This is a genomic window from uncultured Clostridium sp. (assembly GCF_900547735.1).
GTDB lineage: Bacteria > Bacillota > Clostridia > Lachnospirales > Lachnospiraceae > Otoolea.
This window is the reverse complement of sequence record NZ_URHZ01000004.1, coordinates 1-114,932: the sequence shown is the minus strand read 5'-3', so window position 1 is coordinate 114,932 and position 114,932 is coordinate 1. Positions and strand designations below refer to the sequence as shown.

General features: G+C 46.8%; 124 protein-coding genes and 1 pseudogene (1 of these 125 running past the window's edge). 14 read left to right on the top strand and 111 right to left on the bottom strand.

Annotation, left to right across the window (positions count from 1 at the left end):
* The 8 genes from QZT18_RS02485 to QZT18_RS02450 all read right to left on the bottom strand — a co-directional run.
* Positions 1-343 carry the 5' end (the start) of an ATP-binding protein gene (locus QZT18_RS02485; RefSeq protein WP_294143891.1) on the bottom strand. 521 nt of this gene lie to the left of the window's left edge, so only the first 343 of its 864 coding nucleotides appear in the window; the start codon lies at positions 341-343; its stop codon lies beyond the left edge, outside the window.
* Between the two features lies 1 nt (position 344).
* On the bottom strand, positions 345-713 hold the full coding sequence (locus QZT18_RS02480; protein ID WP_294143890.1) for a NifB/NifX family molybdenum-iron cluster-binding protein: 369 nt from the start codon (positions 711-713) through the stop codon (positions 345-347).
* Positions 688-1,092, bottom strand: coding sequence for an iron-sulfur cluster assembly scaffold protein (locus QZT18_RS02475; RefSeq protein ID WP_167959346.1), 405 nt, complete (start codon positions 1,090-1,092; stop codon positions 688-690). Before QZT18_RS02475 ends, QZT18_RS02480 begins: the two co-directional genes overlap by 26 nt.
* A 2-nt stretch (positions 1,093-1,094) precedes the next feature.
* Positions 1,095-1,472, bottom strand: coding sequence for a DUF134 domain-containing protein (locus QZT18_RS02470; protein ID WP_118475169.1), 378 nt, complete (start codon positions 1,470-1,472; stop codon positions 1,095-1,097).
* Between the two features lie 63 nt (positions 1,473-1,535).
* A complete protein-coding gene (locus QZT18_RS02465; protein WP_118475171.1) occupies positions 1,536-1,808 on the bottom strand; it encodes a DUF5320 domain-containing protein in 273 nt (90 codons plus the stop codon).
* A 252-nt stretch (positions 1,809-2,060) separates the two neighbouring features.
* Complete coding sequence (locus QZT18_RS02460) at positions 2,061-2,777, bottom strand: permease (RefSeq protein WP_238483818.1); 717 nt, start codon at positions 2,775-2,777, stop codon at positions 2,061-2,063.
* Positions 2,777-3,259, bottom strand: a complete 483-nt coding sequence (locus QZT18_RS02455; RefSeq protein WP_294143889.1) for a permease — start codon at positions 3,257-3,259, stop codon at positions 2,777-2,779. The genes QZT18_RS02460 and QZT18_RS02455 overlap by 1 nt, the downstream gene beginning before the upstream one ends.
* Before the next feature lie 20 nt (positions 3,260-3,279).
* Positions 3,280-3,594, bottom strand: a complete 315-nt coding sequence (locus QZT18_RS02450) for a cupin domain-containing protein (protein WP_118475177.1) — start codon at positions 3,592-3,594, stop codon at positions 3,280-3,282.
* A gap of 108 nt (positions 3,595-3,702) precedes the next feature.
* Between QZT18_RS02450 and QZT18_RS02445 the strand changes: the two genes are divergently transcribed.
* The gene (locus tag QZT18_RS02445) at positions 3,703-4,341 is read left to right on the top strand and encodes a Crp/Fnr family transcriptional regulator (protein WP_294143888.1); all 639 of its coding nucleotides are present in this window, start codon (positions 3,703-3,705) and stop codon (positions 4,339-4,341) included.
* A 56-nt stretch (positions 4,342-4,397) separates the two neighbouring features.
* Here the strand turns inward: QZT18_RS02445 and QZT18_RS02440 are convergent, their stop codons facing one another.
* The 59 genes from QZT18_RS02440 to QZT18_RS02150 all read right to left on the bottom strand — a co-directional run bounded on the left by QZT18_RS02440 (position 4,398) and on the right by QZT18_RS02150 (position 57,311).
* Positions 4,398-5,963, bottom strand: a complete 1,566-nt coding sequence (locus QZT18_RS02440) for a recombinase family protein (protein WP_294143887.1) — start codon at positions 5,961-5,963, stop codon at positions 4,398-4,400.
* Entirely contained in the window at positions 5,956-6,381 is a 426-nt protein-coding gene (locus QZT18_RS02435; protein WP_294143901.1) for a recombinase, read from the bottom strand. Before QZT18_RS02435 ends, QZT18_RS02440 begins: the two co-directional genes overlap by 8 nt.
* Entirely contained in the window at positions 6,381-7,943 is a 1,563-nt protein-coding gene (locus QZT18_RS02430; protein ID WP_294143900.1) for a recombinase family protein, read from the bottom strand. The genes QZT18_RS02435 and QZT18_RS02430 overlap by 1 nt, the downstream gene beginning before the upstream one ends.
* Positions 7,944-8,003: 60 nt before the next feature.
* Positions 8,004-8,222, bottom strand: a complete 219-nt coding sequence (locus QZT18_RS02425; protein WP_294143886.1) for an SHOCT domain-containing protein — start codon at positions 8,220-8,222, stop codon at positions 8,004-8,006.
* A gap of 124 nt (positions 8,223-8,346) precedes the next feature.
* The gene (locus QZT18_RS02420) at positions 8,347-9,363 is read right to left on the bottom strand and encodes an N-acetylmuramoyl-L-alanine amidase (RefSeq protein WP_294143885.1); all 1,017 of its coding nucleotides are present in this window, start codon (positions 9,361-9,363) and stop codon (positions 8,347-8,349) included.
* A gap of 1 nt (position 9,364) precedes the next feature.
* Complete coding sequence (locus QZT18_RS02415) at positions 9,365-9,778, bottom strand: holin family protein (protein ID WP_294143899.1); 414 nt, start codon at positions 9,776-9,778, stop codon at positions 9,365-9,367.
* A 40-nt stretch (positions 9,779-9,818) separates the two neighbouring features.
* Positions 9,819-10,112: a toxin gene (locus QZT18_RS02410; protein ID WP_294143884.1), complete on the bottom strand. Its 294-nt coding sequence runs from the start codon at positions 10,110-10,112 to the stop codon at positions 9,819-9,821.
* A gap of 1 nt (position 10,113) precedes the next feature.
* On the bottom strand, positions 10,114-10,311 hold the full coding sequence (locus tag QZT18_RS02405; protein WP_294143883.1) for a hypothetical protein: 198 nt from the start codon (positions 10,309-10,311) through the stop codon (positions 10,114-10,116).
* A gap of 12 nt (positions 10,312-10,323) precedes the next feature.
* Positions 10,324-13,149 (bottom strand): phage tail protein, encoded by a 2,826-nt coding sequence (locus QZT18_RS02400; protein ID WP_294143882.1) that lies wholly within the window; start codon positions 13,147-13,149, stop codon positions 10,324-10,326.
* Entirely contained in the window at positions 13,146-13,850 is a 705-nt protein-coding gene (locus tag QZT18_RS02395) for a hypothetical protein (RefSeq protein ID WP_294143881.1), read from the bottom strand. The genes QZT18_RS02400 and QZT18_RS02395 overlap by 4 nt, the downstream gene beginning before the upstream one ends.
* A 2-nt stretch (positions 13,851-13,852) precedes the next feature.
* Complete coding sequence (locus tag QZT18_RS02390; protein ID WP_294143880.1) at positions 13,853-17,020, bottom strand: phage tail tape measure protein; 3,168 nt, start codon at positions 17,018-17,020, stop codon at positions 13,853-13,855.
* Positions 17,021-17,305: 285 nt separating this feature from the next.
* On the bottom strand, positions 17,306-17,755 hold the full coding sequence (locus tag QZT18_RS02385) for a DUF6194 family protein (RefSeq protein WP_294143879.1): 450 nt from the start codon (positions 17,753-17,755) through the stop codon (positions 17,306-17,308).
* Between the two features lie 24 nt (positions 17,756-17,779).
* The gene (locus QZT18_RS02380; RefSeq protein ID WP_294143878.1) at positions 17,780-18,172 is read right to left on the bottom strand and encodes an SRPBCC family protein; all 393 of its coding nucleotides are present in this window, start codon (positions 18,170-18,172) and stop codon (positions 17,780-17,782) included.
* A 238-nt stretch (positions 18,173-18,410) separates the two neighbouring features.
* Positions 18,411-18,785, bottom strand: a complete 375-nt coding sequence (locus tag QZT18_RS02375) for a hypothetical protein (RefSeq protein WP_294143877.1) — start codon at positions 18,783-18,785, stop codon at positions 18,411-18,413.
* Positions 18,778-19,398, bottom strand: a complete 621-nt coding sequence (locus QZT18_RS02370) for a major tail protein (RefSeq protein ID WP_294143876.1) — start codon at positions 19,396-19,398, stop codon at positions 18,778-18,780. The genes QZT18_RS02375 and QZT18_RS02370 overlap by 8 nt, the downstream gene beginning before the upstream one ends.
* Before the next feature lie 5 nt (positions 19,399-19,403).
* Entirely contained in the window at positions 19,404-19,721 is a 318-nt protein-coding gene (locus QZT18_RS02365; protein WP_294143875.1) for a hypothetical protein, read from the bottom strand.
* Entirely contained in the window at positions 19,714-20,097 is a 384-nt protein-coding gene (locus tag QZT18_RS02360) for an HK97 gp10 family phage protein (RefSeq protein ID WP_294143874.1), read from the bottom strand. The genes QZT18_RS02365 and QZT18_RS02360 overlap by 8 nt, the downstream gene beginning before the upstream one ends.
* Before the next feature lies 1 nt (position 20,098).
* Positions 20,099-20,431 (bottom strand): phage head closure protein, encoded by a 333-nt coding sequence (locus QZT18_RS02355; RefSeq protein ID WP_294143873.1) that lies wholly within the window; start codon positions 20,429-20,431, stop codon positions 20,099-20,101.
* Entirely contained in the window at positions 20,431-20,706 is a 276-nt protein-coding gene (locus QZT18_RS02350) for a head-tail connector protein (protein ID WP_294143872.1), read from the bottom strand. The genes QZT18_RS02355 and QZT18_RS02350 overlap by 1 nt, the downstream gene beginning before the upstream one ends.
* A gap of 66 nt (positions 20,707-20,772) precedes the next feature.
* Positions 20,773-21,939 carry a phage major capsid protein gene (locus tag QZT18_RS02345; RefSeq protein ID WP_294143871.1) on the bottom strand — a complete coding sequence of 389 codons (1,167 nt, stop codon included), beginning with the start codon at positions 21,937-21,939 and terminating at the stop codon, positions 20,773-20,775.
* 14 nt (positions 21,940-21,953) lie between these two features.
* The gene (locus tag QZT18_RS02340) at positions 21,954-22,715 is read right to left on the bottom strand and encodes a head maturation protease, ClpP-related (protein WP_294143870.1); all 762 of its coding nucleotides are present in this window, start codon (positions 22,713-22,715) and stop codon (positions 21,954-21,956) included.
* Entirely contained in the window at positions 22,600-23,979 is a 1,380-nt protein-coding gene (locus QZT18_RS02335) for a phage portal protein (protein WP_294143869.1), read from the bottom strand. The genes QZT18_RS02340 and QZT18_RS02335 overlap by 116 nt, the downstream gene beginning before the upstream one ends.
* A gap of 84 nt (positions 23,980-24,063) precedes the next feature.
* Positions 24,064-24,363 (bottom strand): hypothetical protein, encoded by a 300-nt coding sequence (locus QZT18_RS02330; RefSeq protein ID WP_294143868.1) that lies wholly within the window; start codon positions 24,361-24,363, stop codon positions 24,064-24,066.
* Between the two features lie 105 nt (positions 24,364-24,468).
* Complete coding sequence (locus QZT18_RS02325) at positions 24,469-26,070, bottom strand: terminase large subunit (protein ID WP_294143867.1); 1,602 nt, start codon at positions 26,068-26,070, stop codon at positions 24,469-24,471.
* A 16-nt stretch (positions 26,071-26,086) separates the two neighbouring features.
* Positions 26,087-26,806, bottom strand: a complete 720-nt coding sequence (locus QZT18_RS02320) for a hypothetical protein (RefSeq protein WP_294143866.1) — start codon at positions 26,804-26,806, stop codon at positions 26,087-26,089.
* Positions 26,803-27,120, bottom strand: coding sequence for a hypothetical protein (locus tag QZT18_RS02315; protein WP_294143865.1), 318 nt, complete (start codon positions 27,118-27,120; stop codon positions 26,803-26,805). The genes QZT18_RS02320 and QZT18_RS02315 overlap by 4 nt, the downstream gene beginning before the upstream one ends.
* Positions 27,121-27,200: 80 nt before the next feature.
* On the bottom strand, positions 27,201-27,425 hold the full coding sequence (locus QZT18_RS02310; protein WP_294143864.1) for a hypothetical protein: 225 nt from the start codon (positions 27,423-27,425) through the stop codon (positions 27,201-27,203).
* Positions 27,426-27,549: 124 nt separating this feature from the next.
* Complete coding sequence (locus tag QZT18_RS02305) at positions 27,550-27,753, bottom strand: hypothetical protein (protein WP_294143863.1); 204 nt, start codon at positions 27,751-27,753, stop codon at positions 27,550-27,552.
* Positions 27,731-28,216, bottom strand: a complete 486-nt coding sequence (locus QZT18_RS02300; protein ID WP_294143862.1) for a gamma-glutamylcyclotransferase family protein — start codon at positions 28,214-28,216, stop codon at positions 27,731-27,733. Before QZT18_RS02300 ends, QZT18_RS02305 begins: the two co-directional genes overlap by 23 nt.
* A 99-nt stretch (positions 28,217-28,315) precedes the next feature.
* Positions 28,316-29,263, bottom strand: coding sequence for an amidoligase family protein (locus tag QZT18_RS02295; RefSeq protein ID WP_294143861.1), 948 nt, complete (start codon positions 29,261-29,263; stop codon positions 28,316-28,318).
* Between the two features lie 138 nt (positions 29,264-29,401).
* Positions 29,402-29,629, bottom strand: coding sequence for a DUF4314 domain-containing protein (locus QZT18_RS02290; RefSeq protein WP_294143860.1), 228 nt, complete (start codon positions 29,627-29,629; stop codon positions 29,402-29,404).
* On the bottom strand, positions 29,613-30,344 hold the full coding sequence (locus tag QZT18_RS02285; protein WP_294143859.1) for a virulence protein: 732 nt from the start codon (positions 30,342-30,344) through the stop codon (positions 29,613-29,615). Before QZT18_RS02285 ends, QZT18_RS02290 begins: the two co-directional genes overlap by 17 nt.
* Before the next feature lie 86 nt (positions 30,345-30,430).
* Positions 30,431-32,350: a DNA cytosine methyltransferase gene (dcm, locus tag QZT18_RS02280; RefSeq protein WP_294143858.1), complete on the bottom strand. Its 1,920-nt coding sequence runs from the start codon at positions 32,348-32,350 to the stop codon at positions 30,431-30,433.
* On the bottom strand, positions 32,340-33,590 hold the full coding sequence (locus QZT18_RS02275) for a site-specific DNA-methyltransferase (RefSeq protein ID WP_294143857.1): 1,251 nt from the start codon (positions 33,588-33,590) through the stop codon (positions 32,340-32,342). The genes dcm and QZT18_RS02275 overlap by 11 nt, the downstream gene beginning before the upstream one ends.
* Positions 33,591-33,604: 14 nt before the next feature.
* On the bottom strand, positions 33,605-34,387 hold the full coding sequence (locus tag QZT18_RS02270) for an S-adenosylmethionine synthetase N-terminal domain-containing protein (protein ID WP_294143856.1): 783 nt from the start codon (positions 34,385-34,387) through the stop codon (positions 33,605-33,607).
* A 2-nt stretch (positions 34,388-34,389) separates the two neighbouring features.
* Entirely contained in the window at positions 34,390-34,941 is a 552-nt protein-coding gene (locus QZT18_RS02265; RefSeq protein WP_294143855.1) for a P27 family phage terminase small subunit, read from the bottom strand.
* Between the two features lie 112 nt (positions 34,942-35,053).
* Positions 35,054-35,413 carry an HNH endonuclease gene (locus QZT18_RS02260; protein ID WP_294143854.1) on the bottom strand — a complete coding sequence of 120 codons (360 nt, stop codon included), beginning with the start codon at positions 35,411-35,413 and terminating at the stop codon, positions 35,054-35,056.
* Between the two features lie 129 nt (positions 35,414-35,542).
* Entirely contained in the window at positions 35,543-36,001 is a 459-nt protein-coding gene (locus QZT18_RS02255; protein ID WP_294143853.1) for a hypothetical protein, read from the bottom strand.
* A 43-nt stretch (positions 36,002-36,044) separates the two neighbouring features.
* Complete coding sequence (locus tag QZT18_RS02250; RefSeq protein WP_294143852.1) at positions 36,045-37,421, bottom strand: DEAD/DEAH box helicase; 1,377 nt, start codon at positions 37,419-37,421, stop codon at positions 36,045-36,047.
* Positions 37,402-37,683, bottom strand: a complete 282-nt coding sequence (locus QZT18_RS02245) for a VRR-NUC domain-containing protein (protein ID WP_294143851.1) — start codon at positions 37,681-37,683, stop codon at positions 37,402-37,404. The genes QZT18_RS02250 and QZT18_RS02245 overlap by 20 nt, the downstream gene beginning before the upstream one ends.
* A gap of 132 nt (positions 37,684-37,815) precedes the next feature.
* On the bottom strand, positions 37,816-40,050 hold the full coding sequence (locus QZT18_RS02240; protein ID WP_294143850.1) for a phage/plasmid primase, P4 family: 2,235 nt from the start codon (positions 40,048-40,050) through the stop codon (positions 37,816-37,818).
* A complete protein-coding gene (locus QZT18_RS02235) occupies positions 40,041-40,502 on the bottom strand; it encodes a DUF4406 domain-containing protein (protein WP_294143849.1) in 462 nt (153 codons plus the stop codon). The genes QZT18_RS02240 and QZT18_RS02235 overlap by 10 nt, the downstream gene beginning before the upstream one ends.
* Positions 40,492-41,295 carry a phage antirepressor KilAC domain-containing protein gene (locus QZT18_RS02230; RefSeq protein ID WP_294143848.1) on the bottom strand — a complete coding sequence of 268 codons (804 nt, stop codon included), beginning with the start codon at positions 41,293-41,295 and terminating at the stop codon, positions 40,492-40,494. The genes QZT18_RS02235 and QZT18_RS02230 overlap by 11 nt, the downstream gene beginning before the upstream one ends.
* 91 nt (positions 41,296-41,386) lie before the next feature.
* Positions 41,387-43,369: a DNA polymerase gene (locus QZT18_RS02225; protein ID WP_366925781.1), complete on the bottom strand. Its 1,983-nt coding sequence runs from the start codon at positions 43,367-43,369 to the stop codon at positions 41,387-41,389.
* A gap of 74 nt (positions 43,370-43,443) precedes the next feature.
* Entirely contained in the window at positions 43,444-43,596 is a 153-nt protein-coding gene (locus tag QZT18_RS02220) for a hypothetical protein (protein ID WP_294143846.1), read from the bottom strand.
* Between the two features lie 15 nt (positions 43,597-43,611).
* The gene (locus QZT18_RS02215; protein WP_294143845.1) at positions 43,612-44,181 is read right to left on the bottom strand and encodes a DUF2815 family protein; all 570 of its coding nucleotides are present in this window, start codon (positions 44,179-44,181) and stop codon (positions 43,612-43,614) included.
* A complete protein-coding gene (locus tag QZT18_RS02210; protein ID WP_294143844.1) occupies positions 44,174-45,316 on the bottom strand; it encodes a DUF2800 domain-containing protein in 1,143 nt (380 codons plus the stop codon). The genes QZT18_RS02215 and QZT18_RS02210 overlap by 8 nt, the downstream gene beginning before the upstream one ends.
* Positions 45,316-45,660 carry an rRNA biogenesis protein rrp5 gene (locus tag QZT18_RS02205; RefSeq protein ID WP_294143843.1) on the bottom strand — a complete coding sequence of 115 codons (345 nt, stop codon included), beginning with the start codon at positions 45,658-45,660 and terminating at the stop codon, positions 45,316-45,318. The genes QZT18_RS02210 and QZT18_RS02205 overlap by 1 nt, the downstream gene beginning before the upstream one ends.
* Positions 45,661-45,949: 289 nt before the next feature.
* Positions 45,950-46,483 (bottom strand): RNA polymerase sigma factor, encoded by a 534-nt coding sequence (locus tag QZT18_RS02200; protein WP_294143842.1) that lies wholly within the window; start codon positions 46,481-46,483, stop codon positions 45,950-45,952.
* A 374-nt stretch (positions 46,484-46,857) separates the two neighbouring features.
* The gene (locus QZT18_RS02195) at positions 46,858-48,654 is read right to left on the bottom strand and encodes an AAA family ATPase (protein WP_294143841.1); all 1,797 of its coding nucleotides are present in this window, start codon (positions 48,652-48,654) and stop codon (positions 46,858-46,860) included.
* Positions 48,655-48,658: 4 nt separating this feature from the next.
* On the bottom strand, positions 48,659-49,108 hold the full coding sequence (locus QZT18_RS02190) for an ABC-three component system middle component 2 (RefSeq protein WP_294143840.1): 450 nt from the start codon (positions 49,106-49,108) through the stop codon (positions 48,659-48,661).
* The gene (locus QZT18_RS02185; protein ID WP_294143839.1) at positions 49,101-50,099 is read right to left on the bottom strand and encodes an ABC-three component system protein; all 999 of its coding nucleotides are present in this window, start codon (positions 50,097-50,099) and stop codon (positions 49,101-49,103) included. The genes QZT18_RS02190 and QZT18_RS02185 overlap by 8 nt, the downstream gene beginning before the upstream one ends.
* Before the next feature lie 38 nt (positions 50,100-50,137).
* Positions 50,138-50,878, bottom strand: a complete 741-nt coding sequence (locus QZT18_RS02180) for a PmeII family type II restriction endonuclease (RefSeq protein ID WP_294143838.1) — start codon at positions 50,876-50,878, stop codon at positions 50,138-50,140.
* Entirely contained in the window at positions 50,868-52,058 is a 1,191-nt protein-coding gene (locus QZT18_RS02175; protein ID WP_294143837.1) for a DNA cytosine methyltransferase, read from the bottom strand. The genes QZT18_RS02180 and QZT18_RS02175 overlap by 11 nt, the downstream gene beginning before the upstream one ends.
* The gene (locus tag QZT18_RS02170; protein ID WP_294143836.1) at positions 52,058-52,267 is read right to left on the bottom strand and encodes a helix-turn-helix transcriptional regulator; all 210 of its coding nucleotides are present in this window, start codon (positions 52,265-52,267) and stop codon (positions 52,058-52,060) included. The genes QZT18_RS02175 and QZT18_RS02170 overlap by 1 nt, the downstream gene beginning before the upstream one ends.
* A 312-nt stretch (positions 52,268-52,579) precedes the next feature.
* The gene (gene rlmD, locus QZT18_RS02165; RefSeq protein ID WP_294143898.1) at positions 52,580-54,010 is read right to left on the bottom strand and encodes a 23S rRNA (uracil(1939)-C(5))-methyltransferase RlmD; all 1,431 of its coding nucleotides are present in this window, start codon (positions 54,008-54,010) and stop codon (positions 52,580-52,582) included.
* 159 nt (positions 54,011-54,169) lie between these two features.
* Positions 54,170-54,766, bottom strand: coding sequence for a TIGR01440 family protein (locus QZT18_RS02160; RefSeq protein WP_294143897.1), 597 nt, complete (start codon positions 54,764-54,766; stop codon positions 54,170-54,172).
* Positions 54,767-54,936: 170 nt separating this feature from the next.
* On the bottom strand, positions 54,937-56,217 hold the full coding sequence (gene aroC, locus QZT18_RS02155) for a chorismate synthase (RefSeq protein WP_294143835.1): 1,281 nt from the start codon (positions 56,215-56,217) through the stop codon (positions 54,937-54,939).
* A 2-nt stretch (positions 56,218-56,219) separates the two neighbouring features.
* Positions 56,220-57,311: a lactonase family protein gene (locus tag QZT18_RS02150; protein ID WP_294143834.1), complete on the bottom strand. Its 1,092-nt coding sequence runs from the start codon at positions 57,309-57,311 to the stop codon at positions 56,220-56,222.
* 527 nt (positions 57,312-57,838) lie between these two features.
* On the opposite strand from QZT18_RS02150, the gene QZT18_RS02145 reads away from it, so the two are divergent.
* The 5 genes from QZT18_RS02145 to QZT18_RS02125 all read left to right on the top strand — a co-directional run bounded on the left by QZT18_RS02145 (position 57,839) and on the right by QZT18_RS02125 (position 62,767).
* Positions 57,839-58,372, top strand: coding sequence for a helix-turn-helix domain-containing protein (locus QZT18_RS02145; RefSeq protein ID WP_294143833.1), 534 nt, complete (start codon positions 57,839-57,841; stop codon positions 58,370-58,372).
* A 25-nt stretch (positions 58,373-58,397) separates the two neighbouring features.
* Complete coding sequence (locus QZT18_RS02140; RefSeq protein WP_294143832.1) at positions 58,398-59,474, top strand: ABC transporter ATP-binding protein; 1,077 nt, start codon at positions 58,398-58,400, stop codon at positions 59,472-59,474.
* Positions 59,467-60,288: an ABC transporter permease gene (locus QZT18_RS02135; protein WP_294143831.1), complete on the top strand. Its 822-nt coding sequence runs from the start codon at positions 59,467-59,469 to the stop codon at positions 60,286-60,288. The genes QZT18_RS02140 and QZT18_RS02135 overlap by 8 nt, the downstream gene beginning before the upstream one ends.
* The gene (locus QZT18_RS02130; RefSeq protein ID WP_294143830.1) at positions 60,288-62,216 is read left to right on the top strand and encodes an extracellular solute-binding protein; all 1,929 of its coding nucleotides are present in this window, start codon (positions 60,288-60,290) and stop codon (positions 62,214-62,216) included. The genes QZT18_RS02135 and QZT18_RS02130 overlap by 1 nt, the downstream gene beginning before the upstream one ends.
* Positions 62,217-62,347: 131 nt before the next feature.
* Positions 62,348-62,767, top strand: coding sequence for a NifB/NifX family molybdenum-iron cluster-binding protein (locus tag QZT18_RS02125; protein ID WP_294143829.1), 420 nt, complete (start codon positions 62,348-62,350; stop codon positions 62,765-62,767).
* A 77-nt stretch (positions 62,768-62,844) separates the two neighbouring features.
* On the opposite strand, the gene QZT18_RS02120 is transcribed toward QZT18_RS02125, so the two are convergent.
* The 4 genes from QZT18_RS02120 to QZT18_RS02105 all read right to left on the bottom strand — a co-directional run bounded on the left by QZT18_RS02120 (position 62,845) and on the right by QZT18_RS02105 (position 67,982).
* On the bottom strand, positions 62,845-63,993 hold the full coding sequence (locus tag QZT18_RS02120) for a pyridoxal-phosphate dependent enzyme (protein ID WP_294143828.1): 1,149 nt from the start codon (positions 63,991-63,993) through the stop codon (positions 62,845-62,847).
* Positions 63,994-64,011: 18 nt separating this feature from the next.
* Positions 64,012-65,214: a M20 family metallopeptidase gene (locus tag QZT18_RS02115; protein WP_294143827.1), complete on the bottom strand. Its 1,203-nt coding sequence runs from the start codon at positions 65,212-65,214 to the stop codon at positions 64,012-64,014.
* 64 nt (positions 65,215-65,278) lie between these two features.
* Positions 65,279-66,688, bottom strand: coding sequence for a YfcC family protein (locus tag QZT18_RS02110; RefSeq protein WP_294143826.1), 1,410 nt, complete (start codon positions 66,686-66,688; stop codon positions 65,279-65,281).
* 61 nt (positions 66,689-66,749) lie between these two features.
* Positions 66,750-67,982, bottom strand: coding sequence for an MFS transporter (locus tag QZT18_RS02105; RefSeq protein ID WP_294143825.1), 1,233 nt, complete (start codon positions 67,980-67,982; stop codon positions 66,750-66,752).
* Between the two features lie 324 nt (positions 67,983-68,306).
* Between QZT18_RS02105 and QZT18_RS02100 the strand changes: the two genes are divergently transcribed.
* The 6 genes from QZT18_RS02100 to QZT18_RS02075 all read left to right on the top strand — a co-directional run bounded on the left by QZT18_RS02100 (position 68,307) and on the right by QZT18_RS02075 (position 74,758).
* Positions 68,307-69,176, top strand: a complete 870-nt coding sequence (locus QZT18_RS02100; protein ID WP_294143824.1) for a LysR family transcriptional regulator — start codon at positions 68,307-68,309, stop codon at positions 69,174-69,176.
* 481 nt (positions 69,177-69,657) lie between these two features.
* On the top strand, positions 69,658-71,004 hold the full coding sequence (locus tag QZT18_RS02095) for a sodium/glutamate symporter (RefSeq protein ID WP_294143823.1): 1,347 nt from the start codon (positions 69,658-69,660) through the stop codon (positions 71,002-71,004).
* 39 nt (positions 71,005-71,043) lie between these two features.
* The gene (locus tag QZT18_RS02090) at positions 71,044-71,796 is read left to right on the top strand and encodes a creatininase family protein (RefSeq protein ID WP_294143822.1); all 753 of its coding nucleotides are present in this window, start codon (positions 71,044-71,046) and stop codon (positions 71,794-71,796) included.
* Positions 71,797-71,809: 13 nt separating this feature from the next.
* Complete coding sequence (locus QZT18_RS02085) at positions 71,810-72,646, top strand: carbon-nitrogen hydrolase family protein (RefSeq protein WP_294143821.1); 837 nt, start codon at positions 71,810-71,812, stop codon at positions 72,644-72,646.
* Positions 72,647-72,729: 83 nt separating this feature from the next.
* Positions 72,730-73,593: a DMT family transporter gene (locus tag QZT18_RS02080; protein WP_294143820.1), complete on the top strand. Its 864-nt coding sequence runs from the start codon at positions 72,730-72,732 to the stop codon at positions 73,591-73,593.
* Positions 73,594-73,909: 316 nt separating this feature from the next.
* Positions 73,910-74,758 (top strand): MurR/RpiR family transcriptional regulator, encoded by an 849-nt coding sequence (locus QZT18_RS02075; protein ID WP_294143819.1) that lies wholly within the window; start codon positions 73,910-73,912, stop codon positions 74,756-74,758.
* 124 nt (positions 74,759-74,882) lie between these two features.
* On the opposite strand, the gene eutP is transcribed toward QZT18_RS02075, so the two are convergent.
* The 20 genes from eutP to QZT18_RS01975 form a co-directional block, all read right to left on the bottom strand.
* Positions 74,883-75,326 carry a EutP/PduV family microcompartment system protein gene (gene eutP / locus QZT18_RS02070; protein WP_294143818.1) on the bottom strand — a complete coding sequence of 148 codons (444 nt, stop codon included), beginning with the start codon at positions 75,324-75,326 and terminating at the stop codon, positions 74,883-74,885.
* Between the two features lie 3 nt (positions 75,327-75,329).
* On the bottom strand, positions 75,330-75,692 hold the full coding sequence (locus QZT18_RS02065; RefSeq protein WP_294143817.1) for a BMC domain-containing protein: 363 nt from the start codon (positions 75,690-75,692) through the stop codon (positions 75,330-75,332).
* A gap of 13 nt (positions 75,693-75,705) precedes the next feature.
* Positions 75,706-76,251 carry a BMC domain-containing protein gene (locus tag QZT18_RS02060; protein ID WP_294143816.1) on the bottom strand — a complete coding sequence of 182 codons (546 nt, stop codon included), beginning with the start codon at positions 76,249-76,251 and terminating at the stop codon, positions 75,706-75,708.
* Between the two features lie 65 nt (positions 76,252-76,316).
* The gene (locus QZT18_RS02055) at positions 76,317-77,666 is read right to left on the bottom strand and encodes a 4Fe-4S dicluster domain-containing protein (protein WP_294143815.1); all 1,350 of its coding nucleotides are present in this window, start codon (positions 77,664-77,666) and stop codon (positions 76,317-76,319) included.
* Between the two features lies 1 nt (position 77,667).
* A complete protein-coding gene (locus tag QZT18_RS02050) occupies positions 77,668-77,946 on the bottom strand; it encodes a EutN/CcmL family microcompartment protein (RefSeq protein WP_125141138.1) in 279 nt (92 codons plus the stop codon).
* Positions 77,943-78,869, bottom strand: coding sequence for a phosphate propanoyltransferase (gene pduL / locus QZT18_RS02045; RefSeq protein WP_294143814.1), 927 nt, complete (start codon positions 78,867-78,869; stop codon positions 77,943-77,945). Before pduL ends, QZT18_RS02050 begins: the two co-directional genes overlap by 4 nt.
* A gap of 46 nt (positions 78,870-78,915) precedes the next feature.
* Positions 78,916-79,647 (bottom strand): hypothetical protein, encoded by a 732-nt coding sequence (locus tag QZT18_RS02040; RefSeq protein ID WP_294143813.1) that lies wholly within the window; start codon positions 79,645-79,647, stop codon positions 78,916-78,918.
* 105 nt (positions 79,648-79,752) lie between these two features.
* The gene (gene eutM, locus QZT18_RS02035; protein ID WP_125141141.1) at positions 79,753-80,040 is read right to left on the bottom strand and encodes an ethanolamine utilization microcompartment protein EutM; all 288 of its coding nucleotides are present in this window, start codon (positions 80,038-80,040) and stop codon (positions 79,753-79,755) included.
* A gap of 72 nt (positions 80,041-80,112) precedes the next feature.
* Positions 80,113-80,400: a BMC domain-containing protein gene (locus QZT18_RS02030; RefSeq protein WP_164516765.1), complete on the bottom strand. Its 288-nt coding sequence runs from the start codon at positions 80,398-80,400 to the stop codon at positions 80,113-80,115.
* A 72-nt stretch (positions 80,401-80,472) separates the two neighbouring features.
* Entirely contained in the window at positions 80,473-81,966 is a 1,494-nt protein-coding gene (locus tag QZT18_RS02025; protein WP_366925779.1) for an acetaldehyde dehydrogenase (acetylating), read from the bottom strand.
* 34 nt (positions 81,967-82,000) lie between these two features.
* On the bottom strand, positions 82,001-82,654 hold the full coding sequence (gene eutL, locus QZT18_RS02020) for an ethanolamine utilization microcompartment protein EutL (RefSeq protein WP_294143811.1): 654 nt from the start codon (positions 82,652-82,654) through the stop codon (positions 82,001-82,003).
* Positions 82,655-82,734: 80 nt separating this feature from the next.
* Entirely contained in the window at positions 82,735-83,700 is a 966-nt protein-coding gene (eutC, locus tag QZT18_RS02015) for an ethanolamine ammonia-lyase subunit EutC (RefSeq protein ID WP_294143810.1), read from the bottom strand.
* Between the two features lie 4 nt (positions 83,701-83,704).
* Entirely contained in the window at positions 83,705-85,078 is a 1,374-nt protein-coding gene (locus QZT18_RS02010; RefSeq protein ID WP_294143809.1) for an ethanolamine ammonia-lyase subunit EutB, read from the bottom strand.
* Between the two features lie 142 nt (positions 85,079-85,220).
* Positions 85,221-86,660: an ethanolamine ammonia-lyase reactivating factor EutA gene (locus QZT18_RS02005; RefSeq protein WP_294143808.1), complete on the bottom strand. Its 1,440-nt coding sequence runs from the start codon at positions 86,658-86,660 to the stop codon at positions 85,221-85,223.
* A gap of 466 nt (positions 86,661-87,126) precedes the next feature.
* Positions 87,127-87,939 (bottom strand): carbon-nitrogen hydrolase family protein, encoded by an 813-nt coding sequence (locus QZT18_RS02000; RefSeq protein ID WP_294143807.1) that lies wholly within the window; start codon positions 87,937-87,939, stop codon positions 87,127-87,129.
* Positions 87,940-88,010: 71 nt separating this feature from the next.
* Entirely contained in the window at positions 88,011-88,673 is a 663-nt protein-coding gene (locus tag QZT18_RS01995; protein WP_294143806.1) for an RraA family protein, read from the bottom strand.
* Between the two features lie 125 nt (positions 88,674-88,798).
* Complete coding sequence (locus QZT18_RS01990) at positions 88,799-90,100, bottom strand: TRAP transporter large permease (RefSeq protein ID WP_294143805.1); 1,302 nt, start codon at positions 90,098-90,100, stop codon at positions 88,799-88,801.
* The gene (locus QZT18_RS01985) at positions 90,097-90,582 is read right to left on the bottom strand and encodes a TRAP transporter small permease (RefSeq protein ID WP_294143804.1); all 486 of its coding nucleotides are present in this window, start codon (positions 90,580-90,582) and stop codon (positions 90,097-90,099) included. Before QZT18_RS01985 ends, QZT18_RS01990 begins: the two co-directional genes overlap by 4 nt.
* 92 nt (positions 90,583-90,674) lie before the next feature.
* Entirely contained in the window at positions 90,675-91,742 is a 1,068-nt protein-coding gene (locus tag QZT18_RS01980; RefSeq protein WP_294143803.1) for a TRAP transporter substrate-binding protein, read from the bottom strand.
* 251 nt (positions 91,743-91,993) lie between these two features.
* On the bottom strand, positions 91,994-92,737 hold the full coding sequence (locus QZT18_RS01975; protein WP_294143802.1) for a GntR family transcriptional regulator: 744 nt from the start codon (positions 92,735-92,737) through the stop codon (positions 91,994-91,996).
* Positions 92,738-92,793: 56 nt separating this feature from the next.
* Here QZT18_RS01975 and QZT18_RS23440 point away from each other — a divergent pair.
* A pseudogene (locus tag QZT18_RS23440) lies at positions 92,794-92,862 on the top strand (DUF6783 domain-containing protein); the annotation flags it as partial.
* Between the two features lie 42 nt (positions 92,863-92,904).
* Here QZT18_RS23440 and QZT18_RS01970 read toward each other — a convergent pair.
* The 20 genes from QZT18_RS01970 to QZT18_RS01875 all read right to left on the bottom strand — a co-directional run bounded on the left by QZT18_RS01970 (position 92,905) and on the right by QZT18_RS01875 (position 113,844).
* Positions 92,905-93,978, bottom strand: a complete 1,074-nt coding sequence (locus tag QZT18_RS01970; RefSeq protein ID WP_294143801.1) for a sensor histidine kinase — start codon at positions 93,976-93,978, stop codon at positions 92,905-92,907.
* Entirely contained in the window at positions 93,975-94,703 is a 729-nt protein-coding gene (locus tag QZT18_RS01965) for a GAF and ANTAR domain-containing protein (RefSeq protein WP_294143800.1), read from the bottom strand. Before QZT18_RS01965 ends, QZT18_RS01970 begins: the two co-directional genes overlap by 4 nt.
* A gap of 461 nt (positions 94,704-95,164) precedes the next feature.
* Entirely contained in the window at positions 95,165-95,977 is an 813-nt protein-coding gene (locus QZT18_RS01960) for a carbon-nitrogen hydrolase family protein (RefSeq protein ID WP_294143799.1), read from the bottom strand.
* Between the two features lie 24 nt (positions 95,978-96,001).
* A complete protein-coding gene (locus QZT18_RS01955; protein ID WP_294143798.1) occupies positions 96,002-97,288 on the bottom strand; it encodes a TRAP transporter large permease in 1,287 nt (428 codons plus the stop codon).
* Positions 97,285-97,761, bottom strand: a complete 477-nt coding sequence (locus QZT18_RS01950) for a TRAP transporter small permease (protein ID WP_294143797.1) — start codon at positions 97,759-97,761, stop codon at positions 97,285-97,287. The genes QZT18_RS01955 and QZT18_RS01950 overlap by 4 nt, the downstream gene beginning before the upstream one ends.
* Before the next feature lie 21 nt (positions 97,762-97,782).
* Positions 97,783-98,856: a TRAP transporter substrate-binding protein gene (locus tag QZT18_RS01945; protein ID WP_294143796.1), complete on the bottom strand. Its 1,074-nt coding sequence runs from the start codon at positions 98,854-98,856 to the stop codon at positions 97,783-97,785.
* Between the two features lie 91 nt (positions 98,857-98,947).
* Positions 98,948-99,685, bottom strand: a complete 738-nt coding sequence (locus QZT18_RS01940) for a creatininase family protein (protein WP_294143795.1) — start codon at positions 99,683-99,685, stop codon at positions 98,948-98,950.
* A 341-nt stretch (positions 99,686-100,026) separates the two neighbouring features.
* Complete coding sequence (locus tag QZT18_RS01935) at positions 100,027-101,889, bottom strand: sigma 54-interacting transcriptional regulator (protein ID WP_294143794.1); 1,863 nt, start codon at positions 101,887-101,889, stop codon at positions 100,027-100,029.
* The gene (locus QZT18_RS01930) at positions 101,876-102,334 is read right to left on the bottom strand and encodes a hypothetical protein (RefSeq protein WP_294143793.1); all 459 of its coding nucleotides are present in this window, start codon (positions 102,332-102,334) and stop codon (positions 101,876-101,878) included. Before QZT18_RS01930 ends, QZT18_RS01935 begins: the two co-directional genes overlap by 14 nt.
* Before the next feature lie 459 nt (positions 102,335-102,793).
* Positions 102,794-103,939, bottom strand: a complete 1,146-nt coding sequence (nagA, locus tag QZT18_RS01925) for an N-acetylglucosamine-6-phosphate deacetylase (RefSeq protein WP_294143792.1) — start codon at positions 103,937-103,939, stop codon at positions 102,794-102,796.
* Between the two features lie 74 nt (positions 103,940-104,013).
* The gene (locus QZT18_RS01920; RefSeq protein ID WP_294143791.1) at positions 104,014-104,505 is read right to left on the bottom strand and encodes a tRNA (cytidine(34)-2'-O)-methyltransferase; all 492 of its coding nucleotides are present in this window, start codon (positions 104,503-104,505) and stop codon (positions 104,014-104,016) included.
* A 2-nt stretch (positions 104,506-104,507) separates the two neighbouring features.
* Complete coding sequence (locus QZT18_RS01915; RefSeq protein ID WP_294143790.1) at positions 104,508-105,683, bottom strand: aminotransferase class I/II-fold pyridoxal phosphate-dependent enzyme; 1,176 nt, start codon at positions 105,681-105,683, stop codon at positions 104,508-104,510.
* Positions 105,680-106,162 carry an Lrp/AsnC family transcriptional regulator gene (locus tag QZT18_RS01910; protein WP_125141165.1) on the bottom strand — a complete coding sequence of 161 codons (483 nt, stop codon included), beginning with the start codon at positions 106,160-106,162 and terminating at the stop codon, positions 105,680-105,682. The genes QZT18_RS01915 and QZT18_RS01910 overlap by 4 nt, the downstream gene beginning before the upstream one ends.
* A gap of 13 nt (positions 106,163-106,175) precedes the next feature.
* Positions 106,176-106,859, bottom strand: coding sequence for a hypothetical protein (locus tag QZT18_RS01905; protein ID WP_294143789.1), 684 nt, complete (start codon positions 106,857-106,859; stop codon positions 106,176-106,178).
* Positions 106,856-108,403, bottom strand: coding sequence for a VanW family protein (locus QZT18_RS01900; protein WP_294143788.1), 1,548 nt, complete (start codon positions 108,401-108,403; stop codon positions 106,856-106,858). The genes QZT18_RS01905 and QZT18_RS01900 overlap by 4 nt, the downstream gene beginning before the upstream one ends.
* Positions 108,404-108,589: 186 nt before the next feature.
* Positions 108,590-109,420: a 3'-5' exonuclease gene (locus QZT18_RS01895; protein WP_366925778.1), complete on the bottom strand. Its 831-nt coding sequence runs from the start codon at positions 109,418-109,420 to the stop codon at positions 108,590-108,592.
* Positions 109,421-109,469: 49 nt separating this feature from the next.
* Entirely contained in the window at positions 109,470-110,153 is a 684-nt protein-coding gene (gene nth / locus QZT18_RS01890; RefSeq protein ID WP_294143787.1) for an endonuclease III, read from the bottom strand.
* A gap of 27 nt (positions 110,154-110,180) precedes the next feature.
* A complete protein-coding gene (locus QZT18_RS01885; protein ID WP_294143786.1) occupies positions 110,181-111,965 on the bottom strand; it encodes a B12-binding domain-containing radical SAM protein in 1,785 nt (594 codons plus the stop codon).
* A 1-nt stretch (position 111,966) separates the two neighbouring features.
* Complete coding sequence (locus QZT18_RS01880; RefSeq protein ID WP_366925780.1) at positions 111,967-112,461, bottom strand: dCMP deaminase family protein; 495 nt, start codon at positions 112,459-112,461, stop codon at positions 111,967-111,969.
* A gap of 318 nt (positions 112,462-112,779) precedes the next feature.
* Positions 112,780-113,844 (bottom strand): L-threonylcarbamoyladenylate synthase, encoded by a 1,065-nt coding sequence (locus QZT18_RS01875; RefSeq protein ID WP_294143784.1) that lies wholly within the window; start codon positions 113,842-113,844, stop codon positions 112,780-112,782.
* Positions 113,845-114,122: 278 nt separating this feature from the next.
* On the opposite strand from QZT18_RS01875, the gene QZT18_RS01870 reads away from it, so the two are divergent.
* Complete coding sequence (locus QZT18_RS01870) at positions 114,123-114,833, top strand: N-acetylmuramoyl-L-alanine amidase (RefSeq protein WP_366925777.1); 711 nt, start codon at positions 114,123-114,125, stop codon at positions 114,831-114,833.
* Positions 114,834-114,932 lie beyond the last annotated feature (99 nt).

The following is a 114,932-nucleotide window of genomic DNA, read 5'->3' as shown; positions in this document are numbered from 1 at the left end:
TTGCTTTCTCTGTTAGTGCCTTTTCAGGACAAACCAAGATGCAGCCACCGCAGGAGTGGCACACATCGTCAAAGACAATCAGTTTGTTTTTAATATAGGCGAGGGCGTTAAAGTTGCAAAAATCAACGCATTTTCGACATCCATTGCATAATTCTTCATCCACTTTTGGAATTTTTACTGATATTTCTTCCTCTTGGACATCTTCGGGTTTAAAAAATAGATGCCCATTTGGCTCTTCGACATCACAATCTATATATGTTGATATTTTTGCTGCCGCAGCTAAATTTACCGATACCAGTGTTTTTCCTGTGCCGCCCTTGCCGCTTAGCACAGCTATTCTCATATTAATTGCCTCCGTGCCCATGAAATCCGGCATGAATTTCATCTAGCAAAGGAAGTTTTCCATCGATGAAAGCATCAATATTATCCTTTACTGATGCGGATGTCGTTTTAAATATTTCAATATCAGCAGATTTGAGCACTTCAGCAGCATTTTCCCCGCAACGAGGAGTAAGCAAAACATTTGCTTTATTATCTACTATCGTCTGTGCAGCCTTAATCCCTGCACCACCTGTACTTGCTGCTGCACTGTTATCAAGAAATACACTTTCCTTAGTATCTACATCATAAATAAGGAAATAAGGAGTGCGTCCAAAGGATACACATACGTTTGAATCCACACTTTTCTCATCTACCGGAATTGCTATTTTCATAAGAATCCTCCATTCTTTTAACTACTAAATAATTATTGATTGCATTGCGCAATGCACTTACTCCTAAATTTGAGCAATGAACCTTGCTTTCAGGAAGCCCATCTAGAGCTTCGATTATATCCTCTTCTGTAATTCTTAATGCTTCATCCAGGCCTTTTCCTTTTGCCATCACCGATGTCATACTGGACGTTGCAATTGATGCACTGCAGCCAAACACAAGATAACTTATGTCATCTATATGATTGTCTTTCACCTTTATATAAACGGTAAGATAATCTCCGCACGAAGGGTCTCCAAAACTTCCTTCAGCGTCAGCATCTGGCATGCTATGAGCATTTTGAGGGCACATAAAATGTTCAATTACTTTTTCGGAATATATAATTAGTCACCTCGATTCTCATTATCTGTAAAGAATCTGCCACGTCCATGCCTATGACAGCCTCGGCCACATCCATTTCCCGATCCATCACAAAGACGGTATTCGCCTCCCTCAATTATTAACACTTTACCATTCACCAATGATTCAGCTAACTTTCTTCTGGCTTCTACATATATTCCCTGAACGGTAGCACGGGCAATATTCATTTGTTTTGCACACTCTTCCTGAGTAAAACCCTCCAAATCTATAAGCCTTATTGTTTCATATTCATCAACTGTCATGTTTACATGATCTTGATCGTCCAACACTGAATCAAGAGGGCCAAATTTATTACTTTCTGGCAGACAACACACTTTTCTCCATTTCATTGGTCTTGGCATAATCTATCACCCCATTTCTAATCAGAAATAACCAGAGCGTCCTCCAGTTACCTCTAATACCCGTTACAGGTACTTTAATTGTTTATCAATGACTTCGATTCGGCTTTGCAGTAATTCTTTTTGTTCTTGAAGGAAGTCTTTATGTGTTTTTGTCGCATATTGATTTATTGCTAAACCTCTCCCAAATCCACTACCAAAACCTCGTCTGCAAGCAAATCCAAGACCTAATCCAAGTCCAGCACCACGCTTGACTGCATTTTTCCCTGTGCAAAAGCCTAAACCGTGTCCAGTCATTGTTCCAGCACCCATTGGGCCAGTTCCATCTCTTCTAGGCATACCATTCACCTCCTTGTAGTTTATGACATATGCCATTTACTATCATTAGTATACCTCTGTTAATCGCATATGTCAATAACTCTTTAAATTTTATTTTAAAAATATGCTATAACTCAATTGCAAAGCTTCACTTTTTGATTGATTAAGTTTCTCATTTCAATTAAAAAGTAAACTGATTTAGTAAAAAACACCCCATAGACTCTTATAGCCTACAGGGTGTTATATTTTAATTGTGACACAAAATTAGCATCGTTAATCTTCTATATATTCTATAGCTTTAACAGGACAAGCATTTATTGTAGTTTGAAGTTTTTCCTTATCTATTGTAGTTGCATCATGTGCCTTAATGACTGCCTTTTTACTCTTTATTTCAAAGAGTTCTGGATAATTCTTAGTACACAAAGTGCAACCCATGCAAGCACCTTTATTAATTATTAATCCTACTTGTGATGTTTCCTCGCTTGGCAAATCCTTATCCTTTATTATCTTGTCTGCAATCCACGAAAAAATGATAATTGCCACAACAGTTAATATCCAACGAATAACCATAAACTTAGGGCCTAGAAACTTTGCTTCATTTAAAAGCATTGGAACCTTAATGACTGCCCAAGAACTTAAAATAATAATGATGTTTCTAATTGATGCACCTTTTTTGTGAAGCATAACGCACATTGGAAATGCCGCATATATTGGGCCTGCTGAAATACTTCCAATTACAAAAGCTAGAAAAACACCTTTGGCTTTGGCGTCCTTACCTAGAAATTTCATTATTTTTTCTTTTGAAACCCACATATCTAAAAGCGCAGTAAGCACGAAGATAACTGGCATAATCATAAGCATTTCCTTAATGTAATAGCCACTGTTTTTAACTGATTCTATCCCCATAGACGGATTAATGGTAGTCATAATTGCATATGCCAAAATAATTATAAAAAAGAACAAATTATCCTTTATTTTTTTTAAGACCATTATATAATCACCCCCATTACATATGCAATAATTATAGCGAACAGAAAACTAAGTCCGTTACGAACTGCTGTAAACTTAACGCCGAATTCCTTTTTCTCAAGAGGGAAGGTTACAACACCGACCATTGTTAAAGTTGTTAAAAATGCCACGGAAGGAACTATCCCAACTCCCGCATCTACCAGTGTCCCTACTAGCGGGAAAGCGATAAAGGCTGGAATTAGTGTAATTGTTCCTAACAAAGCCGATGCTATTGTTGCAATTGCAGTTGACTGTTTTTCCACAAAAGATGCAATATCTGCCGGTGGAAGTAGTGTCAGGATTAATCCAATTGCAAAAATGATTGAAAATATACTTATAGCCATTCCTTTTCCCATATTAAATGCCATTTTAAGTGCTTGATTTGTCTTTCCCTTATTTTTAGCAAAAGAAACTCCAAGAAAAATTAAAGTTCCAATCCATATGCCGATTGTAAAAATATCCATTTATAATTCCTCCATCTTGTTTATATCTTTGGTGCTGGTGATTTTACAACAATTAATTCTAGAGTATCATCATTAAGATTTTTTACATTCATTTTTGTATTAACTGGAATCTTTATCAAAGTATTATACGAATACTCGTGAACTTCTTGTTCATCAAGACCGATAGACAGAGTTCCTTTCATAACGGTCATATAAACATTAGAGTTGGAGAAATGTTCAGGCAACCCCTCACCCTTATTAAAGACCATGTGCAAATAATGTAGGTTTTCATCAAAAACAACCTTCTCCACTGCTTTCTCATTTTTCTTAGATAACTCAAATACTTTTTCTATCATAATAAATTGCCTCCTTTTTATTCGTTGTAATCATATTAACATTATATTTTATAACTAAATAGACACATAAGTTTCTTTTTGATATAATAAAAATAAAAAGGTGATTTTATGGTTGAAGACTTAAAAAATCTACCTCACTTTAAAGATGTAGATCAAAAAGTATTAGAAAGTTTAATTTTAAGCAATCAAATTATTAAGCGTTCTTATAACAAAGGAATAACTGTGCATGAGCAATATTCAGAGTGTTATGGAATGGATATAGTTCTTTCAGGCAATTTAATAGCCTATTCTCTAGCATCTAACGGTTCTGAAACTATTGTATTTAAATTTTGCGAAGGCAGTATTATTGGGGCAAATCTCTTATTCGGGGAGCAAAATAGATATCCAATGAATATTTATTGTACAGCTGGATGTACCCTTTTCCATATTTCAAAAATAGCAGTTAGCAAGCTGCTAAAAGAATATAGTTTTGTTATGTCCTTTGTGAAGTCACTATCCTTAAACTCCCAAGGGATGAATAAAAAAATAGCTATGTATACTCAGAAATCTTTAAGAGAAAACCTGATGGATTACCTTGTTGCACTTTCTGCCGTTCAGAAATCTAAAACTATCATTTTACCTATTTCAAAAAAACAGCTTGCTGACCATTTTGGTGTTCAAAGACCATCGCTTTTTCGTGAATTAAAACGAATGAAAGATGAAGGGTTAATAGAAATCGATAATAGAAATATTACAATTCATGATTAACATTAGAAAGCACCCCTAGCTTTTATAAGTCTAGGGGGATTCCCCATAATTAAAATTTACATTTTCACATCAATCTCCATCCCAGATTTAAAGGCAACAGTTACTTTCTCATCATGTACCGTAATCTTTTCTATCAGCTTGCGTACTACCTGCTCGTCATACACCTGTATTGTACCTCTCTGCTCGGCAAGGAACTGCTGCATTTCAGCAATTCGCTGTTTCAAACCTTCTCGTTCTGCATTCTCCGCCATAGCATTCTGCTTTTGTTCTCGCAAAAGGTCTATCTCATCAGCAAGGTCTTCATAATCCTGTCTGGCATTTGCTCGTTTTAGAAGCTCCTGCTGCAGTTCTTCCAGCTTGGCATCAAGGCTTTCCATCGAAGTCTCATCTTCCAAAGCAAGCACCATCGCTATATTTTTTTCCAAGGCAGTAAGCATTTCATCCTTGCCACCAAGCGCCGTGTTGATTGCCTTTACCACAGCGTTCTGCAATTCTTCTTCCTGCACAGTTGGTGCATCGCAGCAGTCAGGGCCATGCTCCACACGGTTTACGCATCGCCATACCGTGGAATGTTTCCCGCGGTTGTTCCAAGCAATCCTTCGATAAATATCCCCACATTTTGAACAATACACAATACTGGAAAGTGCGTATTTGCTACTGTAAACTCGTTTCTTCCGATTCGCTCCACTGTGAAGGTTAGCTCGTCTGAGCATCTCTTCCTGCACCTGCATATAGAGGTCACGGGGAATAATCGGTTCATGGCTGTTCTCCACATAATACTGCGGAACGATGCCGTTATTCTTCACTCTCTTTTTGGTAAGAACGTCCACGGTATATGTCTTCTGTAAAAGGGCATCACCAATATATTTTTCGTTTTTCAGGATTTTCTTGACCGATTCAGGACGCCACTTTGCCTTTCCGGCGGCTGTTAAAATTCCATCATCCATCAAGCCATCTCCGATTTGCTTTAGGCTTGCGCCCTGTAGGTATTCACGGTAAATTCGTTTGACGATTTCTGCCTCGGCAGGCTCTATGATGAGGTGTCCATCTTCGTCTTTGGTGTATCCCATAAAGCGATTATGGTTGACCTGCACCTCACCATTCTGAAATCGGAACTGCATACCCATCTTTACATTCTTGCTTAAGGACTCCGATTCTTGCTGTGCAAGACTGGCCATGATGGTCAGCAGAACCTCGCCCTTGGAATCCATTGTATTGATGTTTTCCTTTTCAAAAAACACAGGGATATTCTTTTCCTTTAATTGTCTTATATATCGAAGGCAATCCAAGGTATTACGGGCAAATCGGCTGATAGACTTTGTAATGATCATATCAATATGACCTTCCATACATTCAGAAATCATGCGGTTGAACTCCTCACGCTTTTTGGTATTGGTGCCGGATATACCATCATCAGCAAATATACCGGCAAACTCCCATTCCTCATTTTTCTGTATAAAATTGGTGTAATGCTCCACCTGTGCATCATAACTGGTAGCCTGCTCATCGCTGTCGGTACTGACACGGCAGTACGCTGCGACCCTGAGCTTCGGCTTTACTTCTTTGTTTACTGTATTTCCCACACGCTTTCGTGCTGGGATAACTGTTATACTCTTATTCACTCATCGCCACCTCACTTTCAATCAAGCTGTAAGCATATTCCGCCTGTGAAAATGGATCCGCAAATTTTCTCTCAGCAGACGGCATGGTAAACCTTGTATCCGCCACAGGCTTTTGTGCAGCCTGCAGTTCTCTGACCCTGCCCAAGGAAGATGCTCTCGATATTCGGATTTCTTCCGCCTTATCAAAACGCTTTCTGTCGATAATGGCAGGATAATATTCATCGCCAAGGTAATGCGTGTTTCTTAGCATTCTCCCTGCACTGCCATGATAAATATCAAGACCCGCATTCTCTGCCGCAGGCTTTAATCCAAGTCCTGCAATGTAGCCATCAAACAGCTTTATGACTACCTCAGCCTGTTTTTCATCAACCTCTGCTTTTCCATTTATAATCTTATATCCGTAGGGTATATGTGCCATTATCCCACCAACCTTTCCTTTAATTTCAGTCCACACTTCAGTTCAAAGACGATTTCTTTTCTGGAAAGCACTGTAATCCCTTCTACATAGGAAAGGAATATCTCATCCGAATATTCCGTCAGCATCTCACTGCCGGATGCAAATTTTATAAATGTCTCCAAGGCTTCAATCTTTGTCCTGTCACCGCTGACGGAATTTATCATTTGTTTCTTTTCTTCCTGCAAATGCTTTTCTTCCAAAATCAAAGCATTGTTTTCCTTGCTAAAAAGTGCTGGCTCTAATAGTCCGCCTGCCATAAGGCTCGTCAGCACCTGCCTTTTCTCCATATTCTTTTCCAGTTTAGTTTCATATTCCTGTATCTGTAGAAGCCTATCCTTATCATCAAATCCCTGCAGGCTGTGAAGCAGTGGCTTTAATATCATCTGATGGGCAAATATCAGTTTATTCATCATGGTAAGGAATGCTGTCTTTACTCCATCATCCGTAATGTACTTCATGGAACAGGAGTTCCTGTCCTCGATATGATGGGTGCAGCACCAAGCAATGTAGCTTCCGCTCGGCTTATAGTGGATTCTTCTTTTAAAGACTCCGCCGCACTCTCCACACTTGATTCCGCCTGAGAATCCATAACGGTTCTGATAACGCTCCGTTCGCTCTCCATTGCCTTTTTCTCGGCCACGCTGATTCAGAACCTCGTTTGCCTTATCAAAAATCTCATGACTTATAATTGGCTCATGGTGGTTCTCGCACAGATATTGATTCAATTCCCCATCATTGGTATGACGGCCGAATTGGCTGTCGGTGTAGGTCTTTTGGAAAATCACATCTCCTGTGAATTTTTCGTTGCGGATAATTGCATTAATTGCTCCGGGTGTCCATTTGCCTCCTTTTTTGCTCTTCACTCCGCTATCGTTCAGTTCCTTTGCAACGGCATGAGTGCTTTTCCCGGCAAGCGTATCTTCAAATATCTTTTTTACGACTTCTGCCTGCTCCGGCACAACAATCATTTCTCCACCAGCATTTTCATAGCCATAAGGTGGATAGGAAATAATGTAGGTGCCATTCTGAAAACGTTTCTGTATAGACCATTTGTTATTTTCAGAAATGGATACCGATTCGCTTTCCGCAAGACTGCTTAAGATGGAGAGCATCAATTCGCTTTCCATCGTATCCGTGTTAATATTTTCTTTTTCAAAAATCACGGTCACATTTAATGCCATCAGCTTTCTTACCAGTTCCAAACAGTCTGTGGTATTTCTGCTGAATCGACTGATGGACTTCGTAATGACCAAATCCACAAGACCTTTTTCGCAGGAATCTATCAGGGCATTCAGCCCGTCACGGCACTCTTTTTTTGTACCTGTGATACCTTGATCGTAAAATATCCCTGCATACTCCCACTCGTCATTGGACTTGATGTAATCCTCATAATGTGCCTTCTGCGTATCAAGACTGATTAACTGTTCATCGCTTGCAGTAGAAACTCTGCAATAGGCAGCAACACGGGTTTTTGCCTTAACCGATAAGGCTTCATTTTCTTCAATTTTTGTTATCCTTTTCATCATCTCACCTCGCTTTCGGTATGGACATATTCCCGTACTAATCGATATATATCAAGTCATTTAGGGCATAATCTCAGCTAAATATGGAGAGAAAGTTTGACGGTTTCTTTCGCTGATTTTGTTGAATTCATCCACAGAAATCAGACCTTTATCGAGCAGCATTCTTCCCATCTTCTGTGCTAAAATATAGTCATATTCCCGCTGCAGTTCTGCCTCTGTATATTGGTGTCTCTGTGGCACAACTTCTATCTGTTCTCCTGTCAGTTTCGTTATCTGCATGATATTCCTCCAATCCAAAGGATTCTTCCTTCAAATCTCAGTCAAAGAAAAATCATGCCAGTAAACCCCTTAAGCAAAAAAATAATGCCTACCAAGGAAATCACTCCTCAGTAGGCATTCATACTTATCTCAATATTTCATTCACTTTTGCTTGTACCGCAGCGTAATTATAACCTGCGGCTGCTAGTCTTTGCTTTCGGTCTGTTCCATTACCCCAATCACCATGAATGACTTCTCTGGCAATTGTATCAATAGATTTTGAAGATGCCGTGTTACTGCCAGATAAGATTTCATTTACTCTTGCTTGAACTGCTGTGTAATCATAACCTGCGGTTGTTAATCGCTGCTTACGCTCATCCCCATTACCCCAATTGCCTTGAATGACCTCTCTGGCAATCGCATCTATGGATTTTGAAGTATTACTCAATACCGGATAAACTTGATTTCCAGATCCATCAAATACTTTATAGCCACTATTGGCATTGGCGCATCTCTTTGCATTCTCAAGACTATTAAATGCACCCTTTTGTGATTTCGCATCCGCCCAGCTTTTACGTACTCGATATAAAGTGCCAGTATTTGTGGATGGACTTTGCGAAGACGCACCACCAAGTGCTGCTGTCACCTTAGAAGCTAAATCTCCCATTCTGGCATAAAGCCAATTTCCGGGACAGCTTTTGTTTGCAAACCATCGATGCACGGTAAGCACCATCTCATCAGACTTTGGTGCATAGTTAAGGGATGTATTCTTATCCCCAAACCATAACAGTTTCTTCTTTCCATTTCTCCTACAGATATCGGTACAGAGTTTTACGAGCATATTATAAACAGAAGCATTCATTGCATAAGGCTCCGACCTGTCAGATGCACACTCGATAGTGACTGCCCGTTGATCATTGGCATTGCTAGAAGAACACCAAGAACGGTTCTTTTCCTCTACGCATAATGACACCCTGCCATCTGTCCCAATCCCGTAGTTACAACTTGCCTGTACAGATGAACTTGTAAAACATCCACAGATACTTTCTGCAGATAACTGACCGACCACACAGTGTGGTGTGATGCGGTCAATGGAATGTGTTCTTTGTCCGGAATGATTCGGACTTAATCTGGTGTATGACACCATTGAACTATTTGACATATTAGTTATCCTCACTTTCTGCTCTGTTATGGAGCTGCTCTAATACATTTTTGATTTTCGTAGGAATCGGTAAGCCTAAGTGTCCAGCATTTTCTAAAAGGGAAATACCCTCATTGGAAATGTAGAAAAATACCACTGCTGTTCTAAGAATGCTGCCTGTTCCAATCACCTGCACATCAAGAATATTTGCGATGCCTACCAGTAAGAAAATCAACACCTTTCTGCAAATCCCTTTAAACCCGACTTCACTAGAAAGTGTGTGGTCAGTGATGGCGCACATCACTCCTGTGATGTAATCCACGACTACAAATGCAAGTAATGCAAAAAGTAGTCCGTCACAACCACCTAGAAAATAGCCAAGCCACCCTCCAATGCCTGCAAAAACAAGTTGAATCGTGTTCCAAAATTCCTTCATCATAAAATCCTCCTTCGATTTTTTTGTATAAGAAAAGCAGCTAATCCTTATGGACTGCTGCTGTTTCCTCGTTTGTTTTAAGTTTAGTAATCTCATCATTTAGGGCTTCTGCCTGCTTTTCATGATAGTCTTCCATCTCCTTTAAATAGGACTGCTCCTCGGAGACTGATTCTGCTACCACCGCCGAGCGGACATCTGCAAGCAAACTTCCCAAGATTCCCTCTACCATATAGTTTGGAATGGGATACTGCTTTTGCAATGATGTGATGCATCCGTTTAATTCTGTTCTGAATCGTTGATACGCTACTGCGTAATTGATTGTTGGTTTCTCCATGTTATTTCGCCTCCACATTCAAATTTTCTAAGATTAAATCAAGCTTGGAATCAATCTGTTTTAGATAGACAAGGTCGGTTTCTTTTTCTGCCACCTGTGTGCTGACACTGACGGATACCGATATTGCATTCTCCTTTGTTCCTTCATTCACTGTAACTTCCTGCTCCGGCAGGATTAAATCTTCTACGACTTCACTCATAACGCTCACCTCCTAGTAATAAGTAAGATCCATTAGAATCCCATTTTTAAATACCATCTTTCCATTGGCTCCCCATTTGGTTACTACTCCAGACGAATTGACCGACAGCACCTGCACATAGTTGATAGTCGCTGTTATTCCATATCCGGTTGGCCACTGTACATCACGCAGTTTGAAACCATGTGCATACAAATCACACCCCATATGCATTCCGTACTCGTTATAAATGGAACTAGCTCTGGAAAAACAAAGCATGGTCGTATAGGCTGATGCAGAAGACGTTGCTTTTTGCGAAAACGCCATATACTTTCCTTGATAATCAAGATCAAAGACCAACCCCTTATGTGCAGCATTACTGCTCCATTGATTTGTTCCAATCTTTCCAACATAATAATTATCCCGATAGAAGTGGTTCCCATTTTCATCAAACACCGCTCGCTTTTGTGCTGTACTAATCGTTCCGTTATACAATCCAATCTCCCCGGCTGTTATTTGCACATACTTACTGGCACCATTAAACCCAAGAAGAAAACTGTTATAGTTTTGTTGCATATAGGTGCCAAACTCTCCCTTTTTAACCATCGTAAAAATGCTGTTCTCCGCTACCGTAATGCGGGAAATGGCTGTATCTGCCGTACTCTTTGCCGCAGTGATATCCGAATCCTTGACCCTATCCCAAGCAGGAGACTCTGATGTACTGATGGTATCCGTTGAGATATACTTCCAGAGTTTCTTTACATTGTCCGAATACGGGCTGTGTTCCGATTCTGGATAGGAAGTACCACTTACCTCTATCGCTGCTCCTGCATCTGTTGGCAGGCTACTCTCCGTTGCTATGACTTCCTGATACGCAGATGCTTTCGCAGCACCCGTAATCTTAAATCCATAGTAATCATGTGCCGATGAATCAGTTCTCCAGTACACCCAGAAAATATTGGACGGCACATATACCGTTACTCCTCCTATGGTTCCTCCCATTTTTGGAAGTGCATAGGTTTTTCCATTTAACTGATAGAAAATCTGTACCCAATCATAAGCTGCACTCTCCGTCTTACTGTCTGCCGAGAAGGTAATACCAAGCACCTGCCGCTTAACCGTATACCGATAGGCATATCCAGTCGCTGTGTTGAAGAAAAAATCCCCCATATGGCTGCTTCGAAGCACCGATGTATTCCATGAATTTGCTGGAGCATTAGAAGTGGCTGGGACATAGTTTCCATAGAAATTTCCATTCTTCTCTTTTAGATTTTGATTGATGGTTTCCACGCTTGCTTCAATCTTTCCACCAGTCACAGAAAACTTCGTGTTAATCTCACTCATGGTGTAATAGTTCTTCAACTTATTATCCGTAGCAGTATTTGCATTGCTCTCCGCTTTCGATATTTTCTGCTCCATCTGCGAGGTATAAGATACATCAATCTTTTCAGAAGTAATGCTTCCTGCCACAATTCGGTTCCCATATATCTGACCATCCAGTGTCATACCCACGTTGTAGGGGCCGTTGTAGCCATTGGAACTACCACCGATTCCATTCATATTGACCTGGAGTATCTTTTTTGCAGTGTTCTTATCTGGCGTATCCATATATAGATCACGCAGCCATCTGCCCTCGCTGTCATATTCCGACAGCTTGTATCCACCATTGGTTCCCGTCATCTGTGCAGTTAGGTTGTTGATGGCACTCTGCACACGGGTGTTATCTATCTTTCTGCGTTCTTCGGAGTTTTCTACGATATTTTTATAAGTACGTTCCACCTGCTCGCTGTAGCTTTGCTTTTTACTTTCTCCAAGTGTCAGTTTTGCTTCTCCCGGACGCTGTAATGGGATGGTCTGCTTCATCAAAGGAAATACCCTGTCCATCCCATAAGGCTTTGCCAGACAATGAATCCGGTCACCATAGTGAATTGAGGTGTATTCCACACCAAGCACGGATAGATCAAGTGCTGTCAGTTCCAAGGTCAACGATTCAAACTGTGCATCAAGTAACCATTCTGTTCCTTTGCGCATGAGATTTTCTGGCATGGTTACATCGTTATAGTGCTGCACCGAGCATATCCAGCCAAACTGCGCCCTCGCTTCTTCAGACACCAGATAGTTCTTCCCACCATTGACCGATGTAATATCCGTATAGGTTTTAAGGACACTCTGGGCATCTTCTGTCTCCAGTTCTTTTCCTAGCGGAATCATGACTGTGGAAATATCATCTGCACTAAGGCTTTCACTATAATCAAGAAGATTGAGTCCAAACTCGATGGGCTGTGTAGCATACACACCGATTTCTTCAATGTTTAACCAGTCCAGATATAATTTGCCACCAGTATGACGATATCTTAAATATCCGCCAAGCCTATCCGTCAGCTTATCGGTAATGGCATCCAATGTAGTCTCAAAATCCGTATAGCGATATAGCGAATCATTGGGATCGGTAACAGTCACGCTCCCAAGAGTAAACTGCTTTCTGCTTTCCACCTTATTGTTGTGTTCGGTTAAGAATGCGGACAACATCTGCCTTGGTGTTTTATTATGAAATTCTGCTTGTGGCTGTAAGGAATCTGCAAGGAAACTTAATACCCCTGCACACTCCACTTTCTTATTCTTGTGAAAGTCAAGTTCTTGATTTCTCACCTCCCCATAGAAGATTTCCTTGCTGCCTTCCATAACACTGACCATTGACTTTCGATTTTCAAAAGCATCATAAAGAGGATTGATGGTCGGACAGATAAAGGTAAGGCTGCCTGCTTTTCCAACCTCTAAGGTAAGTATAGGGTCGGTCAACACTGCTTCTTCATCTCCCGGATAATAAAGACATTTATCATCCAATAAAATCTGATACATCATAACCACCCCCGTCTTGTGTATATACCGATATTTGCTTTTCCTTTAAAGAACAGTGATGTCTCTTTTTGAATGGATAATTCTGGGATGCGGTTTTTTCCAGAAGTCAGCGTATAGGTCTTACTGTTTACCGTCAGTGTTAAACTGCCACTTAAACTGGTCACCCAAAGGATAGGAACAATCGGCATCGTCCCTCCTACTGTGATCGATGTGGAAAGTGTCGTAGTAACAGAAACGGAAACCATCCGATATCCCATATGTTCTGTAGCATTTCCCACTGACCACGGTACGCTTTTGATTGTTGTCATTTCATACTTAAAAGGACGAAGCTGATAATCCAGTTCAATAAAAGAATGATTCTTGTCCGACTTCCACTGATTTACACTTACCCTTCCCACATAAAAATGCGTGGGATCATCTTCTAATGTCACCGCTAACCTTTGGCCATGCAAAAACGATAAAATACTATCATAGACTTCGCTCCAGTCCCTTCCTGGTCTGACATAAAACTCGAAGCTCCCTGTCCGATCAGCATAGGTTATGTTCCCACTAACAGCTTCTGAAAGATCCAGTGAACCACTCACTCCCGGAATCTCTAAATAAGAAAAGTTGGGCGATGGTGGATTTACCACGGGTCTTGATGTGGGTATCAGACCAAAGTCTTTATAAGTATGCTTATTTCCGATTGTAATTGAATGATACATTCCTACCACCCCCTTTTCTTTCTTGCTGCCAATGTGCCAAGTCTCGTATCCATAGCAGGTGCCATTGCTCCTACCATCTCTCCTGAATCCAGAAGAATGGATGCATTAGCAAACTGTGGAAAATATTCATTCATCATTGCCATCATTTTATTCATGGCAGAAAAGACATCGCTGTTACTTCCTGCCGCCATATTCTGTAACGTATCCAGTCCCATAATCACTTCGGGACCTGCCTCACCACCACCGAGGAGTTTTCCTCCGCTGCTTCCAAAGATAGTCGCACCATTTAAAAGCATCGGTTTATTCATTGCCTTCTTGTACCAGTCAATAGATAAGTGGGGAACACTTGGCGGAGCAAGTGAGAAACTTCCCTGAATTGAAAAATGCGGTAAGTTGATATGAGGCAGACTGATTTTCATGCCAGAAAAGAATCCGGTAATCTTATCAATGATGCCTTTGATTGTATCTCTCGCGCCCTCAATCGGTGTGACGATGGCACTTTTAATACCATTCCAGATAGAAGTTGCCACGCTTTTGATTCCATTAAAGACATTGCTTACGGTATTTTTCACTGCTTCAAATACAGAAGACACCTTATCTTTCACAGCATCTACTACCGTTCCAATAACATCTTTGACTCCGTTCCACACATTGCTTGCTACCGATTTTATAGCATTAAACACTGTGGTCACCACTGTCTTGATGGCATTCACGACTGCTGAAACCTTACTGCTGATGGCATCCCAAATAGTACTGATGACCGTTTGAATGGTTCCCATCACCGTGGATATAACAGAAGATACCGCATGAATGGCTGTCGTGATAAAGGACTTAATTGCATTCCAGACTGCCATCACAATCCCTTTGCAATTCTCCCAAATAAACTGAAATGGGAGCGTAATAATATCCACCGCTGCACTGATAATGGAACCAACCGCCATAAGTGCCACTTGCACGACACTCTTGATGGTTTCCCAAATGCCAGTAAAGAAAGAAACGATACCGTTCCAAATTCCCTCAAAGAAAGTCTTAATACTTGTCCAGACTTCTGTCCAGCTTGTACCAAACCAACCAAGGACTGCATCTGCGATTCCTTTGATGGTCTCCATGACTGTTGAAAATACGCCCTTGATTCCTTCCCATATCCCAGAAAAGATTTCTTTGATGCCCGTCCACATCTGACTCCAGTTCCCGGTAAACAACCCAATAAATACATCTAAAATTCCAGTGATTACATCAAGTACGGTAGAAAGTACCGTAGCGATCACACTAAAGGCTCCCTCAAATAGTGGTGCAAGGATAGAACACAATCCTTCCCATGCTGCCTTTAGCACATCTGTAATATCTTTAAACGAAAACCCAAGTGCATTGAGCCTGTCCACAATTCCCTGACAAAAGCCAGATACGGTATCCTTAATTTTCTGCCATGTACCTAAAATAGCATCCCGAAATCCCTCATTGGTATTCCATAAATGCACAAAAGCTGCCACTAATACCCCAATCACGGCTACCACTGCAACAACTGGTGCTGATATTCCACCAAGTGCCGCGCCTAACTTTCCAAACAGTCCACTCGCTCCTCCTACTTTCGAGGATAGGTTTAAGATCCCTTTTCCAAGAGACGCAAATCCCTTCATGGCAATTCCTACCTTGGAGATAGTCGTACCAAGAATAATGAGAAATGGTCCTATAGCTGCAACTAAAAGAGCAATCTTTAGGATGGCTTCTCTCGTCCCCTCATCCATTCCATTTAACTTATCTACAAACTCCTGCACTTTGGATACTACATTTCGTATCATTGGCATTAAGATATCGCCAAAGGAAATGGCAAGTTCCTGTAACTGACTCTTTAAGATGGTAAGCTGTCCCATGAGATTGTCCTGCATGGTATCTGCCATCTTCTCTGCGGTTCCATCACAGTTATCAATGGCACCGGAGAGTTTTTCAATATCCCCAGGCGCGGCATTCATCAATGCCAGAAAACCACTCATTGCATTTTTACCAACCAGTGATTCCGCTGTCTGTGCTTTTTCTGATTCTGATAACCCCGAAAATGCTGTCCGGCAGTCTGCTAATATATCTGATAGATTTCTCATACTACCATCTGCATTGGTAGTAGCTACTGTCACTTCTCCTATGTTCTTGCCACTGATTTTGAAGTCACTACTTAAGTTATTCATGATGGTACGAAGTGCTGTACCTGCCTGTGTGGACTTGATTCCTGCATTGGCCATGAGTCCGATTGCTTCTGCCGTATCTTCTGCTGAAAAACCTAATGCTCCTGCAATTGGCGCACAGTATTTAAATGTCTCTCCCATCATGGATACATTGGTGTTTGCGTTGGAAGAGGCGGCTGCAAGAATGTCAGCAAAATGACCAGAGTCCTTAGCTGATAAACCAAAGGCTGTCAATGCATCAGTTACAATATCCGATGTGGTTGCAAGATCTTCTCCACTGGCGGCCGCAAGGTTCATAACACCTTCTACACCGTCTAGCATATCCTCTGTTTTCCATCCAGCCATTGCCATATAGTTCATGGCTTCTGCTGCTTCGGATGCTGAAAACTTGGTCTTGCTTCCCATCTCTCGTGCTTTGTCACGGAGTTTGTCAAAGTCCTCTCCTGTTGCACCAGATACTGCTGCCACCTTACTCATGGCTGTATCAAAATCAGCAGAAGTTTTGACCGCTGCAACACCAAGACCACCGATGACGGTTGTAACACCCATCATCTTTTTTCCGGCACCAGAGATAGAATTTCCAACGGATTCCATCTTACTTCCAGCTTCCTCAATCTTCGTTAGTGCTGTATTGGAATTAATGGCTTCCTGCTGTAATCTCTTTAATTCCTGCTCCGTCTCTACAATTTCACGCTGCAGGGCATCGTATTTATCTTGACCTAACGTTCCATTTTCAAGCTGTTCTTTTGCCTGAGCCTGAGCAGTCTTTAAAGTATCCAACTTATCCTTTGTGGAACCGATAGCATCCTTTAGAAGTTTTTGCTTCTGTGTCAGAAGTTCCGTGTTGGATGGATCAAGTTTCAATAATTTATTCACATCACGCAGAGAGGACTGTGTGGTGCGAATGGTAGACTGCACACCTTTTAATGCCTTATCTAGTCCAGTGGTATCGCCACCGATTTCGACTGTAATTCCTTTGATTCTGTTAGCCACCCATCACACCTCCCTCCGTAAAAATGGGTATAAAAATAGCCCAGATTTCTCTGAGCATAAAGAAAGCACCTACCATTTCTGATAGATGCTGCGTTATATAGTTATTCTGTTTTCAGTTCGACAAGCTGACGTTTAACGAGCCATGCAAATACAGAAATTAGACAGATGCGTCAAGCTTGTTTGTAAGCAGATGTATAATTTTCTGTATTTATACGGCGACAACCGACACGAAATAGATGTGAAGCATCTATGAGTGGGCATGGTTCGTTTTTGATAAACTGTGATTTATGCTTTGCGTTTCCTATATTTTTCTTTTGCATATTCATATGCTTCCTGAATAAGAGGTTTTAATTCTTCAAAGGTTTTTTCAGAGGGGTTTAATGAACATATCCATCCCATCCATGCATATATGGGGTGGGGAAGTATCTGATTTATTGCTGAAAAATTATAATCCATATCTACTATACCCCCTTTAGATGGTCGCTTAGGTATAGAACCAAACATTTCTGCAAAAGTAGTTTTTCGTACTCCCAAATTTACACGGTATATATTCTCTCTATTTAAATTTGAGCTTTTATCATTATCACCATCTTTTTCTTTTACTGTTAAAACATAGACACCACGCTTTAGAATATTACCCGGATTATAGAATACCCCTCTTTCGCCCCAACTATCAACCAAAACTGTTCCCTCTAAATTATCAATACAGTATTTCAAGATTTCATCTGCTATCATATGTTGTCCTCCAAATTCAAGTTTTTAGTTTAAGGCTTTCTTTAAATCAGATACATATTGTGTCTGTTGCTTTTTCAGAAATGCTTTTACAAAAGGTTTCATTATTACTTTTTTTGCGGTTACATCTTCTGTAAAAATCATTTCAGCTTGACCGTCTTTTTCAGCAAAAATTCCAGTCCAATGCCCTTTCATATTACTGTTTTCAATATCAAACTCCCACCTTTTATATGGTTGTGAAACGGTAATTGTAAATGTTGTGGAAAACCCATCTTTCGTATATTCCACAAATTGTTTTTCATTCAGTTTCTCTATTTTACCTAAATCACTTCTCCACTGATAGTTTTCCAAAGAAGTAACAATATCCCAAACATCTTGTACACTTGCAGAAAACACCGCCTTTATTTCTGAAATTGCCATTCTGATTCCCTCCATCAAATTCAAATTTAATGATTTTAGTATAACATCCGTCACGCATCATATCAACGCAATTCATATTAGAACCGATCAAATTCCTCCTGCCCTGCGACTTTTTTGTATTTCACATTATCATTGCCTTTCTCTGTCCAGATATCAAGTACCAACCCAATAGTCAGCAAATCCAAATCCCGAATAGAGATGCCAATCTCTACGCAGCGCAGGAGAAACAGTGGGGTTGTCATTTCGCGGTTACTTTTTTCAAGTTTTTTTTAGACTCGATATCGGTAATCATGTTCTGTCCCCAAAGTTCTAAGATTTCTGGTAGCACCTCATAGATGGAAAACATATCGAACTGGTCGAGCCATTCATCAATATCCGCCGGAATAGAACTGTCGGCATGGTAGGCCATGATATAAGCCACATTCTCAAATATCTCCAAATCCTCAATCTGTAATTCTTCGCCTTCCTCTGTTTTTCCTTTGTAGGAAGATTCAAGCTTTGTCAAATCTTTAAAAATATCACGCTTAAACTTTGCCCGATATAACCTTGGTACCGTTGCTGAAGAACGAAACGGTACCTTCTTTCCACATATTTCAATCTCTTTTTTAAGCATTCTTCACTACCTCCGCTTTCGCTTTCATGACTGCAGCCTTTTCTCCAGAACTAATATAAACATTCTTATACCAGTTATCATAAGCCGTGGTATCTGTGGTATCTCCGGTACGTGCTTTTACCAACCCATCAGACCGAGGGTCTGCTGTAATAGACAATGTTTCCGTTCCCGGCTCAATGGTATCCTCTTTTGTCTCAGATTCGATAGATGGACGAGATGCCGTGCAGTTATACAAGACATGACGAATTGCATTGATATCCCCATCAAATTCAAAGAGCAGTGCAAACTTCACACTTTCCCCAAGACCACTGTTTTCTACCAGTACACCTTTTCCATCCAGTACCTCTTGCAAGATTGCTGTTCTAAACCACTCTGGAATCAATGCGATTTCCAAATCACCGCTATATCCATTATTGGTTACACTTCTGTAATAAACGATGCCATCTGCATAGAAGGGACTAGATTCTCCCTCTGCATCCAAGCTAATGCTGACTGCACCCGGTATTGCCTGTGGTGTTGCGTAGGTGTAAGTCACTACACCTGCGTCCGACACTGTTTCTGTCATTTTCGCAGCATGGACATTTTTCAAATTATACTTTACTTTATTTCCCACAAGTCTTAGACCTCCATTTCAAAAATAAATAGGACCTCATAGAGTTTTTCGCTCTCGATCCACACTTCGGACTTTTCATAAAAAATGCCATGCTCATCAAGCACAGCTTCTACTATCTGTTCCACAGATAAGTCCTTGGTATCTGTGTACAGTTCAATATGCACTTCATTGGCTTTAAAATAGACCTTTCCATCCGCACCAAAATTATCACTTTCTGGAAGTAGGTAACAGATAAACGGTGGATCCTTCGCTTCGCCTTCTGCAAAGTGATCATAGGCAAAGGGAAGGTTCATCTCCTTTATTATTTCTACTATTTTATCCATCCTTCAGACTCCTCTCAATTTCATTTTGAAGCTGTGTGATGCCACGCTCCTCTGCCGCAGCGATATGTGGTTTTGCTGCCACACGTCCACCACCTCGTTTTGCATGGCCGTGTTCCAAAAGATGAGCAATCTGATAGCGGTTTTTAGAATGAACCGTAATCTCCAGTGCATGAGAGGTTTCTTTGGTTTTCTTTACTGCCCAACTTTTTGCATAAGCACCTGTATCCTTTGGTGCAGTAGCACTGATATCCTTTTTGATGGTATCCCCAGCATTCTTTACTGCCTTTTTCATATCCTCCGCAGACACCTTGGCATAATCATCCATATATTTCATCACGGTATCTGCCAGTGCATCCACCGATATTTTACTAGACATCTTACCGCCTCACTTTCTGGCACTTTAACTTGATACATTTCTTTTTCAGATTCATATGGTCAATGCCTAGAATGTTATAAATCTCTCCTGCATATGCCACACGATGTTTATCGGCTGTCATTTCCGCCGCATTTTTACACCACCGGATTGTAAAATCCAGTTTGGTGTTATCTACCACCATCCCTGCATCTGTTTCCTCAGATGGAGACTCACTGCTGATGGTTGCATAGCAGGAATACCAGTCTGTCCATGTATTCGTGTGATTGCCGATGTCATCCACGACCAATTCATTTTTCTGAACCATGATTCTTGTATTCAAAAGAGCAATATCCATCAAAATCCCTCCTGCCTGTCACCAAAGAGCAATGCCCTTAGTGTCATCATCAGAGCATGATGGTCTGCTTCTTCCCGGTGTTCATAAAAATAGGCAGTGGCATACATGACGGCAACTTTTCCATTTTCACACTTTTCGACATCATCCACGTTGTCAGTACGCATCACATCCATACAGATTTTTACTGCACCAAGCATCAAACCACGAATGAGTGCATCATCGTCCTCGTAGTCCACACGGAGATACTGCTTCATTTCTTCTAACGATACAATCATATCTGTCACCACCTCTCATCATAAATTCAGCAGTGCCATTTCACTTGGAAACGACACTGCCTTTTCTTATTTCAGTTTCAAAATCTGTACTGCTTCTGGAAGAACTAACTTTCCATCCACTCTTTCTTTTGCAACATATCCAATCATGCCATTGCCTGCAAACAATTCATTTAACTGCTTGAAGGAACGAGTGCCACGATCTCCGATGTTGTAATACTTATAATCACCAAAGGCAATCGCATCTTCTGGTGCATAAGCAGAGGTATGAACTGCATATCCAAGGATACGGTCTGGCTCTCCTGCCTGATAAGATGGCTGCCAGATATATGAACCGTTGTTGTCCTTTAACTTACGAAGAGATGCAAGTGTCTTATCATTCATGATAAAGGATGCATTCTTACGATATGGACGTTTCAGTGCATACACAAGACTAAGCATATCATCGGATTTGATAGCTGCTGTTAATGTTTCCTCTACGACTCCACCACCTGTTGCTGCAAAGATACCAAGTGGCTTACCTGTGCCATCTCCGTTTAAGAAGGCATCCTCTTCTGCATTTGCCAGTGCCTTACCAAACTGTGTAATGATATAGTTTTCAAGACCGAACGCATTATCATATAACAATTCTTCTGTCACCTTGATGGCAACATGAAGTTTATGTGCATCCATCAAGATCTGGTCAAAAGTAGCATCTCCAAATGTTAATGCTCCACCTTCTTCAATCCATGATGCCGCAGGCTTCGTGGCTGCGATGTTGATTTTGTGTTCTCCACTGGTCGTAATCTTTGTTGCAAGGGAACGCACGATATTTTCTTCATCCAAAACATCAATCAAACGATGATCGTATTCGTCTGGCACAAGGAAACCACCATCGGCATCTACACCTTCCTGCAGAATGTTATCTACTCGCTTAAAGTTAGAACGCAGTGCATCCAGCATTGCTTTTTTATAATCCTCTGACGCACGTCCTGTCTTTTCCTTTGGCTCTTTGCCCATGCCCGGTTTTGATGTGAGCGGTTTATTAACAGGTTTGTTCAGTTCCGCTTCCATCTGCTCCTGACGCTCTAAGCGTGTGATTTCCTTTCCAAGGTCGCTGATTTCCTGCTCCATCTTGGTGTAGGTCGCATCATCTTCTGCGCTTAAGATACCTTTTTCACTTCTGTGTGAATCCAAGAATGCCTTTGCAGCATCCCATGCTTTACTTCTTTTTTCTCTCAATTCTAAAATAGTCATAATAAAATTCCTCCTTAAATGTGTTGTTTGATTAGGTTCAGTCTCTCCATTGCAGAATCGACTGTTCTTCCTTCTGGTTTCTTTACTTCTTCTGTCACTGATTTTTTGATATGGCATTTCCTTGCAATCTTATCCATCAGTGAATTGGTCACTGCCACCTGTGAATACATCATGGATACCTGTGGTTGCTTTACATCTTCCGTATCCTTATTGCGCTGTAAAATATCATCAGCAAATCCAAGTTCCACCGCTTTGTTGGCATTCATCCAACTTTCTGCATCCATGAGGTGCGATAACTTTGCCCTGCTCATGCCTGTTTTAATTTCATAGGCATTGATAATGGACTCCTTTACTTCGGAAAGCATATCGATTGCCTTTGCCATTTCATTTGAATCTCCCCAGGCCATTGTTGCCGGATTGTGGATCATCATCATGGATACAGGCGATACCAATACTTTGGTTCCTGCCATCGCAATAACGGAAGCTGCACTAGCTGCAATGCCATCAATCTTGACTGTGATGTTTCCCTTGTAGTCCATCAACATGTTATAGATTTGTGCTGCCGCTACGCAGTCACCTCCCGGACTGTTAATCCACACGGTAATATCTCCGCTGTCAGCTAACAGTTCTTCTTTAAAAAGTTGTGGTGTGACCTCATCATCAAACCAACTTTCTTCCGCGATGGTTCCGTTTAGAAACAGCGTCCTCTCCGGTGTCTGTTCCTTCGTCTCCTGATTGGTCACCATCCTCTTCTTCCAATTCCAAAACTTCTTCATCAGTCTTTTCCTCCTCTCCGCCAGACGATGTGCTGGCTGCGAATATGCCTGCATCTGCAAGCTTTGTCATATTTCCATTGATCAGATATAAGTCCCCTCCTTCTTTAGCAGAAATAAGGTCGAGATTTTCTAATTCTCTAATATCATTGGCACTCATCCATCCGTTCTGCCTTGCTGTGGCATAACCGTTCATACGGCTTGCATAATCGCCACGAAGAAGGCCATCCACGTTGAACTTGATAAAATAGTCCTTTTTATCCTTTGGTGGAATCAACGCCCGAATGAGGGACTGTTCCCACCGAACGAGCCAAGGCTCCAGTGTGTATTTCACAAACTCTAGGGACTGCTGCTCAATATTAGAAAAGCTCGACTTCTCCAAATCTCCTACCATGTGTGGAGGAACTCGGAAAATTCGAGCAATCTCGTCTATCTGAAATTTTCTTGTTTCCAAAAACTGTGCCTGCTCCGGGGAAATAGAAATCGGTGTGTACTTCATTCCTTCCTCAAGAATTGCCACCTTATTGGCATTGTGACTGCCACCAAATCCTTTATTCCAGCTTTCCCGAATAGCATCTGGATTTTTAACCGTTCCCGGATACTCCAAAAGACCTCCCGGTGTTGCCCCGTTTGCAAAGAACTTGGCTCCGTATTCCTCTGTAGCGATGGAAAGACCTATAGCATTCTTAGCCATTGCAATGGGTGAGTATCCCACCAGACCATCAAAGCCAAGGCCTGGAACATGAAGCACATCTGATGGCTTTAATATCACCGTTCCCTGTTTCATGGTCTTTGCATCGGAATCGGACATCTGATACTGATAATAAATATTTCCTTTATCATCCCGATCCACACTCATCCTGTTTGGCATCAGTGGATAAAGTGCAATCACTTCTCCTTTGCCATTACGGATAATCTGTGCATAGGCATTTCCCCATAATAAAAGATGCGTCATAAGCGTTTCCCTAAAAACAAAGGATGTCATTTCCGGATTCGGTTCATCATGCAAGAGAAAATACAGTGAACTATCCATTGCCTTTTCCTTACTCCCATGCTCTGTATATTTGTATAAATGAAGTGGCAACCCGGCAATGGATTCTGATAAAATCCTTACGCAGGCATATACTGCTGTCATTTGCATGGCAGAATGTTCATTGACGTGTTTTCCAGCCGTAGAACCACCAAACCAGAAGCGATATCCACTTCCATTTGTACTGTCAGTCACAGGCTTATCCCTTGACCGAAACAGTCCTGATAATATTCCCATAAGCATTCACGCTCCCTTCTTAAAAATAGGCACAAGAAAAGCACCTGCCATTTCTGGTAGATGCTCGTCATCAAACTACTGTGTTTAATCTTCTTTTTCTTTTATCTGCTTTATCATTTTATCAAGCCTCAAGCCATCCTCTACACCGGCCCGATAATACCGCTCATTATCTTGAATGATAAGATTTGTCATAGTATCTAGGCAACGGTTGATTTTAATACGGTCTTCATGACTTAATTTTTCTGCAATCTTGTTAAATACAATTGCCTGTGCATTGTATCGTTCTCTATCACTTTTTCCATAGGTTTCTTTGAATTTCGTATAGTGTGCATCCATGCGTTCCTGCACAACATAGTTTAGTAGTATTTTTTCTTCCTTTGTCAACGCCCCATTCCTCCTTTGTAACAAGAAGTATAAAGAAGGATGCATAGGATATCCATACCATAATGCACCAAAGAATTTGATTGTAAATCGTATATAATAGGCAATCTATATAAACAAGATTCCACGCTCATCATAAACAGATGCACCGTTATCTGCCCCACAGCGGATTGCTCTATCAAGTCCCATAATGGTAGCAATCGCACCATCAATCTTTTCAGTGGACTTTTCCTTATCTGCCTTGATGTTTCCGGCAGGGTCAGTTCGAATAAAGATGTTATCCATCATCCAACGAAGCACCGGATGTCCACCATGTGCAAGTCTCTGCTCCAAGGTAAGCTTCATGAGTTCTTTCGTAGGCGGAGACATATCTTTAAATCCCTGTCCAAATGGAACAACCGTAAATCCCATACCTTCCAGATTCTGCACCATCTGTACAGCACCCCAACGGTCAAATGCAATCTCCCGGATATTAAATCGCTCTCCCAGACTTTCAATAAATTTTTCTATGTAACCATAATGGACTACATTTCCTTCTGTGGTCTGCAAGTAACCTTGTCGCTCCCACACATCATACGGAACATGATCCCTTCGGACTCTTAAATCCATTGTTTCCTCCGGTATCCAAAAGTAAGGTAGAATCATGTATTTATCTTCCTCATCCTGAGGAGGGAATACCAAAGCAAAGGCGGTAATATCTGTGGTTGAAGAAAGGTCAAGACCGCCATAACATACACGTCCTTCCAAATCATCTTCATTAACTACAAAGGAGCATTTATCCCACTTATCCATTGGCATCCACCGAATTGCCTGTTTTACCCATTGATTGAGTCGAAGCTGTCTGAACGAATTCTCCTCTCCCGGATTTTCTTTTGCTGATTCACAGGCAGCTTCTACTTTATCCATGCCTACTGTAATGCCAAGGGATGGATTGGCTTTCTTCCACACTTCTGGATCCGTCCAGTCATCCGCTTCATCTGCACCATAAATCACAGGATAAAATGTCGTATCATGCTTTCTCCCCTCTAAGATATCCTTTGCCTTCTGATGAGTTTCATAGCAGATAGAATTGGTATCTGTACCTGCTGTTGTAATGAGGAAATATAGTGGCTGCATTCTAGCATCTCCAGATCCTTTCGTCATAACATCAAAGAGTTTTCGATTTGGCTGCGTATGCAGTTCATCAAAGACAACTCCGTGGATGTTAAATCCATGCTTGGAATAGGCTTCTGCCGATAATACTTGATAGAAACTGTTGGTAGGCTGATAAATAATTCTCTTTTGCGATGCCAGTATTTTCACTCGTTTATTTAGTGCCGGACACATACGCACCATATCGGCAGCCACATCAAATACGATGGTTGCCTGCCCACGGTCAGCGGCGCATCCATAAACCTCGGCCCTCTCTTCGCCATCTCCACAAGTCAGAAGAAGTGCGACAGCAGCCGCTAGTTCTGACTTTCCCATTTTCTTAGGTATCTCAATATAAGCTGTATTAAATTGACGGTACCCATTTGGCTTTATGGTTCCAAACACATCTCGAATGATCTGCTCCTGCCAATCAATCAGTTCAAATGGTTTTCCCGACCAGGTGCCTTTGGTGTGGCAAAGGCTCTCGATAAAGGCAACAGCAAAATCCGCTAATTCCTCACTATAATGCGATTCCTTCGTCATAAAGTTTGTCGGTTGGTATTTCTTTAGTTTTCGCATTTGCTATTCCCTCCTCTCATGCCTGTTCGTATTCTTCATGGGTAGCACCCCATATGACGGTCAGTGTTTTTCCAGCCGCACAGCTATTCCAATAAGTCCCCCACGCAGAAGGTTTTTCTTTTGCATCGGTGTATATCAAACAAGTTTCATTCCCAATCCCCCATGTAAGTCCATATTTTTCTTGCACAGAACGGATTGTGATATCTGATGGTACCCACAATTTTCTTATATTTTTACATCCATATAAGAAATTCTGATTTCCAACAGTTGAATTTGTCATCTTAAAATCAAATAGACTTAAATCAAGTTCTATCAAACTTATGCAATTTGAAAATGTATTTCTCGCATCTGTTATCATTTTCGCATTAAAGTCTTGTGGGAAAACAATATTTTCCATAGATGTACATCCCATAAATGCACTATAGATGGTTCCGGGTGTAATGCTTGGCATCACTATCTCTTTCACATTTAAGCAATCCTTACATATTTCATTACAGGAAACACGTTCTACAGCACAAATGTCAGATAAATCAATTCTTTCTACAAGAGTATTCGCAATCCACATATCTGCAAAACTTGTAACTGTATCAAACTCAAACAAATCCCATAACGTCAACGGACGATTCTTTGCCATCAGATAAGCGGCATCCTTGATTTTTATTTTCTTCGGTTTCGGCACACCACCTGTATTCGTGGTAGAGATTACTTTATGTGTGACTTGTCCTTCATAATTCAATGGCTGTCACCTCCAAGAATCGAATGGTCATTTCTTCCTGCAACCCTGTCCCAGATTACCTCAGCTAATTCCACATAGGTATCGGGATTCAGCCATTTAATTTCAATTTGGATTTTCCCACAAGGAAATGAAAGCGTTTCTTCCTGGGAAAGAGGAGCCGTTATCAGTTTATTGCTGATTGTCAGTTCTTCTTTTTCCCACTGCTTTAGTTGTTTTCCATTGGCAGCATAAATCGTAATATGAATCTCTTTTACTTTTTCCATGTCACTGTCAAATTCAAAACGAATCGGCAGATTGCCACCTTGATAGATCATAGGTCACTCCTTCCAATAAAAATAGCCGCCATTACAGCGACTGTACGACAAACAGCCTCTTTCAGGCTGTCTGTTTTAGCTTAGTTGTATTCTTTCATAAGTAATGCTAAGGCAAGTTGTGTGTTTTCATCGACTGGCTCTATGTCCCAGCCCCTTTCATAATTGCATACTTCCTTGCCATTTCTTCTTAAGGTCAGCTTGGAAATGCGCCCTTCCTCAATTCCAAACTCGCTGCCCTCTTCGTAGGCTTTTACCCAGTAATGAAAAATGTCATTTTTTACTTTAATGCTTCCTTCATGCCACATAATGATTTCCTCCGTTTTCTTTGTTTTCCCTTTCGGTAGTATACATATTACCGCTACAACGGCTATATATCCACTCAATTCGGAGCATATACTACACAATCATTTGTAGAGGAATTTGTGTATATTATGGCCTTATGGTTCGGTGTATAGTTTCCAGAATCTCTTCTTGTTCGGATGATTTCACGCCCATACTCTCCAAGGCTTCTCTCGTGCCACAGTCTGGGCAGATGAGTGTTTCATTATCTGCTCTCGAATGAGCAGGCGCACCGTGATAGGCTTTGCCACATCGTGGGCAGATTTTCATTTCAGTGATTTCTCTTTTTCCCATGTTTAAATGCCTCCTCTGATTTTATCTGTGCTTCTGCAAGGAAGTGTTCATCAAAGCCGAAGCTGATGTACCCCTCAAGGCAAATGCTCACATAGGCGAATGACGGAATGCCAATGCTTCGTTCCTCATGCATGATGTACACAAAGCAGTCTCGGACTCGTGTCTTTCCTGACTTGATGCCCTTAATCGGCAACTGCATCTCCTTCTTGTAATAAAAGGTGGGGAATCCCTCGTAGCGGTCAAGAGCCTTTTCATCCTCGGCATTCACTGCCCAGACCGCCACAGGAACACTCGCCCCAGATTTGGGTTCAATGGTAAGGTACGCTCCTGTCTGACTTCCCTTAAAAAGTAGTTCGTAGTCTGTGATTGTTGCTGTCCCAATGATTCGTGCCGATGGGCATCGCATCCGCATCTGACGAATGTTTAAGTTACTGCCGTAGGCAAGGTAATATCGTTTCTTCATAATGGTATCCATCCTTTCCGAAGGGATTACCCTTCTACCACCTTAAGACCACCGAAGTGGTCGGGGTAAGGTGGCAGGAGGCTAACTCCTGCGTGTCCTTCAAGCGGCTCTGCCGTTTCTGAAGGCTGTATCCCCTGCAAGTTTCTTTGTAAGGGTTTCCCTTGCCGTTTTGAATTCTTCTCCGATGAAGCCAAGTCTCAAGAGCCAAGTTCTCATTGCGTATTTTGGATTTTCATTCTGCTGTGGTTTGGCGCTTGCACTCTTTACCATTTTCGCCATTTGGCTGAGTGCAAGGCAAAGCTGAATGTAGCTTTTTAGCTGTCCGGCATGAAGTCCGTTCAGCTTGCCGTCTGCCGGGGCATCAAATTGGAAAAGTCTGAATTCAATTGTTCCCTTGGTAAAGGTTGCATGGTAGTTCAGCATATGGTAGCGACTGTCGTTGTAATGGTGGTCTCTGCCGTAATTTGCACCGTTGGAGGAGTACCAAATGTCTGCAAGTGCCGCCATCGTCTTTGGCTTTTTCTTGTTGACCTGCTCCAAGAACCGTGGGTCAACCGTTCTGCAGTAGCGATGCATCCTGCCTCTATCAAGGTCGAGGGCATCAGCTATGAGGTTTTCGTGGCTCGCCATGATGTTTGCAAGGTTTCTCATGGTCTGTGGGGTGTGTCCGTTTGCTCCGATGTGAATGTGAACTCCGCAGCCCCTTGTCGCATCGCTTTTTGCTCCTGCGTGGCGAAGTTTTCGGATAAGTTCCTGCAAAACCTCGATGTCTGCGTAGGTAAGAATTGGGGTTACCAGTTCGCATTTCTCGCTGTCGCATCCGGCGATGCTGACATCCTTTTGGAATTTCCATTCTCTACCGTCTGCGTCCCAAGCTGACCAAGTGCAGTAACCGTTGCGTCCGGCTGTATTCTCATATCTGCCTGTACCAAAATGGGTGGCTGCAAGTTTTGCTGCCTTGTCCCTTGCGATGTTGTTCATCTCGACCTCAACTCCGATGGTCTGCTTTTTCATTCCCTCGATTTGACTTGTTATTTTCTCATTCATTCGTATTTCCTCCGTTTGGCTTTGTGTGTTTTCCCTTTCGGTAGTACACATATTACCGCTGAGTGCTGACTATATCCACTCAATTCGGAGCATATACTACACAATCTTTTGGGGAAGAAATTGTGTATCTTACAGCACTTATTCATTGCTGATTTTCCTGCATATGTCCTCGCCATACACCACATTTAAGTGGCTACCGTTATCCCAATTCACAAGAATGCTGGCTGTATCATCCACTCCTGTTACAGTTCCCTTTGTTCCAATTGGCGGGGCCTGCATATCGTCCATCTGCACCAGCTCCACCCTTGTTCCTATGGGGTATTGATTGCGTACCCTTGCTACTGTCTCTCTACTCGGAAATCTCATCAATTGCCACCTCTTTCGCACCATTCTTAAATGCACTGCTTCCTGTCAGATTCTTCAACAGGATTTTTCTATCTTTCTTGTATTCTGCTCCTACAAATCCCAGTCGGAGGAGCAGGCACCTGAATGCGTATTTTTCATTCTCCACTTCTTTTTCAATGTTGGAGATTCGCTTTTGTTCCTTGCTCATTTTGCAAAGAGCTGCAATAAAGTCTGTGTATGCTTTTACCATGTCAGCATCCAAGTTGTCTTTAAACCAAGGAAAGGAAATTTTCTCCTCATCAATGATGATTGGCAGTTCGCTGATTCCCAGTGCCTTTTTTATTAGGTTGCCCTTGGCTTCCAGAAGATTTGTAAGGTTGCCTGCAAGCACCGTATCCAGTGGCATTGCCACCGTAAGCCCCACTGTTTCGCCCTGTGGCTTGGTGTTGGATTCTTGGATTAGTTCTTCGCCTTTGGTTGAAAGCCAAGCCTGTGCGGTTTCTGCAGTCCCTGCGGCAATGCCTCGGTCAGCAAGTTGTTCCAGCAAGTTTTCTATTTCCTCACTGTCTGCACTGTCATCAAAGGTAACCGCGCCTTGTTTATCCACCGCGAAATAATCAATCTCGTATGCCATGCTTGGTACTCCACAGTATTTGGGTTTTACATTTAGGGTTTCTCCCATTGCAGTAACCAGCGCTTTTCGCTCTGCACCTGTTCTGTTAAATTCAATTCTCAATGTTTGTACCTCCTTTGTTTTGGTACTACATATATCACTCTAAAGCCGATATATAGCAAGTAATATGTGATTTATTTAGCACCAAATTATTGTGTAGGAAACTGTGAGTAATACACAATGCCAGAAAGCACAAATACCACATTGGGAAGTGCCACACCATTACCCCACATCTTATATTCTGTTGAATCCGAATGTGGATTTCGTAGCCATTTGATGATCTGTTTCTCGGACTTTGGTTTCGTGGATTTACCCATGATATGACGATGTGTTTCAAACACCTCGCTCCACCATTTGATTTCTTCTTTGGTCGGATTTGCCGTTCCAAGATCACTGCACCACCAATCTGGGAATCCTTGCAGTCTTGCACATTCTGTTGGAGTCAATCTTCTAACGATATAATCCTGTTCTAAAATATGGTAATCACCACTAAAAGCCTCTTGATTCCCTAGCCACTGCTTGGAACCCATACTCGCTGCCAATGTTCCAAAGACATCTTTGCCAGATGCCGTTCGAATATCATTTATGATAGGTGGATCTTTGTAATCTCTTGCAGCAAGTGTCGGTGCTTTTTCATGATTTATCTGCATGAAGTTACCCGTGGTCATAGAATAGGTGGGAACTGCCACCGCACTTGGTCCCTGTGCATTTAAAGTAGAGTTGATACCATCTTCTGTGATTCCCATCTTCCTTGCATAATTCCGACCACAGTTATAGCTTTCACGGTCAATGGCATACACCACTGCGTGTTGTTCGATGGTATTTAAGGTATACATGACATCCGATTCTTTATAGCCATCACCCTTATGGGAAGGTCTACTACCATTCCCTTCCACTACCATAATGCCACCTTGATTACAGGCGGGATTGCCACCATTCGCATCAATAGTTCTGGAAGTGTCTGCTTCATAAAATCCACTCTTTGGATTTGTTGATTTCATAGAATTACTGTCCTTGGAACAGACTCCATAGGCCTTTGGCACAAATACCGTCTGGTCATTATTGCATCCAAGCGTTGCCGACAAATCTTCCTGAATCAATGCACCTTTTCCACCACCCTCACATCCACTTCGGATTTTCAGTGTCTTTGGTGTCTCTACTACGAATGGCTGATTATTACCACCCGTTCCATAAGTGGAACTAACGGTTGGTGCTGTATTAAGCGGTCCATTGTATCTTGTATCCTGACTATGATTTTCAAAAACCAAAGGCGGATGTCCTGACGAGGCACGAAGCGTTGAGGTTACATCTTCTGTCACATCCATACGATTTCCACCTTGGTCATTTAAGCAGATTGTGCCTGTTTCTCCAATGCTCTCTTTAACATTTCTGGCAGTTCCTTGCCACGAACAGAAGCTCTCCTTAGAATACCTAGACAAGCCTTCTGACTCAAATAATATTTTTCCGGCACACCCACCTGCAAAATCTGCGACAAGGTAGATACGTTTTCTTCTTTGGGGAACTCCCCAAAATTGTGCATCAAGCACTCTCCATGCTGCTGAGAATCCATCTCCCACAATTTCTCCTGCTTTTGTCCACTTGTCAGATTTAGGAATAGAAACCCCTTCGTCTTTGATTTTGCAGATTTCTTCGAGGACTGCTCTGAAGTCTTCTCCTTTGTGTGAGGAGAACGCACCTGGGACGTTTTCCCAGACCACAAATCTTGGATATTTGCCATTTGTCTTACACCTCATTTCTTTCACGATTCTCACCGCTTGATAAAATAGAATGGAACGCTCACCGTCCAGTCCGCTTCGCTTGCCTGCCACCGACATATCTTGGCAGGGACTTCCAAATGTGATGATGTCCACAGGCGGAACTTCCGCACCATTTAATTTACTGACATCACCAAAATGTTGAATATTCGGCAGTCTTTTTGTAGTAACACGGATAGGAAAAGGCTCAACCTCCGATGCCCACAAAGGGGTAATCCCGGAAATCAAGCCTCCCAACGGAAATCCGCCGCTACCATCAAACAAACTCCCAAGTGTTAAGTTGTTATTCTCCATCGGCACTGACCTCCAAATTCCCAAATTGGATCGTCTCGCCATCACGAATAACGGATACAGCATCCGCAGAACCGACCTGCTCTATATATCGTTTCACAATCACATCACAGTATTTTTCATCCAACTCGATGGTGTAACAAATTCTTCCCAACTGCTCACTTGCAATTAAGGTAGAACCACTGCCACCAAAAGGATCAAGCACAATGCAGTTACTCATGCTGGAATTTTTGATTGGATATGCAATCAGTGGAATTGGCTTCATAGTCGGATGGTCACCGTTTTTCTTCGGTTTATCAAACTCCCAGATAGTTGTCTGCTTCCTGTCGGAATACCACTGATGTTTGCCTTTCTTCTTCCAACCATAAAGGCATGGTTCATGCTGCCACTGATATGGACTTCTTCCAAGCACAAGGCTCTGCTTCTTCCAAATACAACAGCCGGAAAGATAGAATCCAGCATCTTCAAAAGCCTTACGGAAAGCAAGGCCATGAGAATCACTGTGAAATACATAAATAGAACCATCATCTGCCATCACCGTATTCATCTGCGTGTAGGCATCAAAGAGAAATTTTTCAAAGGCTTCTTCGTTCATACTGTCATTCTGTATCTTACCAGCACTACCTTCATAGTTGACGTTGTAAGGGGGATCGGTTACCACAAGATTTGCTTTCTTTCCATCCATGAGGACTGTATAGGTTGCTTCCTTTGTGCTATCTCCACAGATGAGTCTATGATTTCCAAGTAACCACACATCACCGCTTTTTGTAACGGGCGGTTTTTGTAATTCCTCATCTACATCAAAATCATCATCCTTTGTATCATTATTATCACCTGCAAATAATTCTGCGATGTCTTTTTCATCAAAGCCAGTGAGTCCGATATCAAAATCTTCTCCCTGCAAGGCTTCAATCTCAACTCTTAATAGTTCTTCATCCCAACCTGCGTCCATCGCCATACGGTTATCTGCTAAGATATAGGCTTTCTTCTGTGCTTCTGTCAGATAATCGACCAATACACATGGTACTTCCTCAATCCCCTCTTCTTTGGATGCAAGGATTCTTCCATGCCCAGCGATTACATTATATGCACTATCAATAATGACGGGATTAACAAACCCGAACTCACGAAGACTGGAGCGAAGTTTATTGACCTGCTCTGCAGAGTGTGTCCGGGCATTATTTACATATGGTATTAATTTTGAGATGGATATAAGCTGCATCTCAGTCGTAGTTCTTGCCATCTTCCACCCCTCCTTTAAAAAAGACCCCACTCGGCAAACTTCTCAAAGCCACCAATGGAATCAATAAACGTTCTTGCTTCTGCCACAATGTCTGCATAGGGAACACCATCCACAGTATCATCGCCAATAGCACAGACAAGCTGCACAGGTTGTCCTGTTTTTTGTGCTTTTAGGAATGCATGAATGTTGACGGATACATCCGCTTTGGATAAATCTTTCCCATGAAGACCTCCTCCCGTTACGGAGTCAGCCATATCAGAACCAAGTTTACGATTGGTGGCTCCTGTATCAATATCCGTACCACCGGCCCAATCACCAAGTGGATTGACCTCTGCACCCGGGTATGTGTTTTTCAGTTCCTCACTGTCTGCATTGCTCTGACAGATAATCAGCCTGACACCGTCCAGAATGTACTTTCCATCATATGTGTACTTTTCATAAATGGAACGAGCAATTGCTGACAATTCTCTTTGTTCCTCAGTAACTGGCATTCCTTTAAAAATTCCATTATCCCCACAACGAATTTCTTCTTCCTGATTCTTTGCAAGATGCGTATCCTGCGGATAGATACATATGTCACAACGTAAATCCCCTGCAATGCGATAAAAAATCATTGCAATATCTTCTTTATCGAGGTCAGTATTTGTTTCGATAATGATGTGACCATACTCATGACCAATCAATACTTCCACCGCAATCTTCGGATTATCTTGTCTTTGATATGCTAGATCCACAATGGCTCCTGCAATTCTATCTGCCACCTTGTCCGGATGACTCGGATTTACTTTTTCTATCATAATTACATTCCCTTCCTTGCTCTAAGCAATCGTTCCATCACATCATTTTGTGGTGCTTCATCGCTGTATTCTGTTTTGCAGTTTTCTTTTACGATTTGGAATATCTCATTCCACAAACGCACCGCTTGGTTCATGTAGTTAATTCCAATATTGATAAATGGAGATGGTATTGGCTTTTGTGTAGTTGGATGCTTTGAAAGAAATCCTAACTTACTAGTCATTTCCTCACACTGAATCCAACGAGCAGATGCCATCGCATAACGCTCCAATAACTGGCCTGACACTTTCTGACTGCATCCGATACTCTTTAACCACTCCCATGTTTCTCTGTAAATATCAGCGGCTTGCAGTTCACTGCCGTCACGCTGTTCTGCCGATAAGAAATCATGTGGCTTCGGCATTTCCACACCTTCCATTTCAGGAATATCTAAAACTTCTAATTTCCGACCTCCCGGATTTCCATTGGCGGCCTTCTCTTTTACAGCAGCTTTCTTTCTTCCTGCGCCTGCTCTGGCACCGCCTCTGCCGCCCGTATTATTTGATTTTGTAGGCATTTATTTTTCGACCTCCTTTATTACCCTTTTGAAAACGCTCTTTTTGCGCGTGTGACCCCCGCACCGTTCCCGGTGTAGGCCGGTGTAGGGATTTTTACCGCCCCTACCCCTTTCAGTGGTTATGCCACCTGTCTCCACTCTTTGCATGAATCCTTGCATGGCACTCTTTACATAAAGCCATCAGATTATCTCGATCATGAGTTCCGCCTTGTGATAGCGGTAGCTTGTGATGTATCTCTTCTGTCTTTACATACTTACCTTCCTTTAGGCACTGCTCACACAAAGGGTGTGCTGCTGCATAGCTGTCACGGATGCGTTTCCACACTCGTCCATACCTACGGCGTACAGCAGGGTCTCTGTCGTACTTCTCGTAGCGTTTGTTCTCTTTTCTTTCATGTTCCTCACAAAACCGTCCTTCTGTTAGGTTGGGACAGCCGGGGTAAGAACAGGGCCTCTTTGGTTTCCTTGGCATCTTTTCCACCTCCTTTTGGACATAACAAAAGCCCTGCAGGAATGATCCCACAAGGCTCGCTGTTTGTTATTCATTTTTTGATACTATTACTATAACACGTCTATTCGGTAAATGCGTCCACGATATTACTCATTGCTTTCCAAACAATAAAACAGTCAGATGATGTAAGGCACGATTCTTCCTGTTATATGCAGAAGAACGCTCAATGTGGAAGTGGTCACAGATGTCATACACGGCTCCGCTATTAAAATCTTCCTCCCCATAAAAGGTATCCAGAACATAACGCTCGTCTTCTGTCAATTCTGACCACGCAGGCTGAAACCATTCCATGTATTCTATCGCCTGTCTGTATCGTTCCCTTAACACATCAATTTCTTCAATACCTTTTAAGATGCGCTCTTCTCCTGCCTGTGGATTATGACTGTGGGGCATTCCATCATAACGGGGACTGCCAATGCCACTCATCTTGTCATAGGTGTTCTTGATTTCATCATCTGTGTGTTTGATGATAAATTCCATACTGCTGTAATCTTTCAAAACATCCACTGCTGCAGAACGCTTGTCTAAATACTTCCAAATGATACTCATAATTGCTACCTCCGATTAAGAATTTTTAAGTTCCCTCGGATTGTCATTTTTTGTCGTTGATTGTCAGATTTGCTTTGACTGCATCAATTAATGCAGACTGGGTACTATTCTTTTGCGACAGTGCTTTCATAATTCGCTCATCGATAGTCCCTTTTGTGATAATGTGCTGTACCACAACTGTTTTTGCTGCTTGTCCCTGTCTCCAAAGTCTGGCATTGGTCTGTTGATATAATTCCAAACTCCAGGTAAGTCCAAACCACACAATGGCTGATCCACCACTTTGCAGATTCAATCCATGCCCTGCACTGGCGGGATGAATCAGTGCAATCGGCAGTTCTCCCGCATTCCATTTTTGGATGCTTTCCTCGCTGTCCAGTTTTGAAAATGGAAGGTGCAATTTTTTCAGTCTCTTTGCAATACGCTCATAATCATGGCGATACCAATAGGCTACAAGAAGCGGCTTTCCATTTGCGGCCTCTATCAAATCTTCCAGTGCATCCAGCTTTCGCTCATGAATTTTAATAATGGATTCATCATCGGAATAAACTGCACCATTTGCCATCTGACACAGTTTTCCTGAAAGAGAAGCTGCATTAGCCGCTGTGATATCGCCGTCCGGTAATTGCAATACTAAGTCCTGCTTTAATTCTTCATATCGCTTTTGCTCTGCTTCCGATAGATAAACCATACATTTTGAACTTACCAACTCTGGCATTTTCAAATGATCCGTTGCCTTCATGCTAATGGTAATATCTGATATTTTGTCATAGATAGCTTGTTCTGCTCCCGGCAGAGGCTTATAGGAAAAGATAATCTGTCCATTTCGCTTATCAGGCATAAAGTAGGTACTGCGATACTGTCCGATAAATCTCCCAAGTCGCTCTCCCATATCCAGCAATCGAAACTCTGCAAATAAATCCATCAATCCGTTGCTGCTTGGTGTCCCGGTAAGTCCTACGATTCTTTTTACCTTTGGTCTTACTTTCATCAAAGCACGAAACCGTTTTGACTGATGGTTCTTAAAGGATGATAGTTCATCCACAATAACCATATCAAAATCAAAGGGATATCCACTGTACTCCGCAAGCCACTGTACATTTTCACGATTGATAATATAAATATCGGCTTCTTTATCAAGTGCTGCCATTCTCTCTTTTGCTGTTCCTACTACGACCGAATATAGTAAGCTGTTTAGATGCCCCCACTTTTTCATCTCATCTGACCAAGTATTTCTGGCCACACGAAGTGGTGCAATCACAAGAATCCGATGTACTTCAAAGCTGTCAAACAACAAATCATTGATAGCAGTCAGCGTAATGCTTGTTTTTCCTAAACCCATATCAAGCAGGACTGCTGCAATAGGGTGTTTTTCAATATAACGAATAGCATATTTTTGATAATCATGTGGCTCGTATCTCATCAATCATTCCTCCAATCTGGCTTTCCTCATCCAGCACATAAACCTGAAAGCCTAATCTTTGCAGTAATCTATGTCTTGCAAGCTGTAAGGGACGAGGCTTTTCTCCCGGTGCTTTTACTTCCACGAATCCCATCACTCCTAACGGGAGAAGTACCAATCTATCAGGCATTCCGTCAAATCCCGGACTTACGAACTTTGGTGCCAGACCACCTGCATTCTTTACTTCCTTTACCAGCTTTTGTTCTAATACTTTTTCACGCATAATTTCCACTCCTTTTTCTTAGGGTAGACACCACCGACACCTCCCCCTATAACTCCTCTATATAAAGTTTTTTTCTGAAAAAACTCCCTATAAGAGACTTTATGTAAAGAGGTGTCTGAGGTGTCTACCTTTTTACTCTTCTTCAAATGGAGATTTTAGTTTTAGCCCTAAAATCAGCCTTATATTTTTCTTTTTTTGCTTACGAAACCCACCATTCTCCAACGCCGCATAAAAGTCAGCAGAATTACGAGTATACTCACCCATACGCAAACAATACGCACGGTACTCATCATAAAGTTCGCCTGACTTTTCCTGATAAGAACTATCCACCTCACAGCAATCATCTAAGAAATTACCAAACCAGTCATTGCGTTTCCGATACTCGCCAATGGCATTGCTGACACAAGCCGGTACACTCAATTTGAAGTTTTGCTTGATAACCTTTTGTGCGCCTTCAATGATCCACTGCATGATAAAGGAGCCTGCATTCTGATACAGATAGTCTGCATAATTCTTAATATCACTGCGTCCTTCAATTTTGGCATCAAAGGGAATCACGATCAGCCTGCGCCAGGTACCTTCATCATTGGCACCCACTCTTGGCAGATGATTGGTATAAAGAACAATGGTATGACTTGGTGTGAACTTAAAAGGATCTTTATATTTCTTTTCTGCATAGATATCATCGGTGGAACAAAGCTGCTTGATGATGGAAGTATTCAGTCTCATTCCTTCCTCCAACTCTGCTGCTATCACCAGACGTTTTCCTTTTAGTTCTGCCATCTCCGGTTTGACATTTCGCTTACATCCAACCGTTAAGGTATCCGCCGACATATTCCCTGCATAACTACCAAGTACTCTAGCAATGGTATTCCAGAAGGTGGATTTCCCGTTTCTTCCCTCACCATATGCAATGATAAGAGCCTCCACATACACCTTTCCTACAGATGCCATACCGACAATCTGCTGCACATAATCAATCAACTTCTGATCCTTGCAAAAGAAGGTATCAAGCGCATCTAACCACAACTGATTCCCGCCATCTCCCGGCGCACACGTTGTCTGTTTGGTAATGAAATCCGAAGATTCTGGTACCTTTGCCTTTTCAAGTCCATGCATCAAGTGATAGGTCTGTCCCGGAACATTTAGCAGATACTCGTCTTTGTCTAAATCAGAGACCTCAATGGCAAGCATCGGCTTTGCTGCCTGCAGTGCAGACACCACGTATTTCATATCTCTTCGCTTCATTACAAATCCAAGATACTGTTTGGCTATCAGATACTTTCGGTATAAATCAAGTTGGTCTCCTTCCAGTGTCTTTTCAAATCGTTTCCCACCAGCGGCCACTTCATTTTCATCGGCACCACTTTTTATCATGACATCCATCGCTGTTTTCATTTCATCCAATGCATCCTGTAGCTGTAAGTCCAAAAACTCCTCCATTGCACCCACAGCCCTTTGCTTCGATTCCACCCAATATTCTCCATTGTAGCGAAGATAGTCTGTAGCATCGGTAAAGCACAGCTCATCTCCATATTCACGAGAGACCACCTTTGCCTGTCCGATATCTGAGTAATCGGCAGGCTTTAATGTTTCACAGGCAAAATCATCATTGTACTCATCCGGCGAAACATACCCGTCCTGATTCTGGATTTTACGTGCAAACTTAGTAGCACTGCTCCATATGATTCCAAGTTCCTCCTCATCAAGTGGAGGATCACATTTTGCTGCTTCTTCTAAGAAAATCTCATGAGCATGGTCTGTTGCACCATACCGTTTAACCACCCTTCCTGCAAAGCGAGACATGGTGGTGTTTCTTTGTCCCTGTGGAATTGCTGAGAGTGATGGCTTCAAAAGACAATCAATGGTAATCTCACCCTCATGCCAGATAATCTCATCACAATTCGTTCCATAGATAAACCTTGCAGCATCCAGCGCATTTTCATCAAAGAATGGAAACTTCTGATAGATGGCTGTTTTTAAAGCCACGCACTCGCTATCTGTCTCAATGAGGTCGTGTGGAAAATATACATGATGCCTTGGTCTTGCAGTTTTCCCATCTTTGACTTTCATGTTATTGCGGCTTGGAACCACAATGTAACTGACATCCGGGAACAACTTTTCATAATTCTCCGGGTAAATCCAGTCATCTGGATTCTCGGAATGATCATTGTCACAATCCATCACATCCACATCCGATGTTCTGAAATTATCTTTGCTGCGATAGTTTTTATCAAACCAGGCACATACATGGTCATAACCAACCGCCGCCATGAAATCTATTTCATCCTCAATCACACAACGATTAGGATAAATGCAATTCTTCTGATTTCCCTTACAATTGGCTGTGTATAGTGTTACTCGCATACTTCCACCTCCTCGCATTCTACTGTAAAGTATCTAATTTTCATATGACGTCTCTTTGCTAGATTCATTTCATGATCCATTCCCTTTAAAATCACACCGCCAAACACCCATAATTCCTTACATTTTCCAACTAGCACATAATTGATGACATGGCAGGCGATATACCTCTCTGCCGGATCTTTATCATTGATAAACTGTGGATACAGCAAATGTGGAGTCATAGGAATGTTATGTTGCTCAAAAGCAAATCTACTGTATTTCCTTGCGTTTTCTACATTCCTCTTGATATCTCCGCTATAAGGCGAACAGATATAAACAAGTGGTCTATAGCCATCTGCAGTGGGGAAGTCGGCTGCCCTTAAGGCTGCCTTTTCTTCCTTTTCCACGTTGTGAAGTGCTGCATATGTTGTCGGATCAAAATATCCCTCACTGTTATACTTATCAATCAACATCGAATTCCTCCTGTTCCATTGTTGGCAGAATGTCATCCATCTTTAATAAATCGTAAATGAATAAACGTCCCTGTTGTGTCCAGTAGGTATGCACCTTTGTGTGAACACCTCCGTCCGTTGCTGGATAGCTGTGTGTCTTGGTACTGGTGTATCCTTTCTCTGCGTACTTCTGATAAAGAAGCCAGATTTTATTTCCTTGCTTGTACTGCACTCCCTTTTCATGGAGATACTGATTCATGTGATTGGCACTCCATCCATAGTCTTTGGCAATGACAGAAATGGCTACCAGATCTTTGCAATTTAAAACCACATCATAATAACTGGCTTTCGGTTTCATTTCCGTAATCTGCTGCTTTTGCACTGCTACCGTCTGATTCAACACTGCGTTTTGTGCTCTCTCGGCCTTTAATTCCTTGAGCGCAGCAATCAACATATCTGGATCATCTAACAGTTCATCCACTGCATACACACCATGTTTTCTTATAGCCGGAAGAACTTCACTCGTTACCCAGCGTTTAAACTTTTTAGCTGTTGGCAGCTTACTGGAAAGAATAAGGCTGTAAAGACCAGATTCATTGATAAGTACAGGTTTCTGTTCTCTCCCGATGGAGTCGCAAATTGCTACCCCATCTATCTTGTCCTCCTCATCTACTCTTTTTGCCAAAGCATCCCTTGTGTTGCTGTAGCCAAGAATCTCCGCCACATCTTTACCGACAAAATATGGCACCTCATTTACAGTTACGGTTCTCACAGAGCCAAACTCTGCATTGTTAAAAATTTGCATTTCGTTCATAGAAATACCTCCTAAGATTTTTTGAAGACCATTGCCTTCTAAATCTCAGTCAAAAGAAAAACGAGGGAGTAAACCCCCTCGCAAAATTTCTTTAGTCTTTTTTGTAAAACATGGTTTCATATCCATCTGCCCGAAGTAACAGTCCCTTAATCCAAGGTGGTGTCCTCCCCATCTGTTCACATACTGCCTCCAATGATACATCCTTGCTGCACTCAATAATCAGTTCATCATGAACGTGTGCCACTATAAAACAGTAACGAAGCGTATTCATGGCATACATTAAAATATCTCTGCTGATAGCCTGCACAATATTTTCTACAAATTTAGGACCATAGCTTTCAATACGTTCCCACTTCTTTGTGCTACCAACACCTTCATAGGTTACAGATTCTCCCCCGAACTGGTTCACTCCCATACGTGGCTTCACATAGGATAATGTCCTCCCCGAAGGAAGTTTGATGAACAGCATCCCACTCTGACAGAAAATATGAATCAGACCAACGTCCACTGGAATCTTTTGTTTAATAGCACATTTCACTGCACGGTCAATATCCCACCAGAACTGCACGATTCGAGCATTGGAAGTACGCCAAGCATCCACAAGTGGCTGCAGTTCCTCTTCGGTAAGTCCCATATCTAATGCTCCCATTGCAGTCAGCGCACCTGTCGCGCCGCCATAACCAAGTGCCAATTCTGCTATCTTTCCCTTCTGGCGAAGGTGTCCGTTCTCCCCATGCTTTACTACCGGAACATGAAACATAGCGGATGCCGATGCACAATAAATATCTCCGTTATTAGCAAACACCTCCATGCGCCATCGTTCTCCTGCAAGAAAAGAAAGCACTCTTGCTTCAATGGCAGAAAAGTCAGATACAATGAACTTATATCCTTCTTTTGGTACAAAGGCAGTACGAATTAGCTGGGATAATGTATCCGGGATATCATCGTATAATAATTCCAATGCTTCATAGTTACCTGCCCTTACTAAACTTCTAGCCTGTTCTAAGTCTGACATATGATTCTGTGGTAAGTTTTGTAATTGAATCAATCTGCCAGCCCATCTGCCACTGCGGTTGGCACCATAAAATTGAAACATTCCTCTGGCTCTTACATCTTCGCAGGCCGCATTTTCCATTGCCTGATATTTCTTTACCGATGATTTGGCAAGTTGCTGTCTTAAGCACAGGACTTCTTTTAATTCATCCGGTGCGTCCTTGATTAATTCTGCCACTGCCTTTTTACCAAGCGTATCGGTTTCCATGCCATGATCAGCAAGCCACTGTTTCATTTGTATAACCGAATTTGGATTTTCTAAATGTGTCAACTCCTTCAATTTTTCCATTAGCTCCGATTTAGACTTTGTATCAAAATCAATCGCCTTCTCTACTACATCCATATCAAGAGCAATTCCCCGGTCATTGATTTCTTGATCCAGATGATATTCATACCACACAAAATCCGGTACTGGATAGTTACATAACTTTTTCTGAATGGACATCTCCACTTCCACATCTCGCTTATTATAAAATTTGAACATCTCCCATTTATCTGCATCATGCTTTGACAGATTACGAGTCCTTCCACCATTCACCTTCGTTGGCTTGCAGGGAACACAAAAATAGCGAATGAGGTCTTTTCCTTCCTGTAGCTTCTGTTCTTCCAATCCCAGCACTGCTCCCACTCCTGCAAGGGATAATGGCAGACCCATGTAGGCAGACCAAACACAAGAACATTGCCAAGATGCCGGATCAAGATAAACTCCTACCGTATCTTCTTCAATGCTATAGCTGCAAAACTCCTGTGGATAGTTCCTGCGAAGCCATGCGGATAAACAGATTCTTTCAAAGGAAGCGTTAAAAGCCCACTTTAGAACAGCGCTATCGGTTACGGCTTTTATAACTTCCATTGATATTTCTTCTCCACTGGCAAGATCAATCACCTGGACTGCTCCGCCATTCACTGCATAACCAAACAGTAAAATGTCAAAACTAGGGGATTCCGTATATTTGTATACGCCACACTTCTTTAAATCAATATCTGAAAATGTCTCAATATCGATTGAGAGAGATTTTATTTTTTCCATATTGTCTATTCCTTTCCAAACAAACAAGGCGGTCAAGATTACTCCTGCCGCCCCGCCTGTATTACTTATTCTTTATCTTTTGCAGTTTCTTCTTTCCTGCGTTTCTTTTCTTTATGGTTGTCCACTGCATCTTTAATGAGGATTGCCACATTGGCAATGAATGTTCCCATAACCGCTCCAAAACACACGGCAAGCATCATACTTTGAACTGTTGTCATAATCTGTCACACTCCTTATGCAAGAAAATCTTCATCTACTTCTGTTGCAAAATCATCCTCGGCATGAGATTTACCACCAAGAGGTTCTCCATCTTTCATCTTTTGCAGATTATTAAGTCCGCAGGCAATCCCCTTATTTCCATTGGAATTGAATGCATAGAAATTGATACTGGCACGACCATATACTCCAGAATATACTTCTGAGCGGTCAATAATTGGCTGGCAGTCTGCATCTACGATACCAGGAGCCGAGGCACTATTTGCATTGATAAAATAGGCATCCGCATAGGCTTCATCATCCGGACGTTCTGTATCTCCATCACGAAGAGGTGTCTTTAACACTGAAAGCGCCGGAACACTTCTACCATTCCCTTTTAACTTGCTTTCGCCCTCTTTGTAGGCTGCTTCAATTGCTGCCTGAATCTTTTCCACAGTCTTTGTATCAGACTTTGGAACAATCAAACTCACACTGTACTTTGGGGTACCACCGTTGATACTCTTTGGCTCCCACACATTGGCATAAGACCAGCGTGTACCTGAACCTGTAATAACCTTCATTGGATTTGCATTTTTCATATTAGACATTATTTTGTCCTCCTTCTTTTTCTTTAAAATCCTGATTTGCTGTATTCATTACCGGACGCTTATCACTCTCCGGTACGAGTGTTGGTTTCCCTTGAGGCTTGTAAATAAGTCCTCCAAGGATATCTTCAAATTTCTTTTTGCCAAGAACGGATGTCATAGCTGTAATACCAAGTAACTTCTGTTCATATGGATCAAAGCCTGCATCGGTTACTGCATCTGCAACAGCACTCTCATCGGTGTACTTTCTGTTAGAACGACCTTCGACTACTTTCCAACCGGACCATTCTTTTCCACTGATTGCTGATTGAAGTGCATACTCCTTAATGTCATTTACCCATGATGCCAGGTTATCTGCTTTCGCTAGAATTCCTTCTATTTCTTCATCTTCTAAAGTAGCTGGCATTTCAAAATCATAGCGGGCAAGTTCCAGGTTGTACTCTGCACGTTTCCTGCAGGTTGCTTTTACCTTACAGAACTGGCAGTGTTCTCCTGCCCTAAATTCTCCCTCGCCTGCATAGGCAAGTTTGGCTGTTGGAACAAGAACATCTGCTGCCCATCTCAAAAGTTCCTCTTTGGAAATGGTATAGGTACTGACATTCTCCCTGCGCGGTTGAAAAATGGTCATACTAACAGTTTCGATATCATAAATCCCGTCAAACAATTCCAAGGCTCCAAGTGCATAACATTCCATTTGAGGATTGTGCTCTGCTTCTACCAGAATTCCTTTTCCGTGCTTGTAATCAATGACCGTTAAAGTTCCATCTGCAATAATCACGCAGTCCCCGGTTCCAAATCCCTCCGGCACATATTTGGAGAAATCCAGCTTTTGTTCTATCAATACAACCGGATCCTGACAGGTTTGCATAGCAATTGCTCTTTGTTCCATCACATAAGAGGCATAACTTTCTGCACAGTTTTCCATCTCCTCGTCATAATAGGTAAGGCCGTCCGTTGGATTGGTTGTCTTCATGCCAAGTGCAGCTTCTAACTTGTACTGGCAAAGGCTGTGTGCATCGATCCCCTGCATGGCATACTCACTTGTTTTATCCTCACTGTTTTCACAAAGCCTTGCAGACGGTGGACAGCTCAACCACCTTTTACTGGCCGATGCTGATAACAATGCGTGTGCTCCCATTACAACACCTCCGCATCTGCAAGTAGTGCTGCATATTTTGATGGATCAATTTCTGACAGCTTATCTGCTCCATGTTTTATAAGAAGTGCTTTGACCTCTGACGTATGTCCTTTACGAGATTTATCCGCTAAAACTGCACGAACATCTTCCAAGGTCAATGACTTTTCTTCTGGCTCTGCTGCCACTTCTTTTACAGTGTTCTTCTTAGGCTTCTTTGCCACTGGCTTTTCTACTGTCTCTTTTTCTGAGATTACTTCAACTAAAGTTTGCAGGTTATCCGCTAAAGAACGAATGTCTGTAATGACTGCTGCCATCGCATCAAGCATTGTCGTTACTTTTCTCATGGTATGTACCTCCTTTCCCGACTTCTCTGACATCCACGGATTCTACAGTCTGCCCCGGCTTCAAAAGATAAACTTGTGTGAAATCTCCAAACAAAAATCGAAGGATTCTTGTTGGAAGTTTCATATCAGCACCTTTAAGCACGGACGCTTTCCTTCCGTTCGTGTCAGAGACATTAATTACAATCTTGTGTTTTAATGCCATGTTGACACCTCGCTTCCTGTAAGGTGTTCTCCCTTACAAATCTCAGTCAAAGAAAAGTGAGGGTAGTAAACCCCCACTTAAAACTTCTTAGAATAATTTTTTAATCTGTGCTTTGATTTTGTTCAATCGATTATTCATTGCCTGCTTCGAAGGAATCCCCATCTCTGCTGCCACATCCTGTGCTGGCTCTTCATCAATTAATACACGGCGATAGATTTCCTGCTGCTGTGGTGTCAGCATAGAAACAACTTCTCTCAAACGCTCTACTTCATCCGGTACTTCTTCAAAGGGTGAATAGGCTGTATCTGCAAGTACTTTAGACTTGTCCTGACTGATTCCTTCCTCTTCCAACGATTCGATAGAGAGATTCCAGTTTTTTGGAAGTTCCTCGCCCGGATGCTTGTCCTGCCATTCCTTAACTGCTGTTTTTTCTTCATCGGTAAGCTGTGGGCGGCTGTTTTTGATGTTGAAATAGACTTCCGAATCATCAAATGCATGTAATGATTTGATGTCCATTTCTGTGATGCCATCTTCTCCCGGCTTTAAAATAACGGTGTCTCCATTTTGAAAACGGTAAGGATAGGTCCCTCTTTGATTTGCTGCTGTCTTGTGAAATTTCATAAAATTTCCTGCCTTTCCGCCCGGATGGTGGCGACAGGAACATAAAAGGAGCCGATGGATTTATGTGTCCACCGACTCCTGCACCTGAAAATGGCATGACAAGACACGGTGGGTACATCATCGGCTTGTTCACAGATAATTTCTGTGTTCAAACCTACTATGTATCCCGCCGCCTTAATGCGCATCTCAGGCTGTGAGATTAATTTTTCCTCTGTTGAGAAATGGCTTACTGAAGCCTGTCCTTACTATACTTGAAAGTCAGAAATCTGTAATCGACATGGAATACAGATAAAATACAGCTCGAATATAGTTAAAAAAGGGCATAAAAAAAGAGCCACTCACTCAATGTGAATGACTCTGTAGCAGAATCAATATTAATCACGATATCCTGTTATCAAACCATATCGTCCTCTTTGTTCATCTTTTGTAAATTCAATAAGATGTGCGGATTCATAATCCAACTCTGGAATATCGTTTTCTATTATAATCGTTTGGCGTGTATCTTGATGTTGCAGCAGGTACTTGAACAACCCGCTCTTCATGGTTTCAGATGTATGTTCTTCTCCGATATGATCCTCTTTTTCTTTCAGTGAAAGAATAGGGGAATCAACTACAAGCATTTGAGGCTTGTACAGATTAAATTCATCGAAGCAATTCTGTATTGCAATAGCGAGGATAGTATTAAGAAATGCCCGGAATCCTTTGCCTTGGCTTTTCTTCAAGTGACCATTAACAACTACATCATGGTCATCTGTATCGAATCGCACGCCGGCAAAACGCTGATAATTACACACCTCCAATAATTCCTTGAGAATTTGTTCCAGCTTGTCATGGAAAGTATCATTGAATTTCCCCGGAATATTTATCTGAAGAGTAGAGGATTCCTCTTCCTCGGTTACTTTCAATTCTCCAACTAATACATCACTGAATGCCTCAATCATTTCTTTTGCTTTGTACTGATTCAACGCCATCGTATAATTTGCAAGATGGCTGCGTAGCTGTATAATCTGAGGTCTGAGTTCTCCTCTAATCATTGAGTCAACTTGACGCCGCTCCGCCATCAGAGAAAGTCTTGTCTCATTCAATTCTTCCATTTCATTGGAAATAGCGTCTTGAACAGATTTCAAATCCTTTATCTGTGCTTCGATTTTTTTAACCTCCGCAATAGCAGCATCGATACAGGATTCTTCCTTGTCCTTCGGGAGTTCTCCATTACAGAATGGACAATGATCCAATTTCATAATGCTCTCACTATGAATATCACCATCTGCTATGAACGTCAAACGCTTGATGTCTGATTCGTACTGTGACAAAAGCGATGTATTACGGTTTCGCAACACACGAGACTCTGAGATTTGGTCATCTATAGCGATAATCCTATCTGCAATACCACGGCTTCTGTTCGTTGCTTCCTCTAAGGCACCTTCTACCGCACCAATCTCATCAATAACAGAATCCACCTTTTTCTGCAATTGTGCTGGTGTCTCTTCAGAAAAGTTTTGAAGTTCTGACACCTTTCTCTCAGCTAATTTAGACATACTCCTGTCCACAAACTTCTTAACGGCATCCTTACGTTCGCTCTTTGTCTTTTTGTTTTTCCCGGCCTTCTCTGGCAAATAATTATTGCCCGTAGCCAAATACAATAAAGAGGACAGAACAGGCACACTGACCTTCTTGTTAAAGCCAATGCCCGATGCCAACACACTACTGATTGCCTGAACTCTCTGCTCATCTATAAGAAGAGTATGATAAAAGGTTCGCAGTGTTAATCGCTGTGGTTTTCCTGTAAGTGTCTGGATAATCTTAACTTCGTCTTCGATTCCCATTAAGCGAAGCCATACTGCATTAATACATTTTTTTGCATTTCCAGCTTTATATGTATCGCTATCAATATAATCAACAGAACTTGACACCTCAAAATCGTTGCTGTCAATTTCTCGCCGCATAGTCAGATTTTTGCCATCAACATCCAATATCATCGTAATCTGCTTAATCTGTAATTTTGCATCAAAACGATGTTCGGTTGCCCCAAACATATAATCAATGCAATCCACTATCAGACTTTTTCCTGTATTGGACTCACCATATATGATATTCAGTCCCGACTCCAAATCCAATGTTGAAACAACATTGCCGCCTGTAAGAAGGGAAATTCTCTTAATGTAAAACATACCATTATCCCTTGAGTGACTTTAAGGAAAAAGTCTGAATTGAAGCAAGAATATCCTCGTCACTGTCCTTTCTGTATTTTTTCACTGCTGCCTTTGCAATCGTCTTATACTCGGACGCATAAGCATCTTTGAGTTTTCGTATATATTTTAGTCCCTGCTCTGAAATCACAAAAAGATAACCACGGTCAATTACTACATTAATTAATCCTTTGGTTACCGATGCTTTTACCGCCTCTTGAACGAGCATTCGCCTGTTCGAGATTTCTCCATATTTATAATTATTCTGTCCGTGCAGGTTTCCATAGGGAAGACTAAAATCCGCAGCATAGCAGGAAATAAAATCAAGTGCCACTATTCTATCAACCGTGTATGCTGTTTTCGCATTTGCAGAAAGAAGCAGTAACATCCTGAGTTCCATCTCAAATGGAGAATTGAATAATTTACTATCAATCATCGTCATCATCCTCCATCCATGTAAGGCGTTTATCATTAACCAGCATATGGCAAACACCCTTTTTTTCTCCGGGTCCAACCCAATCAAGCATTCGGTCTTGCAAATTATGCGAAATAGGAACCCCTGTAGCGTGTTCCATAACAGCTGTCAGCCTTTGCAGACTACTATCATAATCCTTCTCACAGGTTGTGATGACACCATCAAACATCTCACCCTTTAAGATATCAAATCCTTCTGTTTCATCCAGCCGAATCGTATCGCGCAGTTCTCTATGGATGGTTTCTGCACAATAATAATCCTTGCGTTGACGATTGAAATTCTTTTTTAGCTTCGGTTGTGAATCCAAATCAGAAGGTCGAGCATATTCATCCCCAGTTTCTTCATGGTAAACATGATACAGTTCCTGAACATAACCCAATTCGTGATCCTCTATCTCATCTGGAGGCACAATGCTTGCAGGCTTCTTATGGCTTTTTTTAATTAATTCCTTAAACGTCCTTATGTCCGTATCAATAGGTGTTTCAATGGTTGTAGCATCCTTTTGCAGGTTATCTTTTGCAACAGAATAGAGAAAGGCTCGTCCAAGGAATTCATCGTTTTCATTCAATTGATAGAATTGTAATAGTTCGTCAATCTCACTCTGCTGTAAATCAGATTCTTTGATAAGCACCACCATAGCAGAATACATCTTCGATTCAAGCATTTGGTTAATCAGTCCGTCAATAATGTTTTCACTAAAATATTCTCCGATACTATTAACCAAATTCGGCATACCCGTCGCTATTTTTATATTGCCCGGTATATCGCTCGTCTGCTCCCACCATGCCTTGGCCATTGTAGGTGTAATCGTGTATGGATTTCCATTTCTGTTTAGAACTGTATCCATGCTGATTATAGGCTCGAATAAAGCCTTTGCAATTTTTGTCATATTCGGTTTTGAAATACCCAGTTCAAGTGTCTGGGCGTAAGAAGCATAATTGAATACACGCATAAATTGCCGTCCTCCTTCAAGCCATTTTATCTTCGAAATCAATCGCCGGAATTAAATGCTACCAACTGTTCCCAAGCAATACTGCCATCTTCCTTACAGAAGCTGTTTGAAAACTCTCTCACAAGACGGTTTGCTGCCTTGCTATAGCTTTCTTTGTATTCTGACACATACTGTTCTGGCATAGTACCCATGTATGTAATAATCTTCTTATAGAAATCTTCATCACCTGTGATTTCCTGCCAGAACTGCTTACCTGCAAGTTCCCGATACATCTTTGGCTTTCCGCGTCCGCTTTCCTTTTTCTTGCCATAGCAATAGCCAATATAGGCTTCATATCTCGCCTTAGCCTGCTGTGCCAATTTCGATGCAGCCATGAAGTTTTGCTCCTGTCTTTTCTTGCTGTCTGCATTAAACACAGATGGTCCACTCTTAACTGCAATTGCAGAAATAACATTCGCTTCATTATCCTGAATCATGATATCGATACCTTCTGCCAATGCTTTATTTCCTCCACTGGCCGCAATGGCAATCGGCTCGAAGAAACAATTTCCAAAGATTGTCTCCTCACTTGAACTTACAAAAGCCGTCAAAACAGACTCCACGATTTCTGCAGCACTCTCCATCGCTTTTGCTCTATAGAGATATGGATTTTTTCTTTTCATCACTTTCTGAATATTGAGACCATCAATTTTTTCAATTAAAGTCCCATAAAAAGTTTCTAAAGCTGTAGCAATTGCCTGCACTACTTCCTTTTCGTCATATGAATTGTTAATTGCCATAATTACTTCCTCCCAATTCCAATGCATTCTTAATCTTACTATGAACAGCCGTACCTCTAAATCTCTTTGTGACTATCGTAGAAGTTTTATCAGCTGTTGAAATAATCGATTTTCCGATTGCTTCCGCAAGTCCGACAGGTACGGCATTTCCTATTTGACGGTATTTTGCAGCTACCGTTCCGACAAAAATCCAATCATCTGGAAATTGCTGTATTCGTGCATACTCACTTAAACTCAAAGGTCTATCCAGAACAGGGTGGCACATCATAGTTGCTTTCTGTACTGGAGAAGTAACAACGGTCGGTGACGGTTGATTGTATGAAAGTCTGCGATAGAACCCTACTTTTCCACCACCAGATTCATAAGCTCCTCCCATTGCTGTCGGAATGATTTCTTTCGGCAGGTCTTTCCAGTTTCCACCTTCCGGCACCATGTGTAGATACTTCTTTCGTTCTTCACTTAATGTTGCGCAATCGCTGCCATCGTGTTCCAAACCTTTTATTGCATCTCCCACTGTTTTCCATCGGCATTCTGGATTTTGATGCATCTGAAAATTAGTAGGAATCGGAAGAAAAATGTCTTCGTCATCTCTGCTGCCAATCAAGACAAATCTTTCACGGAATTGTGGAACACCATAATTAACTGCATCCAATACTCCATAAACCGTTTTGTATCCTAATTTTTTAAACTCAGCCAATATAACATCTAACACTGTTCCTAATTGCTGTTCCGGGTCTTTATCGCTTCTTTCTTCTGACGGCACGTGTTTTAAAGGTGCAGACATAATGCCTTTTACATTCTCCATAACAAAAAACCTTGGACGAATATAATCAATCATCCTAATAAAATCCATAAATAAACTACCGCGTGGATCGTTAATTCCAAGCCTCTTTCCGGCTGTAGAAAATGGCTGACAAGGAGGACCACCACAAATCAAAAAAGGTTCTCCAACTTTAAGACCCGTCATATCAAGTAAAGTCTGTGGCTGAATCTCACGAATGTCTCCACCAAGCACATTATGCCCATTGGCTTTCATTGTCTCAACACAGGATTTCTCAAAGTCCTGCCCAATTACCACATTCAATCCAGCTTTTCCTAAACCTATGTCAAGTCCCATCGCTCCTGAGAAAAAGGAGATTACATCTCTATTATCATAATACTCTTTAAATTTATTACTCATTAGACATTCTCCCCATTATTTAATACGAATTTTCTTTCAAATGAACTATCTGTAGCTTCAGCTATATGTTCCAAATCTGAAATCGTAAAACTCTCTCTCTTCAATTTTGCATTAAAATTTTGAGGAGAAGTACCAACTCTTCGTGCCAGTTCTGATACGCTAATATTGCTGCGTACACAAAGCACCTTTATTTGCTCTGATATATTCATATACGGTACCTCTTTCTAATTTCAACTTCACGCTTTTTATTATAAAACTTTAAATTGAAATTGTCAATCCATTCCGTGCATCAATGCGTTCATAGGGACTATGTACAAGCATTCTGGCAAATAATATAGTCAGTTCTTCTCATAGAATAGTAATCCTATCAACCCAACCTACCCGTTTTTATCCTGTCAACTCAACCCTACGGCATTTTGACCTTGGATTTGTTTGGTCACTACCTAAACGCAAAAAATCCGAGAGCCGGAGTTTTACCCCCAACTCTCGGAAATCCCTTTATTTCAAGCCTTTTTCGCACATTACTTCTGAACCCTTGACATTAACACGACACTCTCCACGTGCCCAGTCATCGGAAACATATCACAACACCTAACCCTCTCCACCTCATACCCTCTCTCCCTCAAATACTTCACATCCCTAGCCAGCGTAGCCGAATCGCAGCTAACATAAACCACCTTCTTCGGCCCCATCCTGACAATTGTATCAAGGCAGACTCTGTCACATCCCTTTCTTGGCGGATCCACAACGATCACATCCGCATAAACCTTATCTTTCTCATACTGCTCCGGCAGCACTTCCTCTGCCTTTCCAACAAAAAACTCAACATTCTCAATTCCGTTCAGTGCGGCGTTCTCTCTCGCATCCTCGATCGCCTGCGGCACTATCTCAACGCCATAGACTTTCTTTGCCTTCTGTGACAGAAACAGTGAGATAGTTCCAATCCCGCAGTATAAATCCCAGACCGTCTCCTCCCCTGTCAGGCCGGCATATTCAAGCGCCGTTCCATAGAGCCGCTCCGTCTGGACCGGATTCACCTGATAGAAGGACAATGGCGAGATTCTGTACTTTACATTTCCAATATAATCCGTTATATATCCCGGTCCATACAGATTTACAATCTCACGCCCAAGAATTACATTTGTCTTCTCCGTATTTACATTATAAGAAATGCTGGTCATCCCCGGAACTTCCAGCAGTTTTTCCACAAAAATATCCGAATGAGGCAGTTTTTTCCCATTCAGCACAAGGCATACCATCACTTCTCCGGTCTTAAACCCCTTCCGGATCAGAACATGCCTTATCAGCCCCGAATGTGTCTCTTCCTGGTAAGGTTTCATTCCATACTGGTTCATGACCGCTTTTACTATCCCCAGAATCTCGCCGTTCTCCCGAACTCCCAGAAGGCAATCCTCATTTTCAATAATACAGTGGGTTCTTCCCGCATAAAATCCGGCTATCACCTGATTCTCTCTATTCATGCCAAATGGAAACTGCGCCTTATTCCTGTAACGCCAAGGCTCTTCCATTCCAATAATCGGTTCCATCACGACCGGCTTCTGTTCGGCCGCGGCAGACAGGCCGTTCTTATCATCCGATACATCCTCTCCTGGTAAGTAAAGATTCTCCAATCCGCCGATCCGTTTCAGATTATTAAATACTTTTCTCTCTTTAAATTTAAGCTGTTCGTCATAGTCCATCATCTGAAGCTGGCATCCGCCGCACTGGCGCGCCACGGGACATCTTTCTTTCACACGGCCTGCGGACGGTTCCAGCACCTGTAACAGTCTGGCAAAACCATAATTCTTTTTCATTTTCATGGCCTTTGCCTCAATCCTGTCCCCAATTATTGCGTCCTTAACAAACCAGATGTAACCATCCAATTTTCCAACGCCTTCACCGCTCTCGCTCATGTCCTCTATCGTTAATTCAAATACATCATTTTTCTTAATATCCACGCGTTTATCTCCACATTTCCCTTATAATATTTTCGAATTTCCTATCTTAATCGCCTCTGTATCCATACCATCCCCGGATTTTCATTCCCACCGTTCCCGGCCTCAATACCACAGCTTCCTCTCCCGGCCTCTGCTCGCATCCCTCATTCCCCATTAAAAATATCTCGCTCTCTCACCGCCAATATACTTAAGCCTGGTCCTCGCACAAACCACATGTGCCCCGCCAATCTCCTTCACCGAAATCCTCACCGGAACAGCAACAGCCCTCAAATGCATGCCGATTAGCGTATCTCCGATATCAATCCCTGCATGGGCCTGAATCCGCTCCACTGCGGCAGGCGCCTTCATCCCCGCGTATGCCGCCGTTGCGAATGAGCCCCCCGCCTTCAACTGGGGAACAACATTAACCATCTCATACCCATACTTATCAGCCGCCTCTTTTTCCAGAATCAGCGCCCGGTTTAAATGTTCGCAGCACTGAGCCGCCAGATAAATCCCTCTCGGAGCCAATTCCTCCATCAGTGCATTGTACACTGCCTGCCCTATTTCCGCGCTGGAATAGGAGCCAATCCTGTGTGCCGCTATCTCACTGGAAGAACAGCCGATAACCATAATCTGGCCTTTCTCCATTTCCGCCGTATCCAAAAGCTCTCTCACCGCAGTTTTAACCTTGTCACCTATTTCCTTTAACTGATCCGCGGTTTCTGCCTCTTCCGATATTCCTGCCTGATGTTTTTCCTCTACCACAATCTTTTCCTCCACCACAATCTTTTCCTCTACCACAATCCTTTCCTCCACCACAATCATTCCTCCACCACAATCATTTCTCCAGAAAATAAAACCTGTCGTCAACAATATCAAAAGAGACGCTGCACTCACTGCAGCATCTCCCACAATCCCTTATCTTAAAATCTCAAACTTTATATCATATAAAATTCCCGAATCCTATCCATTCTCGACGTCATCCCCGCCAGCATCATATCCGCCACGGTAAATGCCGCCATCATCTCCACAACAACAACCGCCCTCGGCACAATAATCGGATCATGGCGTCCTTTAATGGTGACCTCTATCTCCTCGCCGTCCCGGTTGACCGTTTTCTGGACAGAGGCAATCGACGGGGTCGGTTTAAAAGCAGCCCGGAAGACAATCTCACTTCCGTCGCTGATTCCGCCCAGCACGCCTCCGGCATGATTTGTTCGTTTCCCAATCTTCCCTGGCCCGGCCGTCTTAACCGCCCCAGCCACATTCACCAGCCCAGACGTCTCATCCGCCCCAGTCATTTTCACCAGCCTGGCCGTCTCATCCGTCCCAGCCATATTCACCAGTCCGGACGTCTCATCCGCCCCAGCCACATTCACCGCCCCGGCCGCATCCAAAAAACGCCCATCATCCTTTCCCACAGCACAAAACTCATCATTATTCACAGATCCAACCGTCTTAGCGGCCTCAAATCCGTCGCCTATCTCAAATCCCTTCACCGCTCCGATCGAGCAGATCGCCTTTGCCAGATTAGCGTCCAGCTTCTCAAACACCGGATCTCCGATCCCGGCCGGCACTCCCGATATCACGCATTCCACGATTCCCCCAGCCGAGTCCTTCTGCGCCATCTTTTCTTCCAGAAAGGCCGCTGCCTCCGCAGCAGCTGCGGCATCCGGCATATAGAGCTTGTTCCGGAGGCATTCTTCCAGATCAAACCGCTCCGGCTGCACCGATATAGGGCCGATGGCCTTTGTGTAGGCAGTCACCTTAACTCCCAGCCCCTCCAGCATCTTCGCGGCCACCGCTCCAGCGGCCACGCGGGCGATGGTCTCGCGGCCGGAGGAACGGCCGCCGCCGCGGTAATCTCTGAAACCATACTTTTCATCGAAGGTATAGTCTGCGTGGCCGGGCCTGTAATAGCCGGCAATCTCGCCGTAGTCCCTGGAGTGCTGATCCTGGTTTCTGACCAGCATTGCAATCGGGGTTCCCGTCGTCTTTCCTTCAAATACACCCGATAATATTTCTACGGAGTCGCTCTCACTTCTCTTTGTCGTAAACCGGCTCTGCCCCGGTTTTCTTCTGTCCAGGTATTTCTGGATGTCTTCTTCCGTCAGTGAAAGACCGGCCGGGCAGCCGTCCACCACCACGCCGACTCCGGCGCCGTGGGACTCTCCCCAGGTGGTCATTGTAAGTATTCTGCCAAATGTAGAACCCGCCATGCTTATTTCCTCTTCTTCCCACCGGAATTTCCGTCCGGTATCTTTGTAATCACGCAGCAATTCGGCTCGTTGACCGCAATGCTTCTGCAGCACATCACCAGCAGTCCCTTTTCATAGTCCACCTCAAAGAAGGAAATGCTGTTGCTGGCGTGATTGATGGAAGCCAGATGCTTCTCATCCGGGAAAACAGCAACATCCTTTGGATAATCTCCGCTGATCGGCAGGCAGCAAAGCAGTGTCAGCACGCCCGTATCGGTATCTCTCCGGTACACGCTGACCGAGTTATCTCCCGCGTTGCTGCAGTAAAGATAATCCTCTTTCGGTGATAACCGGATTGCACAGGCTGCGGTCAACAGGCTCAAACGCTCCGGAGCCGTCGATGCAATAGTCTGTATCTTTTCAAAACGGGGAACGCGGTCCCCTTCTTCATAATCATAGGTAAATACGTCGATTACGTTTCTGACTTCATACATCAGATAAATGAATTTACCGTCTTTGCTGAACAGAAACTGCCTCGGACCCGATTCCAGTTCGCAGCGGAGGGCGTCTACCTGGGTGAGGAGACCCTTTTTCTCATCAAAACGGTATACCTTTACCTGGTCAATCCCAAGATCGGCAACCAGGACAAAGTGGCCGTCCGGCGTCCTGGCGCCGCAGCTTACATGCGGACGGAACGTACGCTCCGCAACACTTCCAAGACCTTTATGGAACACACCGTCCGTAATTTCACCGACGGAGCCGTCCCCATTCAGTCTCAGAACCGTCTCTTTTCCGTCATGGTATCCTGAAACAAAGATATATTCATCGGTCGCGTCCGTTGCGATATGACAGCCGCGCATCGCCTTGATATTCACGCTGTTCAGCCTGGACAGGCCCCCGTTCTCCATGATGCGGAAGGAAACAATGCCTTCATCTGCAATTGAATACAGGGTTCTTCCATCATTTGATACGGTCAGATAGGAGGAGTTGTCTACTTCCACTTCACACCTGTATTTAAAACAGCCCTTAGCCACATCCACGTCGTAAACGGTGATGCCCTTAGCCTGTCCGTTATATGAATAAGAACCTACATAAGCCATGTATTTATTCTGCATCTCTTTTCCTCCTCATATTCTGTCCCTTTAATTTGTCGGCCGCATGTTATCTTTCCCTGCGGTTTTTTGTGTTCCTGCACGCCGGTCCGGCTGCTCTTTCCCTCTATTTTACCAGCCCCGCGTCATTTTTGCACCCATTTTAATCAGTTTTCGGGCATTTTTTACATCTATTATCATCTTTTTCATCCCTGTTGTCAATCGCCTCCTGAGGCAGGCCCGTTTCTCTTCCAATCCCTGCCATACAGGGCCTTGCCTCCCCGCCAAAACCCTGCCGGAACGGCCCATAAACACACTTCGACATTTTTCTCCGATTTCCCCCAAAAACTATTGACAGCAGTCGCAGTTCCTGTATAATGATACTTGCGTCATGTTTATTATTGCTAAACTTTTAAGTTAATTTTACATTCATTTAGTAATGGTAAACTTTTTCCTTATAATAACAGAATTAAAACACAAAATAAGAGTACGGTAATAACAGTGCGCTAATCACGCGCTGCAAAAAGCATCCCGCACGAAAGGAGGAAGCCGTGAATATCGGAGCCAAACTGAAAGAGCTGCGGACGTTAAAGGGACTGACCCAGGAAGAACTGGCGGACCGCGCAGAGCTTTCCAAGGGATTTATCTCCCAGCTTGAGAGGGATCTGACCTCTCCGTCCATCGCCACGCTGATGGATATTCTACAGTGTCTGGGTACTACCATCGGCGAATTTTTCAATGAAACGCCGGAGGAACAGATCGTTTTTGGAAAGAGCGATTATTTTACAAAAGAGGACACGGAACTTAAAAATGAAATCAAGTGGATTATCCCGAACGCCCAGAAGAACATCATGGAACCAATCCACCTTGTCCTTTCGCCCGGCGGCTCCACCTATCCGGACACCCCGCATGAGGGGGAGGAATTCGGCTATGTATTGCAGGGCAGTATCTCCATCCATCTGGGAAACCGTACTTATAAAGCAAAAAAAGGGGAATCCTTCTACTATATAAGCGACAAGACACATTACCTGTCGAGCAAATCGGGGGCATCCATCATCTGGGTCAGCTCTCCGCCGAGCTTTTGATTATTATTACACACGGAGGAAAACTATGAGCCAGCCATTAATTGATTTAGTTAACATAACCAAGAGCTATGACAGCAATGTTGTCCTTGATGATCTCTCCCTCTCCGTTAAGGAGAATTCCTTCGTCACCCTCCTCGGCCCCAGCGGCTGCGGCAAGACGACCACCCTTCGCATCATCGGCGGCTTCGAATCCGCCGACAGGGGAAAAGTAATTTTCGGTGGAAACGACATTACCAAACTCCCGCCTAACAAACGCCAGTTAAACACCGTATTCCAGAAATACGCCCTGTTTCCCCACATGAGCATTGCCGACAATATCGCATTCGGCCTTAAAATCAAGAATAAACCCAAGCAGTATATCGATGATAAGATCAAATACGCTTTAAAACTCGTCAATCTGGACGGCTTTGAAAACCGTTCCGTCGACTCGCTCAGCGGCGGACAGCAGCAGCGTATCGCCATTGCCCGCGCCATCGTGAATGAGCCGAAGGTCCTGCTTTTGGACGAGCCGCTCGGAGCCCTGGATCTCAAGCTCCGCCAGGACATGCAGTACGAGCTGATCCGGCTGAAAAATGAGCTGGGAATCACATTTATCTATGTAACCCACGACCAGGAGGAAGCGCTGACCATGTCCGACACCATCGTCGTAATGAACCAGGGCTACATCCAGCAGATGGGTTCCCCGGAACAGATCTACAATGAACCGGAAAACGCCTTTGTAGCCGATTTTATCGGTGAGAGCAATATTGTGGACGGACTGATGCTCCACGACGAGCTGGTGGAAATCTTCGGCGCAAAGTTTCCCTGCGTGGACCGCGGATTCGGAGTAAGACAGCCTGTGGACGTGGTCATCCGCCCCGAGGACATCGACCTTGTGAAACCGGAGCTGGGAACGCTGGAAGGCGTTGTCACCCACCTGATTTTCAAGGGTGTACACTATGAGATGGAGGTTACGACCCCCGACGGTTTTGAATGGCTGGTTCACAGTACGGATATGTGCCCGGTAGGCGAGAAGGTCGGCATCCACGTTGATCCTTTCGATATCCAGATTATGAATAAACCAGCCTCTGAAGATGAGGAGGCGGTAAGTATCGATGAATAAATCTGCAAAACGGCTTCTGGCCGGCCCCTATATCGTCTGGATGATCGGTTTTACCATCATCCCGCTTCTGCTGATCGTCTTCTACGGCCTGACCGACAAAAGCGGGGCATTTACACTGTCAAACGTGCTGGCAATCGGTACGCTCGAACACGCCAAGGCGCTTTTTCTCTCCCTCGGCCTGTCGCTCTTAAGCACACTGATCTGTCTCGTGCTGGCTTATCCGCTGGCCATGATTCTTCGCAAAAAGAACATCGGACAGGGCAGCTTTATGGTATTTATCTTCATCCTTCCGATGTGGATGAATTTCCTGCTGCGCACCCTGGCCTGGCAGACCCTGCTTGAGAAGAACGGCGTTATCAACGGCATCCTGAACTTTCTCCACCTGCCGAATATCGCCATTATCAATACACCGTGGGCCATCATCCTGGGCATGGTTTACAACTTCCTGCCCTTCATGATTCTCCCGATTTACAACGTGCTTGCCAAGATCGACGACAACACCATCAATGCGGCCAAGGATTTGGGCGCCAACGAGCTCCAGACGCTTACCCATATTTGGATTCCCTTAAGCCTGCCCGGCATTATCAGCGGCATCACGATGGTTTTCGTTCCCGCCCTGACCACTTTCGTTATCTCAAACCTTTTGGGCGGCAGCAAAATACTCCTGATCGGCAACGTCATCGAGCAGGAATTTACAAAAGGAAGCAACTGGAACCTGGGTTCCGGACTCTCCCTCGTGCTGATGGTATTCATTTTACTGAGTATGGCCCTCATTGCCAAATATGATAAAGAAGGGGAGGGTACTGCATTCTGATGAGAAAATATACGTTAAAACAGTTTTTCCAGGATTTTTACCTGGCGCTGATCCTGATATTTTTGTACGCTCCCATTGTCACAATGATGGTTTTGTCCTTTAATAATACAAAGTCCAGAACGCTCTGGGGCGGCTTTACAACAAAATGGTATTCGCAGATGTTTGAGAACCAGGCGATTATGAACGCCCTCTATAACACGCTGCTTATTGCCTTCGCCTCGGCGCTCATTGCCACGATTATCGGAACCGTGGCCGCTATCGGCATTAACAGCATGAAAAAAGTGCCTCGCACCGTTGTCATGGGCGTGAACAACATTCCGATGTTAAACTCTGAGATTGTAACCGGTATTTCCCTGATGCTGGCATTTATCGCCTTCGGCATCTCCCTGGGATTCAAAACCGTTTTAATCGCGCATATTACCTTTAACATTCCCTACGTCATCCTGAGCGTCATGCCGAAGCTGAAGCAGACGAACAAGTCCACCTATGAGGCGGCCATGGATTTGGGCGCAGGCCCGGTGCAGGCATTTTTCAAGGTTGTCTTCCCCGACATTATGCCGGGCGTCCTGTCCGGTTTTCTGATGGCGTTTACCATGTCGTTAGACGACTTTATCATCACCCATTTCACCAGGGGCGCGGGGATCGACACCCTGTCCACGCTGATTTACAGCGAGGTGAGGCGAGGTATCAAGCCGTCCATGTACGCGCTGTCCACGATTATTTTCATGACGGTCCTGGTGCTTTTAATCATCACTAATTTTTCTCCGGATGAACCGAAAAAGACTGCGGGAACAATTTCCCTGGATGAAAGTATCAGGCGCAGGAAAAGAAACAGCAACATCAAGCGCGGCGTACTCGGATTTGCCACGGTAGTGATCGTCTGCGTGGTCGGTTTTACCACCTATGGGCGTTACTCCACCAAGCATTCCAACGAACTTTTCGTCTACAACTGGGGCGAATATATCGATGATTCCGTCATCGAGGAGTTTGAAGCGGAGACAGGCATCAAAGTCACCTATGACCTGTTTGAGACAAATGAGGAGATGTACCCTGTCATTGAAGCCGGAGCGGTAAATTATGACGTCGTCTGTCCGTCCGACTATATGATTCAGAAAATGGCCGAGAACGGTCTTCTGGCCGAGATTGATTTTGACAATGTCCCGAACCTCGCCAACATCGATCCCAAATTTATCGAAATGTCGCGGGAATTTGACCCGGAGAACCTTTACTCCGTGCCATACACCTGGGGCACCGTGGGAATCCTTTATAACACTAAAACAATCGAGGAGCGCGGCCTTCCGGTTCCCGAAAAATGGTCCGACCTCTGGAATCCGGCATACAAGGGAGAAATACTTATGCAGGACAGCGTCCGCGACGCCTTCATGGTAGCCCTGAAAGCACGCGGTTATTCGATGAATACCGAAGATATCAATGAGCTTCAGGCCGCCAAGGCCGATCTGATTACACAGAAACCGCTCGTCCAGGCATATGTCATCGATCAGGTACGCGATAAGATGATCGGCGGCGAAGCGGCCCTGGGTGTTATCTACTCGGGCGAGATGCTCTACATCCAGGAGGAGGTGGAGGCCCAGAATCTCGATTACTCCCTGGAATATGTCCTTCCCGAGGAAGGCACCAACCTGTGGATTGATTCCTGGGTCATCCCGGCCGGTGCAAAGAATAAAGAAAACGCCGAGAAATGGATTGATTTCCTCTGCCGTCCCGATATCGCCCTGAAAAACTTTGAATACATCACCTACGCAACGCCGAATAAGGCGGCCAAGGCTCTTCTGGACGAGGATATGCAGAATAACAAAGCCGTTTTCCCGGATATGGATAAGCTGGACAACTGTGAAGTTTACCGTTATCTCGGTGATGAGACGGATGCCGTTTACAACAATCTGTGGAAAGAAGTAAAATCAAACTGATGAAGAAGACTTGAAAAAGCGGCAGGAAAAACGTACAATCAAACTTAGCCGGTCGATTCAACTTTACATCCTGTAAACGGTACGGCCGGCTGAACGTTTTAATGCAGAAAGCATGGAAAGGAAGGCATCACATGAAAATTGCAGTACCTTACACAGACGGCCAGGTGTTCCAGCACTTTGGCAAATCAGAGAATTTTAAAATTTATGACACGGTGGATGATGAGATCCTCTCCTCCGAGGTTGTCGATACCAACGGAAGCGGCCATGCCGCTCTGGCAGATTTCCTCGCTGAGAGAGGCGTTAACGTACTGATCTGCGGCGGCATTGGCGTCGGAGCCGTGGCAGCTCTTAAGAATGCGGGAATTCAGATTCTGGGCGGCGCTTCGGGTGACGCGGACGAGAGGGTAGCTGATTTTCTCGGCGGAGCGCTTCACTTTGACACAGCCGGTTCCTGCGCTACCTGTACCTCCTCCTGCGGCCATCATCACGAAGACGGCGAGGAAGGAGAGTGTGACGGCAATGTAAGCGCCTGCGGCAGCTCCTGTTTCTAAAAAACGGCAAAGCATAAAAAGAACATCAGAAAGAGTCCGGCTTGCCGGACTCTTTTGTTGTGACCCCAGGATCATCCCTACGGCATATTTTTAAACCCATGCGATGTCGCAACCGCCATCACCCGATCGGTACCTTTCACTTCCCCCTTCTCAATCAGCTCTCTCAGTGCACCTAAAATCACCGCCGAAGAGGTTTCCAGGTAAAGCCCGTATCCCGCCATCTCCCTCACAAGCCCAATCACACATTTCTGCGGAACACTTACCGCCGCTCCCCTGCTCTCTCTCACCGCAAGTTCCGACTGGTAAGTCACGGTCCAGCCGCCGATGGAGGGCGTCAAATCGTCGTCACCGGTAAACTGCCCTCTGTAATCCTCCCCCGAGAGCACGCGGCTGATTCTGGGAATCGGCTCCACGGCCGCAAGGCGCGGGATTTCATCGATCCATCCCGCCTCCCTCATCTCCCGGAATCCCTCATAGATTCCCCACAGCAAATCTCCTCTGGCCACGGGAATCAGGATAATGTCGGGAAGTCCGTCTTTGCCGAACTCTTCATAGGTCTCATAGGCAATTGTCTTATACCCCTGAATCCCCCATGGATTGTTTCCCACGGGATGAAGCAGATAATTTGTGGTGATATACCAACTGTTGTCCTTCTCCTTCCGGTCCATCAGCTCATACCGTTCCTCCGGTGAGCCCACTCTCACCAGGCTGGCTCCCGTGGATGTGATGGCGGCCTCCCATACCGGGCTGACCGAACCCAGTACCACGATATCACAGTTCAGGCCCGCAAAGGCGCTGTACGCCGCCACCGAGGCCCCTGCATTGCCGCTGGATGCGGCGGCGGCTGTTCTGATCTTTCTCTCCACCGCCCTGTTCACTGCAAACGGGCTGGTCCTGTCCTTGTGGGAACCTGTGGGGTTCTGGAATTCATTTTTCAGATAAAAAGAGGCGATCCCCAGATCCTCCGCCAATCTTGGAACCTGAATGAAAGGCGTTCCTCCCTCTCCCATGGAAGGTATTTTCTCATATGGCAGAAAATCGGCGTAGCGCATCATCCCCTTTTCTTCCTTCCTGATACCGCCGCCCGGCCTGTATTTGAAAGCGATGCTGGCATAGTGGCCCTCTTTCGCACAGCAGGGGCATCCCGTCGGATAATCTCCCACCTCAAATGATTTGTGACAGCGGATACAGTACATTCCTTCGATCCTGTCGTTATATTTTTCCAAAGCTCTCCTTCCCGGCCATTATCCGGCCTCATCCTCCAGCAGTTCAAACGCCGTCTCCGCAAACAGGGCCGCCCCCAGAAACAGGACCGTCTCATCCAGGCGGAACCGCGAATTGTGGACCCCGTACGCCCTACCGTCGATCTCGCTTTTCATCGGACACTGCAGGTAAAAATAGCACCCCGGAACTTTCTGGAAGAAAAATGCCGCATCCTCCCCGCCCATCTCCGGACGGGTCATAATATGGGTATGGCCTTCCCCCAGCACCCGGCCGGCCACATCCAGAAAACGCTCCACTACTCTCCTGTCATTGACAAGAGGAGGATAGGGATACTTAAATTCCAGGTCGTAATCTCCTCTCATGGCCTTCACCGTGTGATCCACAATCTCCCGGATCCGCGTGATTACATAATTCCTGGACTCCAAATCCACATTTCTCACCGTGCCGATTACCTCGGCCGTATCGGGAATAATATTATTTGCCCCATTGCCTGCCCTTACGGTTGCAATAGTAAGCACGGAAGAGTTGAATGGCGATACCTCGCGGCTGATAATATACTGCAGGTTATTGATCACCAGGGTGGCAATGGCGATGGGATCAATGCACAGATCCGGGCTGGCTCCGTGGCCGCCCTTTCCTTTTATGGTCAGATAGAGCTGTTCATCGGACGCGCTGGTGTTCTCATAGCTCACTACCACGTCCCCGTTTATGTAATCGTTCCCCTTATTCGACACATGCAGAGCCAGTATATAATCCATCTTCGGATTTTCCAGCACGCCGTCCTTTACCATGGGTTCGGCCCCGCCCGGGAATTCTTCCCCCGGCTGGAAGATAAGCCTGACAAGGCCCGGTATCATTTCCTCATGGGACTTCAGCATTTTTGCCGTGCCCAACAGAATCGCCGTATGGGCGTCATGGCCGCAGGCATGCATGTTTTCATTAGTGGATGTAAATGGAAGACCTGTCTCCTCCCTCATCGGCAGACCGTCCATATCGGCCCGGATTGCAATTGCCCTGCCTCCGCCTCTCCCGATATCCACCGTGATGCCGGAGTGGCCTTCATAAGTCCGGTAAGCAATTCCCATCTCTTCCAGACGTTCTTTTACATAGCGGACCGTCTGCGGAAGAACCAGGCCAATCTCAGGGATTTTATGCAGGTCTCTGCGCCAGCCGACGATCTCCTCCGATATCTCCTGCGCCTCATGGCGAAAATCTATCTTCATCAGGTAATTCCTCCTTCATGTATCTTTCCTGTATGTATCTTTCCTGTTTTTTCATTAGAACGCATTAAAACGGCCCATAACCAACCGTTGCCGCATAAATCAGAAATACAAAAGCAACCGCCCACCACATAAAGAACATGGGAGCCATGAATTTAATCCATTTTCCAAAAGAAATCTTTCCCATTGCCAGAGCCGCCATGATGGTACCGCAGGTCGGCGCCACGATATTGGTGAAAGAATCTCCGAACTGGAATGCCAGTACCGCCGTCTGACGCGTTACGCCGATCAGATCCGCCAGAGGAGCCATGATTGGCATTGTAACCGCCGCCTGGCCGGAACCGGAAGGAATCAATACATTGATGATATCCTGGACAATAAACATGCCGCAGGCGCTGAGACTTGCGGGAAGTCCCCTTAAAAGCCCGGCCAGGAAGTTAATGATTGTGTCGAGTATGCTTGCATTCTGCAGAATCAGCGTAGCCGCGCTGCAGAGGCCGATCATCAGACATGCATAAAGCAGGTTTCCGCATCCTTTTATGAATTCATCCGCAATCTGTCCCGGCCTCAAACCTCCGAAAATTCCGGAAAGTATTGCAACAATCAGGAAAATAGCGGCCAGCTCATCAATATAAAAACCAAACTTGATAACGCCGACAATCAGTGCCGCGATTCCGCCGACAAAGGTGAGCAGAACAAGTTTATGGCGGGTGGTCAGCGTCGGGATATCATTGACGTCAATGCTGATCTGTTCCCCCATGTCCACGCCGTACATATCGCTGCGCTCCGGATTTTTTCTGACCCGCATTCCGTACCAGGTCACATAGGCGATGCTGACCGCCAGCAGGGCGATAAAAGCAGCCATCCTGAGCCCAAAACCCGAAAACATCGGAAGGCCGGCAATACCCTGAGCCACGCCTACGGTAAACGGATTCGTACATCCTCCGGCGTAACCGGCTCCGGCCGCGCCGTAAACCATTCCAATGGCGGTGATCGAGTCAAATCCCATTGCCAGGCATACGGCAATTACAAGAGGCACAAAGGCCAGAAACTCTTCAAAGTTGGCCGCAAAGCAGGAACCCAGGCCAAACACCGTCATACAGACCGGAATCAGCAGAATTTCTTTTCCCGACATTTTGCGTACCATATTACCCATACCGGTCTTGATCGCTCCCGTCGCATCCATGACGCCGAAGGCTCCGCCGATAATGAGCAGGAAAAAGATGACATCTCCCGATTTTTGGAGTCCCAGTGTCAGGGACATAAAAATGTCGAACGGCTTAACCGGATTTTGTGTTACGTAGTGGAACGTCATGGGATCTACAACCATGCGCCCCGTGACGACATCCTCCACCCTCTCAAATACGCCCGCCGGCACGACATAGGTGGCAATTGCACTCAATAATATGATTACCACAAGTATAATGACCGGATTCGGCGCTTTCAGTTTGAACTTCTTCTCCTTTTTCTCTTTCATAGTTTCCCCTTTCTTTTCTCATACGAAATTTTACCTGTCTGCCCCTGATTACTTTCTTTTTTTAATAACCTCTCCTTTCCCTGTACTTGCTGATAAAACTGCCTGTATCTTTATTTTTACGGCATGTCTGCCGGTAATTGATTACGGCAAATGCCGCCGACAGAAGGAAGAATCCCGAAGCCATAAAAAACGGCAGCTTATTCCCCATGCTGTAAATAAAACCTGCAAAAAGCGCACCCAGTACTTTCCCGCCAAACAAAAATGATGTAAACAGCCCCGCTATTGTCCCGCTGTCCCCGGAAGCTCCCTCGTCCGTCACAAGCGCCTGCTGCATTGGAACGTACAGGGAATTGAATGCGTAAAAAATAAAGTTACCCATTATGTAAAATGATACATTTTTGATAAAGGGAACCATGCCCGACGTGACTGCGCATAAAATCAGAACGGGTATGATTGTCTTTCTGGAATTTGTCTTCCGTATCATCCAGAGTCCAACCGTAAAATCCACCACCAGCGCAATCACTCCGATTCCGGCCCGGATCAGGCCGTTGTAGTAATTTGGCAGATTGAGCGCCGCCTTCACGTAATAATTATAGGCATTATCGTAAGCGGTTGTGGCAAAGCTGGACAGGAAGACGGCCGTAAGGAATATCAGGGAAGACAGCCGCAGGGTCCCGGCCTTTTCTTTTCCCTTACCAGGCTGCTCCGCCGGGGTCCCGGGCCGTTCCGGATCCCTTAAGGTAAAACAGATTGCGGCGAAGGATACAAGCATTGCCGTAACCTGAAGCCTGAATACCAGCATAATTGAAAAAGTGCCAATCATTCCCCCGATGGAATAACCAACCGCGCAGCCGATGGTGGCAATGGCGGAATGATACAGCATGAAACGGTACCTGTTCTCTTCCTCCGTCACGTCCATCAGATAGGACATCGTACTTATCGTACTGGCGGAGCAGGCCACCCCGGCCAGCATTCTCCAGACGACAATGCCCGTCTGGGTCACCGAAATGCTGAAGAAACTCTGTGCAACGGCATGCAGCAATATTCCCAATGCAAACACTTTTGTGCTTCCTATGCGCCGGCACATCTTCCCCCAGAACGGGGAAAACAAAAAGGATGCACCCGCCATGGCGGCAAAAGCGACGCCAAACATATAATCCGGCATTCCCAATTCCAGAAAAAGAGCCGGAGTGACGGGATTGACGCAATTTGATATAACGGCAAAGGCGAGATGAAAAATAAGCAGGCGGGTTGCGGATACTCTGCGGTATCCCATTTTAGAGTACGCTGTCAAATTCAGCCTCCTATCTACTGAAGTGATCCTGTTACGGTTCACAGCCCCGAAAACCGCGGTGCCGCCAACGGCAATACGTTTCCTGAAATATCAGCAGTGAATTGTAACATTATCTTTGAAGTTAATTTTTTGTTAATTTTATTTCCCGCCTTTAATTGTAGTATAATGCCTTTTCAGCTATATGTAAAATTGATTATTTAGTGAACAGTAATTAATTTTTTCTATAACTTTTCATTGACTTAACGCAGGAAAGTTGATACCTTTAATTTATCGTAATAACTGCAGAATAATATGGAAACTGCGGAACTAAGGAGGAGTATAAAAGTGAATATAGAAGATATAAAAACATTCCTGTATGTGGCAAGAGAAAAAAATTTCAGCCGGACGGCGGAACTGCTGTACATTTCCCAGTCAGCCGTCACTTCCCGGATCAAATCCCTGGAAAACGAGCTGGGATGCACTCTTTTTGACCGCAATAACTCCTCCGTCAAGCTCTCCGCCCGCGGACATCTCTTCCTCAGATACGCCGAAAGTATTGCCGGTCTTGAGGAAGAAAGCAAGCGTCTGTTTCATCTGTCGGAAAAATATGATTCCTTTCTGACGCTGGGCGCCCCGGACTCCGTCTGGCAGTTTCCGCTGAAGCCCTTCCTCGGCGTCATGCACAGTAACCACCCGCGTACCGCCCTGAAACTTGTCTGCGAGCATTCTATGGCAATTACAAATAATGTTATCGATTCCGTCATCGATCTCGGCGTCACGATTGAAGCCCCGCAGCACAGGCTCCTGGAAACCAGAACGCTCTGGTCCAGCCGCTATATTCTTGTCGCCAGCCCCCTGCTGGAACTGCCCTGCCCCTGCTTTACCCCCGAGACGGCCGGACAGTTTCCCTTCATCGATATGCGCTGGAGCCACAGCTTCTGCGCCTGGCTGGATCTGACCTACCGCACCAGAATTTACCCCTATCAGGCCGACCGTATTTTCCTGTTCCTGAACATGCTCCTCGGCGGCCTCGGCGTTGGTTTCCTCCCCTCCCGGATTGCCTCTTCCCTCCTGGAATCGGGGCAGCTCATCGAAATACCGTACGCGGAATCCGAAAAAGGTCCGCGTGAAGAGGGCTTTCTCATCTATTCCCCGAAACGGGCGAAAGAACTGGAGCCATATATCGAAGAATTTATGAAATTCTCTTTACTGTAAAACAGCAGCACAGCGATCTCCTGCATACCACTCTCATTTTTATGTGGTATGCGGGAGTTTTTAATTTGACGGAACGTTCTCAGAATTTGTTACTGTTCACTCCGTGAGACAGACTGCAGCGGGTGGAAAAAAATAGATTTATTGTACTCTGTTGTAAAAAGTGCCGGATTACAAGCCTGTTTTCTCCTTTACCGGGAATCGTTATTGTATAAAAGGACGAAATTCAAAAGAAACTATGGCGGAGCTGGCTATTTTCGACAAAAATTTCAATCGACTTTCGGCATGAAGCACAATTGACAGCGAAAAAGTAGTAGATTATACTTTATGTATTAAATAATACAAAGTGTACTGCGCAGAACATTTTGCCTTAAGGAGGTAATCAAACAAAATCATAAGGGGAACAAAATTCAAAGTGAACGTAAGGAATCATGGGGAATACCGGATTAATTCCGGTAAAGTATGATACGTAAAGGAGATAGGTATGACGCTGACAGATGTTTTAATTGACTTTTCAATGATCAGTATTCTTCTCGTAGCGGGGGCTTGGCTGAGAAGAAAAATTAAATTTTTACAGATATATTATATCCCGGTTTCATTGATAGCAGGGATTTTAGGACTGCTCCTCGGGCCTCAGGTCCTGGGGAAATTTTCTCCGGTGTGCTTTTCATTTTCATCATCCATCGGACAGTGGGCGGGTGTGCTGAGCGCCATCGTTTTCAGTTGTTCCTTCCTGGGACTTAAGCTGGAAAAGGTGTCCGGGGAAGCAATGCAGACTTATTTTTTAGCCGGAACAATCCATCAGATGCAGATTATCGCCGGTTTGACCGTCACCTTCCTGCTGGGCCTCGTCTTTGCAGACCTGAAATTCGGCTTTGGAATCCTGCCTGTTCTGGGATTTTACGGGGGACATTCCATGGCAATTGCAGGAGGAACTATCTTTGACGACGCGGGCTACATGGCGTCCGGCGCACAGGTGGGCGCCACCTTTGCCACAATCGGACTTCTGACCGGTGTCATCTGCGGAATGTTCCAAATCAACAGGGCGGCTCAGAAGGGCATAACAAAGGTAAAAATGAAACGCGAAGAGATGCCGGAAAGCATGCTGACGGGATTTTATCCGGAGGGTGAACGGCCTTCCATCGGCAATGCGGTGACATCCTCCGCAGCGCTCGATCCCCTTGGCTCCCAGGTCATGCTGGTCGGTTTTATCATCTTATGCGGCCACATCGTGAGGACGGGACTGATAAAAATCAATCCGTTTTTCAAGAATCTTCCTCTGTTTGCCTGCTGCCTGATCTTCAGCGCAATCTTCTGCCTGATGACACAGAACGCGAGAAGGGTTAACGATATGATAGACCGCAAAACCGTCGTGAGAATCTCGGGAAGCGCCCTGGAGTACATGATAGCCGCCGCCCTTGCAACGACCAGCATCAGCGTTTTCACAACCTATGCGGTACCGCTTATCGTGGTTGGCCTCGCGGTCGCCGCAGTTACCTATTTTGCAAGTTTTATCCTGGCAAAATGGATCCTTCCGAAGGACGACTGTTTTGAGACATCGGTGGGGCTCTTCGGACAGTGCTGCGGAGTCCTGGCTACCGGCCTGCTGCTGTTAAAAGTAGTCGATCCCGATTTCCAGACGAATGCGGCTACGAACATTACTTCCTCCAGTACCCTGGGCTACACCTACCAGCTTCAGTATACGCTCGTATTTATCGCGCTGATTATGACCCGCCCGATGTTTGTATACCTGTGGAGCTGGGGACTTCTGCTGATACTTCTGGGAGCCGGAATCTTTTTCGGAAAAAAATACAGGAATAAGACCGTATAAAACAACAGTTCAATAATTGAATTAAATGAGGAGAAAAATATGAAAAATACAAACTGGATAAAAGAAATGAGCTGGACCGAATTTGTAGAAAGGAAAGCCGGCTGTGATACGGTTATCATTCCTGCCGGCGCAATCGAGGTCTACGGCCCGCAGCTTCCGCTCGGTTCTGATTCCATCGTTTCAAAGGCGATCTGCGAAATGGTGGCGGAAAAGACGAACGCGATGATAGGACCGTTTATCGAGGTGGGCGAATCGGCCGCTCTCTATGGGTTCCCGGGAACAATCAAGATTATGCCGCAGACCTATTACCTGATGATGCGGGACATTATGGACTCCTTAGTACACTGGGGTTTTAAGAACTTTATGTTCATCAACATGCACGCCGGCAACGTGCCGATTATCAGCCAGCTTTGCAGGGAATACCAGCGCTCATCCGCAATCACCTGCGCCCAGATTGACTGGTGGAGATTCACCCAGCCAAACTCGGTTGGAATCTGCGAAAACACGGGATGGATGGCGCACGGACATGCCAGTGAATGCGGCACCTCGGTAATGCTCTATCTCCACCCGGAATATGTGGATCTGACCAAAACAGAGTGCATTAAAATGCCGGAGGAATACACAAAATACCCGGATATCGTCACTTACACGGAGTTCATGGACAAGACGCCGAACGGAATCCTCGGAGACGCTACAATCGGAACCAGGGAAAAGGGCGAAGCCATCGTCGCCAAATGCGTTGACAGGATTGTCGCCTTTATGAAGAACGAGTTTAGCGGCCAGCCATCTTAGAAGGAGAAAATACATGAATAAATTTACAGCCGCCGTCGTCCAGATGGATTCCGGCAATGACGTTGACCAGAACCTGAAAACTCTGACGGCCTTTATCGAAGAGGCCGCCTCTAAAAATGCCGCCCTGATAGCAATGCCGGAAAATGTAAACTACGTGGGCGACGAGAGTGCAAAATACGCGGAAGAAATTCCCGGAGGAAAGACATTCCTCACCCTTTCGGCCCTGGCAAAGAAACATCACGTCTGGCTCCACTGCGGAAGCATTTACGAAAAGAATCCAGGCGATCCACGGCCGTATAACTGCACGATGGTAATCGGGCCGGACGGGGAACTGAAAGCCAAATACCACAAGATGCACCCCTTTGATGTCGTAATTAAAAACGGCCCCACGGTCCGGGAATCGGACCGCATCTGTCCGGGGAAGGAAATTGTAACCGTGGATACGAAAGAGACAGGCCACTGGGGTCTTTCCATCTGTTATGACATGCGGTTCTGTGAAATGTACCGCCTGATGGCCTTAGAGGGTGCGCAGATACTGTTTGTGCCGGCCGATTTTACCCTGAATACCGGCAAAGATCACTGGGAGACCATTCTCCGCACCCGGGCAATCGAGAACGGCTGCTATGTAATTGCTCCCGGCCAGTACGGCATCAAGCCGAAGTTCCAGGCCTACGCAAAATCACTGGTCGTGGATCCGTGGGGAAACGTCATTGCCAAGGCTCCCGACCACCCCTGCGTCATCACAGCTGAGATTGACCTGGATTATCTGGACAAGGTAAGAAAACAGGTATTTACCCTGGAAAACCGGAGAGACGATATCTATCAGCTTTGCAGGCGGGCGGAGCGCTGAACTGCGGCGGCCGAATTGTAAGGGATGAAATACAGCGGCCGGATTGCAGCGCTTTACAATTAACAACCAAATAGGAACAAACCATGAAAAAAGGCTTTTTACTTGTAATACTCTCTGCGGTTCTGTTCGGCACAATGCCCTTTTTCGCGAGGCTGATATACGGGATGGGCGGGAATTCCCTTACCCTGTGTTTTCACCGTTTCCTGTTCAGCCTCCCCTTTCTCTGGCTGATTGTCTGCTTCAGGTATAAAATCAGCCTCAAAATTACGGGGAGGGAGTGCAGAAAGATCCTGGTTCTGTCACTCTGGTGCGCGGGCACACCGCTCCTTTTATTTCAGTCATACAACTATATTTCCTCGGGCATGGCGACCACCATCCACTTTGTGTACCCGATTCTCGTGCTGTTTGGCTGCATTGCCGTCTACCGCGAGAAACTCACGGTTAAAAAGACAGTCTGTGCCGTGCTCTGCCTGGCGGGAATTCTGTTCTTCTACACTCCCGGGGAAACGGGAGGCATAAAGGGTGTGATGCTGGCATTTTTTTCAGGGGTTACATACGCGTTTTACGTTCTCTATTATTCCAAAAGCGGATTAGATAAGATGAATACGTTTAAGCTCAGCTTCTATCTGTCGCTTTTTGGTTCCGCAGGCGTCTTTATGACGGCCCTGCTGTCGGGGAACCTTGTATACAAAATGCCGTTTAAGGCCTGGATACTGTCCGTATTTTTTGCTTTCATCGTCTGCGTGATTGCCACCGTAGCCTTCCAGGCCGGGACCGCACGGATAGGCCCCCAGAAGTCCTCCATGCTAAGCACCTTCGAACCTCTGACCAGTGTTGCGGCGGGCGCCGCCCTCTTCGGGGAACCGGTAACGCCGCGTACGGCGATTGGAATAACGTGCATCCTGTGCGCCGTGCTCCTGATCGCCCGCGGTGAAAAGAGCGGGTAACTGTTCACGGGTACTGTCCCGCGAGGCGTTTTCGTGCGTATTTCGCACAAAAATCCTGAGTTACACGGCGCGAAATGGTATTTTATGCCGTTTCTGTGCATCGCGAAGCGTGTTGCTGGGCACGGAGTGAACAGTAACAAGAGCGGGGACGCGTGAGGGGATGATCGCAATAAGTTTTTGACTTATTAAATGTGCAATGTTAGAATTGTTAATAAAGAAGCTGATATGCGGCGTTCCGGCCCTGATAGCGGGCCGGGACGCTTAAGTGATATTGGGAGGAATACTCCAGGCCTCAGAATACGGAGGAGGAATACAAATGGCAGATTTTATTAACAGGGTAACGGCACATTTTGATGAGCTGACAAAGTCGCATAAGGAAGTTGCGAATTATTTTCTGTATAATCTGGATAAAGTAGCGGTGGGAACACTGGAAGATCTGGCCGGGCTGGTCGGAGTCAGCACCACTACGGTAATACGTTTTGCCAGGCAGCTTGGCTATGCCGGATTCACGGAGCTGCAGAAAGATGCACAGAATATTGTTTTAAATAAAGATTCCCTCCCCGGACAGACCGACGGCGAACCGGGAAAAGAGAAGGTGAACAGCAGACTGGCGGCATCCTTTGAGAGAGATATCAGAAACATAGAGAATACAATGAAGGATCTGAAGGAGGAGGAGCTTGACCGCGCGGTCGGACTCATGCAGTCCGCGGATTCTCTTTATATTATGAGTATGAGAATGGGATTTTCACTGTCCTATTATGCCTTCGCAAGCTGGGGACGAATCAGGAAGAACCTTCATCTTATCCGTTTTACCGGAATGGAATATCCGGAAGAAATGGTGAGCATGAAGAAGGGGGACGTATGCGTTGTCTTTGCCTTCCCGCGTTTTACCTCTCTTGCGATTCATCTGCTGGAATGGATGAAGAAGAAACAGATAAAGGTAATTCTGATCACATCCGCGACGTTTGTGGCTGCCAGGGAATACGCTGAGATTGTACTTCCCTGCCGGGTGAAAACCGCATCCTATCAGAATTCGCACGTTGCGCCTATCTGTCTAATCAATTACTTTACGATGGCCCTGACCGCAGAAAACTATGACGAGGCCGCCGAGCTTTTAAGGGACACGGAAGAACTTCTCGGCCCTGCATTCTATATTGGAAACTGACAGGAATTGGAAACTGTTAGAATACGATTAAAATCCTCTGCATACCGAACGCCTTTATCGATCCGGTACACAGGGGATTTTCTTCATATAAAAAACCGTATTCACTTTTTGGCCATATGCCCATCTAAGCAATTTCATCTATCCTGCTTTCCAGCTTTTCAATGCAGCCGTCGTCGCCAAACCCGATCTCCAGGATTTCTTCCGCTCCCGCGATCTCAAGAATTTCCCTTCCCGTCTCAATTCGCTCCGGATCGCTGCAGAGATCGGTTTTTGTAATCACTCCAATCACCGGTTTTCCGCTGAACATGGAACTCATCCTGGGTGAAAATGTATTCTGTTCGTCGGTTGCGGACAGGAGAAGCAGGATCACGTCCGCCTCCACTGCGGTGACAATCAGCGCGCTGTAAAACTGTTTCTGTTCCAGATATTCTCCCGGAGTATCCACAATCCCGTCCCCTATCACCTGGATAGACTGTGTTTTCTGATACTGGACCGTCTCCCTCATCAGACGTTGTCCGAGTGTCGTTTTCCCGCAGCCTATCTTTCCAATCATCATAATCTTCTTCATGGCCTAAGACCTCGTAATTTCCGTCATCGTAAAATGAAGTATCTCTCCCAGAACGCGAAGGACATCTTTTAACGCCGCGTCCACCGCCGCCACATCGCCGCAGATTACAAGGGAACCGGAGAAACGGTCCACAAATACAATCTCCACCTCGGCGGCTTTTGTCGCCACGTCGGCGCCGATGATGGCCCCCTCGCTGGGGGTAATGGTCAGAATTCCCAGGGCTCCCCTGGTTTTGCTGACAACGCCCAGCTTCTTATATAAATCATCATTGGGGTTGGCAATCAAATGAGCCATCGTCACCTGTTTTCCGGGAACAAACTCCTGGATAATCCTCTGTTTTGAATCAAAGGGATTCTGTTCTGTCATACCGCCGTCTCCTTTACAGTAATGCCTCAAAAATCTCTTTCCGCGGACTTGGGATTACGGTGCTGGTCACAGCCAGGCCCTTCTCCTCGCCCGTCGCCATACCGCAGCGCACGGCCTCTTCCACCGCCGCCACTTCTCCGGTGAGAATGGCAAAGGATTTTCCTCCGATTCCCACGCCGAGACGGACATCCATCAGTGTCACATCGGCCGCCTTAGCCGCCGCATCGGCCGCATAGACCGCAGCCGTGACGCTGAAGAATTCCATGACTCCGACGGCGTTCACCCCATCGGGCGTGGTGGAGAGATTGATTGCCTGAATTACCTGCGGATGAACGCGGGGAATCACGACAAAGTCCACAAGATGCGCGTCGACCACTGCGGCTCCCGCATCCAGGGAGGCGCTTACCGCGGCTACGTCGCCGTAAAACAGGATCGTATATTTACCGGGACATACCGGTTTTGCGTATAAAAGTGTCGTGTCCGCCGCCTTCAGGACCGCGTCCGCCGCTTCAATTCCCTTGGCAATACTATTGCTTTCAAGGATTCCGATTGCTTCCATTCTCTGTATGCTCCTTTATCTGAATACTGTCTGTTGCGCAATGCACTACAAAATATGGTAACTTCTTAAGGCCTGATTTCCAGGTACTGTTCCTCTAACACTGCAACTCCGCTTATGGAGGCGTGCAGCGCAGAACCGAGACTTCCTTCCGGGCAGACTGCAATAAGCTGTCCTGCTTCCACCCGCTCGCCGTCTTTTACGACCGGCTGTGAAGGCGCTCCAATACTTTGGCGGAGAGCCAGGCGGACCGTCCCTGATGACGCGGGAGTAATCTCTTTCAGTTCATCAATCCGGATCTCTTCAAACGCCGCCACCCCGGCTCTGGACGCCACCCGTGCCGTGGGCGCCTTGCGCATGTTCCGGTTCGGATCCGGCTCCCACTCACCTTCGGTACGCTGGTAGCGGATGCCTGCCCCGGCCAGTTCCCCTTTCAGCAGGGAATTGACTTTTCTCGGCTGCAGCCCCATCGGACATGCGTATACTTCGCAGATTCCGCACTCGCAGCAGAGCGCCGCATTCCGTACATCCCGATCGTCCAGTATCTCCGTCAAATCGCGGCAGGAGGAGAGTTTGCGCATAATCCGGTGCGGTTCAAGCGGATGGCCGAGCAGTGCCCTTGGGCAGAGCTGGGTACAGAAACTGCACTGGATGCATGCCGATTTGGCACGGTTTAACATGTGTTTCAGCGTGACTTCGGAGCGTCTGGCGATACTGCTGTCCGTGGATAGAACGATAAGTCCCGACATGGTCTTTGTCACGTACGCAGACTCCGCCTCCTCCTTTGTCATGAGTTTTCCCATCATCGGGCCGCCGTTTACCACCACATAGTCCGAAAGCAGCGGGCCTCCCGCCAGTTTCAGACATTCACCGACCGGCGTCCCGATCGGCACCTTCGCAATAACCGGATGTTTCACTTCGCCGGTCACGGTCAGATACTTCTGTGTGAAAGGTCTTCCCTCCATTGCCTCGTAGATGCCGTACAGCGTGGCGACGTTATTTACAACACAGCCCACATTCAGCGGGATTCCTGCGGGCGGCACCACTTTTCCGGTCACTTCGTAGACGATGGTCTGCTCATCTCCCGCCGGGAAAAAGCTCTCAAGCCGGTGAAGCCGGACGTCCGAACCGAGTGAACGGATCGCCTCCTCCAGGGCCCCTATTTCTCTTGTATAGGATGCTTTAAGCGCAATGACGCAGCCGCCTGCCCCCGTCTCACGAAGCAGCATATCCGCGGCCTTAATCAGTTCCCCGGCCTTGTTTCTCATGAGATAGCGATCCGTCTGCAGAAGCGGCTCGCATTCTGCTCCGTTAATTATAATAGTCTCAATTGTTCCATTGTATTTTGCGTGGGTCGGGAAACCGGCTCCTCCGCAGCCGATTATTCCGGCCTGATAGATAAGTTCCGTCAGATGCATATTACTCACCCTTTTCCTTTGAGATCTCGAGGGAATCAATAATACCGACAATGGCGCTGTCGATTGGAGAGTCATCGGAACCGATCGCCCGTCTGGCCGTACTTCCGCTTACCACCAGAACCTGTTCTCCGATTCCCGCTCCGACGGAGTCGGCCGCCACAAAGGTGGCCCCGTTTCTCCTGTTTGTCGTCACTTCCCGCACAATCATCAGTTTATGTCCGTTCAGGGCCTCTTCCTTTTTCGTTGCCCATACATGGCCTACTACCTGACAAATCATCATATAGCCTGCCTCCTCCCCTGCCAGAGGACTTCGATTCCCGACTGGCGCAGAACGTCTTTTGCAGAAGGCGTCAGAATGACTCCCTTGGCCACCGTTAGCGTTGACTGTTTTTCGGACGCAAACCGGCGCGCCACCGCCTCGGTGATCAGTTTTCCTTCAAAAACCGCACCGCCTGCGGCTGGCTTCGGCGCTTTCCTGTCCGCTTCTTCTACTGCTATGGCGGAAATTTCTTCACATTTGCCGCTTCTGCATGCCTGCTCTGCGCATACGTCTCCCAAAACCCTCATTCTGGCGGTGGCATTCTTTGGCAGCATACACGCATTGGCCTCGTCAAAGTCAATGTGCATGGCAAGCGCCGCCTGGCTGCTGACGCGGCAGATGACGTTTTCAAGTGTTATCTTCCGTTCTCCGCCGATGGTTACGGAAACTCTCTGTCCGTCCGTAATGCCGATTTCACCGGCCTCGGGCGGCGTAATATGGATATGGGCCTGTGCTATGATCACGCTCTCTTTTGCAAATATCATTCCTTTGGGACCGATAATATACACATCGCCCGCTCCCGCCAGATCTCCCGACATGCATATCGGCGCGTCGATTCCCAGCGCCCTGCAGTCCGTCAGAGACAGCTCCGTCTGGACTTCCTCTCTCTCCGGTCCCAGCACCGCCACGTTTTCAATTCTTCCTTTGGGCGTCACCAGGGTGACCCGTTCCTCACTCAGGAACTGTCCCGGCTGGGATAACGGCCTCTTTGGCGTCAGCTTCGCCCCGGCTCCGAACAACTGTCCGACCGCCTCTTTTGTCAGATGGACGTGCTTGGCCGAAACCTCCACCGGAAAATCGAGAGGCAGCTCCCGGCCCGTCACCTGATCTCCGCATTCTGCAAGAACACGGAGGATAATTTCCTGTATCTGTTGTCTATTCATAAAATCCTCCCAGGGATAAATCGGGATTGCAGTCCCTCGTGTCACTCTAATGTAATCCTGATACAACACGGCAGAAAAGAATATAGATGCCGCTGCTCAGCCGGTTTAAGTGTTCAATAATTCCAAGCGGATCGCCCTGCGGGAAAGCGTTTGCCGCGCTCAGCTCCGCCTCCCTTACCTGTGTGCGTAGAAGATTCAGCTCAAGAGCCGTTTCCCCCATCGTGCAGTCGGGAATCGGGTGCTCTATCCCGAAGTACTCCTTCACATTGTGGGACATACGCCTGATTTCAACGTGTTCTAATCCAAACAGCCGCACCTCGCTTAGAGGCTCTTCTTTCACCTCAGCCCCGAGGATTTCCCTCAGATACTGAAGGACACTGTCCAGATCCCGGCAAAGCTCCGGGTTATCCTGATTTTTTGCCTGCATCAGCAGTACGTGTGCCTGCAGCCCGTCTATCCGGCCGCGGAGTTCAATGCGCGGATGGGTCTTGGGAACCAGGAGGTTTCCACGCAGATGGGTCATATCCTCCGGTTTTTCCCCATAACCCTCACCGGTAGCAGCATCAATATACGTGCGGCTTCCCTGTTTTTTGATTGGGGTCCGGGTCATTGCGGCATGAGATGACGGGTCCACGCAGTCAAATATCAGTTCCACGCCGCGGTCACGGAGGAATTCTTTTGCCGACGGTGTGACAAAAGTGCCCTGCGGCACCCGGTATTCCCGGTCGGCCCGGGAAATCTGTTCCGTCCTTAAATCTGCTTCCGTCAATACTTTCATAGTTACTTTCCCTATTCTTTAAACGCTGCTGTTGTAACGGTCCGGACAAGTCTGAACGTTCATCTTCCGAAGCGTGTTGCTGGTCACGGAGTGAACAGTAACATCCTACTCGGCGTTCTGTACCGGCAGAATCAGTTCAACCTCGCCGTGCGGACGCGGAATTACATGTACGGATACGAGCTCACCGATGTTTCCCGCTGCTGCCGCTCCTGCGTCGGTTGCCGCCTTTACGGCTCCCACGTCGCCGCGTACCATTACCGTCACAAGGCCGCCGCCCACATGCTCTTTTCCGATCAGTGTCACGTTGGCTGCCTTCACCATTGCATCGGCTGCTTCGATTGAAGCAACCAGTCCTCTTGTTTCTATCATTCCCAGTGCCTGTAATGCTGCCATGATTTACTCTCCTTTATTATTGTAACTATTCAGTACCTTCATAGTTACCGTTTTTGTGTGTCGCAACGCCTGTTACTCTACGTCCAGTTTCGGCAGAATCAGTTCTACTTCTGCATGAGGACGCGGAATTACGTGTACGGAGACGAGTTCGCCCACGCGTCCGGCTGCTGCCGCTCCCGCGTCGGTTGCCGCTTTTACGGCTCCTACATCGCCGCGTACCATTACCGTCACAAGGCCGCCGCCTACATGTACCTTGCCGATCAGAGTTACGTTTGCCGCTTTAACCATTGCATCGGCTGCCTCAATCGAACCAACCAGTCCCTTTGTTTCTACCATTCCCAGTGCCTGTAATGCTGCCATAATCTTTTCCTCCTTGGATTTGTTTCATTATTGTTTCATTATTATTTCAATATTGTTTTACTGTTTTCTTAATTAGTGTTTCGCCCGCAGCCGTGCAATGACTGCGCGTGTGATTGCTTCTATGTCTTCTTCCCCCAAATCCTCCGTGCAGGACGGCGCAGCCGAAGAACAGGAACACTCTGCCGGAGCGCTTTCCCTCAAATCTTCCAGCTCGCAGAGGCCGTATGCCACGCGTCGGATATTGATCAGGTTGAGCGGTGTAATATTATCTGAAGTTGCGCTGCCTCCGACGGCTCCGCAGCCCAGTGTCAGCGCCGGGGCAAGTCCCGTTGTGGCTCCCACGCCGCCGAGCGCTCCCGCCGTATTGACAAGAATACGGGAAACCGGCTTTTTGAGGGCAAATTCCCGGACTACTTCTTTATTTTTTGTGTGCAGTGTCATCGTGTGGCCGGCTCCCTCATTTTGAAGTATCCTGATGCAGAGTTCACATGCCTCTTCCCAGCTCTCTACTACAAAGTAAGCCAGAATCGGACAGAGCTTTTCACGGGAGTACGGGTTCTTCTTGCTGACATTAGCCGGATCCTGACGTGAAACCAGAAGACGTGTCCCTTCCGGAATCCGGATTCCCGCCATGTCGGCAATCTTTTCAGCCGTTTTTCCTACAATCTTCGGATTCATTGTGCCGTTGGCACGGAGCAGAAAACCCGAAAGCTGATCCGACTGTTCCTGTGTCAGGAAATAGCCTCCCTGCAGTTTCAGCTCTTCCTCCACCTGGCTCGTGATGCAGCGTTCTGTGACGATTGACTGTTCTGAAGCACAGATTGTGCCGTTGTCAAATGTTTTCGAGTCCATAATGCGTCGGATCGCCGCCGGAATATCGGCCGTGTGCTCAATGTAGGAAGGACCGTTGCCCGGCCCAACCCCCAGGGCCGGATTGCCGGAAGAATATGCGGCATGTACCATGGCCTCTCCGCCTGTGGCAAGGATGATGCTGACATCCGGGTGTTTTAAGAGGGTGTCCGTCGCCTCCATGGTCGTGAGACTGACGCAGCATACCGTTCCCTCCGGCGCGCCCGCTCGCTCGGCCGCTTCCTTTATAATTTTATATGTCTCTGTGATACAGTTTTTAGCTCCCGGATGGGGGCTGATTACAATGGCGTTTCCCGCCTTGATGGATATGATGCTCTTATACATTGCCGTTGAGGTGGGATTGGTGGATGGAATCAGAGCGGCCACAACTCCCATCGGCACACCGATTTCGCAGACTCCCCTGTCCTTATCCTCCCTTAAAACGCCTACCGTTTTCATATCCTTTACGGACTCCCAGGTAATCCGGCTGCCCAGTGTGTTTTTCAGGACCTTGTCCTCCCACTTGCCGAATCCCGTCTCCTGTACCGCCATTTTAGCCAGTTTCTCTGCATGCTCCATACATGCTGCGGCAATCGCCGCACAAATCGCATCCAGTTTTTCCTGAGGAAATGTGGAGAGTGTTTTCTCCGCCTCTTTTGCACGGGCTACCAAATCCCGCACTTCCTGGATGGATTGTAAATCACGATCCAATGTCAATCTGATCACGTCCTTTCTGTACATTCCTTATTTCTCAGTATGCCAGCGGCTCCTCGGCTATCCGGCATACCGTCTCCGCAAATACCTCGCACGCTGCAAGGCAGGCCGCCTGGCTTCCGCAGAGCAGGCCTCCCGCAAAGTTGGTCTCGGTCGGCGGGCCGTAATACGTTTTAAGCTCCACATCGGCCGCTTTAAGCGCCGCGTCCAGCCCTACCGTGGCTTCCAGGGGCGGGGCAATCAGATAGGCCATTGCCGTTCCCTCCGGTACCCCTGCCTGGGCGGACAGATAAGAACCGGTCCGTGAGATGCAGTGGGCAAAGTAGACGATGGAACCGTCCTCATTGGCCGTATAAAAATGTGCCTCGTTTTCAATATAGGCAATCGCAGCCTCCAGCCCGCTTCTGACCTCTTCCGGATTCGGGCCTGATAAAATGCCGATAAACTCTCCGGCAAGAGCCGTATTTGCGTTGGCAGAACCTGCATACATGCTCTTTGCGTATGCAACCGATACATCAGCCTTTTTCGTAGCCTCATCTAACGCTGCATAAGATACGTCGTCGCAGTCCGTCGTAAAAATGCCGAGACTGCGATCCTCCGGACGGATGTCCAGGTTCGCACGCAGCATCGGATCGGCATTTGGGAGAATGCGTACGCCGAGCACCTGCGTGCCGATTTGTTTTGAAATCATGTTTCACCTCCCGCCTTCGAGAACCAGTGTCATGTTTAAAAATTGCTTTCTGGCAGCTATGCGCCACACTTTGTGGGAGTCTACTTTTTCAAATCCACTCCGCTGGCCTGTTTTTCAAGAATCAGCGCCAGCAAATCTACAATGTAAGCTCCGGCCTCTACCGCCGGGACGCCGTCCTTATGGATGTTGGAAACAACGGTTCTCCTTGCCTCCGGCATTCCCACTTCAGCGTGATAGGCGATATAGGCGCTCATACTCTCCGCCGTTGCCAGTCCGGGACGTTCGCCGATGAAGGAGCAGACCACCTTCGCTCCCACCAGTTCCGAAATCCGGTCCTGGGCTCCTACGCGCCCGTATTTCACAAAGATTGGTGTTCCTGCCGTCAGTCCCTTTTCCTTCAGTCCCTCCATCACAACAGGCAGGATACGCGCCGCATTGGCTTCGATGGCAGAGGAGGAAAGTCCGTCGCTGATAATGATCTGTACATCCGGATGAGAGACACATTTTTCTTTGATATATGCCTTTGTCTCCTCATCAAAATCCCGCCCTAAATCAGGTCTTGTAAGAAAATTGTTTTTGTCGGTACAGCATGTGACCACCGAAAACAGCCCAAGCTTTTGAATCAGTCCCTCACTGACATCCATGAGCACCGCATCCCTCGCCGCGGCGTGATCGGCGCGAAGTGTCAGGAGCGTCTTTGTCTTCAGCCTCGGACCCGAGCGGCCGACGCCGATGCGGGCCGTCGTTTTGCCAATCATCCGCCGCAGGGCATCGGGATCCTGTGGATTTTCCAGAAGCGGCGCTTTTCTGTCCGGCTCCGGCGCAGGCTCTGAAATCAGGCCATCTCCGGCGGCTTTCCCATCCGGTTTTCCCGGCGGCATGCTGCCTGCAACCTCTTCTAAATCTTTTTTCGCTTTCTGCCTGGCCGCTTCCCGGGCGGCGGCCTCCGACTTGGCCCGCAGGTTTCCGCTTTCAAATCGCCCATCTCCCTGCAGTTCAGAAAGGATTTCTTCCGCAATCCGGTCTATCTCTGTCTGCCTCAGCATGCGCTCACCGTCCTCTCTTCGTAAATATCGTCGGATCCCCGGCCAGTTTTGTCAGCCTGCCGTTTTCCATAATTCCCATCCGTTCCAGCCACCGCTCAAATGCGGGAATGGGACGCAGCCCCAGTATTTCCCTGATTGTGCCGATATCATGATAGGCGTTCGTCTGATAATTGAGCATGATATCGTCACTGGTCGGCACGCCCAGAATATAGTTGACTCCGGCCGCTCCCAGGAGGAGGGACAGGTTTTCAATATCATTCTGATCCGCCATCATATGGTTTGTATAACAGCAGTCACAGCCCATGGGCAGCCCGGAAAGTTTTCCCATAAAATGGTCTTCCAGCCCGGCTCTGATTACCTGTTTGGAATCATACAGATATTCCGGCCCGATGAATCCTACCACCGTATTCACCATAAAAGGATGGTACTTTCTTGCAAAGGCATAGCACCTGGCTTCCATCGTCACCTGATCCGCTTCCCAATGCGCATTTGAGGACAGCTCGCTTCCCTGTCCGGTCTCAAAATACATCACATTCGGCCCGGCCGCCGTTCCGTGGGTGCGCAGAAGGTCTAACGCCTCCTCCACGGTTTCCGATGAGAATCCAAAGGCCCGGTTGCCCTTTTCACTTCCTGCAATCGACTGGAAAATCATGTCGCAGGGCGCTCCCTGACGGAGAGCCTCTATCTGGGTTGTGATATGGCCGAGCACGCAGATTTGTGTGGGAATTTCCAGAGAATTCCGCACCTCATCAAACCGCTTGAGAACCTCCGCCAGACTGGAAACCGTATCATTGACGGGGTTCAGCCCGATCAGGACGTCGCCGCAGCCGTATGAAAGTCCCTCAAACAGGGAGGCGGTGATTCCTTCCACATTATCGGTCGTATGGTTCGGCTGAAGCCGCGTTCCCATGATTCCCCGTTCGCCCACCGTTGTGTTGCAGCAGGCCGTGATGCGGATTTTACTGGCTCCGTATATCAAATCCATGTTTGTCATGAGTTTGCAGACGGCTGCAACCATTTCGGCCGTGAGGCCCCTGGAAATCCGGCGGATTGCGCTTTCATCGGCATCATAGGACAGCAGCCACTCCCTCAAATCACTGACCGTCCAGTTTTTGATTCCCTGATAAATCGTCTGGTTGAGGCCGTCGATGTTGATTCTCGTAACCTCATCTTCCTCATAGGGCGCCGCCGGATTCTCATACAGCTCCTTAAGCGTCATACCCGCGAGCACTTCCTTCGCGGCAATCCGTTCTATATCCGACTGCGCCGCCACGCCCGCCAGGATATCGCCGGACTTATGTTCTCCGGCCTTTGCCAGGACTTCCTTCACCGAACCGAAGGTGAAGGTCTGCCCCGATAGTATTGTTTTATATTGCATATGTACCTCCAAGGTTGTAGTTACTGTTTGCAAAACAGCGGCGCGCCGTTAAACTCGGGATTTTCACTCAAAATGCGAGTGAAAACACCTGCGGAATAGCGGCTGTGAATAGGAACTGTGAGTAACCTGTTCTCACATCCTGTTATCCAAAAATCAGGGTCTTTACAACCACCGGGATGACAAGTCCGTTCATAATGGGACGGCCGAAATCCACGAAATTGTTCTGTTCGGCCTTCACGGTATCCACCGCCACCACAGGCCTTTTCCCGGCCATTCTCTGCCGTATTATCTGCCCCAGGGCCTTGGCAATATCCGCCTGTACGATGAGAATCAGCGGGGCGTCACCGGGCAGCGCCCGTGAAAGCGCATCCGCCGTCACCGCGGCCAGCTTCTTCAGCTCCTGATAATCGGGATCGTTTCTGCCCTCCAGCGCCAGCACCATGCGCGACGCGTCGTTCTGCTCCAGAAACCACTTTGCTTTCTGATAGAGCGTCTCGCCGTCACCATTCCAGCACTGTGTTTCTTCTTCCCGTGTCAGCTTCAGCACCGGCACATTTTTCATTGGAAACAGCCCGTCCGTGTAGGCAATTGTGCTGCCGGAAATCGTGGTCGTATAACTCCCCGCTCCAATCACGGTAGCGCGTATCGTCTCGGCTGCGTCAATGACGCGGAACGCCTGGAACAAACGCCCCCGGCGGATTGCGTCACCTAACAGCACGCCAATATCCCCGTAGGCAAACGGTTCCCTGCCCGGCTGGTAGATACAGTCCGCAACGCCTCCCGAAAAGCAGACATAACGGACGGCCCGGTCGGCCGGAAGCTCAAACGGCGCAGAACCCTGCGTCCTGACTTCCTCCAGAAGAGGCGTGGCTTCCGAGGCTCCCAGCATCTGTTCCAGCACCTCGCTCATACCGTCACACAGCTTTTCTAAAACTTCCCGGGAGGCCGGTTCCCCTTCCCGGAGGCTCAGATGGCAGGCCCGCGCAATCCGCCCGGCGCTGGGACTCACGTAAGCAATCCTGCCCTGTTCGTCCACGGTTACCTGACGCCCTCCGATATCGAGGCATCCCCTTGCACGTACCTCTCCGCCGTCGAAAAGAACCACATTCGTCGTTCCCCCTCCGATGTCCAGGTTGACGACCACGGCTCCGTTTTCCTCTGAAAACCGTTCCGCCCCGCTCCCCTGGCCCGCAATCACGGATTCCAAATCGGGTCCGGCGGTCGACACCACGAAATCTCCTGCAAAACCGCTCAGCCGTTCCAATACCATCCGCGCATTCTCCTTGCGCGCCGATTCTCCGGTAATAATGACGGCCCCCGTTTCTACCTGTTCCGGCTTTACTCCGGCCGCCGCATATTCTTTTTCAATAATGATGCGAAGGGCGTCCCCATCGATCAGCGACTCATCAATCAGGGGCGTCCTGTAGACGGGACTCTGGTAGACGACTTCCTTGTCAATAATCGAGACGGCAGGCACTGAAAAATACCCGGCTGTATTTTCGACGGTCAGGCGGCTGAAAATCACCTGTGAGGTCGAGGTCCCAATATCAATTCCCGCGCTGAGCATCCGGGTATTTTCCATTACCCACTCTCCTTTCCGAAAGCGTATTTCACTGCTTTCAAACATCCTCAATCGGTAAAATCTTAAAAAGACAAAAAAGACCCAGAGTGCGGAACTGACGGTTCCTCACTCTGAGCCTTATTGCTGTCACACCATACCCTGTTGTATGATGAAAATATTCAATTCGGGATTACTGGAAATATATGTTTTCATTATATCGCCAGGGTATGCAGGATGTCAAGATGTATTTAGTTGTTCTGTTTGGGAACTGCCGCTACTATTCACAGCCAATATCCCGCGAGGTGTTTTTTGTGAGTGGAGCGCAGCGGAAGTCACAGAAAACCCGAGGATAGCGGCGCGAAACGGCGCTTTTTGCCGTTTCTGTGCATCGCGAAGCGTGTTACTGTTCGCGGAACTGCGTTTTTCAGCGGAGCCGTGAATAGTAACAAGGCGCCTCCGGCCGGCGTCCTCATTTCTCAGCTACCCCTCAGATTGTGTAAAGTTCCGGCCTCCGGTCTTTGTAAGCCGGTAATTTCGCCCTCACCTGTTCAATACGTTCCGTATCAATCTCGGCACAGATTAATGTCTCAACCTCTCCTGCGCTTGCGGTTACAACGCCCATCGGGTCAACCACCACGCTCTCTCCCATGCCGTTTACGCCAACCTGATCGCAGGCCACCATATATACGGTGTTCTCGATTGCCCTTGCGGAAATCAGCGTGCGGAATTGGGAGCTCTTAAGCGGCCCCGGCACCCATGCGGTCGGCATGATGATGATGTCTGCGCCTTTGGAACGCTGATACCGTGCCACCTCCGGGAACCGGACCTCATAGCATACGAAGAGGCCAATTTTTCCAAAGGGCGTGTCAATCGGCTCAAAGAACTTGCCGCCCGGCTTGTTATCATCGGATTCCTTATAGCCAAACGCATCATAAAGATGGGTTTTCCGGTAGGTGGATACAATTTCTCCGTTGCTGTCAATGACTACGGTGCAGTTATAGTTACGGTCATCCCCAGGATCTTCCACCTTCTCATTCATGCCGAAGATAATCCAGATTCCGTTATCACCCGCCAGTTTTCTCATCTCCGTCACAAACGGCCCGTCCAGAGTCTGGGCGGTTCCAAGGCAGACGGAACGATCCGTCCCCGTCGGAAAATGGCTCATAAAACATTCGGGGAAAATCATCATGTCCGGCTTATAAAGCTCCATGGCTTCGGCGACCGACTTCTTTGCATTTGCCAGGTTCTCTTCCGGCAGTCCCTTCTGCTCAAGCTGCGCTAAAACAAATTTACTTTTCATAGATTCTTACCTCTCTAATTGTCACTGTCCGAAGGCCCGCAAAAAGAAGTTCGCTGCGGACGAAACCGACATTACTCCACCTTGCTCAGTTCACCTATAGCTCCCTTAACCCCTTCTTTTACAAGGCGCTCCAGATTTACAAATTTATCTACATAGCCGCCTTCTGCAAAGTTTTCTCTCCATCTCACTTCATTGGCATCCATCGCCTTTGCCGCCTTTACCAGCTCCTCAAACTGGGCTGCCGGAGCGCAGATAACGCCGTCCACATCGCCGTAAACAATGTCACCCGGGCGCACTACGCAGCCGCCGCAGTTGACCGGCACGCCGTATTCGCCGTCAAGTCCCTTAAAGGTGTTTGTCACGCAGGCGCGCCCCGTGGAAAATACCGGGAATCCCATGGCGCGGATCGCTCTGGTATCGGTGTTGGGGCCGTCCACAACGATTCCCGCCATTCCCAGGGTTTTGGCGGATAACGCCACCATCTCGCCGAGGCAGGCAATCCGCTTGTCACCCATTCTGTCTATGACAATCATGGAGCCCTTCGGCGCCAGCTTCATTGCGTAGTAAAGCATTGCATTGTCCGTGCCCGGGAGACGGATGGTAAATGCCGGTCCGATGGCTTTAATTTCATCGCTGATTGGGTAAATTCCGGTCATGTACCCTCCCTGGACATGGTGTCCGATCTGGGCCGGATCCGTAGTAAGTGCAATTTCAAATAATTCGTTCTGTGTCATGATGTTTCTATCCTTTCTTTTCCTATATTTATTGTTTTATTCTCATCTCTTTTTTCGGCCGGACTATGGTATTTAACACTGCGGCTCACAGGCAGTATCCGGCGCGGAAGGCCCGCTCCAGCTCATCAGCCGCCGGCCAGAAGTCCCATAATCGTATTGGGAACAAATGTTGTAATCGCCGGAATCAGCGACGTCAGGATCAGCGCGATTCCCAGAGGTATGTACATTGGCACCACCGACTTGATAACCTTCTCCGAGGGCACGTTGGCAACGCGCGAGACCGCATAGATGCAAAGTCCGAACGGCGGAGTGCTCAGTCCAATCATCAGGTTCATGACCATCATCACGCCGATGTAAACGGGATCCATCCCGAATCCCTGCGTTATCTGAAGCACGATGGGAGCCGTCAGAATCAGGGCGCAGTTGCTTTCCATAAACATTCCCATAATCAACAGAATGATGTTGACGATTAGAATGACTGCAATCGGAACATTGGCCACCGGTCCCAGCAGGGCAATAATCTTGGCCGGAAGGTTTTCAAGCATCAGCGCTTTTGTAAAAATGCCGCCTGCCGTCATAATAACCATAATCGAGCTGACCGATTTGCACGTCTCCTTCACGCATTTCCAGAAACCGCGCCAGGTCAGTGAACGGTGGAAGATTCCCAAAAGCAGCATGTAAAGAACCGCCATACCGCCCGTCTCACCGGGGCTGAAGATACCGGAGAGCATGGTAATCAGAATTAAAACCGGGGCAATGGCAATCGGGAGGGCGCGCAGCAGTAATTCGCCCATGGACCGCTCTTCTTTTACCAGCGCTTTAGCCATCGGCGGGTTCACCAGTTTCTTCTTATCTACAAGAAGTACATAGAACAGAAGCATAAGGGACATCAGGATGCCCGGTCCCACGCCGCCAAGCAGCGACTTGACACTTGAAATCTGTGCAATCGTTGCATAAAGGACCAGCGGAATACTCGGCGGGAAGATAGGACCCACGGTGGAGGCGGCAATCGTCAGCGCCGCGCCGTAGTCTCTCTCGTATCCCTCTTCCTCCATTGAATCTACGAAAATCGGTCCCAGTCCGCAGACACCCGCGATGGCCGCTCCGGACATGCCGGCAAAAATCAGGCTCAGGACGACTGCGATACGGGAGGAATAACCGCGTTTTCCCTTTGACAGGGCGCGGGCAAAATCAAACGCCCTTGTGGTCTCCCCCAGTTCACTTACCAGGTTTCCCATCAGAATGAATGCAGGGACAGCCAGCAGAGAGAATGACATCGTGGACTGGTAGAACGAATAGGCTACCAGTGAAAGTGAAGTTCCCGACACAATATAATAGACAATTGCGGGCAGGCCCATGGCAACCACTATCGGCGCCCCTACGGCCAGCAGGCCCACAAAGCCAAGCAGCAGTAAAATCATATTCATGCTTTCTGTGCCCTCCTCTCCTTAAATATTTCAAACAGGCTGATGCATTCCTGTATAATCCACATGGCAGACCCCAGCACAATCAGATAATGTACATAGCGGATCGGAATATGGCACGCGGCCGTCGTCAGTTTCATTGTTGTGGGAATCAGCAGGGACTCACTGTAAATGACAAATGCGCAGTATATAATGCAGATTGTCTTCCCCGCCACATCCATGTAAAACTTTAATTTAGGCCAAATCTGGAAAAGAATTTCCAGCTGCAGGTGGGCTCCCTCTTTTTCACACTGTGCCAGATAGCAGAAAATCAGGCCGACAAAGCACAGTTCCGCAACCTCCTCACTCCAGGTTGTCGAATATCCTAAAAAGGTACGGCAGAAAATCTGAATATCGAGAGCTGCGATGATGATGATACACCAAACCCCGCTTATGCCACTGATAAAGTTTCTGAATGCATTCCACGCTTTACCCAGTATTGACATATTGATTTCTCCTTTTCATTCAAAGCGGTGTTACTGTTCACCCCGTGGACAGTAACAAAATAGTAACGTCAGGCGGAACATGAACCCTGATTTTACTTGACTGCGCGGATCAGATCCGGCATCTCTTCCCAGTCATCGCTGAAATAGTCGTAAACGCTCTCGGCCGCTTCTTTAAATGCCGCCATATCGAGGCCGCTGCTCTCATCAATAATCTCCATTCCGTTGTCTTCACAGATTTTCTTATATTCCTCCACTTTACCGAGGATGTACTCGTCCATATAAGCGGATGCGTCATAAGCGGCCTGCAGTACTGCCTGCTGCTGATCCGGAGTCAGTCCTTCATAAGTGTTTCTGTTCATCCAAAGGCCATGGTTCGTCGGCAGATGGTTTGTCTCCATGCAGTACTTCTGAACCTCATATAAGGCATTAGTCACGATTACGGAATACGGATTCTCCTGTCCGTCGATTACATTGGTAATCAGCGCCGTCGCCACCTCGGAAAATGCCATCGGGGTTGCCGCCGCGCCGAAGGCGGTGAAAAGCTGCTGATAGAGGTCGGATGGAACCACGCGGATCTTCGCGCCCTTCATATCACTCAGGTTCTTAATCGGGAAGTTACATGTAATCTGGCGGTAACCGGAGTTAAAACTGCTGAGCAGCATAACGCCGTCATCCTCCAGCGCCTCGTTAATTACCTTCAGCGGTTCCGAGTTGAACGGATCAAATACGGCGAGCCTGTGATCGGCATCCCTGTAAATGTAAGGCGCATCAAATGCTCCCAGCCTGCTGTCCAGATCGCCTGCCGACGACGGGACATACTGGATGAAATCGCAGATACCGGCCTGCAGCGGCTGAATATCGTATCCGCACAGGGTATTGTTAAAATACAAATCGACCTGGATATGGCCTTTTGTATATTCCTTCACAAGATCGGCAAATTTCTGTTCCCACATACCGGCTGGTGAATCCTCCGAGTTCTGATCCGTAAACTTTAATATCTTATCCGGAGTGGAAACCTCCTCCACTTCTCCCGACGCTTCCGCCGCCGCAGTCGGGGCTGCCGCCGGGGCGCTCCCTCCGCCTCCGTTTCCGCTTCCACAACCTGCCAGTAAACTCCCCAGCATCGCTACAGTCAGTGTCAATGCTAACCCTCTCTTCATACCTTTTCTTCCTTTCTTTCGTTAAAATGTCTCCGGAGCCTTCTCACTGTTCTCCTTGTTTCCCCCGGAAATCCCCTTCTTTCTCATTTGTTTTTGGAATTCGGTGTTCGGTATACCAAAAATATGTCAAATAAAAGAAGGAAATATCAATTTCCGTTTGACCACATTATATACCCATCTCATTTATTTTGCCACTAAAGTTTCAGAAAATATCTTTTTTCTCTATTTTTGACAAAATATTCCCTAAAACTTTAGTTACTTTTAATAAACTCTTCTTTAATTTCCGCATCGCCGTCCTGCGGATCAAAATTCAGCCGCTCCGGTATGACGAGAAGGCGCTTCTTCCAGGAACCGTAATGAATATGGAGCAGCTCCTTGCCTTTTTCCAGGTCCCCTTCTTCCACGCTGTTTAGAATTCCGATGTGATCGGCGGCAAAATTCCTTCCCCCGTGCATACTGTACTTCATGCTCAGCACGGACGAACGGACCACCTTCTCACTGATGCTGTCCTGGATCTTAATCAACTGGCTGTTGCCGGTAATACGGGCAAAGTAGTTGTGGAAATTGGTGTCCATCTTCATCAGGGTGTAGTAGTCATTGGCATTGCGCACGGCAAAAAGATCCATCTCCTCAATAATTTTCCGAAGATGGCCGATATGTGCCGGAGTCACCTTTGGAAAAGCCAGTTCAAAACACAGGATATCCAGAGGTTCACGTATCTCGAATAACTCCAGGATGTCTCTCCACAGAAGAACCGCAATCTTACGGTTCTTTCCGGCCTGTTCAATCCACCCCTCATTTTCCAGTGAGCGCAGTGCATCGCGCAGCGGAGTTCTGCTGACATCCAGGAGCTTTGAATATTCTCTCTCATTGATAACCGTTCCCGGCTTAATCTGACCGGTGATAATCAAAAGCTTGAGCTGATTATATATTTTAGAACTGTATAACTCATTTTTTTCGATTCTCTCGATCTTTGTATCAATTTCAGGTAACATAAGCGCTCCCTTTTCCCATTTGTTTGCAGTTCAGCCTAGAGTGTGTTTGAAAATTCATTCGGGACAAATCTCCCACAAAGTGTGACGCACAGCTGTCAGAAAGCAATTTTCAAACACACTCTAAAGAAAACTGTAACGATCATTATACTATTCCCCGCCTTTGCTTGTCAATCAACGATCTGGCAGGTCCGGAAATCGAATGTGGCGGAGGTCCCCTCCTTGTCCGATGTGAGGTAGAGTTTGCCGCCCAGCTTGCCGCGGACCGTCATCCTGACGAGTGACATGCCGAAACCGAGACTGTCCTCCCCGTTAAAATCAAATCCGGTACCGTCATCCTGAACGGTGATGGAGGAATACATCTCTCCTTTTTTCATAATCACTTTTAACCGGCCGCCCGCAAGCCCGGTAAACGCATGCTTATAGGCATTGGAGACGAGTTCGTTGACCACCAGGGCGATATCGGTTGCCTTCTCCTGGTCCACCGTCAGGTCGTCTCCTTCCAGGACAAGACTTACGGATGTCCCCGCCTCATAGAGAAGCGTCAGATTCTGCCTGAGTTTTTCCAGGAACGGTTTCAGGGGTACGGGGCCGTTCTCTCCATAGGTCAGAAGCTCATTAATTGAGGCAATGCTAAGAACGCGGGCCGTATTTTCCCGGAAGGCCTGTCTCACTTCTTCGTTCTCCGTATTGCGTGCCTGGATATTCATGATGCTCGCAATGAGCTGAAGGTGGTTTTTTACGCGATGATGGACTTCACGGCGGGCCGCATCCTCCGGTGACACCTGGATGAGATCCTGCTTTTCCATCCTGCGCGCCAGCGCTTCATACTTCTGTTCCTGTTTTATATCGCGGCTCACATCGCGCTCGCCGATCAGCACGCCGATTAATTTTCCGTCCTCATCCGTTACAGGCACCACATCCTGGCGCACGGTCCGCTCTTCCTGGGTGACGGCCTTGATATCGCGCACCGGGGAATTCGTCTCCATGGCGCGGTAGACAGCCGGTTCATCCTCCCGTTTGGCATAACAGCCTACCACGCTTTTCTGGTAGGAGGAGGGCATATGTCCCGGACCCGCCTGCGCCGCAACGAACATCCTGCCGTCGGAGGGCTGCATGCAGTCTATAAACAGATCGGCTCCGGCCAGATCGGCCATCAGCGGCAGAACGGCCTCGATCTGCTCCAGCTTATGAAATGCCGCTTCACTGAGCTGTGCACGGCTTACCACCTCATCCCGGTTCATGTCATCCCTCCCTGTTCCAGCAGTTGTCTGGCCGCTTCATTGACCGAAACCTTCCGTCTATTTGCCTCCTGTGAGAGCAGCCTGTAAGCTTCCAGTTCGGTAATCTTTTTTTGCTTCATCAAAAGCTCCTTTGCCCGCACCGCTGCATCCCGTCTCATCTCGCGTTCCAGGATGGCTCTGGCAATTGTCAGAATAGGCACCCGTTTCTGCATGGCCGTTTTCTGCATTTCACGGTAAGCATCGGACTCAGAAATATTCTTTTCTTTTGCAAGTTTCCCCTTGGCCTGCTCAATCGTCTTATTCTCTTCCAGACGCCGGCGGGCGTCCTCAACCTCCGCGCGCGTCTTTAAAAGCCTCTGTCCCTGAGCCCAGGCCACTTCCAGAGCCGGTTTCAGCATTCTCGGCTCAATCGGTTTTACCAGATAGCCCGAGACGCCGGCGCGTCCCGCCCTGGCAATAAATTCTTCGTCTGCAAAAGCCGTACAGATAACAACACAGCCTGCAAGCTCCTCTTCGATAATCGTCTCCGCGGCCGTCAGCCCGTCAAAAAGAGGCATCTCAAGATCCAAAAGCACCATATCGGGATGCTTTTGGCGGCAGAGTTCCACGGCGTCGAATCCGTCCTCTCCCTCCGCCACTACATTAAAATCCAGTGATTCCAGCATCTGGCACAAGTCCAGGCGGATAATCGGCTCATCGTCCACTACTATAATTGTACGCTGCATTTCCCCTCATCCCCAATCACGCAGCCGTTTTGCACCTCTTAGAATACATCATGGCTGTACCGTAAAAAATTAAATCCTCTGTTATGATTATATCGTTGTTTTTCATTGGTTGTCAATTACATGTCCGGCCGGGATAAAGAGTTCTGAAGACAACTCTGATACACCTGACACTGCTGAACATTTATATTATACATCTTCGTACAAAAATGCGCGCTCCCGGACGGCTCTTTTACTGATCCATAGCTGTGAAAAATATCAATGCATCTCGATATTAGTTATTTCAGACAACTGCCCAAACTGACTTTTATATTTATCCTGCCCATCACAATCAGGACCGCTGAAACGAGAATGCAGGTTATTCAAATGACAGTACGCAAATTAATCTTTGCCCCGTAAATATGAAAAAGGTGCTTCCCGTTCATCAGAAGCACCTTCCATTCATATAGCCGGCCGATTGTAAATCAGATCGTATAAAGTTCCGGGCGGCGGTCCTTATAAGCCGGTAATTTTGCCCTTACCTGCTCAATGCGCTCCGAATCAATCTCGGCGCAAATCAGAGTCTCCACCTCACCGGCGCTTGCAACCACAACGCCCATCGGGTCAACCACCACGCTTTCCCCCATACCGTTTGCTCCGACCTGATCGCAGGCCACCATATAAACGGTGTTCTCGATTGCCCGTGCGGAAATCAGAGTCCGGAACTGGGAACTTTTTAACGGCCCCGGCACCCATGCGGTCGGCATGATGATGATATCAGCGCCTTTCGAACGCTGGTAGCGGGCAACCTCAGGAAACCTTACTTCGTAGCATACGAAGAGACCAATTCTTCCGAATGGGGTGTCAATCGGCTCAAAAAACTTGTCTCCCGGCTTGTTGTCATCCGACTCCTTATAACCGAACGCATCATAAAGATGTGTTTTCCGGTAAGTGGATACAATCTCACCCTCACTGTCGAGCACCACGGTACAATTATAATTGCGGTCATCCTCCGGATCCTCCACTTTCTCGTTCATGCCGAAGATAATCCAGAGCCCGTTGTCTTTGGCAAGTTTTCTCATCTCAGACACAAACGGCCCTTCCAGGATCTGTGCGGTCCCGAGGCAGACGGCGCGTTCGGTTCCCATTGGAAAATGGCTCATAAAGCACTCGGGAAATATCATCATGTCCGGCTGATAGAGTTCTTTCGCCGTGGCAACCGCTTTCTTTGCGTTTTCCAGGTTCTCTCCCGGCAGCCCCTTCTGCTCAAGCTGCGCTAAAACAAATTTACTTTTCATAGATTCTCACCTTTCGAATACATTTTAGCTAATCTGCCCCAGAATCCTGGGCAGGAAGAGCGTAATCTGCGGAATATAGGTTACTAATAAAAGCGTAATGACACTGGCAACGATGTACGGAACAACCGGTTTTACAATATCCTTTACCTGGATTCCCGATACGCCGCAGGCCACATACAGGTTACAGCCAACCGGCGGAGTAACCATACCGATGGCAACGTTCATAACCAGCACAACGCCGAGAACCACCGGGTTATAACCAAGCTGTAAAGCAACCGGCAGGAAAATCGGGACGAAAATGTACATAATCGAGTTGCCGTCAATAAAGCATCCTGCAATCAGTATAACAATATTTACAACAATCAGGAAGATCACCGTGTGTCCTCCCGAAATCTGGACAACAAAATTGGACAGTGCATTGGAAATACCAGAAACCGACAGCACCCAGCTCATTAAAGCCGCATTGCCGACCGTCCACATAACCGCTCCGGTCTGCTTTCCGGAGTCCACGACGATTGCCAGTAATTCTTTGACACGCAGTGTCCTGTAGATAAATACGCCGACTAAAAGCCCATATACTGCTGCGACGGCGGCGGCCTCTGTCGGCGTAAAGATTCCTCCATAGATTCCGCCCAGGATGATAACGGGCATCATCAGCCCCCAGAAGGCATCCTTAAACGCTTTCCATCGTTCCGCCGCACTTGCTTTCGGAGCGCGCAGAAGACTGCTTTTGCGGGTCACCCACATCGATGCTGCAAACAGGGAGAAACCCATTAAAAGCCCGGGTACAATCCCGGCCATAAAAAGTGTACCCACCGATACATTCGCAATGGAACTGTAAACAACAAAGGAAATCGACGGCGGTATGATAATTCCAATACCTCCGGCCGTGGCCATCAGCGCCGATGCATCACCCTTTGAGTATCCGACGGCCGTCATAGCCGGGATAATGATTCCGCCGAGGGCCGCCACCGTGGCGGGACCCGAACCGGAAATTGCCGCGAAGAAACAGGCTACCAGTACGCATACCAGGGCCAGTCCTCCGTTAATGTGGCCGACAAAGGACTGGGCAAATGTAATCAGCTTAGTGGAAATTCCTGCTTTTTCCATGATGTTTCCGGCTAAGATAAAAAACGGGATGGCAAGCAGCAGGAATTTACTGATTGACGCATAGTAGTTGAACGGCACCATGGAAAGTCCCATTCCCGAAGTAAACAGTGCGGAAACGCTGGAAAGACACATGGCCGTTCCAATCGGCGCGCCGATGATAACGCAGAGGGAGAATACCCCAAGCATAATTACTGCTGTCATTTCTCTTCCTCCTCTGTATTTTTATATACCCTGACCATAAACTGAATGCTGCGGAACAGAATAAAAGCCAGACCGAACGGTACGAATGAACCATATACCCAGTTCGGAATTTTCAGGGCGATCGACAGGCTGCCGATCTTCATCTGGCTCCGTACCATGGTAATTCCCGTATACAGTAATACGGAAGCGGCCGCACAGGTAAGCCCCGTATCAATGATTAAAAATACTTTTTTCATCCCCGGCTTCATCATCCCGGTAATCAGATCCAGCGTATAGTGGCTGTTCTCTTTACTCGCCAGCGCGCCTCCCATCGTGGAGAGCAGAACAAACATCGCGCAGACGAGTTCTTCTGTAAAGGAGAAAGAGAAGTGGAGCACATATCTGGAAATAACGCCCAGGAAAACCAGTGTAAGCATGGTCAGCATTACAATCGTAACAATAACCGATTCAAAATTAATTGAATTTTTTTTCATAGAGTCCCCTTCGTCTATATTTTATTCAACTCCCCAGGCCGTGCAGGCTTCCGGTCCAACAATCTTTTTGTACTCTTCGATGGTCGGAGCGGCGCCTCCTTTAAATGCCTCTAACTCTTCTGCGGTCGGAACGTAAATGTTTACGCCATAGTCAATCATGGCCTGTTTGACCTCAGCCTCCGTCTTGCTCATATAATCGCGTCCCCACTTTGCCGCTTCGGTTGCGCATTCCTGAAGGAGAGCCTGTGTATCCGGGCTCAGTTTCTCCCATGCGGCCTGGTTCGCAAGGAAATCATAAAGTCCAAGCGTTGCATTGACCTCGGTTATGTAAGGCTGTACCTCGTGCATGGAACCGGAGTACAATGTCTGATAACCATTCATGTTTCCGTCTACCGCGCCGGTCTGTAACGCGGAGTAAAGTTCGGACCAGCTTAACTGCGTCGGATCTGCGCCGAGGGAACGCATCAGGGACATCTGAAGGTCACCGTAGGTACGCATTTTTAAATTCACCATATCGGCCGGTGTATGAAGCTCGCGCTTATTATTTGCAAACTGCATGATACCGTTGGGGAACGTGCTTAAATATACAACGCCGTATTTGGAAAACAGGTTTTTACTGAATTCGCCGCCGGTGGAATCGGCCTTTTCCCATGCCTGATCGTAATTTGCGAAGGTAAACGGTATTGAAGTTACCTGGAACGTCTGATCCACATCGGAGAAAGAATTCTCACTGATGATGGCAAGTTCGAATGCTCCGCCTGATATCATCATTTCTACATGGCGGACCATATCGCCGCCGCTTAACTGACAGTTGGGAAAACGGTCAATCTGTACCTGTCCGCCGCTTTTCTCCTCAACCAGACGCTCAAACTCGATTGCGGTAAGACCGTCCATTCCCGTATCACCCGTTGCATAACTGAGTTTTAAAGAAACTTTATCATAGCTTTTTCCATCGGCGGCCGCGCTTTCACCGGATTTTTCCGCCTGTGGAGCTGCCGCCGCCTGGGTTGTCTGAGCAGGGGCGCTGCTGCTTCCGCATGCACAGAGATTTACTGCACATGCTGCCATTAATGCGATAGAAAGTATTTTTTTCATATCAATTTCTCCTTTTTTTCAGGGAAAATCCCCAAACCGTATTTTAACTGACCAAACTTTGAGTCCCGATTCAGGGACATACCCACATTATTTATTTTTCAAGATAATTTCTTACACAGTCTTCCATCTCGTTCAGCATCAGTTCCACGGCCTCCCTGCCCTTTTCGGCAGTGGCAACCTGCGCGTTGCCGAGTGTTCCCGTATCGGTCATACTGCAGTACGGAACACTTTTCATAATCGCCGGCCATTTATCATCAAACATCATTGGAGTATTCGGAGCCTTGGACATGTCCACCAGTTCCGGGTATAAGTACATCAGGACGGAGGTCTGCGCCTCGCTTGCATGTGCATGAGGAGCCGGTGTATCCCACATTCCTGTCTTATCGGACACGGCCGGAAGGTACTGCCATACTCCCACCTGTGCATATTTGATGCCATATTTAATTCTGGCGTCTTCCAAAACCTCATTTAACGGCTGGGTGTTGTGAAGGTGATTGTTCACAATGAAAAAGCTCTTAAAACCGAGGCGCACAAACTCTGCCACCATCTCGCTGTATACGGCCTTCAGAGTCTCCGCTGAGATTGCAATTGTTCCCGGAAAAGAAGTGAGGCTCTTGGACTGTCCTACCTCCAGGCAGGGACCGACAATTCCGTTTATACGCTCCGCCAGCATTTCCGACATCTTCTTTGCAACCAATATGTCTGCCCCCAGCGGGTTATGCGGGCCATAAACCTCACAGGCTCCCGACGGAAGAATAATTGTTTTTGCCGTTTTGCTTCTCTCTGCAAAATCACTCCATGACATGTCTCTTAATTTGTACTGCATCATACTTTCTCCTTTCAGAATATAACTTATTTAGTTACTACCCTTAATAAAGCAATTCACATGCCAACTCTGTCGGCGGAGAATATTATTGTAAGATATGCACTATAGAATCAAAAATCACATCCACTATTATTATGCAATTAGTTCAAATCGCCTCATTATCTTCCTGATTGGCCGGCAAAGATAGTCTCAATTTTAAGACCACTACATGCATAGATTCTTATATTTGAGACTATTTTAACTAATAATATCAAGTCTCTTTCTCTGTCTTCAGCAAAAGAAGGCCGGAACATCCGTCTGTCAGATGTTCCGGCCTTCTTTATTGCGCAGTTACAATTGAGTTCTCAATCCCGGTTCTCAATCCCGGTTCCCGTCCCGGTCACCGTTTCACCTTCACTCCCGCCTCCAATTTTCCGATAATACGACGCCACACTGATTTCCAGGCATCTGCAAATCTCCCGCACCTGTTCCTTGGTGGGATGTCCCCCATAGCGGGCCGCATAATTTTTCAGTATTTCCTGTTCCCTGATACGGATACTCGATTTCAACGGCAGGCAGGCCATATTTTCCCCGGGATGCTCAGAATTCTGTGAAGTCTCATTATTGAGACCACTGATTTTCTGGGGGAGCACTTCCAGGGACAGCACCGGGCTTTTTTCAAACGTCATCATATATTCTATGCTGTTTTCCAGTTCCCTGACGTTACCGGGCCATTGGTAATTTACCATCTTCTCCATGACCGAAGCCGAGGCCGCCCGTATCTCCTTTTCAAGGATTTTGTTATATTTTACGATAAAATGCCGAATCAAAAACGGGATGTCATCCGGGCGTTCCCGCAGCGGCGGAAGGTGGAGCGGCACAACATTCAGGCGGTAATATAAATCCTCCCTGAATTCCTTTCTCTCAATCATCTCTTCCAGATTCCGGTTTGTCGCGGCAATAATTCTCACATCCACATTGATCAGAGAACTGGAACTGCTTCCGATGCGGTCCACCTTTCTCTCACTGAGGACACGGAGCAGCTTTGCCTGGAGATACAGAGGCATGTCTCCAATCTCATCCAGGAAAAAAGTGCCGTGATTTGCGAGCTGGATTTTACCAATCTTTCCGCCCTTCCTCGCCCCGGTAAAGGCCCCCTCCTCGTATCCGAACAGCTCACTTTCCATTAAGGATTCCGGAATCGCCGCACAGTTCATCGCCACAAACGGGTGGGCCTTTCTGGGGCTCTCCGAATGGATCAGACGGGCGAACATTTCCTTTCCGGTTCCGCTTTCTCCTGTGATCAGTACATTAGACGCATGCTGCGCCGCAATCTTGGCCTGGTTGACCAGAGTCCGCATCTTCTTTCCGGAAAAAATGAGTTTCTCCGCTACTCCCAGTCCCTCCCTCTCATTCTGCGTAATGCTGTTCTGGATCTGAGAGAATGGGTTAATAATGCAGAGGACGCTGCCCTCGCTGTCCCGGATAAATTTCGTTTTTACCTGGAGCAGATACTGGAAACCATCTATGTTTTTATGTATTTCCTGAACCAGATTCGGCCGCTCCTCGGTCGTCCGGGCCGCCACCGATATCACCTCCGACAGCAGTGCGTCCTTCAGTTCGGGATCGTTGAAATGGAGATATTTCTGCACATACATATTACTTTGGGAAATACCCGCCGTCGGCGAGTATAAAAGTATCCCATCCTCCATCGCTTCGACGACGGAGGTCAACTGATTGTTCATGATCTGCATCTGCTCCATCAGCATCTCCTGTTCCAGCTTGCTGGATATCAGATCCGATATTTTCTCAAGATAAGCCATGAGCTGCTGTTCTTTTTCCACGACAATCCGGTGCTGCTCTTCATCGAAAGAAGCAATGACAATCACGCCCTCCAGTTTTTCCCTCGTATTGATGGGGTAGGCCAGAACAGAATAAAAACGGCTGTCCACATTTTTCCTCATATTGGGAAACGCAAACACAAACTCTTTTGTATCAATCGCGACAATCGGCATCCCCGTCTCAATCACCTTCATTGTGTAACTGTTCTGCCACTGGGGAATGAGGCGGTTATTCTCATAGCAGACAAGATCCGATTGGTACCAGACCCCCGTAGCCGCAACACGTTCCAGGGGATTTGAACTCAAAATCGTAAGTTCCAAATCCAAAACTGCAGAAAATGACGCCAACAGTGTATTCAAATAGTCCTTGATATCAGTAAGTCTCATCCGCTTCCGTCTCCGTTTCTTCTTTTGATTCCGTCCGCTCCTTTGGCATTTTATAAAGCTTCACGCCCAGCCAGATAAACGCCAGCAGATTTACGAGAAAAAACACCACTCCCTCTGCTCTCCCCTTCTCCCTGAACAGAAAGATCAAATTTCCCGCAAAGCTATAGACCAGATATGGGACATAGAAAAGAAAAACCCACAGGACTCCTCTTCTGCGCAGTACAATCGGCCGGGAGCCATCAGACTTTTTTCGGTAAATCAGGCGTCCGCCGATGTAATAAGCAAACAGGATGCCAAACACAGCCACAAATCTTACACCCGCCAGCCCTGCCGGCATTTCCCATCCCTCAGCCAAATATCCACGCATAATCTTCGTCGATTCCGTGAAAATCCATTCCGCCAATGCACTGAGTATGAATACGATCTGAAGTCCGGTTATTTCCATCCGCTTTCCTCCTGTCTCCTCTAAATAAACAATCATTGAATCATAATATGTCTCACAAGTTCCTTCGTCTGACTTCCATCAAAATACACTTTTTTCCGTTAGTTGCGCATATATTTTACCATGTTTCCGCCTTGTTCTCAATGCATTTTCAGATGAAACGCAAAGTTAAGCGACAATTCTGTTACTCTTTCCACTAAACCGGACCTTCCTGCGAATGGTAAAAGCATGCGGCTAAATTCACGTTATGAATCCTGAATTTAACCGCATGCTCTATCGTTGAGTGGCAATGAAAAGTTCGCGAAGCGTGCTTTTCGTTGTTGTAATCTATCTACTTGTAATCTGACTTTTACTGTTACCGCTGCCTGCTTCGACTACTTGTTTCTGCTGTCTGTCTCTGCCTGCATGTCTCTGCTTACTTGTCCCTGCACACTTGTCTCTGCCGCCCGCTTACACACCGCGTCAGCCCAACAACTGCTTTTCACCTCTGCAGTACGTCTGGACCACCTCATAACCGTCGCCCAGAACCACCAGATCCGCATCATACCCTGTTGCCAGTCTGCCCTTTCTGTCGTCCACCCGCAGGCATCTGGCCGGATTGACCGTGCAGGAGTTGAGCGCGGCGTCAAACGGCACCATGGCTTCTTCCACAAGGAGTTTCAGCCCCCGGTTCATCTTCAGGGTGCTTCCGGCGATTGTTCCGGATTCTTTCAGCCTTGCCAGGCCGTCTTTCCCCACTTCAATCGCATGGCCGCCCAGGTCGTAGCGTCCTCCCGGCTCACATGATTTTACACGGAGGGAATCCGTGATCATGATGGCAAAATCCCTTCCCTTGGCCGTAAAGTAATTATTCAGCGCAGCCAGATGGGAGTGACAGCCGTCACAGATAATTTCACCGTAGATATCCCGGATACGCAGGGCCGCGCCTGCGAGTCCCGGTGCCCTGTGGTTAAACGGCGTCATTCCGTTATAAACATGGGTCATGGATGTGGCTCCGTTTGCAATGGCCAGTACGGCCTCCTCATACGTTGCCGCGGAATGGCCGATGCTGACAACCACCCCTGTCTTGGCACAGTATTTGGTCAGCGACAGTCCTTCGTCATGTTCCGGCGCCAGGGTGATATAGCGTATCATCCCCTTTGCCGCCTTCTGGTATTCGCGGAACTGCTCGGCGGAGGGAACTGCAATCGCCTCCGGAGGCTGCGCTCCTTTATATTCCATATCCAGGTAAGGCCCTTCAAAGTGAATTCCCAGAATTTCGGCGCCCTCATAGCCTTCTTCCATCACCTCGGCCACATTCTTTAAGGCAGCCGTAAGAATTTCCGGCATCTGGGTAACGGTGGTGGGCAGAATTGCCGTCACGCCCTCCTCCGGCACTCTCCTGACCCAGTCCCTGAGACCTGCCGGTTCGGCGTCATTTGTGTCAAAACCGTAGGCTCCGTGTGTGTGTACGTCAATGAAGCCGGGGACGATACGGTCTGTGCCGTAATCCTCATCCGCTTCCTGAGTCCCATATGGCAGGATCCCCTGAATCACACCCGACTGAACTTCCAGCTGCAGCGGCGCAAACTGCCCCGCCACCCAGACTCTTTCACTCTGTATAATCATATCCTTGCCTCCTGTGTTCTACTATGGTAAAACGATAGTTTTATTTTCCCGCCGGTATCCGGTGGGAATGTTCTTTATTTCCAGTCAAAATTCCTCAGATGGCCTTCCATGGTCATCTGCTCAAATCCATTCTGTCTCAGCGCCTCGTAAAGGATTATCGCCACAGAATTGGACAGGTTCAGGGAACGTGTTTCTCCCCACATCGGAATCCGGACACAGGTCTTCTGGTTCTCCACCAGAATGTCCTCCGGGATTCCCCTGCTCTCCGGTCCAAACATGATATAGCAGTCCGGTTCATATTTCACATCGGAATACACATTCGGCGCTTTCGTCGTAGCCATATAAATCTTTGCTCCCGGATTGCGGTCCAGGAAATCCTTATAATCACTGTAAACCGTCACATCAAGATGGGGCCAGTAATCCAGCCCCGCCCTCTTAATCTCTTTATCACTGAGACGGAATCCAAGCGGCTCAATCAGGTGGAGCCGCGTGTTGGTCGCTACGCAGCTCCTCCCGATATTGCCCGTATTCATCGGCATCTCAGGTTCATATAAAACAATGTTCACTGTTACTGCGCCGCCTTTCCGTCCAGTCTGTCTACAAAGCGCCGGATACGCGCAATCGCCTTCTGAAGGTCTTCCAGGGAATACGCATAGGATACACGCAGATATCCCTCGCCGCAGTCACCGAATGCGGTTCCCGGAACGATGGCGATCTTCTCCTCCTGCAGAAGCCTGTTGGCAAACTCGTCGGAAGTCATTCCAAACCGCTTAATACATGGGAATATATAGAATGCGCCGTACGGTTCGAAACAGTCCATGCCCAGGTCCTTAAAGGCGCGCATCAGATATTTTCTTCTCTCGTCATAGGCCTTCTTCATCCTGGCAATGTCTTCATCGCCATTCTTCAGAGCCTCCACCGCCGCATACTGGCTGGTAGTCGGAGCGCACATGATGGCAAACTGATGAATTTTCAGCATCTGGGTCAGAATTATCTCCGGCGCAGCCGCATAACCGATCCTCCATCCCGTCATGGCATAAGCCTTGGAAAAACCATTGATCAGAACGGTTCTCTCCCGCATTCCCGGGATTGCGGCGATGGATACGTGCTCTCCCTTATAGGTCAGCTCGGCATACAGCTCATCACTGATGACGAAAATGTCCTTCTCCTCAATTACCTTTGCAATCTCCTCCAGCTCTTCCCTCTCCATGATAGCGCCCGTAGGGTTGTTCGGGAACGGAAGGATCAGCACCTTCGTTTTCGGTGTAATCTTCTCCAGCAGTTTTTCTTTGGTCAGCTTAAACTGATCCTTTTCCTCCAGTTCGATTACAACCGGTTTGCCGCCGGCCAGCGTGGCACAGGGTACATAGGAAACATAGCTGGGCTGGGGGATCAGGACTTCCTCCCCCGGATTTAACATGGCGCGCAGGGCAATATCGATGGCCTCGCTGCCGCCCACGGTTACAAGCACCTCTTTATTAAAATCATACTCCACATGCATGCGGCGCTTCAGGTAATTACAGATCTCCACCTTCAGCTCTTTAAGGCCCGCATTGGAGGTATAGAAGGTACGTCCTTTCTCAAGGGAATAAATACCCTCCTCGCGGACGTGCCAGGGAGTGTCAAAATCAGGCTCTCCCACACCAAGGGAGATTGCTCCCTTCATCTCACTAACTACGTCAAAAAATTTGCGGATCCCGGAAGGCGGAATATCCACTATTGTATCTGATAAGGGGTTTCTCACGGTACGATCATCATCCTTTCATCCTGGGGCCCGTCGCAGAGTACGGTGCCATGGTCTTTATATTTTTTAAGTACAAAATGGGTAGCCGTGCTGAGCACAGAGTCTATTGTAGACAGTTTTTCAGCTACGAACTGGGCTACCGCCCTCATGGTCTTCGCCTCAAGCATCACGGTAAAATCATAACCGCCGGACATAAGATATACAGATTTCACTTCGCTGTACTGGTAGATTCTCTCTGCGATCTTGTCAAATCCCATCTCGCGCTGAGGCGTAACCTTCACCTCGATGAGAGCAATCACCTTCTCTTCATCTGTATTATCCCAATTAATCAGGGTATGGTAACCACAGATGACATGCTCACTCTCCATCTCAGCGATCTCGGCCGCGACCGCGGCTTCATTCTCACCTAATAAATCCGCCAGCTCTTTAACACTGATCTTGCTGTTTTTTTCAATGACCGCTAAAATTCTTTCTCTCATAGTTTACCTCCTGTTAATTGAGTTTCGTTTCACTGCCCTCCACGGCGCTTTCGCTCTTCTCCGTGCTGCGGACAGTCACTTTATATAGTTCATCGGGTTTAGGCCGATCCAGGAATGTCTGTATTTCGCCGTTATAAATCTGCCTTTTAATTCCTGTCTGCGTCCTCCCGAGCACTACCGCATGGATTCCCTTTTTCTCCAGTCTGCTTACCAGAGCGCCGCCGTTCGCGGCCGTGAGGAGTGCGCATCCCTCCGATTGCAGCCTGTAGGGATTTACGTCGAACACCTCGCAAATCTCCACCGTCTCCTGCAGGATTGGGAGTCTGCGCAGTTCCATCTCAAATCCCAGACCGAATCCGTCAAAATAATCCCACAGCGCCGTCATGATTCCGCCTTCTCCGGCCAGACACCAGGACGCAGCTCCTGCACTTTCAAAAACCTGAGCTGCAGAAACTTCAGTTGCAAAACCTTTAGTTGTTTCCGAAGCTGAAATACCGGGGAGCTGAAACAGTCCCCGGATTTCATATAAGCTCTGGCAGCGCTTTACGTATTGTGCTGTAAAGCGTGCAAGCAGTTCTTCTTCTCTTTCAGCGGCAATTACAGACGTACCTTTTAACGCTATGTACCCTGCAGCCACCAGATCCTGCCCGGCTTCCATAACACCGGACACTTCCGTCATTCCCGCTCTCATCATCATGCTCCCGCATCCGGGGCCGGCGGCGCCGGATCTGCTGCAGGGGCCGGAGCCGGATCTGCCGCTGGGGCCGGAGCCGGTTCCGCTGCCGGCGGAGCCACGATTTCGGAAGCAGGGCCGTCGGAGGCCGGACCGGAAGGCGGAGCCGGGGTCTCGGCAGGCGCGGCGGGCTGTTCCGGCGTTGTCGGTACAACCGGTGCGATCACAGGCGCCTCAGGGCCTACACGGTAAATTGCTTTCGATGCCATATAGTTATCGGTGTGGAGGATCTCTTTCTCTGTCTCCACTCCGTCGACATAAACATATTTCCACAATCTGGAACGGAGTCCTCTGTGAGCGGACTGCTCAAGAACTTTTGCTCCCGGTCTCAGGGACGGATCCACCTTGATTGTAGGCGCTCCCGGGTCTGATGTACCCAGAGTCTCCGACACGTATTTCACCTCACGGTTAGCCGGTCTTGTCTCTTTTCCATAGATTGTAAATGTCAAGGTGCCGCCGCTTACGCCGCCTTCGATATAGACAGGCGTATCGTATGGGTTTTTAAACTTCAGATCCTTGATGGTTCCGGCGATGGCGGCGTCCTGTGACGGTTTCACATATGCTACGAGCATAGAATGGTTCTGCCTGTCCGTAATATCCATCTCGGCCTGAAGCGCCGCATTGTACATTGTTGTGCAGAGCTGGCAGGAACCTCCGCCGATCGAATCAACCACACGGCCGTTCTCATAGGAACCGGCAGCCGCATATCCGTTGGCGATGGTAAACGGAGTCAAAAGAGTATAGGCGGAGAATTCTTCTCCCGGCATCAGTACGACGCCGTTGATCTTTGACGAGCCGTTTGTCAGGTTTCTGGATCTTGAAATATTGCCCGTGCTGAAGTTGGTGCTGAACGTTCCGAGCACATCCTGGATCATGGCCAGATCTTCCGACTTTCTCGCCGGCTGGGTCTCGGTTACAACCGCCGCCACTGTCACAGGACTGTTCAGTCCGCCTTTAAGCGCCTCATCGAGCGCTTTCTTCGTCGCATCTACGTCCACAGCCAGACCAACCACGGAATCCGTGATCTGGAACGCACCGTCCACTCTCGTGATCTCGGCATCCTTTGCTTCCCTTACAAAGGCGCTGCATCTGCTTTCGACAAATTCCGCCACTTTCGCGGCGTCCACAGAGGTCTCAACTTCCAGCTTGAGCGGCTGTTTTTCAAGACTCTTAAGGTTTAAGTATCTTTCCAGCAGGTTTCCGCCGGCATATTTCTCGGCCGCTTCCTCGATCTCTGCTTTATTGGTCCAGGAAAATCCCAGTTCTTCCGCCGTCGTGGTAATCTCATTCCCGTCGATCGTCAGAGTAATCTCCTGGTTCGACATCTCTTTTACATATTCCTCAATCTTCTGATCCGCTTCTTCCCCGGTCATACCGGTCAGTTCAAAGTTCCCCACTTTAATGCCGGCTGGAAGCGTGCCCGCGGCAGCAGTTTCCGGCGGGAGCAGAAGTACCCCGGCTGCCAGCAAACAGGCCGCTGCGCCGGCAATCCAAAATTTCTTTTTCATATATATGCCCCTATTCCAATAACGATTGCGGTGAGATGTGTCCGGTACAGACCGTTCACCGCATAACACTTATGACGCGCTCCCGCGTCCTATCGAAATGTGCGGTTTACATTGCCATTGATAAACCGGCAAGTATAGTTCCACCTACCATTGCGAGAACTATAACGATAATAACAACGGAAGATACTACTTTCCTTGTCCTTTTATCACTGAAGTTAAACATTCCTTATCACCTCTTTTTATTCTTCCATACTGTGAGATAATTTTATCCGTCATCCTCGAAACTTCATTCCGGGAGAGGTAGTCTATCTGCGCAGATACGTTTATTCTATGATATTTTAGTAAATCCCGCAAGACTTCTTTTTGCTTTTTTGTCGCCGGCTGCTCTTTTTTTACCTTATATAGCAAAGGTTTACAGGAAAATGCCTCCGGCATTGTGGAAAAATGTATTTTTTTGACAGCCTGATACAGGAAATGGGCCGTCAGGGCATCCGCCATGGCGCGGTGGGCGCCCTCCTGTTTTACTCCGTAATAAAGGCTGGCATTGCCCAGATTCTTCCTCTCCTCCTCCGGCATAAACCGGCGGCAGAGCGTCAGCGTATCGATCCCGTTTTTTTCAAAAGGCAGCCCCTGATTGACGGCGGCCCGTTTCAAAAAGCTGTAATCGAAGATAATATTGTGTCCCAGAAGTGGAAGGTCTCCGCAAAATTCCACAATACGGCCAATCACTTCGCCGATATCCGGTGCATCGGCCACCATATCTACGGTGATGCCGGTCAGCTCCTCGATCCGTTCATCCAGTTCCCTCCTGGGATTGATGAGGGTGGAAAACGTCTCCGTGACTTCGCCTCCCGAGACAAGGGCGGCGCCAATCTCGATGATTTTATCGTGTTTCGGATCCAGGCCGGTTGTCTCCAGGTCGACAGCCACGTAAGTATCCGGGGCTCCGCAGGGTTTCCCGTCCGTCTGCTCCCGGAATTTCATTTCTTCCCTTATTATGTGTGCAGATTCTTCCAAATTTATTCCTGCTTTCTCTCATTATTTAAAAATAACATTTCCTGAACAGTTATTTTGTGCTTTTCCGGCTCTTTTTAACCTTTTCTGTCTCTGCGCCGGGGCAGTTCTCTCTCAGGAAGCACTCTCTGCATTTTGGGCTTCTGGCGATACAGATGCTCCTGCCCAGTGTGATAATCTGGATATTCCACAAAATCCAGTGCTCTTTCGGCAGAACCTTCATCAGATCATATTCGATCTTTTCCGGTTCCTCCTCTTTTGTCAGCCCCAGTTTTCTGGAAATCCGCTTTACATGGGTGTCCACCACAATACTCGGCTCATCATATATATTTCCCCGGATAACATTGGCGGTCTTTCTCCCCACCCCGGCCAGGGAAGTGAGCTCTTCTATGGTTCTCGGAACTTCTCCGCCAAAGTCTTCGACCAGCGATTTACAGCAGGCGATAATATTTTTCGCCTTCATATGGTAAAATCCGATGGAGTGGATGTCTTTTTCCAGCTCCTTTAAGTCGGCGTCTGCAAATTTCTCCAGTGTGTCATATTTTTTAAACAGGTCGGCCGTTACAATATTCACCCTGGCATCGGTGCACTGCGCGCTCATAATCACCGCAATCAGAAGCTGCCACGGTGTCTCATGGTTTAAGTAACAGCGGTAGTCTGTCCCATATTCCTGATCAAGCAGTTCCAGAATCCTCCGGACCCGCTCATCCCTCTGTGCCTTTGTCTCCCTCGGCATCGGTTACCTCCTGTGTAATTTAATTTGTCAAATTTCTGCTGGTATAAGGGCTCCGTCTTTCAAGACCAGCCTGAATGCTCTGGCGTTCCCCAGCAGGGCGTCCCTGTTCTTATAGTCGAAAAGAACCACACTGCCGTCTCCCATCCCCTCGGCATGGGCCATCTTGCTGATCTGCCTGGAATCGTACTCCTCATATCCCTTCAAAAGGAAAGGACATTTCGCCTCACTGATGAAAAACTGCTTTACAGCCTCCTTAAACGGTGACTGTTCCCTTGCAAATGAGGGGCGGCTCTTCACATTTTCCCTGAGGTAGAGATCGTACATCAAAAGATCCCGGTACCGTTCCGCCTTTTTCCCGTTCTGAATATCCGGGACATTTTCATTGATAAAACGGAACAGAATCTCATAGCGGGCCAGGCGGCTGTGGCTGATTCCGGTAATCCTGTTTTCCTCATAGTACTCCGCGAGCGCCTGAAACAGGTCAAAAGGTTCGTCAAAATCCTTCACAAGCTCCTTCAGAACCGTTCTGAACTGTCCGCTGTTGTAGTGAACCTCAACCATCTCCTCCACGCCTTTTAACCTGATTACATCACCGTAACTGAGCCATCGGGTGGAAAGTACCTCGTAGGGAGGCTGCGACTTATAGAGCAGGCCGTATTCTCCGGCCATCTCCTCCATATAAGAGCCCTTCAGCACCTTCAGGAATCCCAGTTGAAGCTGCTCCGGCTCCATGCGGTATACATCGTTAAATGATTTTCTGAAACTCTCATAGTCCTCATAAGGCAGTCCGGCAATCAAGTCGAGATGCTGGTGGATATTACGGAAGCTGTTGACCCGGTGCACGTTGTTTTCCAGTTTCACGAGATCCATCTTCCTCCGAATCTCCCGGATGGTATCGGGATTCGTGGTCTGGACGCCGATTTCAAGCTGGATTAAGCCCGGCCTCATCCGTTCCATCAGCGCCAGCTCATCCTCATCCAGAAGGTCCGCCGATATCTCAAAATGAAAGTTCGTCACCCCGTTGTCATGCTCCAGGATAAACTTCCAAATCTCCATGGAATGGCTTTTCTTACAGTTAAACGTCCTGTCCACAAATTTCACCTGGGGCACGCGCCTGTCCAGAAAAAAGGAAAGTTCCTTCTTCACCAGGTCCAGATCCCGGAACCGCACCGTCTTGTCAATTGAGGAAAGACAGTAGCTGCATGAAAAAGGACAGCCCCTGCTGCTCTCATAGTAAATGATCCTGTGTTCCAGCCCTTCAAGGTTCCCGTAGGAAAAAGGAATCCGGCTCAGATCCATCAGCGGAGCAGGCATCCCGGTATGAATGCCGCCGTCCTTTTTCCTGAAGATCAGTCCCGGCTGCGCGGACAGAAGCATCGGGTGTTCTTCCGCCATATACTGCTCCGCCAGGTGATAAAAGGTCTCTTCCCCCTCGCCCGCCATAATTCCCTTTACCTCGGGCAGTTCCCTGAGGACCGCCTCCGCATCGTAGGAAACCTCCGGGCCGCCGAGCCAGATCTGCACCTGCGGCAGCACCTTTTTCAAATCCCTGACAAGTTCCTTCACATAAAGAATATTCCAGATGTAGCAGGAAAATCCCACCACATCTGGACTGCGTCTGTAAATATCCTGTAATATCAATTCCATCTGATGGTTGATGGTATACTCCCCCATCTCTATCTGTATCCCGGGAAGCTCCTCTCCCTGCGCTTTCCTGTCCGCAAACATGTCCTGTGCATACTTGATAAGGCTGTAGATTCCCAGATTGGAATGGATATATTTTGCGTTGATTGCCGCCAGTAAAAATTTCATTTTATAATGAAACCTCTATCTTTCTTCCCGTACGGTTGTACAGATAGTATCTGACTCCTGCCGAATCCAGCATGCGCTTGGATGCGCGGACCGCCGGTGTATTGCCGTATTTGTCGCTGTCGTAAACCAGGGTCTTGATTCCAGCCTGGATGATTGCCTTTGCACACTCGTTGCAGGGGAACAGCGTCACATAAAGCTTGCTGCCCTCCAGACTGCCGCCCCTGTAATTCAGGATTGCATTGAGCTCGCTGTGGGTGGTGTAAAAATATTTCGCATTGTAGGGGTCATCCGACTCGTGTTCCTTTCCCCATGGGAATTCATCGTCCGGGCATCCCTTGGGAAAGCCGTTGTATCCCATGGACAGGATTTTATTATCGTCGCTGACAATACAGGCTCCCACCTGTGTGCTGGGGTCCTTGGACCGCATTGCGGAAAGCTTTGCTACGCCCATAAAATATTCATCCCATGTGATATAGTCATTCCTCTTATCCGACATATGCAGCCCTCCCCGTATCTTTACCTGCTTCTCTTCCATTATAACCTCCCGTGTCTTCCAAAGTTCATGTTAATTATTGGTTACTGTTCACTCCGTGCCCAGTAACACGCTGCGCGATGCACAGAAACGGCAAAAAACGCCGTTGATTGTAATGAAAAGTCCGCATCGCGCACTTTTCGTTGCGTCGCGCCGCAACCCTCGGGTTTGACCCAAGGGGGCCCGCTGTCTGTGACTTTCGCTACGCTCCACTCACAAAAAACACCTCGCGGAATACTACCTGTGAACAGTAACAATTATTGGTTACAGTCCAGCCTCCGGTCAAACCTTTACTATCCGGTATCCCGCAGCCTTATTGAGCCTGTTCATAATCGCCTGTCCCAGATGATCGGCCGGAAATCCTTCCGAAAACAGATACTGGGCTCCCAAATCATCAAATTCTCTTAGGACGGCGTACAGATTATGGGCAACCGTCTCCTCTTTCGCCCTCTGGCCTATGCTTCTCACCATCCCTGCGGGATACGAGTCCCTTGTCTCATCGGTGCAGATAATTCCTACCTTATATCCCTCTAAAAGCTTCTCAGCCGCCAGGCGGTTAATCTCAGAGACCACTCTGTCCTGCGGCCCCTCAACCAATGTCAAATCCGCATTGGGAGCATAATGCCTGTATTTCATTCCGGGCGCCTTCGGCTTTAAATCCGGGCTTACGGGACCGAGAATCGCCGGGTCGACCCTGACTTCCCCGACCACCGATTCAAGCATCTCCATGGTCACCGCCCCCGGCCTCAGAAGCACCGGCACCTCTTCCGTCACATCCACGATTGTGGACTCCACGCCGATCCCCACCGGACCGCCGTCGATAATCATCTCAATCCGGCCTTCCATATCCTGATAAACGTGCTCCGCCCTCGTCGGGCTCGGCCGCCCCGATGTATTGGCGCTGGGAGCCGCCACCGGCACCCCGGCCAGCCGGATCAGCGTTCTCGCCACCGGATCGGACGGCATCCGTATTGCCACCGTATCAAGTCCTCCCGTCGTTCCCAGAGGCACAAGAGCACTCTTGGGAAAGACAAGGGTCATCGGTCCCGGCCAGAACGCCCCGGCCAGCTTTCTCCCCATCTCCGGTATCCGGGCGACTAAGGGTTCAATCCCCTCGAAATCCGCCACATGGGCAATCAGGGGGTTGTCCGAGGGTCTTCCCTTGGCCTCATATATTTTCCTGGCCGCCTTCTCATCCAGCGCATTGGCCCCCAGGCCGTACACCGTCTCCGTCGGGAACGCGACAAGTCCCCCTTGTTTCAATACTTCTGCCGCTTCTTTAAGATATCCAAGCTCTTCGCCTGTAAAATTTCCTTCATCTGACACTTTTAATACTTTTGTATTCACTGCTGCGTCTTCTTTCTATATAAATGTAAACAATATTTTTGTTTTTTATCATAGCACATGGGCGGGTAGGGTGCAAGAGATTCTAAGGAGGAATTGAGAAGTAAGACCACTGCCGATACGGTAGAGACGGAGTAGTAAGATGTAAGTAATAAGTCTTCAGTCCCGGGGGAAGTTTTTTCGTACAGCCCCCTCCCCCCAACTAAACATCCCGTAATCCTGCATGAACAGCAAATCCCGGAATATACTTTTTATAACCGTTATTGATTTCAGGTGAAAATGTGTTAAAACGGATAGCAAAGCGGCTTACAGTGGAGGCGGCAGCCGGATTTGTGCTGCTGGCCGGTATATTTATGATGACGCGGTACGCGGGCCTGTCTGTGTCCGGGACCAGCGTACATATCGGAAAAGAACGGCCCGTTGTCGTGCTGGATGCCGGGCACGGCGGGAACGACCCGGGGAAAGTGGGGGTGGACGGCAGCCTCGAAAAAGATATCAACCTGGCGATTACGCTCAAGGTCAAGGAATATCTGGAACAGTCCGACGTGGATGTTGTACTGACCAGAGAGGATGACAAGGGGCTCTATAAGTCCAGCGACAACAGCAAAAAAATGGCGGATATGAAACAGCGCTGTCAGACGATCGCGGAAACCGATCCCGATATCGTAGTCAGCATCCACCAGAACAGCTACCATCAGGAGGCCATCTCGGGCGGTCAGGTATTCTACTATAAGGGCTCGGATAAGGGGAAAAAACTGGCCGAAAAAATACAGAAACGGTTCGATTACGTTCTGGGTGAAAAGAATACAAGACTTGCCAAGGCAAACGACAATTACTATCTTCTCCTCCACGTGAAATGCCCTATCGTCATCGTGGAATGCGGTTTCCTGAGCAACTGGAGCGAGTCAAAAATGCTGAACTCCAAAGATTATCAGGACCGGGTCGCATGGACCATACATATGGGGATTATGGAGTATCTGAATCAGAGGTAAGTTATTGAGGAAGGAGAACGCCGCCGGGACGGCCGGGGGGCGGAATGGTGAGAGGGAGGTTGTGAGTCTTCAGTCCCGGTTTGTAGGTTGTCGCGGGTG

What these genes read in the sequence shown, in the direction of transcription:
- QZT18_RS02480 (WP_294143890.1), bottom strand. Translation starts at nt 713, where the DNA reads ATGAAAATAGCAATTCCGGTAGATGAGAAAAGTGTGGATTCAAACGTA.
- QZT18_RS02470 (WP_118475169.1), bottom strand. Translation starts at nt 1,472, where the DNA reads ATGCCAAGACCAATGAAATGGAGAAAAGTGTGTTGTCTGCCAGAAAGT.
- QZT18_RS02465 (WP_118475171.1), bottom strand. Translation starts at nt 1,808, where the DNA reads ATGCCTAGAAGAGATGGAACTGGCCCAATGGGTGCTGGAACAATGACT.
- QZT18_RS02460 (WP_238483818.1), bottom strand. Translation starts at nt 2,777, where the DNA reads ATGGTCTTAAAAAAAATAAAGGATAATTTGTTCTTTTTTATAATTATT.
- QZT18_RS02455 (WP_294143889.1), bottom strand. Translation starts at nt 3,259, where the DNA reads ATGGATATTTTTACAATCGGCATATGGATTGGAACTTTAATTTTTCTT.
- QZT18_RS02450 (WP_118475177.1), bottom strand. Translation starts at nt 3,594, where the DNA reads ATGATAGAAAAAGTATTTGAGTTATCTAAGAAAAATGAGAAAGCAGTG.
- QZT18_RS02445 (WP_294143888.1), top strand. Translation starts at nt 3,703, where the DNA reads ATGGTTGAAGACTTAAAAAATCTACCTCACTTTAAAGATGTAGATCAA.
- QZT18_RS02435 (WP_294143901.1), bottom strand. Translation starts at nt 6,381, where the DNA reads ATGGCACATATACCCTACGGATATAAGATTATAAATGGAAAAGCAGAG.
- QZT18_RS02430 (WP_294143900.1), bottom strand. Translation starts at nt 7,943, where the DNA reads ATGAAAAGGATAACAAAAATTGAAGAAAATGAAGCCTTATCGGTTAAG.
- QZT18_RS02425 (WP_294143886.1), bottom strand. Translation starts at nt 8,222, where the DNA reads ATGCAGATAACGAAACTGACAGGAGAACAGATAGAAGTTGTGCCACAG.
- QZT18_RS02420 (WP_294143885.1), bottom strand. Translation starts at nt 9,363, where the DNA reads ATGTCAAATAGTTCAATGGTGTCATACACCAGATTAAGTCCGAATCAT.
- QZT18_RS02415 (WP_294143899.1), bottom strand. Translation starts at nt 9,778, where the DNA reads ATGAAGGAATTTTGGAACACGATTCAACTTGTTTTTGCAGGCATTGGA.
- QZT18_RS02410 (WP_294143884.1), bottom strand. Translation starts at nt 10,112, where the DNA reads ATGGAGAAACCAACAATCAATTACGCAGTAGCGTATCAACGATTCAGA.
- QZT18_RS02405 (WP_294143883.1), bottom strand. Translation starts at nt 10,311, where the DNA reads ATGAGTGAAGTCGTAGAAGATTTAATCCTGCCGGAGCAGGAAGTTACA.
- QZT18_RS02400 (WP_294143882.1), bottom strand. Translation starts at nt 13,149, where the DNA reads ATGATGTATCAGATTTTATTGGATGATAAATGTCTTTATTATCCGGGA.
- QZT18_RS02395 (WP_294143881.1), bottom strand. Translation starts at nt 13,850, where the DNA reads ATGTATCATTCAATTACAATCGGAAATAAGCATACTTATAAAGACTTT.
- QZT18_RS02385 (WP_294143879.1), bottom strand. Translation starts at nt 17,755, where the DNA reads ATGATAGCAGATGAAATCTTGAAATACTGTATTGATAATTTAGAGGGA.
- QZT18_RS02380 (WP_294143878.1), bottom strand. Translation starts at nt 18,172, where the DNA reads ATGGCAATTTCAGAAATAAAGGCGGTGTTTTCTGCAAGTGTACAAGAT.
- QZT18_RS02375 (WP_294143877.1), bottom strand. Translation starts at nt 18,785, where the DNA reads ATGCTTAAAAAAGAGATTGAAATATGTGGAAAGAAGGTACCGTTTCGT.
- QZT18_RS02365 (WP_294143875.1), bottom strand. Translation starts at nt 19,721, where the DNA reads ATGGATAAAATAGTAGAAATAATAAAGGAGATGAACCTTCCCTTTGCC.
- QZT18_RS02360 (WP_294143874.1), bottom strand. Translation starts at nt 20,097, where the DNA reads ATGTCTAGTAAAATATCGGTGGATGCACTGGCAGATACCGTGATGAAA.
- QZT18_RS02355 (WP_294143873.1), bottom strand. Translation starts at nt 20,431, where the DNA reads ATGGATATTGCTCTTTTGAATACAAGAATCATGGTTCAGAAAAATGAA.
- QZT18_RS02350 (WP_294143872.1), bottom strand. Translation starts at nt 20,706, where the DNA reads ATGATTGTATCGTTAGAAGAAATGAAGCAGTATCTCCGTGTGGACTAC.
- QZT18_RS02345 (WP_294143871.1), bottom strand. Translation starts at nt 21,939, where the DNA reads ATGACTATTTTAGAATTGAGAGAAAAAAGAAGTAAAGCATGGGATGCT.
- QZT18_RS02340 (WP_294143870.1), bottom strand. Translation starts at nt 22,715, where the DNA reads ATGAAGAAGTTTTGGAATTGGAAGAAGAGGATGGTGACCAATCAGGAG.
- QZT18_RS02335 (WP_294143869.1), bottom strand. Translation starts at nt 23,979, where the DNA reads ATGGGAATATTATCAGGACTGTTTCGGTCAAGGGATAAGCCTGTGACT.
- QZT18_RS02325 (WP_294143867.1), bottom strand. Translation starts at nt 26,070, where the DNA reads ATGCGAAAACTAAAGAAATACCAACCGACAAACTTTATGACGAAGGAA.
- QZT18_RS02315 (WP_294143865.1), bottom strand. Translation starts at nt 27,120, where the DNA reads ATGATCTATCAAGGTGGCAATCTGCCGATTCGTTTTGAATTTGACAGT.
- QZT18_RS02310 (WP_294143864.1), bottom strand. Translation starts at nt 27,425, where the DNA reads ATGTGGCATGAAGGAAGCATTAAAGTAAAAAATGACATTTTTCATTAC.
- QZT18_RS02305 (WP_294143863.1), bottom strand. Translation starts at nt 27,753, where the DNA reads ATGGGAAAAAGAGAAATCACTGAAATGAAAATCTGCCCACGATGTGGC.
- QZT18_RS02300 (WP_294143862.1), bottom strand. Translation starts at nt 28,216, where the DNA reads ATGAAGAAACGATATTACCTTGCCTACGGCAGTAACTTAAACATTCGT.
- QZT18_RS02295 (WP_294143861.1), bottom strand. Translation starts at nt 29,263, where the DNA reads ATGAATGAGAAAATAACAAGTCAAATCGAGGGAATGAAAAAGCAGACC.
- QZT18_RS02290 (WP_294143860.1), bottom strand. Translation starts at nt 29,629, where the DNA reads ATGAGATTTCCGAGTAGAGAGACAGTAGCAAGGGTACGCAATCAATAC.
- dcm (WP_294143858.1), bottom strand. Translation starts at nt 32,350, where the DNA reads ATGGAGAATAACAACTTAACACTTGGGAGTTTGTTTGATGGTAGCGGC.
- QZT18_RS02275 (WP_294143857.1), bottom strand. Translation starts at nt 33,590, where the DNA reads ATGGCAAGAACTACGACTGAGATGCAGCTTATATCCATCTCAAAATTA.
- QZT18_RS02270 (WP_294143856.1), bottom strand. Translation starts at nt 34,387, where the DNA reads ATGATAGAAAAAGTAAATCCGAGTCATCCGGACAAGGTGGCAGATAGA.
- QZT18_RS02265 (WP_294143855.1), bottom strand. Translation starts at nt 34,941, where the DNA reads ATGCCTACAAAATCAAATAATACGGGCGGCAGAGGCGGTGCCAGAGCA.
- QZT18_RS02260 (WP_294143854.1), bottom strand. Translation starts at nt 35,413, where the DNA reads ATGCCAAGGAAACCAAAGAGGCCCTGTTCTTACCCCGGCTGTCCCAAC.
- QZT18_RS02255 (WP_294143853.1), bottom strand. Translation starts at nt 36,001, where the DNA reads ATGAGTATCATTTGGAAGTATTTAGACAAGCGTTCTGCAGCAGTGGAT.
- QZT18_RS02250 (WP_294143852.1), bottom strand. Translation starts at nt 37,421, where the DNA reads ATGAGATACGAGCCACATGATTATCAAAAATATGCTATTCGTTATATT.
- QZT18_RS02245 (WP_294143851.1), bottom strand. Translation starts at nt 37,683, where the DNA reads ATGCGTGAAAAAGTATTAGAACAAAAGCTGGTAAAGGAAGTAAAGAAT.
- QZT18_RS02240 (WP_294143850.1), bottom strand. Translation starts at nt 40,050, where the DNA reads ATGCGAGTAACACTATACACAGCCAATTGTAAGGGAAATCAGAAGAAT.
- QZT18_RS02235 (WP_294143849.1), bottom strand. Translation starts at nt 40,502, where the DNA reads ATGTTGATTGATAAGTATAACAGTGAGGGATATTTTGATCCGACAACA.
- QZT18_RS02230 (WP_294143848.1), bottom strand. Translation starts at nt 41,295, where the DNA reads ATGAACGAAATGCAAATTTTTAACAATGCAGAGTTTGGCTCTGTGAGA.
- QZT18_RS02220 (WP_294143846.1), bottom strand. Translation starts at nt 43,596, where the DNA reads ATGACAACAGTTCAAAGTATGATGCTTGCCGTGTGTTTTGGAGCGGTT.
- QZT18_RS02215 (WP_294143845.1), bottom strand. Translation starts at nt 44,181, where the DNA reads ATGTCTAATATGAAAAATGCAAATCCAATGAAGGTTATTACAGGTTCA.
- QZT18_RS02210 (WP_294143844.1), bottom strand. Translation starts at nt 45,316, where the DNA reads ATGGGAGCACACGCATTGTTATCAGCATCGGCCAGTAAAAGGTGGTTG.
- QZT18_RS02205 (WP_294143843.1), bottom strand. Translation starts at nt 45,660, where the DNA reads ATGAGAAAAGTAACGACAATGCTTGATGCGATGGCAGCAGTCATTACA.
- QZT18_RS02200 (WP_294143842.1), bottom strand. Translation starts at nt 46,483, where the DNA reads ATGAAATTTCACAAGACAGCAGCAAATCAAAGAGGGACCTATCCTTAC.
- QZT18_RS02195 (WP_294143841.1), bottom strand. Translation starts at nt 48,654, where the DNA reads ATGTTTTACATTAAGAGAATTTCCCTTCTTACAGGCGGCAATGTTGTT.
- QZT18_RS02190 (WP_294143840.1), bottom strand. Translation starts at nt 49,108, where the DNA reads ATGATTGATAGTAAATTATTCAATTCTCCATTTGAGATGGAACTCAGG.
- QZT18_RS02185 (WP_294143839.1), bottom strand. Translation starts at nt 50,099, where the DNA reads ATGCGTGTATTCAATTATGCTTCTTACGCCCAGACACTTGAACTGGGT.
- QZT18_RS02180 (WP_294143838.1), bottom strand. Translation starts at nt 50,878, where the DNA reads ATGGCAATTAACAATTCATATGACGAAAAGGAAGTAGTGCAGGCAATT.
- QZT18_RS02175 (WP_294143837.1), bottom strand. Translation starts at nt 52,058, where the DNA reads ATGAGTAATAAATTTAAAGAGTATTATGATAATAGAGATGTAATCTCC.
- QZT18_RS02170 (WP_294143836.1), bottom strand. Translation starts at nt 52,267, where the DNA reads ATGAATATATCAGAGCAAATAAAGGTGCTTTGTGTACGCAGCAATATT.
- aroC (WP_294143835.1), bottom strand. Translation starts at nt 56,217, where the DNA reads ATGGCGGGTTCTACATTTGGCAGAATACTTACAATGACCACCTGGGGA.
- QZT18_RS02150 (WP_294143834.1), bottom strand. Translation starts at nt 57,311, where the DNA reads ATGCAGAATAAATACATGGCTTATGTAGGTTCTTATTCATATAACGGA.
- QZT18_RS02140 (WP_294143832.1), top strand. Translation starts at nt 58,398, where the DNA reads ATGAGCCAGCCATTAATTGATTTAGTTAACATAACCAAGAGCTATGAC.
- QZT18_RS02135 (WP_294143831.1), top strand. Translation starts at nt 59,467, where the DNA reads ATGAATAAATCTGCAAAACGGCTTCTGGCCGGCCCCTATATCGTCTGG.
- QZT18_RS02130 (WP_294143830.1), top strand. Translation starts at nt 60,288, where the DNA reads ATGAGAAAATATACGTTAAAACAGTTTTTCCAGGATTTTTACCTGGCG.
- QZT18_RS02125 (WP_294143829.1), top strand. Translation starts at nt 62,348, where the DNA reads ATGAAAATTGCAGTACCTTACACAGACGGCCAGGTGTTCCAGCACTTT.
- QZT18_RS02115 (WP_294143827.1), bottom strand. Translation starts at nt 65,214, where the DNA reads ATGAAGATAGATTTTCGCCATGAGGCGCAGGAGATATCGGAGGAGATC.
- QZT18_RS02110 (WP_294143826.1), bottom strand. Translation starts at nt 66,688, where the DNA reads ATGAAAGAGAAAAAGGAGAAGAAGTTCAAACTGAAAGCGCCGAATCCG.
- QZT18_RS02095 (WP_294143823.1), top strand. Translation starts at nt 69,658, where the DNA reads ATGACGCTGACAGATGTTTTAATTGACTTTTCAATGATCAGTATTCTT.
- QZT18_RS02090 (WP_294143822.1), top strand. Translation starts at nt 71,044, where the DNA reads ATGAAAAATACAAACTGGATAAAAGAAATGAGCTGGACCGAATTTGTA.
- QZT18_RS02085 (WP_294143821.1), top strand. Translation starts at nt 71,810, where the DNA reads ATGAATAAATTTACAGCCGCCGTCGTCCAGATGGATTCCGGCAATGAC.
- QZT18_RS02080 (WP_294143820.1), top strand. Translation starts at nt 72,730, where the DNA reads ATGAAAAAAGGCTTTTTACTTGTAATACTCTCTGCGGTTCTGTTCGGC.
- QZT18_RS02075 (WP_294143819.1), top strand. Translation starts at nt 73,910, where the DNA reads ATGGCAGATTTTATTAACAGGGTAACGGCACATTTTGATGAGCTGACA.
- eutP (WP_294143818.1), bottom strand. Translation starts at nt 75,326, where the DNA reads ATGAAGAAGATTATGATGATTGGAAAGATAGGCTGCGGGAAAACGACA.
- QZT18_RS02065 (WP_294143817.1), bottom strand. Translation starts at nt 75,692, where the DNA reads ATGACAGAACAGAATCCCTTTGATTCAAAACAGAGGATTATCCAGGAG.
- QZT18_RS02060 (WP_294143816.1), bottom strand. Translation starts at nt 76,251, where the DNA reads ATGGAAGCAATCGGAATCCTTGAAAGCAATAGTATTGCCAAGGGAATT.
- QZT18_RS02055 (WP_294143815.1), bottom strand. Translation starts at nt 77,666, where the DNA reads ATGCATCTGACGGAACTTATCTATCAGGCCGGAATAATCGGCTGCGGA.
- QZT18_RS02050 (WP_125141138.1), bottom strand. Translation starts at nt 77,946, where the DNA reads ATGATGATTTGTCAGGTAGTAGGCCATGTATGGGCAACGAAAAAGGAA.
- pduL (WP_294143814.1), bottom strand. Translation starts at nt 78,869, where the DNA reads ATGAATAGACAACAGATACAGGAAATTATCCTCCGTGTTCTTGCAGAA.
- QZT18_RS02040 (WP_294143813.1), bottom strand. Translation starts at nt 79,647, where the DNA reads ATGAAAGTATTGACGGAAGCAGATTTAAGGACGGAACAGATTTCCCGG.
- eutM (WP_125141141.1), bottom strand. Translation starts at nt 80,040, where the DNA reads ATGGCAGCATTACAGGCACTGGGAATGATAGAAACAAGAGGACTGGTT.
- QZT18_RS02030 (WP_164516765.1), bottom strand. Translation starts at nt 80,400, where the DNA reads ATGGCAGCATTACAGGCACTGGGAATGGTAGAAACAAAGGGACTGGTT.
- eutL (WP_294143811.1), bottom strand. Translation starts at nt 82,654, where the DNA reads ATGATTTCAAAACAAATCGGCACGCAGGTGCTCGGCGTACGCATTCTC.
- eutC (WP_294143810.1), bottom strand. Translation starts at nt 83,700, where the DNA reads ATGCTGAGGCAGACAGAGATAGACCGGATTGCGGAAGAAATCCTTTCT.
- QZT18_RS02010 (WP_294143809.1), bottom strand. Translation starts at nt 85,078, where the DNA reads ATGCAATATAAAACAATACTATCGGGGCAGACCTTCACCTTCGGTTCG.
- QZT18_RS02005 (WP_294143808.1), bottom strand. Translation starts at nt 86,660, where the DNA reads ATGGAAAATACCCGGATGCTCAGCGCGGGAATTGATATTGGGACCTCG.
- QZT18_RS02000 (WP_294143807.1), bottom strand. Translation starts at nt 87,939, where the DNA reads ATGAAAAGTAAATTTGTTTTAGCGCAGCTTGAGCAGAAGGGACTGCCG.
- QZT18_RS01995 (WP_294143806.1), bottom strand. Translation starts at nt 88,673, where the DNA reads ATGACACAGAACGAATTATTTGAAATTGCACTTACTACGGATCCGGCC.
- QZT18_RS01990 (WP_294143805.1), bottom strand. Translation starts at nt 90,100, where the DNA reads ATGAATATGATTTTACTGCTGCTTGGCTTTGTGGGCCTGCTGGCCGTA.
- QZT18_RS01985 (WP_294143804.1), bottom strand. Translation starts at nt 90,582, where the DNA reads ATGTCAATACTGGGTAAAGCGTGGAATGCATTCAGAAACTTTATCAGT.
- QZT18_RS01980 (WP_294143803.1), bottom strand. Translation starts at nt 91,742, where the DNA reads ATGAAGAGAGGGTTAGCATTGACACTGACTGTAGCGATGCTGGGGAGT.
- QZT18_RS01975 (WP_294143802.1), bottom strand. Translation starts at nt 92,737, where the DNA reads ATGTTACCTGAAATTGATACAAAGATCGAGAGAATCGAAAAAAATGAG.
- QZT18_RS01970 (WP_294143801.1), bottom strand. Translation starts at nt 93,978, where the DNA reads ATGAACCGGGATGAGGTGGTAAGCCGTGCACAGCTCAGTGAAGCGGCA.
- QZT18_RS01965 (WP_294143800.1), bottom strand. Translation starts at nt 94,703, where the DNA reads ATGCAGCGTACAATTATAGTAGTGGACGATGAGCCGATTATCCGCCTG.
- QZT18_RS01960 (WP_294143799.1), bottom strand. Translation starts at nt 95,977, where the DNA reads ATGAAAAGTAAATTTGTTTTAGCGCAGCTTGAGCAGAAGGGGCTGCCG.
- QZT18_RS01955 (WP_294143798.1), bottom strand. Translation starts at nt 97,288, where the DNA reads ATGACAGCAGTAATTATGCTTGGGGTATTCTCCCTCTGCGTTATCATC.
- QZT18_RS01950 (WP_294143797.1), bottom strand. Translation starts at nt 97,761, where the DNA reads ATGAAAAAAAATTCAATTAATTTTGAATCGGTTATTGTTACGATTGTA.
- QZT18_RS01945 (WP_294143796.1), bottom strand. Translation starts at nt 98,856, where the DNA reads ATGAAAAAAATACTTTCTATCGCATTAATGGCAGCATGTGCAGTAAAT.
- QZT18_RS01940 (WP_294143795.1), bottom strand. Translation starts at nt 99,685, where the DNA reads ATGATGCAGTACAAATTAAGAGACATGTCATGGAGTGATTTTGCAGAG.
- QZT18_RS01935 (WP_294143794.1), bottom strand. Translation starts at nt 101,889, where the DNA reads ATGAGACTTACTGATATCAAGGACTATTTGAATACACTGTTGGCGTCA.
- QZT18_RS01930 (WP_294143793.1), bottom strand. Translation starts at nt 102,334, where the DNA reads ATGGAAATAACCGGACTTCAGATCGTATTCATACTCAGTGCATTGGCG.
- nagA (WP_294143792.1), bottom strand. Translation starts at nt 103,939, where the DNA reads ATGATTATACAGAGTGAAAGAGTCTGGGTGGCGGGGCAGTTTGCGCCG.
- QZT18_RS01910 (WP_125141165.1), bottom strand. Translation starts at nt 106,162, where the DNA reads ATGAGAGAAAGAATTTTAGCGGTCATTGAAAAAAACAGCAAGATCAGT.
- QZT18_RS01905 (WP_294143789.1), bottom strand. Translation starts at nt 106,859, where the DNA reads ATGATGATGAGAGCGGGAATGACGGAAGTGTCCGGTGTTATGGAAGCC.
- QZT18_RS01900 (WP_294143788.1), bottom strand. Translation starts at nt 108,403, where the DNA reads ATGAAAAAGAAATTTTGGATTGCCGGCGCAGCGGCCTGTTTGCTGGCA.
- nth (WP_294143787.1), bottom strand. Translation starts at nt 110,153, where the DNA reads ATGCCGAGGGAGACAAAGGCACAGAGGGATGAGCGGGTCCGGAGGATT.
- QZT18_RS01885 (WP_294143786.1), bottom strand. Translation starts at nt 111,965, where the DNA reads ATGAAATTTTTACTGGCGGCAATCAACGCAAAATATATCCATTCCAAT.
- QZT18_RS01880 (WP_366925780.1), bottom strand. Translation starts at nt 112,461, where the DNA reads ATGTCGGATAAGAGGAATGACTATATCACATGGGATGAATATTTTATG.